This is a genomic window from Klebsiella sp. GG_Kp173, from assembly GCF_040062415.1.
Classification (GTDB): domain Bacteria; phylum Pseudomonadota; class Gammaproteobacteria; order Enterobacterales; family Enterobacteriaceae; genus Klebsiella; species Klebsiella quasipneumoniae.
In genome coordinates this window covers 1-95,634 of the sequence record NZ_JBEAFZ010000079.1, presented here as the reverse complement: position 1 = coordinate 95,634, position 95,634 = coordinate 1, and the positions used below count along the sequence as shown (strand labels likewise).

Here is a 95,634-nt window from a genome sequence, read left to right as displayed (position 1 = left end):
TCAGGTGTTAGTGTCCTTACGGACGTGGGGGTTCAAGTCCCCCCCCTCGCACCAATATTCTTCCCTCTCCCGGCGTTATCCTCTCAGTTTGATATCCACCATCATCAGCATTATCCCACCAATCAATGCAACGCATGATGGCAGCAGGATAAAATGGCGCAGTTGACGATGCCATATCATCACCGCGGACATCAGCATGCCCACCGCGACCAGCGTCCGCCATACGTCAGCCGACACCCCGGCATACCCGAGAGCGACAATCAGCGCGCCGGGAACGACGACTGCCCAACCGCTTCCTAATGCTCGCTGCAGCATGGTTTTACCTCTCACAACGATAATGATAACTAATATCATATGATAATTTTTATCATTTGTCATTTACGAAGTGCTCTGTGCCTTATTCTTTACGTTCGCGGTAATGACATACATTCATGAAGGTGATAAATTAAGCGGATTATCGATATATATTAAATATTTTTCTTATTTTGCAAATAACCTTTTTTTGCACATTGTTATCAGACTCTTCATTTTTGGCTTTCATCATTTTGAAATTTAACGACTAATAATGATTCTTCCGATATGACTGCACAAACCTGGCGAGCACACTACGCACAAAAATATCAATATTCCTTACGGCTTTTTTTACTGCTTAATTTCATTTCTTCCTCTCTGTCGCTGGTCACCCCCCTATTTACGGTAGTTCGTTTTACGCTGCCCTGCGCTCTGATCGTGGCCTGCAGCGGGTTGCTGCTGCTCTGGCACTGGAAATGGCCGCAATCGAAAATAAATATTTCCGCTATCTCGTTGTTATTTGGCATGCTATGGGCATGGCACGTAGTGACAAAGGCGATGCTATTGACACCGCCGCATTTTAACTATCTGGTGATCGCCCTATTAAGCATTCTGTTTATCGGCACCATCGCTTTTTCCAATAATATCACTGCCTTTACCCTCCACTCTTTACCGACTTTCCTTGCCTGCCTGATAATGGCCGAGGGAGAACAATGGTTGCGCATGACTTACTGTTTTATGCTGCCTATTGCCGGTATTACCCTGCAAAATATTATCCAGAAGCGCAGCGATGCCTTTACACAAGGATTAATGGATAAACTGATGCAGGAACGCAACACCCTCAACGATCTCAGTATGCTGGATCCCCTGACCGGTTTGTATAATCGCCGCGGACTGCAGAATCGCCTCGATACCCTGCTGGCGCTGGACGGCGATAACCACTTCGTGCTGCTCCTCGATATCGATCATTTCAAAGCCTATAACGATCACTACGGTCATATGATGGGCGATCAGGCGCTCATTCGCGTCTCTGCTGCCATTCGTAACGCCGTACGCTCGCGCGATATTGTCGCCCGCTTTGGTGGAGAGGAGTTTATGGTGCTGCTGACCAATAGCAGCGAAGAAACGGCCTGGCAGGCTGCCGAACGAATTCGACAGCGGGTCTATGACCTGAAAATCCCACATATGTTTAATGAGAGCGTCGCCACCAACGTGACCATTAGTATTGGTCTGACGCCGCTCATTGATGACAATATTGAGCAAGCGCTGGCGCGAGCCGATGGCGCACTCTATGAAGCTAAAAATAAAGGCCGCAACATTATTTTGGCCAGTTAACCCGCGCGCGCTGCGACATCGTGGCGCCGACAAAATTCTTGCCATGCCGCCTGCAAACAACTAATATCAGGAATCATTATCATTTAGATTTGTATCTGGAAATCGAATGGCCTGGCGTTCCCTTCCTCTCAGCGATGAACTTATCTGGCGGGCCCCTTTGCCGACGGCTGAGCGCGCCCTGGCGGAGAGTATTCGGGAAAAAATCGCCACCCTACGCCCCCATCTGCTCGATTTCCTGCGCCTGGATGAATCCGCTCCCGGTCACGCGTTGACGCTCGCCGAGTGGTCGCAACCCACCGCCTTACGCTCCCTGTTGGCCACTTATTCCGATCATATCTATCGTCATCAGCCAACGCTGACACGGGAACAGAAACCTCTGCTCTCGCTCTGGGCGCAATGGTATATCGGTCTGCTGGTGCCGCCGCTGATGCTGGCGTTGCTCAATGAACCACAGGGTCTCAGCCTGGCGCCGGAACATTTCCACGTCGAATTTCACGAAAGCGGCCGGGCGGCCTGTTTCTGGATTGATGTCCATAGTGATGCCGGCATCGAGAGACTGTCACCGCTGTCGCGGATGGATGCCCTGGTGACGCGCACCCTGCAGCCGGTTATTGAGGCGCTGGAAGCGACGGGCGAAATCAATGGCAAGCTTATCTGGAGCAATACAGGCTATCTGATTAACTGGTATCTTGGGGAAATGCGCGCGCTGCTGGGGGATGAGCAGCTTGCCGCCCTGCGCCAGCACTGTTTCTTTGAAAAACAACTCGCCGATGGTCAGGATAACCCACTATGGCGAACGGTCGTGCTGCGTGAAGGGCAGTTAGTCCGACGCACCTGTTGTCAGCGCTATCGCCTGCCGGACGTCCAACAGTGCGGCGACTGCACGTTAAAATAACGCCCTGTTCCCAATAAGCTACGGGCAGCCTGTGGCCGCCCGGTCACTATTTATGCGGTCTGCTGACTCTCCTGTTCCGCCCGTTCGGCCTCTTCCGCTTCCTGAGCAAGCAGCTGTTTCTCATACACCTTAAAGAACGGGAAGTAGATAATCGCCGACACGCAGGCCAGAACGATGACCAGAATTGCCGCCCGGAAATCCCAGCCCAGCGCCCAGGCACCGCCAATCGGCGCCGGCGCCGTCCACGGCACCACGGAGATGACGCGGCCGATCAGATCCAGCTTCATTGCCGCCCAGGCCAGTACCGCATTCACCATCGGCGCCAGCAGGAACGGAATAAAGAACACCGGATTCATGACAATAGGCGTCCCAAAGATGACCGGCTCGTTAATGTTAAACAGGCTTGGCACCACGCTCAAACGACCAATGGAGCGCAAATGCGCTGAACGACTGCGCAGATAGCAGAACACCAGCCCCATGGTGGCACCAGAACCTCCGACCACGATAAAGAAGGTCCAGAACGCCTCCATAAAGATATGCGGCAGAGGTGCGCCCTGGGCCAGCGCCTGCTGGTTCATACCGAGGTTGGTCAGCCAGAACATCTGCAGCATCCCGGAAACGATCGCCGCACCGTGGATCCCGGCAAACCACAGCAGGTGGCCGATGAGAACCGCCAACAGGATCGCCGGCAGGGAATCGGCCGCCGAAACCAGCGGTTTGAAAATCGCCATAATGGCCTGCGGGATCAGCATGTCAAAATGGTGTTGAATAAACAGGCTCAGCGGATAGAGCGTTAGCACAACCACCAGCACCGGGATCAACAGATCAAAGGAATTTTTGATCATCGGAGGGACCTGATCCGGTAGACGGATACCGATGTTATGTGCCTTGAGAAAACGCATCATCTCCACACAGTAGATCGCCACCAGAATGGCGGTAAAGATCCCTGTTCCGCCGAGGCTATCCACCGGCAGCGTGCCATTCGTCTTCGGCGCGGCAATCAGTAAAAAGGCCATGATCGACAGCATCGCGCACATAAAGGGATCGAGCTGATTGGATTTCTCGTAGTGCTTACCGAGGTTGTAAGAGATTGCCGCGCAGATGTAGATCGACATGATCCCCATTGTCATATCAAAGGGGGTCAGAATGCGCCCCTCGAACTCTTTTGCCAGATCCAGCCAGGCGCGGGCGAAACCCCAGGTGGTATCCGGGGAAAAAGGAGGATAAGCAAACACCAGCAGAAACGATCCGACGATCATAAACGGCATCGCGGAGATAAAACCGTCACGGATAGCCATGACGTGACGCTGCGATGAGATCCGCCCTGCTATGGGGCTTATGTAATTTTCTACAAAGCGAAATATCAAATTAAACGCAGCATGGTTAGCAGACATAGTAGCCCTCCTGACAGGCTATTGATACTGGCCCAACAACGATTACCCTGCCGTTACGATGACCGCTTTTTGATGCAGCAGGCCGCGGGTGGATCACCGGCTATACTGCTCATAACACAACGATTCATACACGGCTCTTTTGTTATAAATAAAAGGAGAAGTGACTGTTCCAGTATTCATCTCAATGCAGATAACCGCAACCGGTTACAGTAACCGGTTACGGTGAATGTGAAGGAGATCGACAAAACAGAAAGAATCTGGATTGTCCGCGCCGATATTTACACTCCGCCAGGCTTGTGACAGATTTAACCAGGCTTAAATCAGGAGAATCCAATGAGTCTGCAGTCTGTACGGCAGTTCTTTGCCGAACACGCCCCCGATATCGAAATTATTGAGTTAAACCAGAGTACCGCCACCGTGGCGCTCGCCGCTGCCGCGCACAACGTTGAGCCGGGACAAATAGCCAAAACGCTGTCGCTCAAGATCAAAGATAAAATTGTACTGATCGTCGCCAGGGGCGATGCGCGGCTGGATAATAAAAAGCTAAAAGAAACCTTTGGCGCAAAAGCGCGTATGTTGAGCAGCGATGAGGTGGTGACCTGGACCGGCCATCCGGTCGGCGGCGTGTGCCCGTTTGGTCTGGAAAATCCGCTGGACGTCTTCTGTGACGTCTCGCTCAGGCACTATCAGGAGGTACTACCCGCAGCGGGGGCTATTCACAGCGCCGTTCGCATCGAACCAGAACGAATGGCGCAGCTCACCGACGCAACATGGGTAGACGTATGCATATAGCCGCGTTATGCCACCTGTTTAACGGCGCTGGTCGGGCCGTTTATCGGTAAATGCAGCAAGATATCCGCCGCGTTTAATAAACCAATGTCAGAGCGAACCCCGAGCTTGGTCATGGCGTTGAACTTATGCGCGCGGATGGTTTTAATGTTCCGGTTCAGCTGCACCGCAATTTCCGAAAGCGAATATCCCCACGACATATACCGAAGAATAGCGTGCTCCGTCGGACTTAGCGGATCGTTGCATGCCTCTCTGCCGCAAAAATGCTCTTTGCCGGCGAGGGAATGATTATCCAGCAGCTGTAACAAATGCTCCTGCAACCCGCGTCGCGGCGCAGATTTATTTAATATACCGTGCAGGCAGGACGGCATTAAATGGCCGATCAGGCGCATTTCGCTTTCATTATTAGCCAGAATAATCGTTTGGACTTCCGGTCGGATCCTCGCCATCTCGTGAAGAAAAAGCAGGCTCTCGGCTCTGGACGAACGACTCCCTGAAAGTGAAAAGATCATTGCTGACCATGGGAAAGACGCTTCCACCGCCCTGAGCAAATTGATATTTTTAAAAAAATGAATGCGGTATTGGCTGTTATCTTCACGGCTAAAGATATAGCGCCAGGCCATTTCCGTCATCACACATTTTTCTACGATGGCGACATGACGGGTTGTGCTATTTTTTTCCATTCCATTTGCTCCCCGTAAGCTGAATTGATATTCAGCTCTTGCATTCCCTGCGCGCTGTTGATCCAGGCATACATTTCAGCGTTGCTGCGTAGCGATAAGCGACGCATTGCGCTATTTTTCTGCGCGCTGATCGTCTTATTGCTCTTTTTCAACAGCGCGGCGATCTGGTTAATTCCCCATCCCTTCGCCAGAAGGCGCAGAACTTTTCGCTCTGACAGGGTCAGCATCGCCGCAGAGTGGTAGCTTGCGAAATCGCTGTCCTCATTCCCGGTAAACAGCGTACGGCTAATCTGCTCAGCCGCACGGCTACCAGCACAAATCACCTCAATCAGCCGGTTTACCGGCTCGCTCTCGGAGATGAGCGAGCTTTCGGGACGAATTAATAGCTCAACGGCTAATGGATAGAGGCTGTCGCTGACCATAAAAACCCAGTGAATATCACGATACTGGGTCATGAGGGAGTAATAACGCTCGCAGACGGCCCGGGGTTGCGCAATCTCGCCGGAGATATCCGCAACGACCAGCACCGCCCGCCGCAGTTGTAAAAGGGTGAGCTCATCATGAGAGCGACAAAAACTGAGTTCGTAATCCGGGAGGTTCTCATTGAAGATCACCTTTAACCCTGACTGCATGACGGGGATTTTACTAATAACGACGCCAAACTTACCTTGTCCTGGTAACATAACACCTCCGCTTCCTGTCGAAGTTCCTTCGCTTGCCCGTAAACGTTCGGCGAGTGACTCGATCGCCATACCATTTACTGGATGAATATTAAAAACATATTCATGGCCCGCGTACACGATATACTGAATGACCGAACCATGGTCATACCGTGTAAATATTATTCCTGTGTATACTTGCGATGAATATTAGCACAGACGCCTCTGCGCTAATAAATTAGAAAAGATAAAACTATTATTTAGCAAAAATAATTTCAGGCTTGAAAATTATGAAGCATTCTCTTTAATTGCTTCTCTAAATGCTTTAGGCGACATACCACTGTAGCGGCGGAAAAAGCGAGAAAAATAGGCGGCGTCGCTAAAACCCAAATAATCAGACAGTTGCGTTACCGTCATGCGAGTGTACTGCAGGTTACGCCGCGCCTCAAGCATCAGTCGCTGATGCAGTACCCCGAGAGCGCTACAGCCATAGAACTCGCGACATAAATAGTTTAAATGCGTGACCGACAGCCCAATCAACTTCGCATACTCCGCCAGCGGGAGATGCTGCCGGTAGTGGCTCTCAATAAGCCGGGAAAAATGACGCATCATACTGCGCTTTCGCTCCGCTTTGTCTTCCGCGGGCGGTGCGGGGCGGCACTGCCGGTTCAGCCAGACCAGCAGCGTTCCCAGCAGCGAATAAAGCATCATTTCCCGTGCGTCATGATCGGCACTGTACTCCTCGCGAAGCGCTGAAAACAGCGTATGCATACGCCCCCGGGAACGCCCCACCGGCAGACACTGCGCTACGCTAAGCACATCCAGCGGCCGGCCGAACTGATTTTCAAAGCGGCTCAGCAGCGGCAGCGCCAGGGAGAGCACAAATCCGTGCGTCCCGGGTGAAAAATGAAAGCCATGAATGCAGAGGGCGGGCACCACCTGGATGCAGGATTCCGTCATCACCGCGGTGGTGCCTTCAATTTCGATCTCCGCCCGACCTTTGTGCAGATAGAGGAGCTGGACCATTTCGGCGTGCTGGTGGACGCGAATATGCCACTGATACAGGCTGCTGCGCTGCAAAATCGATTCGCAGTGCAGCAGGTCCGGCGTCGGCCAGCCGCGCTCCTCGCCATAGAGCTTAAATACCGGAACAGTTTGGACGGGCGACATAGTTACTCCTGTTCAGTCAGACGACGCGCTCCATGGGCAGGCCCACGTAGTTTTCCGCGATGGTGGTCAGCCCAGCGCGCGAGCCCAAATAGTAGCGGCGATCGGCCGCCTGCATTTTGGCGTCGAATTCGTTCTGCTGCGGGAAATCGTGCAGCAGACGGGTCATGAACCAGCTAAAGCGTTCCCCTTTCCAGACCCGATCCAGCGCCAGTCTCGAATAGGTCGCGAGCAGATCGCTCCGGCCATGATGGTAGTATTCGCGAAGGATCCGCCACAGATAGTTCACGTCCGATGCCGCCAGGTTCAACCCTTTAGCGCCGGTCGGCGGTACGATATGCGCGGCATCCCCCACCAGAAACAATCGCCCATATTGCATCGGCTCTACGACGAAGCTGCGCAAGGGAGCGATGCTTTTCTCAAGTGAGTGACCAGTCACTAACTTTGATGACAGATCCACCGGCAATCGGCATTTCAACTCCTGCCAGAAGCGTTCGTCCGACCAGTCTTCCACTTTATCGCTCAGCGGAACCTGCAAATAGTAGCGGCTGCGAGTAAGTGAGCGCTGACTACATAAAACGAATCCCCGCTGATGATGCGCATAGATCAGCTCCGGATTGACCGGCGGCGTATCCGCCAGCAGGCCTAACCAGCCGAACGGCCAGACGCTCTCGTAAGTCTTGAGGATGTCAGCGGGAATACTTTGCCGCGACACGCCATGGAACCCGTCGCAACCGGCGATAAAGTCACACTCCAGGCGGCAGAATTCACCTTCGCTAAGATAGATGATCGTCGGCCGGTCGCTTTTCGCGTCATGGATAGTCACTTCGCTCACGCCATACACGATCGGCGCGTCGCTGGCGGCCCGGGCAGCCATCAGATCGCGGGTCACTTCAGTCTGGCCGTAAACCATCACGCTCTTGCCGTCGGTCAGCTCGCTCAGTGAGACGGGCACCCGCTGGCCGTCAAAGAGAAACTCCACCCCATGATGCACCAGGCCTTCGACATCCATCCGCTGCGCCACGCCCGCTTCGCGAAGCAGATCGACGGTACCGCTTTCCAGAATTCCCGCGCGGATGCGCCCCAGCACATACTGCGGCGTTTGACGCTCAAGAATGACCGTGTGGATGCCGGCGTTGTGCAGGAGCTGCCCCAGCAGCAGCCCGGAAGGGCCAGCGCCAATAATCGCGACCTGTGTTTTCATAGGATTGTCTCACTTTTGCAGGGTTAATTATTTGTATATTTTTTGTTTAATAAAAGTACTTTCCTGCATTTTTGATAAGTCAGACGGGAAAAAGAAGGGATGAATGGCGACAAAAATTGCACTTTTCACCAAACTGGCAAAAGTGTGGGACGCTTCAAATTCTGCCCCTCCGGCGGGCGGGAAATTTTTGCACATTATTTGATCCCACCCCCCTCAGCCGCCCCGGCGCTTCAGGTTAAAGTATCGGCAGATACCAGGCGTCGCGGACAGCAGAGGAAATATGCAGGTTGATCGGGCACAGCAGCGGGCAATCACACGATTATGCATCCAGTGTGGTCTTTTTTTGTTACAGCACGGCGCCGAAAGCGCGTTGGTGGAAGAGCTTTCAACGCGTCTCGGGCTGGCGCTGGGGATGGACAGCGTCGAAAGCGCCATCTCCTCCAACGCTATCGTCCTGACCACCATTAAGAATGGCGAATGTCTTACCTCCACGCGTAAAAATGTCGACCGCGGCATTAATATGCATGTGGTGACGGAAGTGCAGCATATCGTGATCCTCGCCGAGCATAAGCTGCTGGATTATCGCGACGTCGAGAAGCGCTTCGCGCAGATTAGGCCCCTGCGCTATCCCCGCTGGTTGCTGGTGATCATGGTGGGCCTCTCCTGCGCTTGTTTCTGTAAACTGAATAACGGCGGCTGGGATGGAGCGCTGGTCAGCTTCTGCGCCAGCACGGTGGCCATGTACATTCGCCAGGTGCTGACCCACCGTTCCATGCATCCGCAGATCAACTTCTGCATCACCGCCTTTGTGGCCACCACGATCTCCGGGCTGCTGCTGCGCCTCCCTACCTTTGCCAGCACCCCGACCATCGCCATGGCCGCCAGCGTCCTGCTGCTGGTCCCGGGCTTTCCGCTGATCAACGCCGTCGCCGATATGTTTAAAGGGCATATTAATACCGGCCTCGCCCGCTGGGCGATCGCCAGCCTGTTAACCCTTGCCACCTGCATTGGCGTAGTGATGGCAATGACCGTATGGGGGCTGCGGGGATGGGCATAATTTCGTTTATTTTCGCGCTGGCGGAAGACATGCTGCTGGCGGCGATCCCTGCCGTTGGGTTTGCGATGGTCTTTAATGTCCCGCAGCGCGCCCTGCGCTGGTGCGCGCTGCTGGGGGCCATCGGCCACGGTTCGCGCATGGTCATGATGAGCGCCGGTTTTAACATTGAATGGGCCACGTTTCTCGCCGCCCTGCTGGTGGGTTGCATCGGCATCCAGTGGTCGCGCTGGTATCTGGCGCATCCGAAGATTTTTACCGTTGCCGCTGTGATCCCGATGTTTCCCGGTATTTCCGCTTACACTGCGATGATCTCCGCGGTAAAAATCAGTCATTTTGGCTATTCTGAAGAGATGATGATTTTGCTGCTGAGCAATTTTTTAAAGGCCTCTTCAATCGTGGGCGCCCTCTCCATCGGCCTGTCGATACCCGGTCTGTGGCTGTATCGTAAGCGCCCTCGCGTCTAACCCCGGCGTCGCGGTAAAGCCGCGACGCTCCTTCCGCGACGGGCTCTGTGCTACTATGTGCAGATCACCCCACTCTTTGCAGTTCAGAGTTGAGATAGAGTTATGTCTTCGCGAATTTTAACCTCCCATTTTAGCGGCCTGGAAGAGTTCCTCCAGCAGCACGCGGCGCTGCTGGCGAAATCGACTGACGGCACTGTCGCCGTTTTTGCCAACAACGCCCCGGCGTTCTATGCGCTGACCCCAGACCGGCTGGCGCAGCTGCTGGAACTGGAAGCCAGGCTGGCGCGCCCCGGCAGCGACATCGCGCTTGACCCGCAGTTTTTCGACGAGCCCGCGGCGGCGCCCGTTGCGGTGCCGATGGGCAAATTTGCCATGTATGCGGCCTGGCAGCCGGACGCCGACTTTCAGCGTCTGGCCGCGCTGTGGGGCATCGCCCTGAGCCAGCCGGTCACCCCGGAAGAGCTGGCCGCTTTCGTCGCTTACTGGCAGGCGGAAGGTAAAGTGTTTCACCACGTGCAGTGGCAGCAGAAACTGGCTCGCAGCGTGCAAATCAGCCGCGCCAGCAACGGCGGGCAGCCGAAGCGCGATGTGAACAGCGTGAGCGAACCCGACAGTCATATTCCGCGAGGTTTCCGAGGATGAGCATGAAAAACGTTGGCGATCTGATGAAGCGCCTGCAGAAAATGATGCCGGCTCATATCGAACCGGCGTTTAAAACCGGCGAAGAGCTGCTGGCCTGGCAAAAAGAGCAAGGCAAGCTGCGTTCCGAAGCGCTGGAGCGGGAGAACCGCGCGATGAAAATGCAGCGCACCTTTAACCGCTCGGGGATCCGCCCCCTGCATCAGAACTGCTCCTTTGATAACTATCGCGTCGAGTGCGAGGGGCAGATGAACGCCCTCGCCCGGGCGCGTCAGTACGTGGAGGAGTTTGATGGCAATATCGCCAGCTTTATCTTCTCCGGCAAACCGGGCACCGGCAAAAACCACCTCGCGGCTGCTATCTGCAACGAACTGCTGCTGCGCGGGAAATCGGCCTTAATTATCACCGTGGCTGATATTATGTCAGCCATGAAAGATACCTTCGGCAACCGGGAGACGAGCGAAGAGCAATTACTGAGCGATCTCAGCAAGGTCGATCTTCTGGTGATTGATGAAATTGGTATGCAGACGGAGTCTCGCTATGAAAAGGTCATTATCAATCAGATAGTTGACCGCCGCTCTTCCTCCAAACGGCCTACCGGTATGCTAACCAACAGTAATATGGAAGAGATGAATAAGCTGCTCGGCGAACGGGTGATGGACCGTATGCGCCTGGGCAACAGCCTGTGGGTTATCTTCAACTGGGAAAGTTACCGGCACCGCGTCACCGGCAAGGAGTATTAAGAGATTTCCGGACAACGGCGGCGTTATACTAAAGTGATTCTTCAGTCACGCTTATGAGTCCGTCTATGAAATCGTTAAAAAATGGCTTACTTGCCGCGCTTACCCTCAGCGCATTTACCCTCTCCGGGGCCCACGCTGCCTCCTGGCAGGATTCTCTCAACAGCGCCGCCAGCCAGCTCAGCGGCGGCAGCACCCAGGCTGGCGGCGGCGGCATGTCCGTCTCCTCGCTAACCAGCCTGCTCAGTGGCAGCAGCCAGTCGCTGACCGCCAGCAGCATGAATAATGCGGCCGGGATCTTGTCATATTGCGCGCAACAGAAGCTGGCCTCCGTGACCAGCGCCGATAACGTCAAAAACCAGGTGCTGGATAAACTAGGACTCAGCACGCCGGAAAAACAGAAACAAGACACCAACTATCTCGATGGCCTGCAGGGGTTGCTCAACAGTAATAACGGCCAGCAGCTGGACCTGAATACGCTTGGCAACAGCTCGTTGGCGAAACAGGTGAAAACCAAAGCCTGCGATCTGGTCTTAAAACAGGGCGTTAACTTCCTCTCCTGATACGTACTGCTAATGCCGCGTTTGTCGCCTTCGCAACGGCAGCGCGGCCTGAAACGGCTTTTTTCTCCTTTTTCTCCTTGCGCTTCCCCGCCACGCCGGCTGCGACGCCGATCAAAAAAGGCAACTTCTAAACCAATTCTGAATAACTGCACACTTTCATGACGCTAGAATTGCAGCAAGATGGCGCTGCAATTACAGTGTGGCTTGAAAAGTAATCTGTTCTGCCAGCCGATAACTGGCGTTAATGAGGATGAGCTGTGTCAGAGTTGTTATCCATCGCCTTATTTTTAGCTTCGGTGGCGCTTTATGCCTGGAAAGCGGGTCGTAACACCTGGTGGTTTGCCGCCACGCTCACGGTGTTAGGCCTGTTCGTGGTACTGAATATCACCCTCTACGCCAGCGACTACTTTACCGGCGACGGCATCAACGACGCGGTACTCTACACTCTGACCAACAGCCTGACCGGCGCCGGGATCGGCAAATACATTCTGCCGGGCGTCGGCGTGGCCGTCGCGCTGGTTGCCGTTTTTGGCGCCCTGGGGTGGGTGCTGCGCCGCCGTCGGCATCATCCTCATCACGTCGGCTACAGCCTGGCGGCGCTGCTGCTGGCGCTGGCCTCGGTCGACGCCAGCCCGGCCTTCCATCAAATCAGCGAGCTGGTGAAATCGCAATCACGGGAAGGAGACCCGGACTTTGCCGCGTACTACAAAGAACCGTCGAAGCGTATCGACAATCCGCAGCTGAATCTGGTCTATATCTATGGCGAAAGCCTTGAGCGCACCTATTTTGATAACGATGCGTTCCCCAACCTCACCCCTGAGCTTGGCAGAATTAAAGATGAGGGCATTGATTTCAGCAATACCATGCAGCTGCCGGGGACCGATTACACCATCGCCGGCATGGTCGCGTCACAGTGCGGCATTCCGCTGTTTGCGCCGTTTGAAGGCAACGCTTCGGCCTCCGTATCCAGCTTCTTTCCGCAGAATATCTGCCTTGGCGATATCCTGAAAAACTCCGGTTACGAAAACTATTTTGTGCAGGGAGCTAACCTGCGCTTTGCCGGCAAAGACGTGTTTCTAAAGTCCCACGGCTTCGATCACCTGTTCGGGGCGGAAGAGCTCAAAACCACGGTAGCGGATCCCGCCTACCGCAACGACTGGGGCTTCTATGACGACACGGTACTCGAGGAGACGTGGAAAAAATTCGAAGAGCTGTCGCAGTCCGGAAAACGCTTTTCGCTGTTCGCCCTGACGGTGGACACCCACCACCCCGACGGCTTTATTTCGCGCACCTGCGAGCGTAAACGCTATGACGTGGACGGCAAGAAAAACCTCTCCTTCAGCGCCGTTAGCTGCAGCCAGGAACATATCGCCGCGCTAATCGAGAAGATCAAAGCCTCTCCCTATTTCAAAAACACGGTCATCGTGGTCTCTTCCGACCACCTCGCCATGAAGAACAGCGCCTGGGATTACCTCAACAAGCACGATCGCAGCAATTTGTTCTTTGTCCTGCGCGGCGATCGGCCGCAGCAGGAGACCCTGGCAGTGAAACGCAACACCATGGATAACGGTGCGACGGTGCTGGATATTCTCGGTGGCGATAACTATATCGGCCTCGGGCGCAGTAGCCTCTCCGGCCAGTCGCTCTCCGGTATTTTCATCAATATGAAAGAGAAGGTCCTGGCCTGGAAACCTGACGTGATCCGCCTGTGGAACTTCCCGAAAGAGATTAAAAACTTCACCATCGACTCGCAGAAGAACATGATCGCCTTCTCCGGCAGCCATTTCCGTCTGCCGCTGCTGCTCCGGGTGTCGGACCAGCGCGTTGAACCGCTGCCGGAGAGCGAATACTCGGCGCCGCTGCGCTTCCAGCTGGCCGATTTCGCACCGCGGGATAATTTCGTGTGGGTCGATCGCTGCTATAAAATGGGCCAGCTGTGGTCTCCTGAGCTGGCGCTCTCCACCGACTGGTGCGTCTCGCAGGGACAGCTGGGGGGTGAGCAGAAGGTTCAGCACGTTGATAAGCCACAGTGGAAAGGCAAGACCGCCTTCAGGGACACCCTTATCGATATGGAGCGCTATAAGGGCAACGTCGATACGCTGAAAGTTGTCGACAACGATATTCGCTATAAGGCCGACAGCTTCGTGTTTAACGTTGCCGGCGCGCCGGAAGAGGTGAAACAGTTTAGCGGCATTTCGCGCCCCGAGTCCTGGGGTCGGTGGTCCAATGCCCAGCTGGGCAGCGACGTGAAGATTGAATATAAAGAGCCGCTGCCGGAGAAATTTGATCTGGTGATCACCGCCAAAGCCTACGGTCCCAATGCCAATAAGCCGATCCCGGTGCGGGTTGGTCAAAGTGAGCAAGTGCTTACTCTGGTCAATGATGTGACCACTACGACGCTGCATTTCGACAACCCGACGCGCAGCAACACGCTGACCATCACTCCGCCGGACCCGCAGTCCACCAACGAGGGCAATATCCTCGGCCACTCCCCGCGTCAGCTGGGGATCGGTATGGTGGAGATCAAAGTGGTGAAAAGCGAAGGTTAAAGCCACCTTGCCCGGCGGGTTTTGGCGCCGGGCAACGGTTTGGGTGGCAGGGTGTTAGCAATACAGCGGCTTGAGCTCGTCAGCCGACAGTCCGGTAATCTTCTGTACCGTCTCTTTGTCGAGGCCATTCTGTAACATGCTGCCGGCAATGCGCAGCGCCTCACGCCGGCTCCCTTCCTGTAAGCCCTCAAGGCGCCCTTCCAGGCGCCCTTCCTGTCGGCCCTCATGCCGACCTTCCTGTCGACCTTCCTGCTTAAGCTTTTGCGCGATAGACATCAATGTCTCCTCATACTGTGGCAGACGGCGGGCCAGCCGGCGGAGAAACACGCCCGGCTCGGCCGTGTTACCGTACTGCAGCATATAGTGAAACAGCATTCTCAACTGCCGGGGGCTAGTGTATCCCAGCATCACCACGGCCGCCAACGACTCCGTTATGCCGCTGAGATCGCGCTGGCGAATATGCTTTTGCATCAGCTCCAGCAGGGCGACCCGCCGATGCTGCACGATTTCATCGTCCGGCATGACCGTGACGTCGATCAATGGAAACTGATTGCCGTACAGCTTCTTCGCCAGCTGCGGGTCGGCAAATTCATCCAGCCAGTTGAGGGAAAAAGGATAGGGACTGGTTGCGCCGTGATAAAACAGCATCGGCACCACCAGCGGCAGCGTTTTGTGCCCGGCGTCGAGGTGTCGCTGCATCGTGGCAATCGCATAGCGCATCAGACGAAAAGCCATATGGTTGTCCGGCGAGCTCTGATGCTCTATCACCACGTAAATATATCCCGCCCCGCAGGTGGTTCGCACCGACCACAGCACGTCCGAATACCAGGCGCGCAGATCCTCATCGATAAAACTCGCCGATTGCAGCCTCAGGGTAGCGAAATCGCACCGCTGGCGGATCGCTTCGGGAAGATAGAGCATGAGGAAATCATTCGCTGTCTCCGGGTGGCGAAGAAATCGTTTAAAGACCGCATCATGCGGCGTTGAGGTCATCCGTTTTTTCATGGCCATCCGCTTGCCTGAAAGAGAAGGAAAGCCGGACTCTACCACCGGTTTTTACCCGGCTGGATTTGACGATGATTTTCTGGGAAGCGCCTCGGAGAATAGCGGAGCGGCCAGTCTGACTGGCCGCCATGGGCAAGATTTAGTAATCAAACTGCCGGTAATAACGGCGGATATTCAGGTCGTGGCCGGTATGGTGCTCAAAGTGGGCCGCCAGCCGGTCCACCAGCAGAGTGGACACCACGCACGGCGCCATAATCCAGCGGAACGCATCATCAATGCCGTTCAGCGGATAGTCGCGTGGGTCGATCACCACCAGATGGTCAGTTATCTTTTCGGCAAAGCGTTCGACGCGCTCGTCCAGCGCCCGGCATTTCCCCTCGCCCTTCACCAGAAACAACGGGACCTCTTTTTCCAGCAGCTCCAGGGTGCCGTGGAAAAATTCAGCCGAGCTTACCGACTTCGTCCGCTTCCACTGCATCTCTTCGAGAATACACATCGAGAACAGGTAGACCTCACCCCACATTTCCGCGCCGCCAATCCACATCATATAGTCGCTGTCATGGTATTGCGCGGCAATGCTGTCCGCCTGAGGATCGAACTGGCGCTTGGCCTCTAGCAGATTTTCCGGCAGCAATTCCAGCTGGCTGGCAAAACGCGCATATTCAGCAAACTCACCATGACGATAAATGACGCGGAAGAATAACCAGTACAGCAGCATATATTCATATTCCACGCCGTTCTTGTGGCACATCGGAATATGCCAGCTGGCGGCGGCAGCCAATGGCGAATCGGCATGACGGGTAATGGCTACCACGCGTATCCCCTGCGCCTTGCACCATTCGGCAATGGCCACCGACTCTTTGGTATCGCCGGATTTAGAGAGCGTGACGACAACCGCCTCTTTATTTAATTTTTTATGCCCGCGATGGATTAATTCCGCCGCCTGCTCAAGATAAACCGGTACGCTGGTTAATTCTTTGGCAAACTCATTAATAGCCATCATCGGGGCCAGGGAACCGCCAACCGAGGCAAAAAATAATGCGCTGCAGCCGCTGTCATAAATAGCGTCGGCCACGGTTTCAGCCTGTTTACGCGCAGCGATGATCTCGCGAGCACTGGTCAGGTACTCGTCCTGATTAAAACCCAACATAGTTTTCTCCTGAATAATCAGATTTTACTTTTTAAGACGCGGTCAAAATCGTCGAAAATACGTTTAGCCAGATCGATGCCTTTCAGTCCTGCGGTATGCCAGGCGAGCATCTGCACTGGGACAATCAGCAACAGCGGCGCCAGGTGATGCTCGCACGGGCAGTTTAGCGCCAGCGTTTGTTCATCCTCTTCGTCGCTCAACGTCAGGATAAAGGCCCGGGCAATGGACGGCGCCATATAGTCGCGCAGCGCCCGGGTTCGCCCGTCCGGCGTATCTTCAATAAACAGCATCACATGGCGGGCATTGGCTTCCAGATAGGGGCCGTGCATATAGGCTTCCAGCTCAAAGCCGCTGGAAGGCACGCGCACCGTTTCGGTAAATTTGGTTTCGAACTCCTTCGCCACGCCAACCAGCGCGCCGTAGCCGGTAGCGACAAAGCGCTCACCTCCCCGCAGCGCTTCGCTATGCTTGTCGATAAAACATGCGGTGCGGGCGATAACTTCCGGGATCGCCGCCGCCAGCCGCTGGAATTCGGCAAGATAGTGCTGCTCCTCGACTTCGCTGGCCTTCCCCTGGCTGCGGGCAATCATCAGCGCCATCAGCAGCAGATTCAGCACTGTCGCGCTAAAGCCGCGGGTGACAAACCCTACGCTCTCGATCCCGGTATTGATATCGAGAACGCCATCGCAAGCGCGGGCTATCGGGCTTTGCGGGTCGGAGGTCAGGGAAAATACCGGCAGTCCTGAGGCCTGTACCTTACGCATCGCCTCCAGCGTCGACGCGCTTTTTCCGCTCTGTGAAATCGCCACCACCAGATCAGTATGCGGGTCGATAGCTTCGTAATGGGTAAAGTTGTACGGCTCTTTAATGTCAACCAGCACGCCGAAGCGTTGTTCAAAGAAATAGCGCGCGCACAGCGCGGCGTTCAGCGACGATCCGGTCGCCAGCAGCAAAATTCGGCGTACCGGGTGCTGGCGGGCAAAGGTCTCAATCGCCGCCAGCTTTTGCCGGTAGTCGCGCAGGATCTGCGCCAGACAGGCCGGCTCTTCGCTGATATAGGTCATCATTGTTGGTTGCATAGCTCACTCCCGTTAAAACAATCCGATCCACGAACCCAGAATGCCCACCACCGCCATTCCGCCGATAATAGAGAGCGGTTTAACCTTGCGCCCAAGCAGCCAGTAGACGATGCCGAAACTCACCAGCGGCAGCATGCAGGGCAGAATGTCGTTGATGATGTCCTGCACCTGGGTTTTGGCCTCCCCGGCGCCAAAGGAGACAGGGATGGTGATATCGATCATTGAGGCGGTCATCGCCCCGACCACCATCAGGCCGATAATCGATGCCCCGTAGGTCAGGCTCTCCATCATTCCGCTCTTCTGGATCCGCTGCAGGACGCCGGTGCCCAGCACGTAGCCCCAGCGGGTAAAGCACCAGCGCGCCAGAATGTGCGGCACGTTAAATACCAGCAGAAACAGGATTGGCCCGAGAATATTGCCTTTTAGCGCCAGGCTGGTGCCGATACCGGTGGCGATCAGGCGCAGCGTCCCCCAGAAAAAGGAATCTCCCAGCCCGGCCAGCGGCCCCATCAGCGAAGCTTTGACGTTATCAATGGCATTGGCATCCATATTTTTCTGCTGGCTATTTTTCTCCTCCATCGCCGTGGTGATCCCCAGCAGCAGGGTGACGATATGCGGCGTGGTATTGAAGAACACCAGATGGCGTTTCAACGCCCCGGCCAGCTCCTCTTTGCGCGGATAGAGCTTCTTCAGCACCGGGATCAGCGCGTAAACAAAGGCGAGATTCATCTGTCGCTCATAGTTCCACGAGAACTCCATCTGGAAGGAGCGCCAGAACACCCGGCGTAAGTCACGCGGCGTAATTCGCGTTTCTTCCTGCTCCTGCGGCTGCAGGGTCTCTTCAGAAATCATCTTCGTCGTCATCGCTGACTCCTTGTTCTGTCGTGGTACGAGGTGCGCTAAATGCGGTGACGTTAACCATCACCACCGCCACGATGGCGCCGAGAATGGCGATACCGGTCACCGGGATTTTCAAATAGGCCATCAATACAAAGCCGAGGAAAAAGTACGGCGCCACTTTCTTGTTAATCAGCAACCTGGCGAGCATCGCGAAGCCGAGAGCCGGAATGATCCCGGTGGCCACGCTGAGTCCGTGTTTGATAAATTCCGGGATCGCATCGAGCAGAGATTTCACCGCGTTGCTGCCCACCAGGAATGAGACGGTCACCACCGTGGCAAGCATCAGCGACAGGCCGAATCCGGCGATCAAATGCATCCGCTCAATGCCGCGCGTATCCGCCCGTTCCGCATAGCCGTCCGCTTTCTGGCTGAGCAACGGAATGAACATCCCCAGATAAACGTTTTTCAGGATCAGGGTCAGGGTGGCGATAGGCAGACCGAGCAACAGCGCCGTTTCCGTGCCCGCGCCGGAGGTGATGGCGAACGCCACGCCGAGAATACCGCCGGTCACCACGTCGGGCGGGATCGAGGCGCCAACGGAGAACGATCCGATAAACGCCAGCTCTAGCGTCGCGCCCATGATGACGCCGGTCTGCACATCCCCCAGCACCAGACCGGTCAGCAGCCCGGTGACGATAGGCCGGGAAATCAGCGACGTCCCTAAGGCATATTCCGATTGCGCGATAAACGCCACCAGACCCAGTAAGAGAGCCTCTACCATAATCTGTCCTCCGGAATTACACGCATTCCGTAAAAAGCTGTTTGCGATCGTTCGGGACCTGGCGAATTTCCACCTCGACGCCTTTGCCCACCAGTTGTTGCAACTGCTCTATTTCCTCCGGCAGTAAATTAATCGCCTTAGAAATATTTTTACTGCCCTCTTTGGCCTTAATCCCACCGAGATTAATACTTTTTATTTCCTCAACGGCGCTGGCAATACGCCAGGCGTCATTGACCGATTCCACAACAATAAATAAATTATATTTATCGGTAACCCCGCTTTTTATCGCTTCAATAGAATCATTTATATTTTTAATCACCAGCTTTACCGAGGGTGGTTTAGCAAGCTTAATGGTGGTTTTCCGAAGTTCATCCTCAGGGACACTGTCGTTGGCGATTAAAATACAATCGGCACCGACATATTGGGTCCAGGAAAAGGCTACCTGGCCGTGAAGTAATCGATGGTCAATCCTTAATAACGTAATCATCATGCATCCTCATTTCAGAAGTCTTTATCCATAGTCATCGCCCCGGCAATACTCTGATTGCAGTACTGAATGCTCTCTTTGGCGTTGATTAATGATTCAGAAATTAATTTTTCGGTATTCTCTTCCGCTGCAGAAATAAGCAGGTCAATAATTAACGGTAGATTTAACCCAGACAATAAATGGAAATGTGGGCGCGATAAAAAACGCACAAACTCATTATTGACGCTACCGGCGAAAATATCCGTAATCACTATCAGCTCATCCTGCGCCGGGAAACGCGCCAGCAGCGCCTCCACCTGCTGCGTCAGATCGACCTCCTCTTCTACATAGGCGCACAGAGTATGAATATCCGGCTGTTTACCGAGGATCAGCTCCACAGAGTTCAACAAACCGTTAGCAAAGGTGCCGTGGCTGGCAAAAATATAGTGTCGTTTCATCCTTACCTCGAAAGCGCATTCCACTGCTTTCTTGATTGCAACCGACGTGCCAGAAACAGTGGCGCGTCGGCTAACGTAAGGACAAAAGGGAGAGAAGCGTTAAAACTCTTGATCTTCCTGAATAAATTCCGTTTCCCGCGTCAGGATGTCGTGAATGTAATAGAGCTCGACAACGGGAATTTTGACACTATATCCGCTCTCTATGACACTAAAGGCCTCGCGCAGCGTAGCCAGCTCGCGATCCGGACACTGCCTTCCCAAATAATGGGTTGGGGAAGCGTGGCGAATTAACCGCTCTATCAGACAGCTGATGTGCACATACAGCGCCACCTTACGTTCGTTGGGCACCTCGTACCCGGCCAGATGCTCATAGCGCAGCAAAAACTGTTCAACCTGGTTAATCACCTTCGCGGTATCAAGGATCGTCACCGACTCAATCACTCGCCGCAGCGAGAAGTTTTTCAGGATCAGGTTGTTGATCTCGCTAACCTGCTCCGCCGTCGCCAGTTCGCCGAAGATACGCATCAGCGGGCGACTTCCTTCGCCGGAAATCAGCGAATCCAGCGAGATCCACGGGAGATCGGCAAGATGCGGATCGAGGGTGCCGACGATCGCCAGCACCTCGTAGCGGCTGAGCATCGGCTCCCGCCGCGCAGGATCGGCAAGGGTCTCCACATCGCAGGCCACAATATCAACGCCCAGCGCTTCAGGGATACTGGCTTTTAACAGCGCCGACAGGTTCGCCGCCGCGCCCAGGCCGGTGGCGCAGGTGGTCAAAATCGCCCGCGGTTTATCGGTCTGCGGGTAATAGAGCTGGTGCTCAACCGCCAAATCATCGCCGATCTCGCGGACGATATCTTCCAGCATATCGCCGTGCAAAATCCGCTCGCCGACGTACATCGCCATGCCGGTGGAGACATTGTTAATAATCGCCACCGGCGTGTTCAGACGACGATTAAAATGGCTGTGAATAGCGTTCAGGGATCCCATATCGACCAAAATGATCAGCCCTGACGCCAGCGCGTGGCGCTCAATGTAGGCCATCACCTGATTAGCGATAGCCTCCGGCGTCACATCGAGCGGCATGTCGAATGACTCAAACAGCGGGCTTTTCAGCAAGCGGTTCGCCACGCTGGCGATGCTGCTGGCGGTGGCGTAACCGTGAGCGAGAATAATCGCCCGGGTCACCTGCTGCTGGCTAATAGCGCCGTTTTTCTGGAACCACAGCACCAGCAACAGCAGGTCAATACGTTGGGGCTCAATATCCAGTTTCAGCGCCAGCGCGTCGAGGATCGCTTCGCAAAAGCGATACAGCAGCGGGAATTTGTTTGCCAGAAAATCCGCCAGCAGACGGATTTTCTCATTGCTCATCGTGGACGGCGCCTGACGGGATCGATGGATCAGGTAGTGGCTCAGGGCGTAAAGACAGTTACCGTTAAACTGGATATTGAAGCGTTTTTCCAGGCGATAATACTCCTCCCGCACCTGATGGGCGATCAGCAGCAACATCTGCGAGCTACTGGCATCCTGGTTATCAAAGATCAGCCGATCGAAGAGGATTTCAATCTCCTCCCCCATGCTTCTTTGCGCCTCTTCCCAGACCGTTTTTTTATTCAGCACCGCTTCATGCAGCGCCAAAATCCGACACTGAACGTCATAGATCAGCCCCTGAACCGGGTCGCGCGCCCGCAGCAGCCAGACCAGGCTGGTCTGCGGCTCGATTAGCAGCGGCTCCTGCTGGCCCATCGCTTCACTGAGCGCCGGCGTCGCCGCCATGATCGTTTCCGGCAGATCGTGCAGCGTCACGGTCAGCATCTCGCTGCCCGGAGACCTGGCCCAGGCTGATGCCACGGCGTACTTCACCACATTCTTCAGTTCGCCGACGTTGCCCCGATAAACGTACTGCGTCAGGACCTGCAAAAGCCGCGGCGTTAGCTGCAGCCGGGCGGCCAGCGTCCGGGCCTCCTGCCAGAAAAACTGCAGCGTTAGCGCCTCCTTCTCCTCGCGGCTGCGGTGTTGAAGATCGGGCAAGCTGACCAGGATCGGGATACGACGAAGAAAGGTGGTCAGAAAAGTGCTGTGAATCTCTTCGGTGGTGGCAAACACCAGCCGCAGCGAAATCGGCAGGCCTTGAGCGGTCTCCCCCACCCGGTAGATCTCCTTGCGATCCAGCCAGGTGAACAGCTTCTCCTGCCCCTGAGCATCCAGGCGGTGGACCTCGTCGAGAAACAGCATCCCGCCGTTTGCCGCCTCGAACGCCCCGGCTTTATCGCTCTGCGCGCCGGTAAACGCGCCTTTGACGTAGCCGAACAGGTTGGCGGCCAGCAGCTCCGGATTACTGGCATACTGCGCGCAGTTGAAGCTCACGAAGGGCGCATCAGGCGCCAGCAGGCCCTGGGCGATCGCGAACTCGTGCATCAGCTCCGCCATATAGCTTTTACCGGTCCCGCTGTCGCCGGTGATCAGCAGCGGTAGCCCGCCGTTGGGATAAAATAGCGCGGTTTTCATCTGCTCAATCGGTTTACGCAGGCTGCCGTCATGGCCGGTCAGCAACGAAAAATGGTCCGCCTGTTCCGGCTGGCGGTCACTCTCCGCGAGCAGTTCCGCCATGCTGGCGTACTCGCTGCGGGAAAGGGGGAAGAACTGCTGGCAGAAGGCTTTTTTATGCAGGAAATAGACCGGCCGGGTATTGATCTTCACCAGCACGTCCTGGGCGACCAGCTGATTGAGATAATGGCTGGCGGTATTTCTTTGCATCGCGAAACGCTGAGCCAGCCAGCTGGCGGTGAACACTTCGCTCAGGTTATCCGGATCGAAAAAATCGGTCTGATTTTGCAAAAAAGCCAACAGTTCCGTTTTACGCATTACATCCCCCTCGTCGCCATTACGAAGAGATATGATGCGGCAAAAGAGAGGCCTATCGGCGCCCCGTGCTGTTTTTTGCGGCCCAGCGCACACTCCCGCTTAAGCGAACTTCGCTGCGTTCAACTCCATCGTCATTTCATACTGCTGCAGCGATAGCGGTGAATATCCCGCCGCGGCAAACAGCGGCGTAAAGGTTTCCGGGACCGTCACCGAAGTGCCGATACCCGGGAACTGCTGCGCCAGCGCCATCAGCAGCGCCCGTGCCAGCCCCTGACGACGGGCGGCGGGTTCAACCCATAAAAACTGCAGTACAGGCCGTGAACCCGAGGTGCCCAGTACCGCGAAGGCGCGCTGTTCCAGCGTCACGACGCGGCATGGCAGGGTGGCGAAGGTAAGCGGATCCATCAGCCAGGGGAGCTGACTGTTACTCTCCTCAACGGCGCGTCTAAGCAGCACCAGGGTGGGATAAGGCTGTAACACGCCTGGCGCCGCAGCCTGAGGCTCTGCGCTCAGGTAGCCGCAGAGCCCATAGCGCCGCGTAAAGCCTAACGACTGATACAGCGCGACGGCCACATGGTTATCGCGGATCACCTCCAGGGAAACCGCCTCGATCTCCTGCTGCTGCAGAAGCATGAGCTGCTCCTGCATCAATTTCCGTGCAAGACCTTTGCCGCGCCAGGCCGGACGCAGGGCAAAGGCCGCCAGGCGAGCCATATTCCCCCGACGCGCGACGATCGCGATCGCCGCCGGTTCATCTCCGGCCAACCAGACACGGGAATCGATCAGGCTCATCCCCTCGGCGCTAAAGCGCTGAACAAATCCCTCCACCGACTGGGTCACCGGTACCAGATAGTCTGCAAAACAGGCGTTAAGAATATCCGTTAACTGCACGCTGCTGAACTGCGTGGCGGGAACGGCGGTCAGCTCCATACATTTCTCCCGAAGGCTGCTATGCTGAGGTGATGAAAACTAACACTATAACTGCCGGCGCCGGATTACGCCTGACCGAGGAGAGTGATATCGCCCTTCTGCCGGCCATTGAACGTTCCGCCGCTCAGGCTTTTCGTCAGATCCCCGCTCTCGCCTGGCTGGCGGACAGCGAGGTGATTAGCGTTGCGCGCCATCATGATTATCTGGAAACGGAACATAGTCTGCTGGCGGTGGCCGCCGGGCAACCGGTGGGTTTTATTCTGACCGAACCGCTCGACGATGCCTTATTTATCGTTGAAGTCGCCGTACACCAGGCCTGGCAGCATCAGGGCATCGGGCGGATGCTGCTGGAGCAGGTTATCGACGGCGCCCGGCAAATGGCTTACCCGGCGGTGACCCTCACCACCTTCCGCGACGTGCCGTGGAATGCGCCGTTTTATACCCGTCTGGGATTCGCCATGCTCGATGAACTGACCCTGCCCGCCGGGCTGGCGGCGAAAAGAGAACAGGAGACCCGGCACGGCCTGCCGCCGGAGACGCGCTGCGCCATGCGCCTGGCGCTCTGATGTTCGGCCCCACCGCGCTCTGCGCTTTGCTACGGCCGCAAGGCGCAAATCTCATCATATAAGGCGCGGCTGATAGCCACTCCCTGCTGCTCACTCTGCTGGCGACAGGCGAACCGCCGCTCGCCCGGTAACCGTGCCCCTTGCTCCTGCATCCCGCTGAACAGGGTTTCGGCGCGCGCCAGCTGCTCTTGTGCCTGCTCGCCGAGAAAGCGCTGCGGATCCAGCGCCAGAATCAGCTCTCCGCCGTAGGGTAAACCGCCCGCGCCGTTATCCCACGCCAGCGATTCGGCGCTGGTCATATCGCCGATAAGCGGCCCGGCCAGCAGCTCAACCATTGCCGCCAGCGCCGAGCCCTTATGGCCGCCGAAGGTTAACATCGCGCCGTTCAGCACCTCTGTGGCATCGGTGGTCGGCTGCCCCTGGCTGTCGATTCCCCACCCTTCCGGTAGCGCTTTGCCGGCGCGCTGATGCAACTGGATCTCGCCGCGCGCCGCGGCGCTGGTCGCCATATCAACAATAAACGGCGGCTTGTCCCGCCGCGGCCAGCCAAAGGCGATAGGGTTGGTGCCGAACAGCGGACGGGTGCCGCCCGCCGGGGCGACCCAGGCGTGGCTTGGCGTACAGGCTAGCCCCACCAGCCCTGCCTCGGTCAACGGCTCAATATCGGCAAACAGCGCGGAAAAATGGACGCAGCGGTTAATCGCCAGCGCCGCAATGCCGCTGTGCCGCGCTTTCTCCAGCAGCAGCGGCAACGCGCGCTCGTAGGCCAGCAGCGAAAAGGCGCCCCCTGCATCCGCCCGCACAATCGCCGGCGCCTGGTCGTGGATCTGCGGCTCGGCATCAGGCGATACCTTACCTTTACGTAAGGTATCGACAATGCCCAACAGCCGCCACAGGCCGTGGGAAGCGCAGCCGTCACGCTCCCCGGCAGCCACGTTACGGGCGATGGCCGCCGCGTGGTCGGCGCTGAATCCATTGGCGCTGAGCACCGCCAGCGCCAGGTCATAAGCTTCTGGTAACGATAGAGTTACCGACTCCATACTGTTCTCCTTTACTCTTCTTCGTCTCCGCTAAAATTAGCCTGCGGCAGACAGCTGCGCGCGCCCCAGTAATAAATCCCCAGCGACATTGCCGCCACCAGCACCGTATCCCAGGGGTGACCAATAACATTAAGCCCGCCGAAGCTGCCCAGCCAGGAAAAGAGGATAATCAACGCATAAAAAGCGATCAGCCACAGCGAAGACTTCACCTGCTGCGTCAGACTCACGGTATGTTCCGGCACCTTGCCTTTGCACATCACGTACACCACAAACATCACGATCTGCAGCCCCAGCAGCCACGAGAGCGTATTCCAGCCGGACCAGTAGACAATCAGCGCCGAGACCATAAACGATACCGGGCCGATGATGGCGAAGGCGCGCACGCGGAACGGCCGCGGCAGATCCGGGGCGTTGCGGCGCAGCCCGGCGGCGGTCACCGGGGCGATGGCGTAGCTCAGCACCAGGGCAGCCGACACCACGCTAATTAACTGTTCCCATGAGGGGAATGGCAGCGTCCAGAAAATCGACAGCCCGAAGGTCAGCCACAGCGCCGGGCGCGGAATACCGGACGCTTTATCGATATGGGTAAAGGCTTTAAAAAAGGTGCCCGCCTTCGCCCAGCCGTAGATCACCCGCGGCGTCGCGTTCATGTAGATATTGCCGGTGCCGCTCGGGGAGATGATCGCATCGCTAATGACCATAAAGGCCAGCCAGCCCATGCCGAGGGTAATGGCGATATCGCGATACGGCAGCGAGAACTGTTTGCTCACCTCGGCCCAACCGCCGGCCAGCATCTCGGTGGGGATACTGCCAAGGAACGCCAGCTGCAGCAGCACGTAGATAATCGTTGACAGCACCACTGATAAAATCAACGCAATAGGGATAGTCCGCTGCGGCTTTTGCACTTCGCTGGCCACCGAGATAATCGGCGTCAGTCCCAGATAGGCGAAGATAATCCCTCCGGCGCTGATCGCCGCTTCCACCCCGGACACACCGAACGGCGCAATGCCCTGCGCGTGCAGGTTCTCCGGTTTAAAGAAGGCGAACAGCGTCACCACCACCAGCAGCGGCACCAGAAACTTGAGCACGCTGATGAAGTTGTTCGAGCGGGCGAAGGTCTTGACGCTGTAGTAATTCAGCGCAAAGAAGAAACAGAGCAGCAGGAACTGCACTACCCACCCCAGCAGCGTCGGCGAGCTGGAGCCCGGCTGGGTCAGCACCGGAAACCAGGCCGCGGCGTATTGCCGGGCGGCGACGATTTCTATCGAGATCAGGCTGGAGAAGGCGATCAGGGTGATGAACCCCAGCAGATAGCCCATCAGCTCGCCGTGGGAAAAGACCGGGTAGCGGATAATGCCGCCGGCGCGCGGCAGCGCCGCCCCCAGCTCACAGTAGACAATCCCCAGCAGCAGTACCGCAAAGCCGCCGATCACCCACGACGCGATCCCGGCCGGACCGGCAATGGATGCGACGTGGCTGGCGGCGAATAACCATCCCGAGCCGAAAATCGCGCCCAGGCCGATAAAGGTGAGGTCGGTCAGGGTCAGCTGTTTTTTAAACTTACCCGACTCAGCAACGCGGGTTTGACTGTTATGCGTAGTGTGAATGGTCATGGTGATGCCCTTGCGTCAATGAGAGGAGGAAATCGCTTCCCGGGTCCACTGGCCGTTGACCAGGCGCAGCAGGTTCAAAGGGTTCGCATCCTGCAGCGCCGGCGGTAACAGGGCGGCCGGCGCATTCTGCAGGCAGACCGGGCGCAGAAAACGCTCAATCGCCCGGCTACCGACCGACGTCCCGCGCGCATCGGTCGTCGCCGGCCACGGGCCGCCGTGGACCATCGCATCGCACACTTCCACGCCGGTGGGATAACCGTTAAACAGCACCCGTCCGGCCTTCTCGCACAGCAGCGGTAGCAGGTTCGCCGCCAGCGGGCCGTCGTCCGCTTCCGCGTGTAGCGTCGCGGTGAGCTGTCCCTGCAGCGCTTTCACCACCGCCTGTAGCTGGACCGCGTCGTCCACTTCCACCAGCAACGATAGCGGGCCGAAAACTTCGGTCTGCAGCAGCGTATCCTGCGCCAGCAGATCCTCGACCTGAGCCTGCCACAGCTGGGTTTGCGCCTGCCCGGCGCCGGCGGCGAGGCCGCTCGCCAGCCTCTCGATACGCGGGTGCGCCGCCAGGGCCGCCACGCCCTGGCGGTAGTGCTGGAGGGTCGGCGCATTGAGCAACACCTGCGGCGCAGAGCCCGCTACCGCCGCGCACAGCGCCGACTTAAAGCGTTCCAGCCCGGCGCCGCGCAGCGCCAGAATCAGCCCCGGACGGGTACAGAACTGGCCGCCGCCGAGGGTGAATGACGCCACCAGCTCGTTCGCCAGCGCCTCGGCCCGCGTCTGCAGCGCCTGCGGTAGAATAATCAGCGGGTTAATCGCCGACATTTCAGCAAACAGCGGGATTGGCTGCGAACGCTGCTGCGCCAGTTGATACAGCGCCTTACCGCCGGCCAGTGAGCCGGTAAAGCCAACGGCCTGAATCGCCGGATGGCGGACTAATTCGGCGCCGATATCAGTCCCGAAAATCATATTGAAGACGCCGCCGGGTAACCCGCATCGCGTGACCGCCCGGACGATCGCTTCAGCGGTCAGCTCGGCGGTGGCCATATGGCCCGGATGGGCCTTCACCACCACCGGGCAGCCCGCCGCCAGCGCCGAGGAGGTATCGCCGCCGGCGGTGGAAAAGGCCAACGGAAAGTTGCTGGCGCCAAACACCGCCACCGGCCCTAACGCCTGCTGATACTGGCGCAGGTCCGGTCGCGGCAGCGGTTGACGGTCGGCTAAGGCGGTATCAATACGGACGGCGAAGGTATCCCCGCGCTGGATCACGCCAGCAAACATCCGCAGCTGGCCGCTGGTGCGCGCCCGCTCGCCCTGCAGCCGCGCCAGCGGCAGCGCGGTCTCCTGTTCGGCGAGTGCAAAAAACGCTTCCCCCAGCGCGTCCAGCTCATCGGCAATGGCGCAGAGAAAGCGCGCCCGCTGCTGCGGCGTGGTTTGTGAATAAACGGCAAACGCCTGCTGTGCCGCCTCCGCGGCCTGGGCGGCCTCCTCGCGTGAAGCCGGATAAAAGCGATGGCCGGTGGCTTCCCCATCCACCGCCCGCAGGCTCAATAGCGTCGCCTCGCCGCTGGCAACGCGGCGGCCGGCAATAAACTGCCGTCCCGCTATGGTCTGAGATGCATTCATACTGACTCCTGGGTTCAGAGGCCGACGTCCGGCAGGGCTGGACGAGTCGCCAGCGCCTGTTCCACGATCGCCACCACCTGCTGGCGCGTTTCCCCTTCCAGCGCCAGACGCGGCGGACGGGTCACGGCGCTGCCGCGTCCGAGTAGCTCTTCGCACAGCTTGATGCACTGCACCAGATCCGGACGCGCATCGAGATGCAGCAGCGGCATGAACCAGCGGTACAGCGCCATCGCCTCTTCGTAACGCTGTTGGCGGGCGAGACGGAATAACGTTTCCCCTTCGCGCGGGAAGGCGTTGGACATTCCGGAGATCCACCCTTCCGCGCCGACGGCGATACTTTCCACCACCACGTCATCCAGCCCGGCAAACAGCACGAAGCGATCGCCAACGGTGTTACGCAGGTCGATAAAGCGGCGGGTATCGCCGGAGGAGTCTTTAAAGCAGACGATGTTCTCGCAATCGGCCAGGGTGGCGAGAATGTCCGGCGTCACGTCGTTTTTGTATATCGGCGGGTTGTTGTAGACCATGATCGGCAGGTCGGTGGCGGTGGCCACGCTGCGGAAGTGGGCGGCCGTTTCATGCGGTTTTGAGGAGTAGACCAGCGCCGGCATCACCATGATCCCGTCGACGCCGACGCGCTCCGCCTCTTTCGCCATTTTCTGGGCGAAGGCGGTGGTGAACTCGGCCACCCCGGCGATCACCGGAATTTTGCCGCCGGCGGCATCTTTCGCCACTTCGATAATCTGCAATTTTTCATCAGTGCTCAGGGAGGTGTTCTCCCCGACGCTGCCGCACACCACCAGCCCGGAAACGCCATCTTTGACCAGGTTTTTCATCACCGCGTGGGTGGCGTCTAAATCGAGGGAGTAATCGCTACGAAACTGCGTGCTAACCGCCGGGAATACGCCGCTCCAGTGAATCGCTTTATTGCTCATGCTCGGTTCCTTGTCGTCATTTTGTTAAGTCGAGGTGAATGATTGGTGAATATTCACTGACAGATTGACGCGTCGCGGAACCGGCGGCTTGTCGGTTTTCCCTTAATCCGATGACGAAATTAGCACAGTCGACAAAAGTGTGAGCCAGCCGTTATCCCTGCAGCGTCAGGCGAAAATCGCGCGGCGTCGAGCCGGTCATCGCTTTAAACTGGCGGCTGAAGGCGCTGTGATCGGTATAGCCGCACTGCAAGGCGATATCGGTAATCGGCGTATCGCCGGCCAGCAGTTCGGTGGCTTTTTCCAGACGCACTTTGTGGATCATCTGCCGCGGGGTGAGATGAAAGATCCGCTTGCAGTAGCGCTCGATCTGCGCAATCGACATCCCGCTTAGGCCGGTCAACTCTTCCATGGCGATCGGCCGGTGATAGTGGCGCCGGATATGATCGTCGACGATCGCCAGCCGCTGCCACGCCGGATGGCGGGCGTGGGCCTCCTGCAGATCGTGAGAGATCCCGGCCATGCCGATCACCTGACCGCGGACATCGCGCAGCGCCAGCTTCTGCGTCAGGCACCAGCCTCGTTCCCGGCCATTGTAGAGATGCATTTCCAGCTGGTCGCGCAGGGTCACGCCCTCCCGCAATACCCGAAGATCCTGTTCGGTGTACCCCTGCCCCAGCGTGGAAGGAAAGACGTCGGCGGAGGTTTTCCCCAGCAGCGAGGAGACGGTTTTGAAACCGCAGCGGCGGGCCAGCGTCAGGTTCGCCAGCAGATAACGCGCCTCGCGGTCTTTGATAAAAAAGACCACGTTGGGGATGGCATTGAGCAGGGGGGCGATCAGCGCCAGGGCATTGAGCAGCGCCGGCATATTGTCCGGCCGCTGGCGCGCCAGCCCTTCGCAGATCTGGCTCAGCTCATCGACCGCCAGCTCCGGTTGATTAACAGCGCGCGGCGGCGCCGCTTCAGAAACACCGATCATAGGGCTTCCTCATGGTAAGTGACCGAAGGATATTTATTCACTTCCTGTTAACACCTCAAGCGGTAACCGCCGGTTTTGCGATCCTGGATCCGCTTTACGCCTTCCCCTGGTTTATCCACTGGCGCAATCGCCACTTTCGGTTTACCACGCCATTAACCAAATGATTAATAAGAAATAACTATGCAACGTATGCACATCACCCCGGCACGATTATGCCGATTTCGTCATTATCTCTGCCGAAAGTGCTCAAGCCGCCCGCCCCGGGTTGCGCCAGCATGATGAAACATGTTGTTAACTTTCGGAGAGCAGAATGACCGCGCCACGCCCCCCTATTGCGCTGAGAGCCATTGATTCACACACCGGCGGCGAACCCACCCGCCTGATCGTTGACGGCTTCCCCGACCTCGGCGGCGGCAGCATGGCGCAGCGCCGCGACCGTTTCGCCCGTGACTTCGATCGCTGGCGTCAGGCGGTGATTCTCGAACCGCGCGGCAACGATGTGCTGGTCGGCGCGCTGCTGTGCCAGCCAGTCTCGGCGGCGGCCACCGCTGGCGTCATTTTCTTCAACAACGCCGGTTTTCTGAATATGTGCGGCCACGGCACCATCGGGCTTATCGCCTCGCTGGCGTGGCTTGGCCGTATCCAGCCAGGCGTACATCTGATTGAAACCCCGGTCGGCGACGTAAGCGCAACGTTGCACGACGATGGCAGCGTATCGGTGCAAAACGTCCCGGCCCGCCGCTGGAAAAAGCAGGTCCGCGTGGAGACCGCGCTCGGCCCCGTCGTCGGCGATATTGCCTGGGGCGGCAACTGGTTTTTCCTGATCAACGATCACCCGTTCGCCATTACCCCGGAGCACATCCCACAGCTCACCGACTACGCCTGGGCGGTGCGCGAGGGGCTGGAAGCCGCGGGGATCCGCGGCGACGACGGCGGCGTTATCGATCATATCGAGCTGTTCGCCGATGACGATGCCGCCGACAGCCGCAGCTTCGTACTCTGTCCGGGAAAGGCCTGGGATCGTTCGCCGTGCGGCACCGGCACCAGCGCCAAGCTGGCCTGCCTGGCGCAGGATGGCAAACTGCAGCCGGGAGCGATCTGGCGCCAGGCCAGCATCATCGGCAGCCAGTTTACCGCCAGCTACCAGCGCGCCGCCGCAGGCATCATCCCCACGATCCGCGGCGAAGCCTGGGTGTGCGGCGATAATCAGTTGATCCTCAACCCGGACGATCCCTTTTGCTGGGGGATCGCCCCGTGAAGTCGTGCGATGTCATCGTGATCGGCGCCGGGATCATCGGCGCCGCCTGTGCGTGGCAGCTGGCGAAGCGGGGGCAGAGCGTGACGCTTATCGACGACGGTCAGCCCGGCGCGACAGCGGCCGGTATGGGCCATCTGGTGTGCATGGATGACGACCCCGCCGAACTGGCGCTGTCGGCGTGGTCGCTGGCGCGCTGGCGCGCCATCACGCCGCGGATGCCCGACGCTTGCGCCTGGCGCGGCTGCGGCACGCTGTGGCTGGCGGATAGCGAAGAAGAGATGGCCGTCGCGGGCGAAAAACAGCGGCGGCTGGCAGGCTATCAGGTCCACAGCGAGCTGCAGACCCCGCAGCAGATCGCCGGGCGCGAACCGCTGCTGCGCAGCGGGCTGGCCGGCGGGCTATGGGTGCCCGGCGATGGTATCGTCTACGCGCCGAACGTCGCCCGCTGGCTGGTGGCCGATGCCGGAGACCATCTCACCTGCCTGCGCGACAGCGCGCAGGCGATTACCGAACCACAGGTACAGCTCGCCAGCGGTAAACGGCTACAGGCGCGGGCCATCGTGGTGGCCTGCGGACTTGAAGCCAACGCGCTGTTAGCAGAAAACTGGCTGCGGCCGAAAAAAGGCCAACTGGCGATAACCGATCGCTACGGGCCGCGGGTGCATCACCAGCTGGTTGAACTGGGTTACGGCGCCAGCGCCCACGGCGGCGGCACCTCGGTGGCCTTTAACCTGCAGCCGCGGCCCACCGGCCAGCTGCTGATTGGCTCGTCGCGCCAGTTTGATAACCGCGAGCGCCAGCTGGATCTCCCCTTGCTGGGGCAAATGCTCGATCGCGCCCGCCATTTTGTGCCGGCGCTGGCGACGCTGAATATCATCCGCTGCTGGAGCGGCCTGCGCGCCGCCTCACAGGATGGCAATCCGCTGATTGGCCCGCATCCCACGCGCCGCGGTGTATGGCTGGCGCTGGGCCATGAAGGGCTGGGCGTCACCACCGCCCCGGCGACGGCTGAGCTGCTGGCGGCGCAGATCCTCGGCGAACGCTGCCCGCTGGCGCCTGAGGCCTGGCTCCCGACCCGTCTGTATCATCAGGAGGCGATCGCATGAATAACACGTTCAATATCACCGTCGATGGCGAAGCGCTGACGGTGCCGGAAGGGATCAGCGTGGCGGCGGCGCTGGCGTTGACCGGAGATCCCACCACCCGCCAGGCGGTTAACGGCGACCCCCGCGCGCCGTTTTGCGGCATGGGGATTTGCCAGGAGTGCCGGATCACCGTCGACGGCCGGCGGGTGCTGGCCTGCCAGACCCTGTGCCGGGCCGGCATGCAAATAGAAAGGAGCCGCTATGCACACGCTGCGCTGTGACATTTTAATCCTCGGCGCCGGCCCCGCCGGCATGGCGGCCGCGCTCTCTGCCGCCGCCTGCAATAAGCAGGTCATTATTCTCGACGATAACCCCGCACCCGGCGGGCAAATCTGGCGCGCCGGCCCGCAGACGACGCTGCCCGCCCTGGCCCGGCGCTACCGCGACGCCATCGCCGCGTCTGCCGCCATCCGGATGGTGAACGGCGCGCGGCTGATTGCCCGCCCCTCCGCGCGCAGCGCGCTGTTTGAAACCGCCGACGGCGGGGGCGTGGTTGACTGGCAGAAACTGATCCTCTGCTGCGGTGCGCGCGAGCTGTCGCTGCCCTTTCCCGGCTGGACCTTACCCGGCGTGACCGGCGCGGGCGGCCTGCAGGCGCAGATCAAGCAGGGCCTGTCGCTGAAAGGAGAAAAGGTGGTGATTGCCGGCAGCGGCCCGCTGCTGCTGGCGGTGGCGGATACGGTGAATAAGGCCGGAGGCCAGGTAACGAATATCATTGAGCAAGCGGCGCTCCCGGCGCTGCTGCGCTTCGCCAGCGGGCTGTGGCGCTGGCCGCAGAAGCTGCGCCAGTTAGCGACGCTGGCCCCGAAAGGCTATCTTAGCGGCGCCCAGGCGATCCGCGCCCACGGCACAACGCGGCTGGAGGCCGTGACATTGCGCCAGCGCGGCGTCGAGCGGACTATCGCCTGCGATCGGCTGGCCATCGGCTACGGGCTGGTGCCCAATATCGAGACGGGGCTGCTGTTCGGTTGCGCCACGGCGCAGGAGGCGATCCAGGTTAACCGCTGGCAGGAGACCAGCATCGCGGATGTCTACGCCGCCGGGGAGTGCACCGGTTTCGGCGGGAGCGAGCTGGCGCTGGTGGAGGGCGAAATCGCCGGGTATGCCGCCGCCGGTGCCAGCCAGCAGGCCCAGGCGCTATTTGCCCGTCGCGCCCGCTGGCAGCGCTTCGCCGCGGCTATCAACCGCACCTTCCTGCTGGCGGAGTCGTTGAAAAACGCGGCGACGCCGGAGAGCCTGCTGTGTCGTTGCGAAGATGTGCGCTGCGGCGACGTTGCTGCCGCCGACGACTGGCTGCAGGCCAAACTTACCCAGCGCTGCGGAATGGGCGCCTGCCAAGGGCGCACCTGCGCCGCCAGTGCCCGCTGGCTGTATGGCTGGCCGCTGCCGCAGCCGAGAGAGCCGCTGTCCCCCGCCCGCGCGGAAACGCTTATTGCCCTCGCCAGGCTGAGCGCCGAGCCGTAACCGCTACTCTTCTTCATCACCGCGCCCGGCAGGGACGCCAAGCGCAATAAACTCCTCCAGCAGCGAGGTCAGTTGCTGCAGCTTTTCCGTGGTGAACTGAGCCTCCAGCAGACGATAGGTTTCTTCCACCTCCGCCTGGGCGCTTTCGTACAGCGCGGTTCCGGCAGGCGTCAGCGAGACGTATAGCTTGCGCTGATCGTTAACCGGCTTCAGGCGCAGCACCAGTCCATCCCGCTCCATACGCGTCAAAATACCGGTCAGACTGGGGCGCAGGATACAGGCGCGAAAAGCCAGATCGTGAAAGTCCATCGACGGACGTTCGGCGAGGATCCGCACGATCCGCCACTGCTGTTCGGTGAGATTGTGTCGTTTAACGATCGGTCGAAAGTAGGCCATCGCCGCTTCACGCGCCTGCAACAAGGCAATGGTTAATGAATCATGCATAGTTTCCCCTCAACGGCCTCATCTAAAACTTATTAACAAATTAATAATTAGCGTTAATCCTGCCATGTACAACCGGTTTCTGCACCTGAAAAGTACCAGTCTTTCCGTGAAAAATATTCAACTCATTGATTAATAATAAATAAGTTACTGATGTGTAAATATTGTGTTAATCAGATCACAAAACATTCACTTCCAGTTGCTAAACCTCAGCGCAAAGCATAAAAGATGATCATTAATATATTAACGAAATCCCTTTGAACCGAAATCAGTCCCAGAGGAGTGGTGAATGAAAGGTACCATCTTCGCCGTTGCGCTCAATCATCGCAGCCAGCTCGACGCCTGGCGCGAGGCGTTTCAACAGGCCCCCTACAAGACGCCGCCGAAAACCGCGGTCTGGTTTATCAAGCCGCGCAATACCGTGATTGGCGATGGCGAGGCGATCCCCTATCCGCCGGGTGAAACCGTGCAAAGCGGCGCCACCGTGGCGCTGATTGTCGGCAAAACCGCGCGCAAGGTGGCGGAAGAAGAGGCGGCGAACTATATCGCCGGCTACGCGCTGGCTAACGACGTCAGCCTGCCGGAAGAGAGTTTTTATCGCCCGGCGATCAAGGCCAAGTGCCGCGATGGCTTCTGCCCCCTCGGCGCGCTGTCGCCGGTGCGCAACGTCGATAACCTGACCATCATCACCGAAATCAACGGCCGCGAAGCGGACAGCTGGCATACCGGCGATCTGCAGCGTAACGCCGCGCAGCTGCTGAGCGCCTTGAGCGAGTTCGCCACCCTCAATCCCGGCGACGCGATCCTCATCGGTACGCCCCACTCCCGCGTCACGCTGCGCCCCGGCGACCGGGTACGTATCCTCGCCGACGGTTTCCCGACGCTGGAAAACCCGGTTGTCGCAGAAGGAGAGCTGGCATGAAACAGGCACGCATTGAATGGCAGGGACAGGTACGCGACGTGCTGGTCGATGAACGCGACCAGGTGCGCCTGGACGATGGCACGGTATTAAAAGAAGGTGAATTCCGTTGGCTGCCGCCCGCCGACGGCACGCTGTTCGCGCTGGGGCTGAATTACGCCGACCACGCCAGCGAGCTGGAGTTTAAGCCGCCAACCGAGCCGTTGGTGTTCATCAAAGCGCCAAACACCTTTACTGGCCACCAGCAGCAGTCGGTACGCCCGGATAACGTCGAATACATGCACTACGAAGCCGAGCTGGTGGTGGTGATCGGTAAAACCGCCCGCCGCGTCAGCGAAGCCGAGGCCATGGACTATGTCGCCGGCTATACCGTGTGCAACGACTACGCGATCCGCGACTATCTGGAAAACTACTATCGGCCGAACCTGCGGGTGAAAAGCCGCGACACCCTGACGCCGATCGGCCCGTGGATCGTCGGCAAAGAGGCGATCCCGGATCCGCATAATCTGGCGCTGCGCACCTGGGTCAACGGCGAGCTGCGCCAGCAGGGCACCACCGCCGATCTGATCTTCAGCATCCCGTTTCTCATCGCTTACTTAAGCGAATTTATGACCCTGCAACCGGGCGACATGATCGCCACCGGCACGCCGAAGGGGCTGTCCGACGTGGTGCCGGGCGACGAGGTGATCGTTGAAGTCGAGGGCGTGGGCCGCCTGGTCAACCATATCATCAGCCAGCAAGCGTATGAGGAGACACTGTCATGAAAAAAATTAACCATTGGATCAACGGTAAAAACGTTGCCGGCGCAGACTATTTTCATACCACCAACCCGGCCACCGGCGAGGTACTGGCTGAAGTCGCCTCCGGCGGCGAAGCTGAAATCAACCAGGCGGTAGCGGCGGCAAAAGAGGCCTTCCCGAAGTGGGCTAACCTGCCGATGAAAGAGCGCGCCCGCCTGATGCGCCGCCTGGGGGATCTGATCGATCAGAACGTCCCGGAGATCGCGGCGATGGAAACTGCCGATACCGGCCTGCCGATCCACCAGACCAAAAACGTGCTGATCCCGCGGGCGTCACATAACTTCGAATTTTTCGCCGAAGTGTGCCAGCAGATGAACGGCAAAACCTACCCCGTCGACGACAAGATGCTGAACTACACCCTGGTGCAGCCGGTGGGCGTCTGCGCGCTGGTGTCGCCGTGGAACGTGCCGTTTATGACCGCCACCTGGAAGGTGGCGCCGTGCCTGGCCTTAGGCAATACCGCAGTGCTGAAAATGTCCGAGCTGTCGCCGCTGACCGCCGATCGTCTGGGCGAGCTGGCGCTGGAGGCCGGGATCCCGGCTGGCGTGCTCAACGTGGTGCAGGGCTATGGCGCCACCGCCGGCGACGCGCTGGTGCGCCATCATGATGTGCGCGCCGTCTCCTTCACCGGCGGCACCGCCACCGGCCGCAACATCATGAAGAACGCCGGTCTGAAAAAGTACTCTATGGAGCTCGGCGGAAAATCGCCGGTGCTGATTTTTGAAGACGCCGATATTGAGCGCGCGCTCGACGCCGCGCTGTTCACCATCTTCTCGATCAACGGCGAACGCTGCACCGCCGGTTCGCGCATTTTCATTCAGCAGAGTATTTATCCGGAGTTCGTCAAGCGCTTCGCCGAGCGCGCCAACCGCCTGCGCGTGGGCGATCCGACCGATCCGAATACCCAGGTCGGCGCGCTGATTAGCAAGCAGCACTGGGAGAAAGTGTCCGGCTACATTCGCCTCGGCATCGAAGAGGGCGCCACCCTGCTGGCCGGCGGCGCGGATAAGCCGTCCGACCTGCCGGCGCATCTGAAAGCCGGCAACTTCCTGCGCCCGACGGTGCTGGCGGATGTCGACAACCGCATGCGCGTCGCGCAGGAAGAAATTTTTGGCCCGGTCGCCTGCCTGCTGCCGTTCAAAGACGAAGCGGAAGGGCTGCGCCTGGCTAACGATGTGGAATACGGCCTGGCGTCGTATATCTGGACCCAGGACGTCAGCAAAGTGCTGCGTCTGGCGCGCGGTATTGAAGCCGGGATGGTGTTCGTCAACACCCAGAACGTGCGCGACCTGCGTCAGCCGTTCGGCGGCGTGAAGGCCTCCGGCACCGGCCGCGAAGGCGGCGAGTACAGCTTTGAAGTGTTCGCCGAAATGAAAAACGTCTGCATCTCGATGGGCGACCATCCGATCCCGAAATGGGGAGTCTGATATGGGTAAGTTAGCGTTAGCAGCAAAAATCACTCACGTGCCGTCGATGTATCTGTCTGAGTTGCCCGGGAAAAACCACGGCTGCCGCCAGGGCGCTATCGACGGACATAAAGAAATTGGCAAGCGCTGCCGCGAAATGGGCGTCGATACCATCATCGTGTTCGACACCCACTGGCTGGTCAACAGCGCCTACCACATCAACTGCGCCGACCATTTCCAGGGCGTCTACACCAGTAACGAACTGCCGCATTTTATTCGCGACATGACCTACGACTACGACGGCAACCCGGAGCTGGGCCAGCTCATCGCCGACGAGGCGGTGAAGCTCGGGGTACGCGCCAAAGCGCACAATATTCCGAGCCTGAAGCTGGAGTACGGCACCCTGGTGCCGATGCGCTACATGAACAGCGATAAGCACTTCAAGGTGGTGTCTATTTCCGCCTTCTGTACCGTCCACGACTTTGCCGACAGCCGCAGGCTGGGCGAAGCGATCCTCAAAGCCATTGAGAAATATGACGGCACCGTGGCGGTGCTGGCCAGCGGCTCGCTGTCGCACCGCTTTATCGACGATCAACGCGCCGAAGAGGGGATGAACAGCTACACCCGCGAGTTCGATCATCAGATGGATGAGCGGGTGGTGAAGCTGTGGCGCGAGGGCAAATTTAAAGAGTTCTGCACCATGCTGCCGGAGTACGCCGATTACTGCTACGGCGAAGGCAACATGCACGACACGGTGATGCTGCTCGGCCTGCTGGGCTGGGATAAATATGACGGCAAGGTGGAGTTTATCACCGAGCTGTTCGCTAGCTCCGGTACCGGCCAGGTTAACGCCGTGTTCCCGCTGCCGGCGCAGGCGTAAGGGGGCCCCATGCCGCATTTTATCGCCGAATGTACCGACAACATCCGCGAGCAGGCCGATCTGCCCGGACTGTTCGCCAAAGTCAACGAGGCGCTGGCCGCCACCGGCATCTTTCCGATCGGCGGGATCCGCAGCCGTGCCCACTGGCTCGATACCTGGCAGATGGCCGACGGCAAGCAGGATTACGCCTTTGTCCATATGACGTTGAAGATCGGCTCCGGGCGCAGCCTGGAGAGCCGTCAGGACGTGGGAGATATGCTGTTCGCGCTGATCAAATCCCATTTCGCGGCGCTGATGGAGAGTCGCTACCTGGCGCTGTCGTTCGCCATGGAAGAGCTCGACCCGACGCTGAACTACAAACAGAACAACGTGCACGCGTTATTTAAATAATGTGCAAATTGCCCGGTGGCGCTGCGCTTACCGGGCCTACAACGGCCATGAATTTGTAGGCCGGATAAGCGAAGCGCCGTCCGGCAATACAATGCCACAGGAATCTCTATGCTCGATAAACAGACCCGAACCCTGATTGCCCAGCGGCTGAATCAGGCCGAAAAACAGCGTGAACAGATCCGCGCGATCTCGCTGGATTATCCGTCGATCACCATTGAGGACGCATACGCCGTCCAGCGCGAGTGGGTCGAGATGAAGATCGCCGAAGGCCGCGTACTCAAAGGCCACAAGATCGGCCTGACCTCAAAAGCCATGCAGGCCAGCTCGCAGATCAGCGAGCCGGACTACGGCGCGCTGCTTGACGATATGTTCTTCCACGACGGCAGCGATATCCCCACCGACCGCTTTATCGTGCCGCGTATCGAAGTCGAGCTGGCCTTCGTGCTGGCCAAACCGCTGCGCGGCCCGAACTGCACGCTGTTTGATGTCTACAACGCCACCGACTTCGTTATTCCGGCGCTGGAGCTTATCGACGCCCGCTGCCACAACATCGATCCGGAAACCCAGCGCCCGCGCAAAGTGTTCGACACCATTTCCGATAACGCCGCCAACGCCGGGGTGATCCTCGGCGGCCGCCCGATTAAACCCGACGAGCTGGATCTGCGCTGGATCTCCGCCCTGCTGTACCGCAACGGCGTGATTGAGGAGACCGGCGTCGCCGCCGGGGTGCTCAATCACCCGGCCAACGGTGTGGCCTGGCTGGCCAACAAGCTGGCGCCGTACGATGTTCAGCTCGAAGCCGGGCAGATTATTCTCGGCGGCTCCTTTACCCGTCCGGTACCGGCACGCAAGGGCGATACCTTCCATGTCGACTACGGCAATATGGGCGCCATCAGCTGCCGCTTTGTCTGAGGAGAGCAACATGAACAATGCTTTTAAAGCGGCGCTCAAGGCCGGGCGTCCGCAAATCGGCCTGTGGCTTGGGCTGTGCAGTAGCTACAGCGCCGAACTGCTGGCCGGCGCCGGCTTCGACTGGCTGCTGATCGACGGCGAACATGCGCCCAACAATGTACAAACGGTGCTGACCCAGCTTCAGGCCATCGCGCCCTACCCTAGCCAGCCGGTGGTCCGCCCATCGTGGAACGACCCGGTGCAGATCAAACAGCTATTGGATATCGGCGCGCAAACCCTGCTGGTGCCGATGGTGCAGAATGCCGAAGAGGCGCGGCTGGCGGTCAGAGCCACCCGCTACCCGCCCGCCGGCATGCGCGGCGTCGGCAGCGCGCTGGCCCGCGCCTCACGCTGGAACCGCGTGCCGGATTATCTCCACCAGGCCAACGACGCCATGTGCGTCCTGGTACAGATTGAGACCCGTGAAGCGCTGAAAAATCTGCCGCAGATCCTCGATGTCGACGGGGTGGACGGGGTGTTTATCGGCCCGGCGGACCTCAGCGCCGATATGGGTCACGGCGGCAATCCGCAGCACCCGGAAGTACAGGCCGCCATTGAAGATGCCATCCAGCAAATCCGTCAGGCCGGCAAGGCGCCGGGGATCCTGATGGCCAATGAACAGCTGGCGAAGCGCTATCTCGAACTGGGCGCGCTGTTCGTCGCCGTCGGCGTCGATACCACCCTGCTGGCCCGCGGCGCAGAAGCGCTGGCGGCCCGGTTTACCCACACCGCAACGACCACAACCGATAACAATAAATCCGTCTATTGAACGGATAATGTGGAGCGCAACATGACTACCTCTACCCTGCAACACAATGATAATAAAGCCGTTGAAGTAGAAAACCGGGTGATCAAAAAGCTGTTCCGCCGCCTGATCACCTTCCTGTTCGTTCTCTTTGTTTTCTCATTTTTGGACCGCATTAATATCGGCTTCGCCGGCCTGACGATGGGCAAAGACCTCGGTCTGACCTCCACCATGTTCGGCCTGGCGGCGACGTTGTTCTACGTCACCTACGTGCTGTGCGGGATCCCCAGCAATATCATGCTGGCGAAAGTTGGCGCGCGCCGTTGGATCGCCGGGATCATGGTGGTCTGGGGGATCGCCTCGACCTGTACCATGTTCGCCACCAGCCCGCATACGCTGTACATCCTGCGCATGCTGGTCGGCATCGCCGAGGCTGGTTTCCTACCAGGGATCCTCGTCTATCTGACCTGGTGGTTCCCGGCCTACCATCGTGCCCGCGCCAACGCCCTGTTTATGATCGCCATGCCGGTGACCATGATGCTCGGCTCGATACTTTCCGGCTATATTCTGGCGCTCGACGGCCTGTGGAACCTGAAGGGCTGGCAGTGGCTGTTTCTGCTGGAAGGCCTGCCATCGGTGGTGCTTGGCGTCGTCACCTGGTTCTTCCTCAACGACACGCCGGATAAAGCCAACTGGCTGGATAACGAAGAGAAACAGGCGCTGAAGGCGATGATCGCTCGCGAACGGGAACATGCGGCGATCGTCCCGGCTTCGCCGCGTTCCACGCTGCGCGAAGTCCTGACGCCAGCGGTGCTGATGTATACCCTGGCCTACTTCTGCCTGACCAATACCCTCAGCGCCATTAATATCTGGACGCCGCAGATCCTGCAAAGCTTCAACACCGGCAGTAGCAACATCATGATTGGCCTGCTGGCGGCGATCCCGCAGTTCTGCACCATTTTCGGCATGATCTGGTGGAGTCGCCGCTCCGACCGGCGCAAAGAGCGCAAGATGCATACCATCCTGCCCTACCTGTTCGCCGCGGCGGGTTGGCTGCTGGCTTCGGCAACGCACCACAGCCTGATCCAGCTGATCGGCATTATTATGGCTTCGGTGGGATCCTTTACCGCGATGGCCATTTTCTGGACCACCCCGGATCGGGTGATCAGCCTGCAGTCGCGCGCGGTGGCGCTGGCGGTGATCAACGCCATCGGCAACGTCGGCTCTGCCGTCAGCCCGCTGTTGATCGGCATTTTACGCGATACCACCGGCAGCTTTAGCTCCGGGCTGTGGTTTGTCGCCGGGCTGCTGATCGTCGGCGCGCTGGTGCTCACCCGCATTCCAATGAGCCAGCGTGAGGACGCCGCCGCCGCGCCGGGCTTAGCGGCGCAAAAAGGCCACTAAGGAGCGGGTATGTGTCAGCATTCCATCGCCAACATCGACATCAATAAAGATTACGACGAGAGCCTGGGTACCGAAGAGGTGCACTATCAGTCGTTTGCCCGTATGGCGGCCTTTTTTGGCCGCGACATGCAGGCGCATCGCCACGACCGCTATTTTCAGATGCACTTTCTTGATACCGGGCAGATTGAGCTGCAGCTTGATGACCATCGCTACTCGGTGCAGGCGCCGCTGTTTGTGATAACGCCGCCTTCGGTGCCGCACGCCTTTATTACCGAGTCCGATAGCGATGGTCACGTGTTGACGGTGCACGAAGAACTCATCTGGCCGCTGCTGGAGGTGCTTTATCCCGGCACGCGGGAGACCTTCGGCCTGCCGGGGATCTGCCTGTCGCTGGCGGATAAACCCGACGAGCTGGCGGCGCTGGCGCACTACTGGCAGCTGATTCGCCGGGAATCTACCGCCCAGTTGCCGGGGCGCGAGCATACCCTGGCGCTGCTGGCGCAGGCGGTCTTTACCCTGCTATTGCGTAACGCAAAGCTCGACGATCACGCTGCCAGCGGCATGCGCGGCGAGCTGAAGCTATTCCAGCGCTTTAACCAGATGATCGACAGCCACTACCATCAGCACTGGACGGTACCGGATTACGCCAGGGAGCTGCACCTGACCGAATCACGGCTGACCGATATCTGTCGCCGCTTTGCCAACCGTTCACCGAAGCGGCTGATATTCGACCGCCAGCTACGCGAGGCGAAGCGGCTGCTGCTGTTTTCCGATAGCGCGGTTAATGAGATAGCCTGGCAGCTGGGGTTTAAAGATCCCGCTTATTTTGCGCGCTTTTTTAGCCGCCAGGTCGGCTGCTCGCCCAGCAGCTACCGGGCGCAAAAAGTACCGGTATCGTAAGTCCCCGCTGGCGCTGCGCCTGCCGGACGATGGCCCACAGGTCGGGTCAGCGCCGCGCCAGCCGGCAAAAGCTGCAGAGATCACAAAATTCACTCCCGCCTGAAAAGTACCCGTCGTTGTCGCAAACGTCCCTTCACGACAAGCGCAATAACCGCTTCAATTAAACAACAAAAACAAAACATATATTTAACATTATTTTCCGATAAATACTGAAGAGGCCCCTATGAAACCTGAAGATTTCCGCGCCGACGCGAAACGCCCGTTAACTGGCGAAGAATATTTAAAAAGCCTGCAGGATGGCCGCGAAATTTATATCTACGGCGAGCGCGTGAAGGATGTCACCACCCACCCGGCCTTCCGTAACGCCGCGGCTTCTGTCGCGCAACTGTACGATGCGCTGCACAAACCGGAGATGCAGGATTCCCTGTGCTGGGGCACCGATACCGGCAGCGGCGGCTACACCCATAAATTCTTCCGCGTGGCGAAAAGCGCCGACGATCTGCGCCAGCAGCGCGACGCCATCGCCGAGTGGTCACGCTTAAGCTACGGCTGGATGGGCCGCACCCCGGACTACAAAGCCGCCTTCGGCTGCGCGCTGGGCGCCAACCCGGCGTTTTACGGCCAGTTCGAGCAGAACGCCCGCAACTGGTACACCCGCATTCAGGAAACCGGCCTGTACTTTAACCATGCGATCGTCAACCCGCCGATCGACCGCCACAAGCCGGCTGATGAAGTGAAGGATGTCTACATCAAGCTGGAAAAAGAGACCGATGCCGGGATCATCGTCAGCGGCGCGAAAGTAGTCGCCACCAACTCGGCGCTGACCCACTACAACATGATCGGCTTCGGCTCCGCACAGGTGATGGGCGAGAACCCGGACTTCGCGCTGATGTTCGTCGCACCGATGGATGCCGAAGGGGTGAAGCTTATCTCCCGCGCCTCCTATGAGATGGTCGCCGGCGCGACCGGGTCCCCGTACGACTATCCGCTCTCCAGCCGTTTCGACGAGAACGACGCGATTTTGGTCATGGATAAAGTGCTGATCCCCTGGGAGAACGTGCTGATTTACCGCGACTTTGACCGCTGCCGTCGCTGGACCATGGAGGGCGGTTTCGCCCGCATGTATCCGCTGCAGGCCTGCGTGCGCCTGGCGGTGAAACTGGACTTTATCACCGCCCTGCTGAAGCGTTCTCTGGAATGTACCGGTACCCTCGAATTCCGCGGTGTGCAGGCCGACCTTGGCGAAGTTGTGGCGTGGCGCAACATGTTCTGGGCGTTAAGCGATTCCATGTGCTCGGAAGCGACGCCGTGGGTCAACGGCGCATGGCTGCCGGATCACGCCGCGCTGCAGACCTATCGCGTGATGGCCCCGATGGCCTACGCCAAGATCAAAAACATCATCGAGCGCAACGTCACCAGCGGCCTGATTTATCTGCCGTCCAGCGCCCGCGATCTGAACAACCCGCAGATCGACCAGTATCTGGCGAAGTACGTGCGCGGCTCCAACGGTATGGATCACGTTGAACGTATCAAGATCCTCAAACTGATGTGGGACGCCATCGGCAGCGAATTCGGCGGCCGCCACGAGCTGTATGAAATCAACTACTCCGGTAGCCAGGATGAGATTCGCCTGCAGTGTCTGCGCCAGGCGCAGAGCTCCGGCAATATGGACAAGATGATGGCGATGGTCGACCGCTGCCTTTCCGAGTACGACCAGAACGGCTGGACGGTGCCGCATCTGCACAATAACGCTGATATCAACATGTTGGATAAGCTGCTGAAGTAATTCGCAGCGGGAGGTCATAATGCAATTAGATGAACAACGCCTGCGTTTTCGCGATGCCATGGCCAGCCTGTCGGCGGCGGTGAATGTGGTCACTACCGCAGGCGAAGCCGGCCGCTGCGGGATTACCGCCACGGCGGTGTGCTCGGTGACGGATACGCCGCCATCGGTGATGGTGTGTATCAACGCCAACAGCGCGATGAACCCGGCGTTTCAGGGCAACGGCAAGTTGTGCATCAACGTGCTGAACCACGAACAGGAAATCATGGCCCGTCATTTCGCCGGGATGACCGGGGTGACGATGGAAGAGCGGTTTGCCCTCAGCGGCTGGCAGCACGGCGCGCTCGGGCAGCCGGTGCTGAAGGGCTCGCTGGCCAGTCTCGAAGGCGAGATTAGCCAGGTGCAAACCATCGGTACCCACCTGGTATATCTGGTGGAGATCCGCAATATTACCCTGAGCCCGCAAGGCCACGGCCTGATTTACTTTAAACGCCGTTTCCACCCGGTGATGATGGACATGGAAGTCGCGGTGTAATGGCCTCGCCTGCTCCTCCCCGGTTGGGGAGGAGCGTTAACCAAAAGAGTCGCAGGCCACAATCTCCTGTGATCACAATCACATAATCCAGCCCTGTTCACTTCGTAGCCAACCGCTTACCCCCTCCAGTAACCGCTTAACCCCCTATACAACCACTCACCGATTTACCCAACTTTACGCGCGCGTCGTTCTGGCAAGATCGAAGCCAGCCTAGCTAATCAATACCTCCATTAACCCTTACTTAAAACCAGACGGCTTCGGCCAATTATTCATCTAATTAACGCCAGGTTTTACTATGGATACCAAAAAACTACTCAAGCACATACCCTGGGTGATTCTCGGAATCATCGGGGCATTTTGCCTCTCAGTCGTCGCCCTGCGCCGCGGTGAGCACGTCAGTGCCCTGTGGATCGTCGTGGCGTCGGTTTCCGTGTACCTCGTCGCCTACCGGTATTACAGCCTGTATATCGCGCAGAAGGTGATGAAGCTTGACCCGACGCGCTCGACGCCGGCGGTCATTAATAACGATGGCCTGAACTATGTGCCGACCAACCGCTACGTGCTGTTTGGCCACCACTTCGCCGCCATTGCCGGCGCCGGCCCGCTGGTGGGCCCGGTGCTTGCCGCGCAGATGGGCTATCTGCCTGGCACCCTCTGGCTGCTGGCCGGCGTGGTGCTGGCGGGGGCAGTACAGGACTTTATGGTGCTGTTTATCTCCTCGCGGCGTAACGGCGCCTCGCTGGGCGAGATGATCAAGCAGGAGATGGGGCCGGTTCCGGGCTCTATCGCCCTGTTCGGCTGCTTCCTGATTATGATCATCATCCTCGCGGTGCTGGCGCTGATCGTAGTGAAAGCGCTGGCGGAGAGCCCGTGGGGCGTCTTTACCGTCTGCTCGACGGTGCCCATCGCGCTGTTCATGGGTATCTACATGCGCTTCCTGCGCCCTGGCCGCGTGGGTGAAGTGTCGGTTATCGGTATCGTGCTGCTGGTGGCCTCCATCTGGTTCGGCGGCATTATTGCTCACGACCCCTACTGGGGCCCGGCGCTGACCTTTAAAGACACCACTATCACCTTTACCCTGATTGGCTACGCGTTTATCTCCGCCCTGCTGCCGGTATGGCTGATTCTGGCGCCGCGTGACTACCTGGCCACTTTCCTGAAAATCGGCGTTATCGTCGGCCTGGCGCTGGGGATCGTTATCCTCAACCCGGACCTGAAAATGCCGGCAGTGACCCAGTACATTGATGGCACCGGCCCGCTGTGGAAAGGCGCCCTGTTCCCGTTCCTGTTTATCACTATCGCCTGCGGCGCGGTCTCCGGCTTCCACGCGCTGATCGCCTCCGGCACCACGCCGAAGCTGCTGGCCAACGAAACCGATGCCCGCTTTATCGGCTATGGCGCGATGCTGATGGAATCTTTCGTGGCCATCATGGCGCTGGTCGCGGCATCGATTATCGAACCGGGACTCTACTTCGCGATGAACACCCCGCCGGCGGGCCTGGGCATCGTCATGCCGAACCTGCACGAAATGGGCGGTGAAAACGCGGCGATGATCGCCGCGCAGCTGAAAGAAGTGACCGTCCACGCGGCGGCGACCGTCAGCTCCTGGGGCTTCGTGATTTCACCTGAGCAGATCCTGCAGACGGCGAAAGATATCGGCGAACCTTCGGTACTGAACCGCGCCGGCGGCGCGCCGACGCTGGCCGTCGGTATCGCCCACGTGTTCCATAAAATCATCCCGATGGCGGATATGGGCTTCTGGTACCACTTTGGTATCCTGTTTGAAGCGCTGTTTATCCTCACCGCGCTGGATGCCGGTACCCGCGCAGGCCGCTTTATGCTGCAGGATCTGCTGGGTAACTTCGTGCCGTTCCTGAAAAAAACCGACTCGCTGGTCGCCGGGATTATCGGTACCGCGGGCTGCGTCGGGCTGTGGGGCTACCTGCTGTATCAGGGCGTGGTCGACCCGCTGGGCGGCGTGAAGAGCCTGTGGCCGCTGTTCGGTATTTCTAACCAGATGCTGGCCGCCGTGGCGCTGGTGCTTGGCACCGTGGTGCTGGTCAAAATGCAGCGCACCAAATATATCTGGGTCACCGTTATCCCGGCAGCGTGGCTGCTGCTGTGCACCACCTGGGCGCTGGGCCTGAAGCTGTTCAGCACCAACCCGCAGATGGAAGGCTTCTTCTTTATGGCTCAGCAGTATAAAGAGAAGATTGCTGCCGGCGGCGAGCTGACCGCGCAGCAGATTGCCAACATGAATCATATCGTGGTCAACAACTACACCAACGCCGGGCTGAGTATCCTGTTCCTGGTGGTGGTGTACAGCATCATCTTCTACGGCATCAAAACCTGGCTCAACGTGCGCAACAATAAGGTGCGCACCGACAAAGAGACCCCGTACGTGCCGGTACCGGAAGGCGGTGTGAAGACCTCGTCACATCATTAACTCTGATGCCGGATAGCGCTACGTTTATCCGGCCTACAAACAAGCGCATTAACGTAGGCCGGATAAGGCGCGAGTCGCCATCCGGCTTTATTCGTTATCTGGAACTTACAATGTTTGGTAACTTAGGTCAGGCTAAAAAATATCTCGGTCAGGCGGCGAAAATGCTGATTGGCATTCCGGATTACGACAACTACGTCGCCCATATGCAAACCAACCATCCGGATCAGCCGTACATGACTTATGAAGAATTCTTCCGCGAACGCCAGCAGGCCCGCTACGGCGGCGACGGCAAAGGCGGCGTACGCTGCTGTTAATGGAGGCAATAATGGCACCGATTGCAGTCACCCTACTCACCGGTTTTCTCGGCGCAGGAAAAACCACCCTCCTGCGCCATATCCTGAATGAGCAGCACGGTTTCAAAATCGCCGTGATTGAAAATGAATTTGGCGAAGTCTCCGTTGACGATCAGCTGATCGGCGACCGCGCCACGCAGATCAAAACCCTGACCAACGGCTGCATCTGCTGTACGCGCTCCAACGAACTGGAAGACGCCCTGCTCGATCTCCTCGACAGCCGCGATCGCGGCGAAATCGAGTTTGACCGGCTGGTGATTGAGTGCACCGGCATGGCCGACCCGGGGCCGATTATCCAAACCTTTTTCTCCCATGAGGTGCTTTGCGAGCGCTATCTGCTGGATGGCGTGATCGCCCTGGTGGATGCGGTCCATGCCGACCAGCAGATGGATCAGTTCACCATCGCCCAGTCGCAGGTGGGCTACGCGGACCGCATTTTGCTGACCAAAACTGATGTAGCCGGCGATACCGAAAAGCTGCGCGAACGCCTGGCGCGCATCAATGCCCGGGCGCCGATTTATACCGTCATTCATGGCGATATCGATCTAAGCCAGCTGTTTAACACCAGCGGCTTTATGCTGGAAGAGAAGGTCGTTAACAGCACACCGCGTTTCCACTTTATGGCCGAGAAGCAAAACGACGTGTCATCAATCGTGGTTGAGATGGATTACCCGGTGGATATCAGCGAGGTATCACGGGTAATGGAAAACCTGCTGCTCTCCTTCGCCGATCAATTGATGCGCTATAAAGGGATGCTGTGGATCGACGGCGAGCCGAATCGGCTGCTGTTCCAGGGCGTGCAGCGCCTCTACAGCGCCGACTGGGATCGCCCGTGGGGCGATGAAACGCCGCACAGCACGCTGGTGTTTATCGGCATTCAGTTGCCGGAAGAGGAAATTCGCGCGGCGTTTGCCGGGTTACGACGCTAACCTACCCGCCTGCGCGCTAAGGCGCAGGCCCCCTTCTCTCACCGCACATCGTCAAAGACAGGAACAAAACGTCGTCATCGCGTCGAAAAATGTAAATCAACGTTTTTATAAGTAACAGTAGAAACATTTTTGGAAATAATAAGAAACTAAATGAATAGGATCCTTAATAATTAATGCCCGCCCTGTTCAGTTTCTGTTTAGCTCACCCATTAAACCTCTGCTAAACAGACCAAATTTCATGATTGACCTCGCCGTAACCCAACGTCTTTACAACATTATCAAAACACACCGCTGACAAAACCAGCATAAAAAATCGACGTAAGTCACATTTGCAGAGGTAAACATCGATTGTTAAGGTGCCCTCAGACAAATTTAATGACGAGGAGCAAACCATGAAAAAGCTTAACATCCTTATTGTTGCTGCCCTGACTGCGGTCTCTGGTTCCGCCATGGCAATGGGGTTTACCGTTGAACAAGGTAAGAATTTTACCAACCTGAATATGGAAATGGGTAAATCCTCTTCCGGCCTGTATGCCGAAAGCCACTGGCTGAAGAATACCGATGACGGTAGCCAGACCGGCGGCGTTGGCGCGGGTTACAATCTGGAAGTGGGCCCGGTGATGCTCAACGCTGGCGCGAAAGCTATCTATCTGGGACCGAAAAAAGGCGATAACGGCGTCGCGTTTCCGGTCGGCGGCGGGGTGAACGTGGCCCTGACCGACAGCATCCACGTATTTGGCGAAGGGTATGTCGCGCCCGACGGCCTGAACAACAGCGTGAAAAACTATGTTGAAGCGAACGGCGGCGTGAGCTGGTCCCCGGTTGGTCCATTGACCCTGAAGGTGGGTTACCGTCACGTGAGCGTTGACGGCAAAGAGGGCCGCCCAAACCACACCCTGATTGACGGCGCCTACGTAGGCGGCGGGGTTACCTTCTGATGAAATCACGTCTCGCCGCGCTCTCTGCGCTGAGCCTGGCGTTGCTGCTGACCGGCTGCACTCAGTATACCTGGGTGAAGCCGGGTTTAAGCGATGCCGAGATGCATAAAAAGCTCACCGAATGTGAAGCGCAGGCCCTGGTCGATCTCCCGCCGGATAACGTGGTGACCGGGTCCAGTTCAGAAAAAACGGACAAAAAGCAAAAGAAACAGGATGTTGAAACAAGTTATACGGTAGAAGACGCGAATGAATATCAGCGGGAGACCTTAGTCGACAGCTGTATGTTCAAAAGCGGCTGGGATAAAGTCGAAGTGCAATAAATCTATTATAAAAAAACCTGCCGGATGGCAGGTTTTTTTATGACCGGCCTAGCGGCGCACCACCACCAGCTTCTGGTTCACGAACTCTTTGATCCCGAGATCTGAGAGCTCCCGGCCATAACCGGAACGCTTCACGCCGCCAAACGGCAGTTCGGGCGCGGTATCGGTCAGCCAGTTGATATAGACCATCCCGGTTTCAATGGCGGATGCTATCCGTTTGGCGCGTTCGATGTCCTGACTGAACACCGCGCCGCCCAGGCCATAGTGAGAATCATTGGCAAGCGCAATCGCCTCCTCATCGTTTTTCACCACGTAGATCTGCGCCACCGGGCCAAAGAACTCTTCGAAGTACGCCGGGTTGTCACGGGTGATACCGGTCAGGATAGTGGGTTCAAAGAAGTTGCCTTCCCGCGCCACCGCTTTGCCGCCCAGATGCAGCGTGGCGCCGTTTTTGACCGCCTCGTCCACCTGCTTGCTCAAGGTTTCCAGCGCATCTTTAGAGGAGAGTGGCCCCAGCGTGGTGCCTTCATCCAGCGGATCGCCTATTTTTACCTGGCGAAACGCCTCGCTAAATTTCGTCAGAAACGACTCAGCGATGCTCTCATGCAGAATAAACCGCTTGGCGGCAGTACACACCTGGCCGGCGTTATTCAGCCGCGCCTGGACGCCGATTTTCACCGCGCGATCGAGGTCGGCATCGTCGAGCACCACAAACACATCGTTGCCGCCCAGTTCCAGGGTCGATTTCTTAATATGCTTCGCCGCCTGCGCCGCCACCACGCTGCCAGCTTTTTCCGACCCGGTCAGCGCCGCCCCCTGCACACGGTCGTCGGCGATAATCTTCGCCACCTGATCCTGAGAGATAAACAGATTGGTCCACGCCCCTTCCGGTGCGCCGGCCTCGCGCACCAGATGAGCAAAGGTCTCCGCGCAGTGCGGCACGATGCTGGCGTGTTTGGCGATAACCGGGTTCCCGGCCGCCAGGTTTGGCGCCAGGACGCGCATCAGCTGGTAATAGGGGAAGTTCCACGGCTCTACCGCCAGTAAGACGCCGATGGGGTGGTGCTCAACCCAGGCTTCACCCAGTTCGGAGGGATACTTCACCGGCGCCAGGAACGATTTGGCGTTATCGGCGTAATAGCGGGCGATTTGCGCGCACAGTTTCACTTCGCCGCGGCTCTGCTTAATGAGTTTCCCCATCTCCTGGCTGGCGATTTTCGCCAGATCTTCCACCCGGCTGTCGATCAGATCCGCCAGCTTATGCAGCACCGCCAGGCGCGGTTCGATATCCCCTTTCGCCCAGGCAGAATGATAGAGCGCATCCGCCTGCCGCAGCGCCGCCTCCACGTCCGCATCGCTGTGCGCCGGGTACGTTTTAATAAGCTGATTGTTCGCAGGATTCACCGTCTGATAGGCCATATCGCATGTCTCCTTGTTATCGCTATAAAGGCAGTCAAAAATGCCGTTAAGGATATTAAGGGTAGTCGAGATGGCTGGCGATGCGGGTAAAGTTAGGTATATCCGGAATATTCCATAACGGTGGTTAACCGGGGCGACCGTCATGCCGCCCCGGCGTTATCAATGCGCCAGCGCGGCGACCTCATCGGCGGTCAGGCCGGTGATTTTCACCACCGTCTCGCGGGCAATGCCGTCGGCCAGCATCCTCTGGGCAATGCGCAGCGCCTCGGCATGCTGTCCCTCCTGCCGGCCTTCCCGTTTGCCTTTTCTGCGGCCCACTTCCTGTATTCGTTCGGCGATGGTCATCAATCTCTCCCTGTGCTGAGGAACCCGTTGTGCCACTTTGTGGATAAACCGGCCAAAGCGGCGCGCGTTGCCAGTGTGCAGCAGATAATTAAACAGCGTTTTTATCTGCCTGTCATTAGCGTCACCGCTAAGTAAAATCGTCGTCAGTTGCTCAACAATCCCCATTAAATCGCGCTGGCGAATATGCTTCTGTATCAGCTCGAGTAATGCCACGCGCCGGTGACGAACGATCTCATCGTCGGGGATCACCGTGATATCCACCAGCGGAAAGGGCGAGGCATAAAGCTCCCACGCCAGCGGTGGATCGGCAAAGCAGTCCAGCCAGTTGAGCGACCACGGGTATGGCGTGGTCGCTCCGTGATAGAACAGCATCGGCACCACCAGCGGCAGTCTGGTATGACCGCTATCCAGATGGCGCTGCATCGCGGCGATGGCGTAGCGCATCAGGCGGAAGGCCATCTGCGCATCCGGCGAGCTCTGATGTTCGATAACCACATAAATGTAGCCCTCGCCAGACGCGGTTTTGAGTGACCACAGCACATCGGAGTACCAGGCCCGCAGGCTCTCCTCGATAAAGCTTGCCGACTCCAGCTGTAAGGTATCGAGGTCGCAGCGCTGACGCAGCGCAGGCGGTAGATGGATCGCCAGGAAATCACGGGCGATGTCGGCCTGAGTGAGAAACTGTTTAAACACCGCATCATGCGGCGTCGAGGTGGTGCCCTTTGCCATCGGCTCATCCCTGCCTGCTTATCCTGCAGGGACTCTACCTCCCATGAATGTCTCTGGCACCCCGGAAACCGGGATTTTACATTCCGCGACGAAAACATATTTCCCCGGACTGCAAGCGCGACATCCTTTTTCGACGCGGTACGCAAATCCCGGCGGGCGACAGCCTCGGCGCAGCATGTTATAAACGATTTATCCCCTCAGCAAAGGTCGATGCGGTGAACCATACCCGAGATATTCCCCAAACCTTCTGGCGAGACGATCGCCTGCCGTGGCTGGAGCTGCGCAGCACCTGGCGCAGCCGTCAGGCCTATAAGCGCCACAGCCACCCGCAGCTCTCGGTGGGGGCGATTATCGACGGTGAAACGCGCTGCCTGTGCAATGGACAGGAATATCTCCTGCAGCCCGGGGATCTGATCGTGATCCCGCCGCACGCGCCGCATAGCTGTAATCCGCTGCGTGACCAGCCGCGCAGCTATCATATGCTGTACCTGGAGGCGGCATGGTGCCATGCGCAGCGTCCGGATATTCCCCCTACCGTCAGCATGGCTTCGCCGCAGCCGCTGCTGCGCGACAGCCCTCTCTTTGCCTGCTTCCAGCAGATTGTCGCCCTGATGAGCCGCGGCTGCATTGAGCAACTGCCCGCCCGGGTGGCGCAGCTCCTGCACGCGCTGCCGCTGTGCGCCGCCGCGCCGCAGGCGCCACATCACGTCAGCGCCCTGCTGTTTCAGCGCCTGGCGACAGATCTGCCGGCGCCGCCATCTCTGGATAAACTGGCCCACGATAGCGCGCTACGTAAAGAGACCGTTATCCGCGCTGTGAAACAGGATACCGGCCTGACGCCCGCCAGTTTGATCAATATGGCGCGCATTGAATATGCGAAAACGCGCTTACGCGCCGGGGACCCTATCGCCGACGTCGGCTATCAGGCCGGCTTTGCCGATCAGAGCCATTTCCATAAAACCTTCGTCAGCTATACCGCCGCCACGCCGCGGCAGTATGCGCACAGCAGATCAATTTCCGACAATAAGTAATTTTCCACCTGGCGTAGGGTGGCCTCAGCACCATTATCGAGGCCACTATGCATACCTTATCGACTCTCTTCCCCGCCGCCTTCCCGGCGTTAGCCCTGTCCCACTTTGTCGCCCTGCTCAGCCCGGGCCCCGATTTTTTTCTGCTGGTCGGTTACGCTGTACGCTACCGGATCCGCGGCAGCCTCGGACTGTGTCTCGGCATCGCCGCCGGCAATGCGCTGTATATTGTTCTGGCCATCGTTGGCTGGGGACTTCTGCGCCAGGCGCCGCTGCTGTTTTTACTCATCGAGCTGTTGGGCGCGGGCTACTTACTGTGGATTGGCAGCCTGCTGATTCGCAGCCGTCCCGCGGCGCTGGCGGTGGAGAGCGTTCGCACATCGCGTCCGGGGTTCGGCAAGCAGCTACTGCTGGGGCTGGGGTCATCGCTGCTCAACCCGAAGAATGCGCTGTTTTATCTGGCGCTGATGACCTCCCTGCTGGGGCCGGCGGTCACCCTGCTGCAGCAAACGGTGAGCGGGCTGTGGATGGTCAGCGTGGTGTTCTTCTGGGATTTACTGCTGGTGAGCGCGATTGCGCTGCCGCAGGTACAGCGCCGCCTGAGCGCCATCGTCTGGCGGGTCGAGCGGGCTGCGGGGGCGATCCTGATGATGTTCGGTCTGTGGATTATCTGGCGATTTTTGCACGACCTCGCCGTCAGGTTATATGCTTAAGTTTATGGAAAAACTCGCTGAACTGAAACGCGCCAAACTGCTGGCGCTGTCGCTGCTGCTGATCGCCGCCGCGCTATTTATTACCACCCTGCTGCTGCCGCCGACGCCGTGGGTCAGCGCGCTGAAGGCCATTTCCGAAGCGGCGATGGTCGGGGCGCTGGCCGACTGGTTTGCGGTGGTGGCCCTGTTTCGCCGTATTCCGCTGCCCTTTGTCGCCCGCCATACCGCGATTATCCCGCGCAACAAAGATCGCATCGCCGACAACCTCGGCCGCTTCGTTGAGGAGAAGTTCCTCGATACCCCGTCGCTGGTGGCGCTGATCCGCCGCTATCAACCAGCGCTGATGCTCGGCAACTGGTTCAGCCAGCCTGAGAACGCCCGGCGGGTTGGCCAACACCTGCTGCAGGTGATGAGCGGTTTTCTCGAACTGACCGATGACGCCCGCATTCAGCGCCTGCTGCGGCGCGCGGTGCATAAGGCGATCGATAAGGTCGACCTGACGCAAACCAGCGCCATGATGCTGGAGGGGCTGACCCGCGACAACCGCCATCAAAAGCTGCTGGATTCGCTGATAAATCAGCTGATCGCCCTGCTGCAGCGCGACAGCTCCCGCGCCTTTATCGCCCGCGGCATCGTGCGCTGGCTGGAGACCGAACACCCGCTGAAGGCCAGGCTGTTACCCACCGAGTGGCTCGGCGAGCACAGCGCCGAGATGGTCACCGACGCCGTGAATACCCTGCTGGACGAGGTCACCCACGATCGCACCCACCAGATCCGCCAGACCTTTGACCGCGCGACGCAAAAGCTAATCGATAACCTGAAAACCGACCCGGAACTGGCGCAGAAGGCCGATAACATCAAAGCCTGGCTGAAAAATGATGAGACCTTCAACCGCTATCTTGGCGAAGTGTGGGGCGACCTGCGCGGCTGGGTAAAAAACGATATCAGCAGTGACGACTCGCGTATCAAGCAGCGCATCGCCGAGGCCGGCCAGTGGTTCGGTGAAACCTTACTCCGCGACGACGCGCTGCGCGAATCGCTCAACGAACACCTGGAGCAGGCGGCGCATCGGGTGGCGCCGGAGTTCGCCACCTTCCTCACGCGGCATATCAGCGACACGGTGAAGAGCTGGGACGCCCGCGATATGTCGCGGCAGATCGAGCTCAACATCGGTAAAGATCTGCAGTTCATCCGCATCAACGGCACCCTGGTGGGGGGAACCATCGGCCTGTTGTTGTGGCTGCTCTCGCAGATCCCCTCGCTGCTGCATCTGCATATTGGTTAGCAATGATACTATCTGAACAATAGCGCTGATAAATATTCCACAGGGAGGGCGAGATAATGCACCGGATGACCCACTGGCTAACCCGGCACGCCGCCGCGCTGTTCTTCCCGGCGGCGCTCATTCTGTATGATTTTTCCGCCTATCTCACCACCGACCTGATCCAGCCGGGGATCCTCCACGTGGTGCGGGATTTCAACGCCGATGTGGCGCTGGCTCCAGCCTCGGTGAGCCTGTATATGGCTGGCGGCATGGCGCTCCAGTGGCTGCTTGGGCCGCTCTCTGACCGGATCGGACGGCGTCCGGTACTGCTCACCGGCGCGCTGATTTTCACCCTCGCCTGCCTGGCGACGCTGTTCACCACCTCCATGACTCAGTTCCTGATTGCCCGCTTCGTGCAGGGCACCAGCATCTGCTTTATCGCCACCGTCGGCTACGTCACCGTACAGGAAGCCTTTGAGGAAAATAGGTCGATCAGGCTGATGGCGGTGATCACCTCCGTCGTGCTGGTGGCGCCGATCGTTGGCCCGCTCTCCGGCGCGGCGCTGATGCATTTTATCCACTGGAAAGCGCTGTTCGGCATTATCGCCGCCATGGGGCTGGTGGCCTGGCTGGGGTTGCTGTTGACCATGCCGGAGACGGTGCGCCGGGGCGAGGTGCCGTTCAGCCCCCTGGGTGTGCTGCACGATTTTCGCGCCGTCTTTCGCAACCGCATCTTTTTGCTCGGCGCCGCCACGCTGTCGCTGAGCTATATTCCGCTGATGAGCTGGGTGGCGGTATCGCCGGTGATTTTAATGGACGCCGGCGGGCTGACCACCAGCGAGTTCGCCTGGAGCCAGGTGCCGGTCTTCAGCGCCGTCATCATCGCCAACCTGTCGGTAGCGCGCTGGGTAAAAGATCCCACCCGTCCGCGCTTTGTGCTGAGCGCGGTGCCGGTACAGATGCTCGGCCTGGCCATCCTGATCGTTGGGAATCTGGTATGGCCGCACGTCTGGCTGTGGTCGGTGCTCGGCACCTGCTTCTACGCCTTCGGCATCGGGCTAATTTTCCCGACGCTGTTCCGCTTTACCCTCTTTTCCAACGACCTGCCGAAAGGCACGGTTTCCGCCTCGCTGAATATCGTGATCCTCAGCGTCAGCGCCTTATCGATTGAAGGCGCGCGCTGGCTGTGGTTCCATGGCGGGAGACTGCCCTTCCACTTGTTAGCGGTGGCCGCCGGGCTCGTCGCCGCCTGCTGCCTCGCCGGTCTGTTACGCCACCAGCGTCAGTGTGCGCAAGCGGTCATTGAAGCCCGGCAGTCGTGACCCCTTTTACGGAGAAAGCCCCATCATGAGTGAGATTGAACTCAGCCCGGCGCAGCGTGACCTGCTGCGCGACAGGCTCAGCAAGTACTGCGAAGAGACGTTTAACCTCGAGCTGGAGCAGTTTGACGCCGAATTTTTTGTCGACTTTATCGCCCAGGAGCTGGGGCCGCTGTTTTACAACGCCGGTATCGAAGAGGCCATCCGCACCCATCTGGCATGGAGCGAGCGGATCCAGGAAGAGATGGATTTAAAGAAGGTCTATTAACGCCGCGCGCAGACGCAGGAGATCAATAAAAGCATACAAACAACAGGGTTATAATGGCGACTCTTTCAGCATCTCCCGTGTACGGGGAAGGAAAACCATGTCGCTTATCACCGATCTACCCGCCATTTTTGACCAGTTCTCGGAAGCTCGCCAAAAGGGCTTTCTCACCGTCATGGATCTTAAAGAGCAGAACGTGCCGCTGGTGGGTACCTACTGCACCTTTATGCCCCAGGAGATCGCTATGGCGGCGGGGGCCGTGGTGGTCTCGTTGTGCTCCACCTCCGATGAAACCATCGAGGAAGCGGAAAAAGATCTGCCGCGCAATCTGTGTCCGTTAATCAAAAGCAGCTACGGCTTCGGCAAAACCGATAAATGCCCCTACTTCTATTTCTCTGACCTGGTGGTCGGGGAAACCACCTGCGACGGCAAAAAGAAAATGTACGAGTACATGGCCGAGTTCAAGGCGGTCCACGTGATGCAGCTGCCGAACAGCGCCAGCGACGCGGCCTCCCGCGCCCTGTGGAAAGCAGAGATCCTGCGCCTGCAGCAGGTGATTGAGGCGCAGTTTGGCGCGCCGATTAGCGAGGCGGCGCTGCGCGAGGCCATCGTGCTGAAAAACCGTGAACGCCGGGCGCTGGCCCACTTTTATCGTCTCGGGCAGCTCAATCCGCCGGCGCTCAGCGGCGGCGACATCCTGAAAGTGGTGTACGGCGCCACCTTCCGCTTCGACAAAACCGCGCTGATTGACGAGCTCAACGCTATGGCGGAGCGCATCCGTCAGGAGTGGCGGCAGGGTAAACGGCTGGCCACCCGCCCGCGCATTCTGATCACCGGCTGCCCGATCGGCGGCGCGGCGGAGAAAGTGGTTCGCGCCATCGAAGAAAACGGCGGCTGGGTGGTAGGCTATGAAAACTGCACCGGCGCGAAGGCCACCGAGCGCTGCGTGGCGGAAGAGGGCGACGTCTACGACGCCTTAACCGACAAATATCTCGCCATCGGCTGCTCCTGTATTTCCCCTAACCATCAGCGCCTGCAGCTGCTGAGCCAGATGGTGGAGGAGTACCAGGCCGACGGGGTGATCGACGTCATTCTGCAGGCTTGCCATACCTATGCCGTGGAATCGCTAGCCATTAAACGCCATCTCCGCCAGCAGCACGACCTTCCTTATATGGCGATAGAAACCGACTATTCGACAGCGGACCTCGGACAGCTCAGCACCCGCGTCGCCGCCTTTATCGAAATGCTGTAAGGAGCACGCGTGATCTACACGGTTGGTATTGATTCCGGCTCCACCGCCACGAAAGGCATCCTGCTCGCGGACGGGGTGATTACGCGTCGTTTCCTCTGCCCGACCCCCTTTCGCCCCGCCGACGCCATCCATGAGGCCTGGGAGACGCTGCGCGCTGGCCTCGTGGAAACGCCCTTTTTAACCCTCACCGGCTATGGTCGCCAGCTGGTGGATTTTGCCAATAAACAGGTGACGGAGATTTCCTGTCATGGTCTCGGCGCCCGCCTGCTGGCGCCGGACACCCGCACGGTGATTGATATCGGCGGCCAGGACAGCAAGGTTATCCAGCTGGATGCCGGGGGCAACCTCAGCGACTTTCTGATGAATGACAAATGCGCCGCCGGCACCGGCCGCTTTCTGGAGGTCATTTCACGCACCCTCGGCGCCAGCGTCGAACAGCTGGACGCCATTACCGACGGCGTGGAACCGCATGCCATCACCAGCATGTGTACGGTATTCGCCGAATCGGAAGTCATCAGCCTGCGGTCGGCGGGGGTCGCGCCGGAGGCGATTCTGGCGGGGGTGATTAACGCCATGGCCCGGCGCAGCGCGAACTTTATCGGCCGCTTATCAGCGCAGGGGCCGCTGCTGTTTACCGGCGGCGTCAGCCACTGCGCCGCCTTTGCCCGCATGCTGGAAAGCCATGTCGGCATGGCGGTGACAACCCATCCCGACGCCCAGTTCGCCGGGGCGATCGGCGCGGCGCTGATCGGCCAGCGCCAGCGGAGGCGCGGATGACAACGTTTCTGTTTTTATTTCATTCCACGGTGGGAGTGGTGCGAACGCGCAAAGCCCTGCAGGCGGCGGGAATGACCTTCGAGGTCAAAGATATTCCCCGCCAGCTGCGCAGCGGCTGCGGGCTGTGCATCCTGCTTGAGGGGACGGTAGCCGACGCGCGAGCCTGGATCGTCCCGGAACAGACGGCGGCGTTGTATCAGCAGGACGGGGAAGCGTGGCGCTGTCTCGCCACCTTCCCACCGGCAGGTTAATCGCTTACCACAAAGCGCGTCGCCGCAAAGCAGTTCAGCAGACGGTGCATAAGAAAAACCAGGGTCAGCGTGACCACCAGCGAGACCGTCACCGAGGTGATGCGGTACAGATCGCTGAACACCAGATCCTGATAGGGATGCAGGTTCTGGCCAAACATAATGCCGATGGTGGTAATGCTGGCGAAGCCCACCCCGGCGCCCACTTTCTCCATCACGTGCAGGCGGGCGCTAAAGGCCAGCCCGAGGCCAATCAGCGGCATCATCAGGATCATGTGATTGCTGAAGTCATAGATAATCAGCTGCACCACCAGAATATAGAGACAGGCCAGCACCACCCCCGCCACGCGCCAGATCGAGCTGATCACCGCCCCGCGATAGTGCATCGGGAACAGGATCAGGATCCCGGCCATCAGCGCCGACAGCGAGTCGCTGAGATCGCAGATCTGAAACACCACGAAGATGATCGTCGCCACCGTGCCGGAGAGCAGCGACTCGTGGCGGATGCGGGCGGCGTCTTTTTCAATGCGCGGCGGCGGCTTGCGCGGTTCGACGTCCGGGATCAGGTAATGCAGCAGCGCGCTCAGCGCCACCGCCAGCACGCACGCTTCCATGTTGGAGAACATCAGGGTGTGCCAGTTGCTGGTCGGGTAGCTCATAAAGTTGAGCATCGTGCTCTGACACACCACCCCCATCGACCCCAGCAGAAACAGCGGCCCCTGGCTCATAAAGCGAAAACGCATCACGTACAGGGCGAACACCACCAGCGTCATGATCACCGGCCATTGCGACAAATAACCGACAATCAGCACCATTTCGACGCAGTTCACCGCCGCGCTGAACACAAACTGGCGGGCGACGTGGCGGTTGAACACCGGCACCAGCGACATCAGCATCAGCGGATACACCACAAAAAATACGCCGTACTGCACGTCGTAGAAGGTGGAGATGCTGAGCGCAATGGTCCCGGCCACGGCGATACGCACCGTCTGGCGAAAATCATTCGCCGTGTAGACGATATTGCCGTGCGGGGTAAAGACGTGCGCCAGGGTATTAATAGACATAGTGCAACCAGCTCACCAGATGGATCTGCAGGCCGGCGAAGGTGCGGGCGAAAGGTCCCTCGCTATTGTACAGCTGCACCGTGGCGCGGGCGCCGGTCGGCAGCGGTTTCGCCAGCGGCTGATCCAGCGCGACGTGAATGCGCATTCGCTGGGCATCACGCACCCAGCGGGTGGACTGTTCCGGCTGCGACAGCTGTCCGTTAACCGCCTCCTGCCCCGCCAGAATCCCGGCATCGCTGCTGGTCACGTGCGCCGGGAAAACTTCCCCCGGCAGGGCGTCAAAAACCACCGCCGCATCGGTGTTTACCGCGGTGTGGCGCAGGCTTTTCTCACGGAAGTCAGCGACGATATCGGTATTGTTGTTGACCAGCGCCAGCACGGCCGTGGCCGCGGTGGCGTAGATCCCCGGGTTAAGCTGCAGGTTGCTAACCATGCCGTCAGTTTCCGCACGCACTTTGGTCCAGGCCAGGTTCAGCTGCGCCTCCTCCAGCGCGTTGCGGTATTTCTGCAGGGTGACGTTGCGCTTATCGTCGCGCTCGCCGCGCTGGATCAGCAGGTTCTGGATCTGCGCGTTCAGCGCCGAGACCGACTGCTCGCTGGTCTGCCAGGTGGTCCGCACCTTGTCGAGATCGGACTGCGACACGTTCTGCATGGTGCTCAGGCGCTGATAGCGATCGAGCGTGACCTTATCGTTACGGGCGGTGTACTGCGCGGTGCGCAGGTTGGCGCGGGCGGCAGCGATTTGCGCGTCCAGCTGCTGGTTGCTCAGTTTCGCCTGTTCAAGGGCGATCTGTGCCGCTTCAACTTTATTAATGAATGGCGTTGGGTCGAGCTCATACAGCAGGTCGCCCTTTTTCACCTGGCTATTGTTATGCACGTAGACGTGCGAGACATAGCCGGAGACCCGCGACGAAACCGGGGTCACCACGCGCATGACGGTGGAGTCCGGCGTCAGCGGGATCCAGATATCGGCAACGATAAACCAGGCGAATATTCCCAGAAAAGCGGCAATACTCACCCGTACCCAGCGGGCAAATTTTTGTTCAGGCGTCATCATAGTGTGTTAGATCTTGTTATCTTCTTCGCGGATATTCCGCAAACGGCAGGCGATTTGATTTAACGTGGCGCTGAAGGTGACGAGGTCGGCCTCCGGGATGGTCTGGGTTACGCGCTCCTGATAGGTCTCGATCACGCGGCTCAGTTTTTCCAGAATAGCCCGCCCCTCGGCGGTCAGCGTCAGCAGGCGAATGCGTTTGTCATATGGCGATGTGGAACGCACCAGATAGCCCTGCTTTTCCAGTAATGAGAGGGTGCGCGTAAGCGGCGGCAGTTCAATTCCCTGCACCTCCGCCAGCTCGCTGACCGAGACGTTGTCCCCCAACTGATGCAGCTGCATCAGCACCGTCCAGCTGGACTGGGTGAGTCCAGTATCGGTGATAGCGGAGTCAATAATCGCGCGCCACTGGCGCACCACCATGGCCATCCGCATCCCCAGCGGGCGGCGGGCAAACAGTTCGTCTTCAGTCACAGCTTTTCCTCTCATTGTTGAGAAGAAAATAATACTTATCAGGGTAAGTATCAAGAAACGGAAGGTCGCGTCGCATCAATTGATAAATTTCGTGAATGTTTCCCCGGCGTTGCCAGCGCTTACCGGGGCAAAGAAGAAGTGATGCCTGAAAAAAACCGCACTTTTTAATTGATCTGATCCCGACGCAGGCCGATATCTTTCAGCTGTTCGTCGCTCATTTTCTGCAATGCTCTGCGCGTTTGCTCCTGAAGCCACCATTTTTTGACAAACCGTACCAGCAATACGAAACCGATAAATGGCTGTCTTGCCCTGTTCTCATGAAATTCCATCCTCTACCTCCTCACCTTGCCAGAGACTTTATCTTCACGGATTTGGGGGGAGGAATACAGATTCACAAAACACTTTTCTTTAACATACAGATTGGCTAAAACGTACAGCAGACCGCAATTTTTCCTGCCATCTGTACTGGTTATTCCATCTGTATGGCGACAATTAAGGATACAGCATGACCCGCTATCAACATCTTGCGACGCTGCTGGCCGAACGCATTGAACAGGGCCTGTATCGCCACGGCGAAAAGCTGCCGTCGGTGCGCAGCCTGAGCCAGGAGCACGGCGTCAGCATCAGCACCGTCCAGCAGGCCTATCAACTGCTTGACCAGCAGCAGATGATTGTGCCGCAGCCGCGATCGGGCTATTTCGTCGCCCCCCGCAAGGCCCAGCCGCCGGTGCCGCCGATGTCGCGTCCGGTGCAGCGTCCGGTGGAGATCACCCAGTGGGATCAGGTGCTGACCATGCTCGACGCTCGCTACGATAAAACGATCATCCCCTTCGGCGGCGGCTCGCCGGACGTGACGCAGCCAAGCCTGAAGCCCATCTGGCGCGAACTGAGCCGGGCGATCCAGCACAACCTCACTGAGGTGTTGAACTATGACGAATTGGCCGGGCGCCGCGAGCTGCGGGAGCAGATCGCCCGCCTGATGCTCGACGGCGGATCGGTGGTGACTGCCGACGATCTGGTGCTCACCAGCGGTTGCCACAGCGCGCTGTCGCTGGCCCTGCTGTCGGTGTGCCAGCCAGGGGACATCATCGCCGTGGAATCCCCCTGCTACTACGGCACCATGCAGATGCTGCGCGGACTGGGATTAAAAACGATTGAGATCCCCACCGATCCGGAAACCGGGATCAGCATCGAGGCCCTGGAGTTGGCGCTGGATCAGTGGCCGATCAAAGGGGTGATCCTGGTGCCGAACTGCAACAACCCGCTGGGATTTATCATGCCGGACGCCCGCAAGCGCGCGGTGCTGAACCTGGCCCAGCGCCACGATATCGTTATTTTCGAGGATGATATCTACGGCGAGCTGGCTACCGAATATCCGCGCCCGCGCACGATTCACTCCTGGGATATCGACGGCCGGGTGATGCTCTGCAGCTCCTTTACCAAAACCATCGCCCCCGGCCTGCGCATCGGTTGGATAGCGCCCGGGCGCTACTACGACAAGCTGCTACAGATGAAGTACGCCGCCAGCGGTACTAACGTCCCTTCAACACAGCTGGCGGCCTTTAACTTTATTCGCGAAGGCCATTATCACCGCCACGTGCGGCGGATGCGGCAGATCTATCAGCGCAATATCGAGATCTATACCTGCTGGCTGCGGGAGTTTTTCCCCTGCGGGATCTGCGTCACCCGGCCGAAGGGCGGTTTTATGCTGTGGGTGGAGCTCCCGGAGCAGGTGGATATGGTCTGCGTCGCCAAACAGCTGTGCCGGCTGAAGATCCAGGTCGCGCCGGGGTCGCTGTTTTCCGCGGCGGGCAAGTATCGCAACTGCGTCAGGATCAACTGCGCCCTGCCGCCGACCGAGAAACATAAAGCGGTGATGGTGAAGCTGGGAGAAGCGGTGAAGGTGGCGATGGAGTGATTATTTTAACTAAAAGCAGCAAGTAATATATCATATATGCCCCAAAATATCGGGGCCTTATATTTTAATTACACCATTATCTTTTATTCGTCACACCAAATGGTATATGCACAGAAGGTAAAACAGATGCTGAAGGTTCAAGATGGAGACGCTGATCATCAAAGAACATATGTGGCTGCATAATTTCAAGGATTTTGTTCTTTTCTACCCCGCCCATAAAGAATGCTTCATTAACATTGATCCCCCACGCTCTCATCGTATTGATCATTCTCTTGTGTGAAGGCGCGTTTCTCGCCGTTACAATTGAAATGCGAAGAATACGTCTATACGCTGGATCTTCTCTCTCTAATTCTTCTTCCATCTTCTGAATATCAGATATACGTTGAAGAAAATCTTTCAATGGTCCGGGATTATGAGTCTCATTGACATGTTGAGCTTCATAATTATGAAAATCTGCAAGCACATGGCTTTTTTGGTATACAGCTTCCGCAGAATCATCTGCGATAACTCCATCAAAGTCGAATGCAATTCTAAGTTCATGATCCTGAACATCATCCTTAATATTCCCCTTAAGAATCTGACCTGCAGGATACCCAGCCATTACAGCCTGATTAACATCTTGAGAATTTGCGGAGAGAAACAACTCAATATCCAATGCTGGGATATATTTATGTGGAGACTGACCTTGAAGGAAAACAGCCCGGGTAATACCTAACCCGTAACTTTCAATTGAATTCATTACCCTCAACCCGGTATCTGGATCGTTTCTTGATAAGAGGATAACTTCTACAGGAGGATTACTTGGGTTAATTTTATTCAATGTTAAAAGACGTCTAATGAAAGGAAATGCAACACCTTTCCCTAAGAGCTTATCTTGATTTTCACGCTGAAATTTCCTGTACTCGTCCTCGCCTTTTGTTCGAAATATTTCATCTGATTCATCTAAATCAAAAAGCGCGCTTGATGCCAAACCTATAACTAATCGGGAAGATAAATCATAAGGCATATACACAGTCTCCAGATATAAACTTAACCTTACTGATTATTACAAACGGAAGTATATTGATAAAAAACGTCTGCAATCAAAGATTACTAATATAACGCTCAATGTTGTTGAATGTATAGTTTATCGAAATCAGCATATAATGTGATCTATATCACCTAAAGCTATCCATATAATCTTTTTTTTATGTAGAATCAGAGCTATCCGATTCTATCGAGAATACCCAATGGCTGACCTGAACCTGAGTACCCTGACGGAAGCAGACATCATCACTAAACGCGTTATGCCCGCCATCCTCGGTGCTGGCTGGAGCGACACAACGCAAATCAGACAAGAAGTCAAACTCCGGGACGGCAAAGTCATCGTGCGCGGTAAGGTTGCGGCGCGCAGAACGGTGAAATCCGCCGATATCGTGCTCTACCACAAATTAAACATGCCCCTGGCGGTGATCGAAGCCAAAGCCAATAAACATGAAATCGGCAAAGGCATGCAGCAGGCGCTGGGCTATGCCCACCTGCTGGATATTCCCTTTGCGTTTGCTTCTAACGGCGATGGCTTTATCTTCCATGATAAAACGGCAACCGGCGAGATTGAGCGAGAAATTACCCTCGATGAATTCCCAACACCTGACGAATTGTGGCAAAAATACTGCGTCTGGAAAGGCTACACCGAAGCCCAACTTCCGGTAATTACCCAGGACTACTACGACGACGGCAGCGGCAAAGCGCCGCGTTATTACCAGCTACAGGCCATCAATAAAACCATTGAAGCCGTTTCCGGCGGGCAGAACCGCGTTCTGCTGGTGATGGCGACCGGAACGGGGAAAACCTACACCGCCTTCCAGATAATCTGGCGCTTATGGAAAGCGAAAAGTAAGAAGCGGATCCTGTTCCTCGCCGATCGCAATATTCTGGTCGATCAGACCAAAAACAACGACTTCCTGCCGTTTGGCACGGCAATGACCAAGCTCACCGGTCGCACCATCGACCCGGCATTTGAAATCCATCTCGCGCTCTACCAGGCCATCACCGGCCCGGAAGAAGATCAAAAAGCCTTTAAACAGGTGGCCCCGGATTTCTTTGACCTGATTGTGATCGACGAATGCCATCGCGGCAGCGCCTCGGAAGACAGCGCATGGCGCGAAATCCTCGACTATTTCAGCGCCGCCACGCAGATTGGCTTAACCGCCACGCCGAAAGAGACTCATGAAGTCTCCAGCACCGACTACTTCGGCGACCCGGTCTATATCTACTCGCTGAAAGAAGGCATCGAAGACGGCTTCCTTGCCCCTTATAAAGTGGTGCGCGTCGATATCGACGTTGATCTCCAGGGCTGGCGCCCAATTAAAGGCCAGACGGATAAAAACGGCGAGCTGATCGACGACCGCATCTACAACCAGAAAGATTTTGATCGCACGATGGTGATTGATGAGCGCACCGAACTGGTGGCGAAAACCATCACCGATTACCTCAAGCGCACCAACCCGATGGATAAAACCATTATCTTCTGTAACGACATCGATCACGCGGAGCGGATGCGCCGCGCGCTGGTCAATCTCAACCCAGAGCAGGTCAAGAAGAACGACAAGTATGTGATGAAAATCACCGGTGATGACGACATCGGCAAAGCCCAACTGGATAATTTTATTAACCCCAAAAAGGCCTATCCGGTTATCGCCACTACCTCCGAACTGATGACCACCGGCGTCGACGCAAAGACCTGTAAACTGGTGGTGCTGGACCAAAACATTCAGTCGATGACCAAGTTCAAGCAGATCATCGGCCGCGGCACCCGCATTGATGAACGCTACGGCAAGCTGTGGTTCACTATTCTCGATTTTAAAAAGGCCACTGAACTGTTCGCCGACGAGCGCTTTGACGGCATCCCGGAAAAGGTGATGGACACCACGCCGCAAGATATCGCCGACCCGGAGTCTGATTTTGAAGAGCAGTTCGACGAGCACGAAGAAGAGACCGAAGACGATGTCATCGGCGCCAATGAAGATCCCGCGCCGTATACCGTTACCGGCTCAGATGATGTCGGCCCGCTGCCGGAAGACGACGAGAACAAAGTGCGCAAGTTTCACGTTAACGGTGTTGCCGTCGGCGTGATTTCCCAGCGCGTACAGTATTACGATGCCGACGGCAAGCTGGTCACCGAATCCTTCAAAGACTACACCCGCAAAACGCTGCTCAAAGAGTACGCCTCACTGGATGATTTCACCCGCAAATGGCAGGGCGCCGAGCGCAAACAGGCCATCATCAAGGAACTGGAGCAGCAGGGGATTATCTGGGAAGTGTTGGCGGAAGAGGTCGGTAAAGAGCTAGACCCGTTCGACATGCTGTGCCACGTGGTGTATGGTCAGCCGCCGTTAACCCGCAAAGAGCGGGCGGAGAACGTGCGTAAACGCAACTACTTCACCAAATACTCCGACGCCGCGCAGGCGGTGCTGAATACGCTGCTGGATAAATACGCCGATGCGGGCGTGCAGGAAATAGAGAGTATTCAGGTGCTGAAGCTTAAGCCGTTCGACAGCATGGGTACGCTGCCGGAGATCATTAAAAGCGGATTCGGCGACCGTAACGGGTATAATCAGGCCATCAGCGAGCTGGAGAGCGAAATCTACCACCTACCGCCCCGCTCCGCGTAACCTTTCCCCCTTTGCGCCTTCTGCTGCCACCGTGTAGCAGAAGGCCTTATTGTTAATGAAACATGGAACACATCATGTCAATCAGCTCGGTTATCAAATCATTACAGGACATTATGCGCAAAGACGCCGGCGTGGACGGCGATGCGCAGCGCCTCGGCCAGCTCTCCTGGCTGCTGTTTCTGAAAATCTTTGACGCCCAGGAAGAGGCGCTGGAACTGGAGCAGGATAACTATCAACTCCCCATTCCGCAGCGCTACCTGTGGCGCACATGGGCGGCGAACGCCGAAGGCATCACCGGCGATTCCCTGCTGGAGTTCGTCAACGATGACCTGTTCCCAACGCTGAAAAACCTCACCGTCCCCATCGATAAAAATCCGCGCGGCTTTGTGGTCAGACAGGCGTTCAGCGATGCCTATAACTACATGAAAAACGGCACCCTGCTGCGTCAGGTGATCAACAAGCTCAACGAAATCGACTTCACCAGCGCCAGCGAGCGCCACCTGTTCGGCGACATTTACGAACAGATCCTCAAAGATCTGCAATCGGCGGGCAATGCCGGTGAGTTTTATACCCCGCGCGCCGTCACCCGCTTTATGGTCGATCGCGTCGATCCGAAGCTCGGCGAGTCGATTATGGACCCGGCCTGCGGCACCGGCGGCTTCCTCGCCTGCGCGTTCGATCACGTAAAAAACAACTACGTGAAGAGCGTGGCCGATCACCAGACGCTGCAACAGCAGATCCACGGCGTGGAGAAAAAACAGCTCCCGCACCTGCTGGCGACCACCAACATGCTGCTGCACGGCATCGAAGTGCCGGTGCAAATCCGTCACGACAACACCCTCAACAAGCCGCTGTCGTCGTGGGATGAACAGCTGAATGTGATCGTCACCAACCCGCCGTTCGGCGGCACCGAAGAAGACGGCATCGAGAAGAACTTCCCGGCAGAGATGCAGACTCGCGAAACGGCGGATCTGTTCCTGCAACTGATCGTTGAAGTGCTGGCTAAAAACGGCCGCGCAGCGGTGGTGCTGCCGGACGGCACGCTGTTTGGCGAAGGCGTGAAAACCAAAATCAAAAAGCTGCTCACCGAGGAGTGCAACCTGCACACCATTGTGCGCCTGCCGAACGGCGTGTTTAACCCGTACACCGGGATCAAAACCAACCTGCTGTTCTTTACCAAAGGCCAGCCGACCAAAGAGATCTGGTTCTACGAGCACCCGTACCCGGCGGGCGTGAAGAACTACAGCAAAACCAAGCCGATGAAGTTTGACGAATTCCAGGCCGAGATCGACTGGTGGGGCGACGAGGCCGACGGCTTCGCCAGCCGCGTCGAGAACGAACAGGCGTGGAAGGTCAGCATCGACGAGGTGATTGCCCGCAACTTTAACCTCGATATCAAAAACCCGCACCAGGCGGAAACCGTCAGCCACGATCCGGACGAACTGCTGGCACAGTACGCGAAGCAGCAGGAAGCAATCCAGACCCTGCGCCACCAGCTGCGCGATATCCTCGGCGCGGCGCTCTCCGGTAAGGAGGCCAACTGATGGCGGTGGAAAAACTGATTGTCGATCATATCGACACCTGGACCACGGCGCTGCAGACCCGCTCCACGGCCGGGCGCGGCAGCTCGGGTAAGATCGACCTGTACGGCATTAAGAAGCTGCGCGAGCTGATTCTTGAGCTGGCAGTGCGCGGTAAGCTGGTGCCGCAGGATCCGAGCGACGAACCGGCGTCGGAACTACTGAAACGCATTGCGGCGGAAAAGGCCGAGCTGGTGAAGCAGGGAAAAATTAAAAAGCAGAAGCCGCTGCCGGGGATTAGCGAGGAAGAAAAACCGTTTGATTTGCCGGTGGGGTGGGAGTGGGTGCGATTAGAAGATGTTACAGATAATATCCATTATGGATATACCGCATCAGCCGATGTAACAAAAAAAGTAAAGTTATTGAGGATTACTGATATCCAAGATGATAAAGTCATTTGGCGCAATGTTCCGGGTTGTGAAATAAAGGATAGCGATATTGAACAGTATCAGCTCCAACCTAATGACATTGTCATTGCCAGGACTGGCGGAACGGTCGGGAAATCTTATCTTGTTGATGACCTTCAGTATATTGCTGTTTTTGCCTCATACCTAATACGCCTTAAATATATAAAATTCACAAATGCAAACTATACTAAAATCTTCCTAGGTAGCCAATTATACTGGTTACAATTATATAACGGAGTTACTGGTACTGGTCAGCCTAATGTAAATGGAAATACATTAAAAAAAATGTTTTTCCCACTGCCACCAAGTAGTGAGCAAAATAAAATATGTTCAAGAGTTCAAACATTATTGAATCTCTGCGACCAACTGGAACAACACTCCCTGATCAGTCTGGACGCCCATCAACAGCTGGTTGAAACCCTGCTAACCACGCTAACCGACAGCCAGAACGCCGATGAGCTGGCCGAAAACTGGGCGCGTATCAGCGAGCATTTCGACACGCTGTTTACCACCGAAGCCAGCATAGACGCCTTAAAACAGACCATTCTGCAACTGGCGGTGATGGGTAAACTGGTGTCGCAGGACCCGAACGATGAACCGGCCTCTGAACTGCTCAAACGTATTGCGCAGGAAAAAGCGCAATTGGTGAAAGACGGGAAAATTAAAAAACAAAAACCGTTGCCGCCGATTAGTGATGAGGAAAAACCATTTGAATTGCCGGATGGGTGGGAATGGGTCAAATTAGGAAACATACTTCATGATATAAAATATGGAACTTCTCAAAAATGTGATTATAATATTTCAGGCTATCCTGTTCTAAGAATCCCTAATATTGTAAAAGGCATTATCGATCTTACCGACATAAAGTATGGCGCATTAACCGATTCTGAATTAAAAGATCTTACACTGAATGAAAATGATCTTTTATTTATAAGATCTAATGGCAGCACTAATATAGTCGGTCAAAGTACATTAGTTCAACACGATCTAAAAGATCATGCTTATGCTGGCTATATAATTAGAGTGCGGCTACATAATAAATATATTAATGCCAGATATATAAATATGGTAATGAAAACAAATTTAATACGCGAGCAAATTGAAGGCCCTATCAGAACTACTACAGGTGTCAAAAACATTAATTCAAATGAACTTATGGGACTTCTTGTGCCCCTTCCACCGAAAAATGAACAAGGCATAATCATTAAACAAATTATTAATATAGATACAACTTTATCTAATTTGAAAGTTAGCATTCAATCCGCCCAACAAACACAGCTCCACCTGGCCGACGCCCTCACCGACGCCGCCATAAATTAACTCGCCCCCAGAAACCAATAAAGCGGCTAAATAGCCGCTTTATTCTCATCATCAAAAATAATATTCCTATTCATCAAGTCGTTATTTTCATTGATTTTCAGCTGGACTTTCTTTCTATTCCCTGATGATATGTACAGGTATTTATCGCAAGGCACCCGTGCTGCAACACGCGCGCCTTGCTAATCACAATCACTATTCATAGGAAATAACCATCATGACTACCCCGCATTCTATTGCAGAATTCACTGTTCCAGAAGTCTCCCCGGCAGTTAGTCGTCAATTAACCGTGAGTTATGCGACTCGTCATCCTGATTATCAGCGTATTCCGGCGTTGACCATGAAGGGTTAGTGGCTGGAGGCGGCAGGTTTTGCCACCGGAACCGCAGTGGATCTCAAGGTAATGAACGGTTGTATCGTGATTACCGCCAAACCAACAGAGCCGGAGCTCACCGCCGCTTTGCGTCAGGTCAGCAAGCTGTCGGCGCGTAAGCAAAAACAGGTACAGGCGTTAATCGACGCCATCCCCGGGCAAAAGCAGAAGCTGGCATAGTTTATTCTCCCCGGTGGCGCTGCGCTTACCGGGGCTACCGGTTCCCAGTTACCACTTACTCATCATCAAAAAACACCATCCCCTTATACGGCTGCTCGCGGCAGGCGGCCAGGCGCTGGGCGAGACTGCCGACGTGCAGCTCCAGCTTGTGGCCGTCGGGGTCGAGGAAATAGTGCGAGGCGCCTTCGCTACGGTTCAACTTCCACACCGCCACGCCGGCAACCTCAAGGCGAGCTGCGAAGCGGGCGAAATCCGCTTCGCTGATGCTAAACGCATAATGGGTGTAGTCGCTCTCCTCCGGCGGAGTGACACGCCGCTGCGGATCCAGCGACAGGCACAGCCACAGATCGCCGCAGGAGAGATAGGCGCCGCTGTCCCAGCGGGCGTGCAGCGTCATGCCCAACAGCTGCTGATAAAACGCCACGCTCGGCGCCAGCTGGCTGACCGCCAGGGTCAGGTGATTCAGTCCGCTCAGCATGTCTGTTCCTCCAGTGAATTTACAATGAACTGGCGCAGCCATTGATGCGCCGGGTCGCGGTGCCAGCGCTCGTGCCACAGCATCAGCATCTCAAAGCCGGCGACCGCCAGCGGCGGCTCGACGACCACCAGCCCGCTCTGCCCGCGCACCAGCCGCTCCGGCAGGACCGCCACCAGATCGCTATTGCGCAGGGTCTCCAGCATAAACAGGAAATGTGGCACGGAAAGGACAACCCGCCGCGTCAGGCCAAGATTCGCCAGCGCGGTATCGGTCGCCGCGCTGAAGCCGCCTCCGTCCGGGGAGACGATCGCTTGCTCCAGCTGACAGAACGTTTCCAGACTCAGCCCTTGCCGCAGCACCGGATGTCCGGCCCGGCCCGCCAGCACGTAGCGCTCGCGAAACAGCAGGCGCTGATGCAGCCCCGGCGGCGCGCCCTCGCGAGTATGGAAAAAGAGATCCACTTCATCGCTGGCCGCCTGCTGCTCCAGCCGCGCCGGCTGGAGTTCGAATACCGCCAGCCGACTGCCGGGAGAGGCCAGGCGTAGCCTGCCCAGCATCGGCATGAGGGTCGCCGAAGCCATATAGTCCGTCGCCGCCACCCGCCAGGTCTCCGCCGCCGCGGCCGGATTAAAAGGTGCCACCGGCGCCACCGCCTGCTCCAGCGCGGCTAACGCAGCGCGCAGCGGCTGGCGAAGCTCATCGGCGCGGGCGGTGGGCTGCATGCCGCGCGGGCCCGGCATCAGCAGCGGGTCGGCGAACATCTCCCGCAGCCTGGCGAGTTGAATACTGACCGACGGCTGCGACAGATTCAGCCGCTGCGCCGCCCGGGTAACGTTATTTTCACTGAGCAGCACGTCGAGCGTGCGCAGCAGATTGAGATCCAGACGATGTAAATTAATCACAGCTATACCTGGGATTTAAGTAATTAATTTCTACTATAGCGCCAGCTTTCCTACTCTGCAGCTCTTCCCACTTCAGAGGTGATGTTATGAAAGTACTGCTGATTTACGCCCATCCGGAACCGCGCTCCCTCAATGGCGGTTTAAAAAATTTCGCCATCCGTCATCTGCTGCAGGCCGGTCATGAAGTCCAGGTCTCCGATCTCTACGCCATGCGCTGGAAGGCCGGGTATGACGCCGACGACAGCGGCGCGCCGCCGGTCGGCGAGTTCTGGCGTCCTACCCTGGACTCCAAACAGGCCTTTGCCCAAGGTACTCAAAGCGCGGATATCGCCGCCGAGCAGGAAAAGCTGCTGTGGGCCGATACGGTGATTTTTCAGTTTCCGCTGTGGTGGTTCTCGATGCCCGCGATCATGAAAGGCTGGATCGACCGGGTGTACGCCTGGGGCTTTGCCTATGGTGTCGGCGAGCACAGCGACCGCCACTGGGGCGATCGCTATGGGGAAGGCACCTTCGTCGGCAAGCGGGCGATGCTGATCGTCACCGCCGGCGGCTGGGCGGAACACTATTCACCGCGCGGGATCAATGGCCCCATCGACGACATTCTGTTCCCCATTCAGCACGGTATGCTGTTCTATCCCGGCTTCGAGGTGCTTCCGCCGCTGGTGTTTTACCGCACGGACAAAACCGATGCCGCGCAGTTCGCCGACCAGTGCGCCACGCTGGCCGAGCGGCTGGACACGCTGTGGCAAACCGAGCCCATTCCATTCCGCCGGCAAAATCATGGCGACTACCTGATCCCATCGCTAACGCTGCGTCCGGAGCTGGCGCCGGGGCAAAGCGGCCTGGCGGTGCACCTGGCAACGAAATAAACCTCAACGCGATAGCCCTTCCGGGTTATCGCTTTCATTAATATGACAATTTGTGAGCCTCCACGCATTAACGGCATCGCATCGCGCGAAGCCGCCTCTCATATTGATAGCGATCAAAAATAATCATACCGTCTGGTCGGTATGATTCCGGCCATGAACATGGAAGCCCAGCATCGTAAAAAAGATCCCGTCCGTCTCCACCGTCAGCTGCTTGAATCGGCGGCGATGATTGCCGGCCGGGACGGTATCGCCGCCCTGTCGCTGAACGCTGTCGCCCGCGAGGCTGGGGTCAGCAAAGGCGGCCTCCTGCACCATTTTCCCAATAAGCAGGCGCTGATTTTCGCTCTGTTCGCCAGGCTGCTGGCGATTATGGAAAAGGCGATTAGCGAACTGATGGCCGCCGATAACATCGCTTACGGACGCTTTACCCGCGCCTATTTGCGCTATCTGTCCAATCCGCAGTTGACGGACACGCACGAAAGCCGTCAGCTGATGGTGCTGTCGCTGGCGATGCCGGACGAACCGGTGCTGCGAAAATGCTGGCGCGACTGGATGCTGGATCATCTGGCGCAAGGCGATGCGCTGGATAACGGCCCAACCGGTACCCTGGTACGCTACGCCGCCGACGGTATCTGGTTATCGGAGCTGACCGAAGGGCGCACCATGAGCAGCGAACACCGCCAGTCGCTGGTGAACGATCTGACCAAAATGACGCTTCCCGCATGAAACGAATAGAGTGAGGCCGCGATGCGCTACAACATCAATGCCCGTCTCATTTATGATGCAACGGACGGCACGCTAACCCTGCCCGGCAGCGATGAACCGGATAGCCAGTTATCCATCACCGCCAGCGCGCTGCTCTATTTTTTTCTCCGCCATACCGGCGTGGTCAGTCGCGATGAAGTATTGAAAAAAGTCTGGGACGATAACGGCTTAACTTCTTCCAACAGCAACCTCAACCAGTATCTGAGCATGCTGCGCAAAACTTTCCGCCACTACGATATCGATAACATTATCGTCACCGTGTCGCGCGGCATGCTGCAGCTGAATCAGGATCTCAGCATCGAACTGCTCGACGCCGGGCCGGCGCTGGCCGATGTCGCCAGCCCGGCCGCGCCGCCTGGCGAACCCGCCGGTGCAGGAAGGGAAACCACACCGCCTGCCGCTTCACCACACGCGCGCGGAATGTGCTGGTATCTCGCCGGCGGCTGCCTGCTGGTCATCGCCCTGCTTCTGGTGGCATTCACGTTTGCCGGAACCCACGTCGCCCGGCCAATTAATCTGACGCTGATGAACCACAGCCAGTGCGAACTGCTCGCCAGCGATGAAATGCTGCGTTCGGTCTCGGCGACGGCCTACGGGAAGAATTTTGATGAGGTGCGTCAGCGGCTGAAGCTCAGCTGCAAGCCGGGGGAGCGTTTTGTTTTCTTCTATGGCGACCGGCTGGAGACCAACGGCCTGGGCCGGGTATTTCTCGCCCACTGCGCGATGCACGAAGACAACCCGTTTAGCTATTGCGATAACTACTTTTACTACTCCTGGAAGCCGCAATGAGACTCGCGCCCCGCACCTTTTTCGCTCTCTCTGCCCTCGCGTTTATCGCCGCCGCCGGGTTTAGCGCCTGGCGCCTGCTGCCGGATGCCAACGACGGCGTGATGAGCTGCTCCACCAAAGCGATCATGCGTTTTGAAAACATGGAAAAAGAGAATGTGAACGGCAATATCCATTTTAATTTTGCCGCCAATGGCAACGGGTCGATGGTAGTGGAAGGCTATACCGATTCTGCCGCCGGCTGGCTCTACCTGCAGCGTTACGTCAAATTCAGCTACACCAGCCAGCGCATCTCGGCGACCGAGCGCCACTACCGCATCAAGAAATGGGAATCCAGCGCCTCGTCCATCGATGAATCGCCGGATGTCATCTTCGACTATTTCATGCGCGAGATGTCCGACAGCCACGACGGCCTGTTCCTCAATGCGCAAAAGCTTAACGACAAAGCTATCCTGCTGAGCTCTATCAACTCACCGCTCTACATTTGCACGCTGAAGTCCGGCAGCACGCTTAATTAACCCGTCCCCCCTGTACCACTGCGAGGAAAATGCGCCCTCGCTCACGCTCCATTATTGCCCCCTCTTTCCACGATGCTAAAAGCGCACGTTTTGCGTTTAGCTTCGACGCGAGAACTTGAGCATACCCACAATTATAACGTGGCTATATTACCGATTGCTGGCAAGTAATTAGCATCTTATTAACATTCATCTCCCGCCGATAAATAGCTTAAAAAAACGCCATATCATCATGAAAATCCTCACGCATGAAACAGGATTAAGAGATAAAAAGAAGCCTAAATAAGGCTAAATAGCAGAGTAAAAACCTAAAATATTCATCTACACGGATTTAAATTTCACTTCTCTCCCCATTCCCTATAGTGAACCCCGAACGCCGCTTCCGCGTGTTGATGCCGTTACGCGGACGGTTTTCCCGAATCACAAAACCTGTTCTGGAGGAGATCACGATGGGTGATGCATTGGGGCTTATCGAAACCAAAGGTCTGGTGGCCTGTATTGAAGCAGCGGACTCGATGTGTAAAGCCGCCAACGTCGAACTGATCGGCTATGAAAACGTCGGCTCCGGCCTGGTCACCGTGATGGTGAAGGGCGACGTCGGCGCGGTAAAAGCGGCGGTGGATTCCGGTGTGGAATCGGCGCAGCGCATCGGCGAAGTAGTGACCTCGCTGGTCATCGCGCGTCCGCATAACGATATCAACAAAATCGTCATTAAACACAAGGCCTGAAGGCCAGGAGAACGCAAATGGGTGATGCATTAGGTCTGATTGAAACCAAAGGTCTGGTGGCCTGCATTGAAGCAGCGGATGCGATGTGTAAAGCCGCCAACGTCGAACTGATCGGCTATGAAAACGTCGGTTCCGGCCTCGTCACCGCGATGGTGAAAGGCGATGTCGGCGCGGTGAAAGCGGCGGTGGATTCCGGCGTCGAATCGGCCCAGCGCATTGGCGAAGTGGTGACCTCGCTGGTCATCGCCCGTCCGCATAACGACATCAACAAAATCGTCTCGCATTACAAAATTGCGGACTAACGGAGAAACCTGATGAAAGAAGCGCTTGGTCTTATCGAAACCAAAGGTCTGGTGGCCTGTATTGAAGCCGCAGACGCGATGTGCAAAGCCGCCAACGTCGAACTGATCGGCTATGAAAACGTCGGCTCCGGCCTCGTCACCGCGATGGTGAAAGGCGACGTCGGCGCGGTCAACGCGGCGGTCGACTCCGGCGTGGAAGCGGCGAAACGCATTGGCGAAGTCGTCAGCTCTCGCGTCATCGCGCGTCCCCATAACGACATCGAAAAAATCGCGGCGCAGCACAAAGCATGACCTGACAGGGCACGCCCCGTCCCCACTCTTTTCGTCTGATGAAGGATAGACTCATGATTGAACTGGATAACGATTTGCAGTCCCGGCAGAACGCCCGGGAACTGGTGCGCAACGCCAAAAAAGCGCAGGCAATGCTGGCCACCTTTTCGCAGCAGCAAATCGACGCCATCGTGAAAAACGTGGCCCAGGAAGCAGCGCACCACGCCGAAGCGCTGGCGAAAATGGCCGCGGAAGAGACCGGTTTTGGCAACTGGCAGGACAAAGTGCTGAAAAACCGCTTCGCCTCGCTGCGCGTCTACGACGCCATCAAAGATATGAAGACCGTTGGCATCATTCATGACGACCCGGTAAAAAAAGTGATGGACGTGGGCGTGCCGCTGGGCGTGATTTGCGCGCTGGTCCCCTCAACTAACCCAACCTCTACGGTTATCTACAAAGCGCTGATCGCCCTCAAGGCCGGTAACGCCATTATCTTCTCCCCGCATCCCGGCGCGCGTCAGTGCAGCTGGAAGGCGATTGAGATCGTCAAACGCGCGGCGGAAGCGGCCGGCGCGCCGGAGGGCAGCGTCGACGGCATCACCCAGCTGACCCTCGAAGCCACCTCAGAGCTGATGCATAGCAAAGACGTTTCGCTGATCCTCGCCACCGGCGGCGAGGGCATGGTGCGCGCGGCCTACGCGTCCGGCACCCCGACCATCAGCGGCGGTCCGGGCAACGGCCCGGCATTTATCGAACGCAGTGCCGATATCCACCACGCGGTGAAAGATATCATCACCAGCAAAACCTTCGATAATGGCGTGATCTGCGCCTCCGAGCAGTCGATCATCGTCGAAGGCTGCATTTATGATGAGGTTCACCGCGAGCTGGAAGCGCAGGGCGCTTACTTCATGAATGAAGAGGAAGCGGCGAAAATGGCGGCGCTGCTGCTGCGCCCGAACGGCACCATCAACCCGAAAGTGGTCGGTAAAACCGCGTTGTACCTCAGCCAGATGGCCGGCTTCTGCGTCCCGGCCAGCACCAAAGTGCTGATCGCCGAGCAGACCACCGTCTCGCCGAAAAACCCCTACTCGCGCGAAAAACTGTGCCCGGTACTCGGTCTGTACGTGGCTGAGGACTGGAAAGCCGCCTGCCACCGCGTGGTGGAGCTGCTGACCAACGAAGGGCTCGGCCATACGCTGGTGATCCACACTCGCAACCAGGACGTCATCCGCCAGTTCAGCCTCGAAAAACCGGTCAACCGCATCCTGATCAACACCCCGGCGGCGCTCGGCGGCATCGGCGCCACCACCAATATCTCCCCGGCGCTGACCCTCGGCTGCGGCGCGGTCGGCGGCGGCTCCAGCTCCGACAACGTCGGCCCGATGAACCTGCTCAATATCCGCAAAGTCGGCTACGGCGTGCGGTCGATTGACGAGCTTCGCGCGCCGGGCAGCCGCCCTGAGCCACAGCCGACCATCGTCACGCCGGCGAGCGATCCGCAGCGCAGCATTCTTGATGACGTGCGTTTCAACGCTCCGGCCAGCGCTGCGCCAGCACACCCGGCAGGCAGCGATGACCGCTTCGCCAGCCCAGGCGCCGTAGCGAATGCGGAAGGCGCAATCAACGAGCAAAACGTGGAACGCGTTATCCGCCAGGTGCTGGAGCGCCTTGCTAAGTAACGCACTGATATAAGGCGATATAACGATGATTCTCGCAAAGGTGACCGGCCATGTTGTCGCCACGCAAAAATGCGATGAGCTGCGCGGCAGCAACCTGCTGTTGATCACCCACTTAGATGACAAACAGCAGCCGATGAAGGACCAGACCTGGGTCGCCGTCGATAACGTCGGCGCCGGTATGCACGACATCGTGCTGGCGGAAGAGTACTTCGCGCTCAATAAAGAGCGCTACAAAGCGATGTCGGTGGTCGCCATTGTTGAGAAGGTGTTTCGGGACGCCGAACAGGAGTGAATAGCCCAATGAGTGAATTTTTACTGAAACCACGGATTTGCTTCGGTCAGGACGCCCTCTCGGTGCTGAACGAAATTTCCGCCCGCAGCGTGCTGCTGGTGACCGATCAAGCGATGGTGAAGTTTGGCCTCGCCGAGCGCGTCACCGCCCTGCTGCGCCAGCGCGGGATCGCCTGGCAGGTGTGGGACGACGTGGTGGCGGATCCGGATATCGCCACCGTGGTGCGCGGTATGAAGCTGATGGATAACCACTATCCGGATCTGGTTATCGCGCTCGGCGGCGGTTCGGTTATCGATGCCGCCAAAGCGGTTATTTTCTCCCTGGCGCAAACCCGTCCGCTGGCAGGCCGTCCCCGTCCGTGCTTCGTCGCCATCCCGACCACCAGCGGTACCGGTTCGGAAGTCACCGCCTTTTCGGTGGTGAAAGCCAACGCGGAAAAACTGGTGCTGGTGGATGCGTCATTGCTGCCGGATATCGCCATTCTGGACCCGGCGCTGGTGGCTTCGGTGCCACCGGCAATTACCGCCGACACCGGCATGGACGTGCTGTGTCACGCCCTTGAGGCCTACGTCTCCCGCGCCGCCAGCGACTTTTCCGACGCCCTGGCGGAGAAAGTAGTGCAGCAGGTATTTCGCTATCTGCCAACCTGCTGGCGCAGCGGCGACAACCTGCAGGCGCGCGAAAAGATGCACAACGCCTCCTGCATGGCGGGGATGGCCTTCACCAACGCGTCGCTGGGGATAACCCACAGCCTGGCCCACGCCCTCGGCGGCGTCTTCCGCGTGCCCCATGGCCGCGCCAACGCCCTGCTGATGGCGCACGTCGTCGCCTGGAACGCTGATTATCACGGGCTGTGCGATACCGATGCCGCCCGCAAATATGCCCGACTAGCCCATCTGCTGGATCTACCTGCGGCCACTACCCGCCAGGGCGTCACCAGCCTGCTGGTCGCCATTCAGGCGCTTAAAGACGAAATGAGCATGCCGGCCGGCATCCGCGATACCGGCGTCCTTGCAGACGAGTTTGAACAACGGCTGGCGGAGATGATCGGCCAGGCGTTACGCGACAGCTGTACTCCGACGAACCCACGCGCGCCGGATGCTCACGCACTGACCGAACTCTATCGCCGGGCATGGACCGGCAACGCCGTTCAGGGCCACTGATAACAAGATTTGGAGAACCTTACCCATGGCACACTACAGCTTAACGCCGCGCGTCAAAGTGCTGGCAGACCGTTTACTCGCCCAGAAAAGCACGCTGTGCACCGAACATGCCACCACGCTGAACGCCCTGGACGGCGATATCGCGGGCGTTCCCGCCGCCGTTAAACCGGCGCGCCGTTTCTATGAACTGATGCGCCAGCTGCCGCTGACCATCAGCCCCGATGAACTCATTGTCGGCAACCAGAGCCGTAAACCGCACGGGGCGATTTTCCATGACGAAAACGCGACCCGTCGCCCATCGGCTTTCCAGTTCCTCAACCTCAACAGCGATCTGGATTCGCCGGACTACCGGCTGGTGGTCGAAAAAGGGGTGCTGGCGATTAAGCACCAGCTGGAAGAGAAAACCCGCGCACTCGGCAGCGCGGTCAGCCGCAGCGGTATGGATGAAGTCAACGGCTGCCGCGCCGCCATCTACGCCTGCGACGCCCTGCTAGCGCTGGCGCAAAATCTGGCCAACAGCGCCGAGCAGCTGGCGGCGGCGGAGACCAATGCTTATCGCAAAGCCGAGCTGCTCGATAGCGCAGCCATTCTCCACCACGTGCCGGCCCATCCAGCGCGTAATTTCAAAGAAGCCTGCCAGGCGTTCTATCTGTTCCAGCTGGCGCTACAGCTGGATAACGGCAGCTATGCAGTCAACCCGGAAGGGGCGGACAAGGCGCTGCTGCCTTACTTCCAGCGCGATATCAACAGCGGCGCGCTGAATACCCAGCAGGCGTATGAGCTCGTGGAGTGCCTGTGGTTCAAGCTGGCGGAACTGAGCGAAGTCCGCGCCGCCTGCGCCATTGACGGCTATCCGATGCTCGACGCCATGTTGCATGGCGCCGCTTTTGAGCATGCCGAGGTGAACGAACTCTCGGCGATGTTCATCAGCGCCCAGCGTAACCTCAGCGCGCTGAATCTGCCGGTGCGTCTGTTTAGCGGCGCACAACAGGTCAGCCACGCGCCGTTCGCCGCCTGCGCCGACACGCCGGTGATGGAAGGGCTGACCCCGCGTATGCAGCGTCTGCGTAACCACTATCTGACGGTACGCCCGAGCGTCTCTATCTATCGCGCGCTGGCCTTTACCGAAGTGGTGAAAGCCAACCCAGGCATGCCGACCATTCTGCTGCGAGCGAAAGCCTTCCGCCACGCCTGCGAAACTGCGCCGATTCTGATTCAGGACGATGAGCTGATCGTCGGCCACCCGTGCGGTAAGCCGCGCGCGGGCGCCTTCTCGCCGGACATCGCCTGGCGCTGGGTACGCGACGAGCTCGACACCATGAGCACCCGCCCGCAGGATCCGTTTGAGATCAGCGAAGCAGATAAAAAAACCATTCGCGAAGAGATCGTCCCATTCTGGGAAGGCCGTTCGCTGGATGAGATTTGCGAAGCGCAATACCGTGAGGCTGGCGTCTGGGCCTTCAGCGGCGAGACCTTCGTCAGCGACCTCTCTTATCACCAGATTAACGGCGGCGGCGATACCTGCCCGGGCTACGACGTACTGCTGTTCACCAAAGGGATGAACGGGATCAAAGCCGATGCCGAGGCGCATCTGGCCAGCCTGAGCATGGAAAATCCGGAAGATATCGACCGCATTTACTACTACAAAGCGGCGATTGAAACCTGCGAAGGGGTGGTCAACTACGCTCGCCGCATCGCCGCCCATGCCCGCGAACTGGCGGCTAAAGAGCAAAACGCCCAGCGCCGCGCCGAGCTACTGACCATCGCCGAAGTGAACGAAAACGTGCCGGCCAATCCGCCGAAAACCCTGCAGGAAGCGCTGCAGAGTATCTGGACCGTCGAATCACTGTTTGAAATCGAAGAGAACCAGACCGGGCTGTCGCTGGGGCGCGTCGACCAGTACTGCTATCCGATGTTCGAAGCCGATATCCGCGAAGGCCGCTTGACCCACGACACCGCACTGGAGCTGCTGCAGGCGTTCATCATCAAATGCGCCGAACTGATGTGGATGTCGAGCGAACTGGGTGCGAAATATTTCGCGGGTTATCAGCCGTTTATCAACCTCACCGTTGGCGGCCAGAAACGTAGCGGCGGCGATGCCTGTAACGATCTGACCTATCTGATTATGGACGCCGTGCGCTTCGTGAAGGTTTACCAGCCGTCGCTGGCCTGCCGTATCCACAACCAGTCGCCGCAGAAATACATGGAAAAAATCGTCGACGTGGTGAAAGCGGGAATGGGCTTCCCGGCCTGCCACTTCGATGACTCCCACATCAAGATGATGCTGCGCAAAGGCTTCGATTTTGAAGACGCCCGCGATTACTGCCTGATGGGCTGCGTTGAGCCGCAGAAATCCGGGCGCATCTACCAGTGGACCTCCACCGGCTACACCCAGTGGCCTATCGCTATCGAGTTCGTGCTTAACCGCGGGCGGATGGTGCTGTTCGATAGCTATCAGGGGCTGGACACCGGCGACCTGCGCGACCTGCGCACCTTCGAAGCATTCGACGCGGCGGTGAAACAGCAGATCGCCCATATCGTGCGCCTGTCGGCTATCGGCACCGTCATCAGCCAGCGCGTCCACCGCGATGTGGCGCCGAAGCCGCTGATGTCGCTGCTGGTCGAAGGCTGCATGGAAAGCGGCAAAGATGTCGCCGCCGGCGGCGCGATGGTCAACCACGGTCCGGGTCTGATTTTCTCCGGTCTGGCGACCTACGTCGACTCGATGGCGGCGATCCGCAAGCTGGTGTTCGAAGAGAAGAAATACACCCTTGAGCAGATCCGCGATGCGCTGCTGGCCAACTTTGAAGGTTACGAAGCGCTGCGTCGCGACTGCCTGAACGCGCCGAAATACGGTAACGACGATAACTATGTCGACCAGTACGCGCTGGATATTACCGAATGGACCGAGAAAGAGTGCCGTAAGTACAAGATGCTCTACTCGACCCTCAGCCACGGCACCCTGTCTATCTCCAACAACACGCCCATCGGCGAGCTGACCAACGCCACGCCGAACGGCCGCCTGGCGTGGATGCCGCTCTCCGACGGCATCAGCCCGACCCAGGGCGCGGATAAGCAAGGCCCAACGGCGATTATCAAGTCGGTCAGCAAGATGAACGTGGAAACCATGAATATCGGCATGGTGCACAACTTCAAATTCCTCAAAGGGCTGCTGGATACCCCGGAAGGTCGCCATGGCCTGATTACCTTGCTGCGTACCGCCTCGATTCTCGGCAATGGCCAGATGCAGTTCAGCTATGTCGATAACGAAGTGCTGAAGAAGGCGCAGCAGGAGCCGGAGAAATACCGCGACCTGATCGTCCGCGTCGCCGGCTACAGCGCCTACTTCGTTGAGCTGTGCAAAGAGGTCCAGGACGAGATCATCAGCCGTACGGTGATTGAGAAGTTCTAGTTCTCTTAAAGAGAATTAAATGAGCTGTATTTGAGAAATAACCGGAAGTTCTCCGTCCCGTAACGGGACGGAGCGGGAGGCAAGCGTGATCGCAAAACAAGAATTAACGGGCCGAATTTTCAATATCCAGAAATATTCGATCTATGACGGCGATGGCATTCGCACGCTGGTGTTTTTTAAGGGCTGCAACATTCGCTGCCCGTGGTGCGCCAACCCGGAAGGGCTGAACAGCCAGTTCCAGGTGATGTTCTCGCACGACAAATGCATTAACTGCGGCGACTGCGTCAGCGTCTGTCCGGCGGGTATTCATTATCGGGCGGAAGAGAACGGCGAAATGAAGCACTTCGTCGACCGCCATAAAGACTGCATCGGCTGCCGCAAATGCGAAGAGATTTGCACCCAGAACGCGCTGGACATTATGGGCAAGGACGTCACCGTCAGCGAGCTGATGGAGATCATCATGCAGGACTACGACTTCTACATCTCCTCCGGCGGCGGCGTCACCATCGGCGGCGGCGAGATGAGCCTGCAGACCGATTTTGCCGTCGCCTTATTCAGCGAATGCAAAAAGATGATGATTAACACTGCCGTCGAAACCCAGGGCACCACCCCACTTGCCAACTACCAGAAGCTGGCGCCGGTCACCGACACCTTCTTATTCGACATTAAGCAGATTAACAGCGAACACCACAAGGCGATGCTCGGCATCGGCAACGAAGGGATCCGCCGCAATCTCGAATGGCTGGTGGATTCCGGCGCCAACGTCATTGTGCGTATGCCGCTCATTCGCGGCTACAACGACTCATTCGACGCCATTACCGGCGCCATTGATTACGTACAGAAGCTGGCGAAGCGCGGGAATATCCGCCGTATCGACATGCTGCCGTACCACCAGCTGGGACGCAAAAAGTACGAACGCCTGGATATGCCCTACCCGATTAGCCAGGACCCGTCTTATTCGCCGGATGAACTGGACCGGCTGGAAGCCTTCTTCCGGCAATTTGATTTTGATATTCGCTTAGTCCGCCATTAACAGGAGCCGACCATGAAAAGTTTAGGCGTAATTGAAACGCGAGGATGGGTCGCCGCCATTCAGGCCGTCGACGCCGCCTGTAAAGCCGCGGGAGTGACCTGCATTGGCTATCGCAAACCAGGCTCCGGGCTGGTGAGCGTCTGCTTTGAAGGGGAAATCAGCGCCATCCACACCGCTATCGAACGCGGCGTGGCGGTTGCCGGCGCCGAGCACACCGTGAAGTCGCTGGTCATTGCCCGTCCGGAGCGCTGCGTGGTTGAAGCGTTAAGCAACCTCAAAGGCAACCCTCCGCGCGAGGAAAAAACGGACGAACCGGTGGTTATCACCGCCCCGGAACCCATCGTTCCGCCCGCTATCCCGAACGAAGCGGAAGATAAGCACCCTGCGCTGAAGAAAGGGAAGAAGTCATGATCGACACTTTGCTTCGCGAAAAAATCGTCGCCCGCCTGAGCGCAACGGCGCCGGCGATCCCGGTGGGGATCTCCAACCGCCACGTCCATCTCGCGCAACAGGACGTTGAGGCATTGTTCGGTAAAGGCTACAGCCTGACGCCGTTCAAACCGCTGCGCCAGCCGGGGCAGTTTGCCGCCCAGGAGTGCGTGACCGTCGTCGGGCCGAAGGGCTCGCTGACCAACGTTCGCGTCCTCGGCCCGACCCGCCCGGTATCGCAGCTGGAAGTGTCGCGCGCCGACTGCTTCACGCTCGGCATTCAAGCGCCAGTTCGTGAGTCCGGTCAACTGGAGAATGCCGGTAGCGCGCTGCTGATTGGCCCCGCCGGTCACGTTGAGCTCCATTCTCAGGTGATCTGCGCCTGGCGGCATATTCATATGTCGCCGCAGGACGCGCGCCAGCTCAACGTCAGCAATGGCCAGAAGGTCAGCGTGCGCAGCAACGGCGAGCGCCAGCTGACTTTCGATGAAGTGGTGGTGCGGGTGCGCGATGACTTCGCGCTGGAATTTCACATCGACACCGAAGAAGCCAATGCCGCCGGGTTAAAAAACGGCGCGCAGGTGACGCTCATCGGCTAACGGAGGCTCGCCATGACCGACGAACAGATTGAAGGTGTAGTTGCGCGGATTTTGCAGCGCCTGCGGCCGCCGGTACTGGTGATGGTGACCGCCGCAGACGGCTACCGCACAGCTATCCGCCAACGCCTGGCGGGAAGCGGCTATCCGCTGCGCCTCGCGCTGGAGGAGGGTCTCGCTGACGCCGCCGCCTGGCGAGAGGTGGGCGAGATTATCCCGTCATCGACCTGGCTGGATGTCCTGCCGTCAGCGCCGTGGCGGGCGGTACTGCTGCCGTTTCTCGATTATCCGCAAGCCTCGGATCTGCTGAACGGCACCCTGCGCAATCCGGTTTCCCGCTGCGCGCACGAGGCGCTGCTGGCGGGTATTCCGGTTCTGGCCCTGCGCTACCACTGCGATCCGCACAGCGAGCTCAACCAGCTGCGCGGCGCGCAGGCCGGCAGCGCCTATGCCGGGCATCTGCAGGCCACGCTGGCTCGTCTGGAAGCCTGCGGCGTCTTCCTCGGCACCATGAATGAGCTGCTGGCGAAGCTGGACGCGCCCACCGCGCCGGCCGCCGCCAGCAGCGAACCGCGCCGTTATCTTACCGTCACAGACGTGGTGAATAATCCGGCGCTGGCGGCGGCCCCGCGCGCTCAGCTGACCGATGCGGCCATTGATTACTTAAAAAACAGAAAGATATGACCTTACCCAACGAAAAACCTGGAGCTTAACGATGTCTTCGAAAACAAAATGCTGGTTATGGATGCTGCTGGTTATCCTCTCCGAAACCTCGGCAACCTCGACGTTAAAAATGTTCGGTAGCAGCGAAGGCGGCAGCAAAATGCTGCTGCTCGGGCTGCTGATTGCGCTTTACTGCACCTGCTATTACTCGCTCTCAAGGGCGGTGAAAGATATCCCGGTCGGTCTGGCGTACGCCACCTGGTCCGGCACCGGCATTCTGGTGGTCTCGACGCTGGGAATGGCATTCTACGGCCAGCACCCGGATACCGCCGCCATCATCGGCATGGCGGTGATCGCCAGCGGCATCATTATCATGAACCTGTTCTCGAAAATGGGCTCCGAAGCGAGCGAAGAGGCGGCGGCCGCCGCGCCAGCCGCCGCCATGGATAAGAACATCGCTAACTAACAGGAAAGGAATACCCCCTATGTTTAATCTCGGTTTTTTATGGCTGGCGCTGTCTATCGGCTCCGAAATCACCGGCACCTCGATGATCAAAAAGACCAACGGTTTCAGCAAACTGGCCCCTTCGGTGCTGGTGGTCTGCGCCTACGGCCTCTGCTACTTCGCCCTCACCCGCGCAATGAGCACCATCCCTGTGGGCGTGGCCTACTCGCTGTGGTGCGGCTTTGGTATCGTCGGCGTCACCATCTGCTCCATGATCCTCTATAAGCAGAAACCGGACCTGGCGGCCATTATCGCCATGGCGCTGATTATCTCCGGCGGCGTGATCATGAACGTCTTCTCGACCATGTAACAGCGGTCGTTTTATCCTGTTACCCGGCCTGTGCGGGCAGTCAGTAGGCCCGCGCCAGCGCAGCGCCGCCGGGCACTTTACCAAACGGGGTTTACCCCACTATGGTTTCGTGGCAGGATAAAAAGATGAACAGAAACGCGATCGTGACCTTTCCCCGCCGTTGGTGGCTGCCTGCATAACAGGCGGCACGATATACGTTTCCATTTTCAAAGCCGCCGGAAGGCGGCTTTGGTGTTTTCAGGACGTCTTTCGGCTGAACAGTCTGATAAGGAGTTCCTGATGAACCACCCGCAAACCATTCTCACCGGCGACCGCCCCACCGGCCAGCTACATCTTGGCCATTACGTCGGCTCGCTGCGCCAGCGCGTCGCGCTGCAGCACGACCACCAGCAGTTTATCCTGATCGCCGACCTGCAAGGGCTCACTGACAACGGCAGCAATCCGCAAAAAGTTAGCCACCATATCCTCGAAGTGATGGCCGATTATCTGGCCGTCGGCATTGACCCGAGGCTCACCACGATCTGCCTGCAGTCCGCCCTGCCGGCGCTGGCGGAGCTCAGCGCGCTGTATATGAATATCGTCACCGTCGCCCGCGTGGAACGTAATCCGACGGTCAAGAATGAGATTGCCCAGAAAGGATTCGCCCGTTCGCTGCCGGTGGGCTTTCTTGCCTATCCGATTAGCCAGGCCGCCGATATCACCGCCTTCAAGGCCGAGCTGGTGCCAGTGGGCGACGATCAGCTACCGATGATTGAGCAGACCAACGAGATCGTCCATAAGATGAATAGCCTCACCGGCGCGCCAGTGCTGCGCCACTGCAAGGCGCTCCTCAGCGAAGTGAGCCGCCTGCCGGGCGTCGACGGCAACGCCAAAATGTCGAAATCGCTGGGCAATACGCTGACGTTATCGGCCAGTGAAGAGGAGATTCACCGCGCGGTCAGCGCGATGTATACCGACCCGACACACCTGAGAGTCAGCGATCCGGGGCATGTCGACGGCAACGTGGTGTTCACCTATCTCGACGCTTTCCATAGCGATAAGGCACTGGTGGCTGAGATGAAAGCCCACTATCAGCGCGGCGGGCTGGGCGATCGCCAGTGTAAAAATGAACTGGAGACCTGCCTGCAGGCGCTACTGGCGCCGATCCGCGAACGGCGGGCCACCTTTATTCAGGATAAAGGGATGCTGCTGGATCTGCTGCGCCAGGGCAGCGAGCGCGCCCACCAGCTGACGCAGCAGACGCTGCATGAGGTGAAACGTGGTCTGGGGCTGCCGGTGCTGTTCTGAGGTAATGAAATGTTGCCGGTAGTGGATATTTTGTTAACACGTCGACAAGACCCTGACTTTCGTATGGACAAGCCCGCCGCGGATGTTACTATCGCGTTAACGGTAGCTCTCACTATGCGTGTTTCATTAAGGCCAGGATCGCTGATAATGACCACATGAGTAGTACAGCGTTCGGCTGCGCATCGACGCGGTAGAGCGCTGCGTCAGCGGCCCTTCCCCCCTTTATTCGTCCTTCGCAAGGAGGACGCTCCGCCCGCCGGAGGAGACACGCGTATCACTCAGAACAGGGAATCAAGCGAGTCGCGTATGGACAAAATAAAGAAACGTTGGACAGGGTATTTTGTCGGCTTACTGGTGGTACTCGCCGCTGCAGCATGGTGGCTGCTGCGCCCGCCGGGCCTTCCGGAGGGTTTCGCCAGTAGCAACGGACGAATCGAGGCCACCGAGGTGGATATTGCCAGCAAAATCGCCGGACGTATCGACACCATTCTGGTCAAAGAGGGTCAGTTCGTGCGCCAGGGAGAGGTGCTGGCGAGAATGGATACCCGTGTACTGAACGAGCAGCGTCTTGAAGCCGCCGCGCAAATCAAGGAAGCGGAAAGCGCGGTCCTGGCCGCCAGAGCCTTGCTCGATCAGCGGCAAAGTGAAATGCGCGCCAGCGAAGCGGTTGTGAAGCAGCGTCAGGCGGAGCTCGACTCCACAGCGAAACGTCACGTCCGCTCGAATGCCCTGTCGCAGCGCGGCGCCGTCTCCGCCCAGCAGCTGGATGACGATCGCGCCGCGGCAGAGAGCGCCCGCGCGGCGCTGGAGTCGGCGAAAGCCCAGGTCTCCGCCGCCCGCGCCGCCATCGAGGCCGCCCGCACCAGCATTATTCAGGCGCAAACCCGCGTCGAAGCCGCCCAGGCGACCGAGCGGCGGATCCTTGCCGATATTGACGATAGCGAGCTGAAGGCGCCCCGCGACGGCCGTATTCAGTATCGCGTCGCCGAGCCGGGGGAAGTGCTGGCCGCCGGTGGTCGGGTGCTGAACATGGTCGATCTCGCCGACGTCTATATGACTTTCTTTCTGCCCACCGAACAGGCGGGCCTACTGGCGCTTGGCAGCGAAGCGCGGCTGATCCTTGATGCCGCCCCTGATCTGGTGATCCCGGCCAATATCAGCTTTGTCGCCAGCGTCGCGCAGTTTACGCCGAAAACGGTGGAGACCCGCGACGAGCGTCTCAAACTGATGTTCCGCGTCAAAGCGCGCATCCCGCCGGAGCTGCTGGCGCAGCACCTGGAGTATGTCAAAACCGGCCTGCCCGGCATGGCTTACGTGCGGCTGGATAACCAACACTCCTGGCCTGAAGACCTGACGGTGAGGTTGCCGCAATGATATTGACGCCACTGGATACCTCGCCCCCCATTGCCCGGCTGGACAACGTTGGCCAGCGCTTCGGCGCCACCGTGGCGCTGCGGGATATCAGCCTGGCGATCCCGGCGCGGCGCATGGTTGGCCTGATTGGCCCGGACGGCGTCGGCAAATCGAGCCTGCTCTCTCTCATCGCCGGGGCGCGGGCCATTGAGCAGGGTAACGTGATGGTGCTCGGCGGCGATATGCGCGACGTTCATCATCGCCGCGAGGTGTGCCCGAAGATTGCCTGGATGCCGCAGGGTCTGGGGAAAAACCTCTATCACACCCTCTCGGTGTATGAAAACGTCGACTTCTTCGCCCGCCTGTTTGGCCATGATAAAGCCGAACGCGAATCACGTATCCACGAGCTGCTGCAGAGCACCGGGCTGGCGCCGTTTCGCGATCGCCCGGCGGGTAAGCTCTCCGGCGGGATGAAGCAAAAGCTGGGTTTATGTTGCGCCCTTATCCACGACCCGCAGCTGCTGATCCTCGATGAACCTACCACCGGCGTCGACCCGCTTTCCCGGGCGCAGTTCTGGGAGCTTATCGACAGCATTCGTCAGCGCCAGCCGGAGATGAGCGTGCTGGTGGCCACCGCCTATATGGAAGAGGCTGAGCGCTTTGACTGGCTGGTGGCGATGAACGCCGGCGAGGTGCTGGCGACCGGTACCGCTGCGGAGCTGAAAGTGCAGACCGGCAGCCAGACGCTGGAGCAGGCGTTTATCGCCCTGCTGCCGGAAGCGCAGCGCCAGGCGCATAAGGCGGTGGTAATCCCGCCGCGCGACGACCGCGAGGAAGAGATCGCCATCGAAGCCCGTGGGCTGACCATGCGCTTTGGCGACTTCGTCGCCGTCGACCACGTTAACTTCCGCATCGCGCGCGGTGAAATCTTCGGCTTCCTCGGCTCCAACGGCTGCGGCAAATCCACCACCATGAAGATGCTCACCGGCCTGCTGCCCGCCAGCGAAGGCGAAGCCTGGTTGTTCGGCCAGCCGGTCGATCCGAAGGATATCGCCACCCGCCAGCGGGTGGGCTATATGTCGCAGGCCTTCTCGCTCTATAGCGAACTGACCGTCCGGCAAAACCTCGAACTGCACGCCCGCCTGTTTCATATTCCGGACGGCGAAATCCCCGGTCGGGTGGCGGAAATGAGCGAGCGCTTCATGCTCAGAGAGGTGGAAGACGCCCTGCCCACCGCCCTGCCGTTGGGCATCCGTCAGCGTCTGTCGCTAGCGGTGGCGGTCATCCATCGCCCGGAAATGCTGATCCTCGACGAACCCACCTCCGGGGTCGATCCAGTGGCACGGGATATGTTCTGGCAGTTGATGGTCGACCTCGCGCGTCAGGATCGGGTGACCATTTTTATCTCCACCCACTTTATGAATGAGGCGGAACGCTGCGACCGCATCTCGCTGATGCACGCCGGCAAGGTGCTGGCCAGCGATACGCCGCAGGCGCTGGTCGAACAGCGCGGTGCCGCCAGCCTCGAAGAGGCGTTTATCGCCTGGCTCCAGGAGGCGCAGCCAACCGCCGCAGTTCCTGAGGAACCTGCGCCTGCTGCAGCATCCCATCCAGAACGCGCGGCCCCGCGCCAGGCCTTCAGTCTGCAACGGCTGTTCAGCTACAGCCGCCGCGAAGCGCTGGAGCTGCGCCGCGATCCGGTACGTTCGACGCTGGCGCTGCTGGGAACGGTGATCCTGATGTTTATCATGGGCTATGGGATCAGCATGGACGTCGAGGATCTGCGCTTTGCGGTACTCGATCGCGATCAAACCCTCAGCAGTCAGGGCTGGTCGCAGAATATCGCCGGCTCACGCTACTTCATCGAACAGGCGCCGCTGCGCAGTTACGATGAGCTCGACCGGCGGATGCGCGACGGCGAACTGGCAGTGGCGATAGAGATCCCGCCGAACTTTGGCCGCGATATCGCCCGCGGCACGCCGGTGCAAATCGGCGTCTGGGTGGATGGCGCAATGCCAAACCGCGCGGAGACGGTGCGCGGCTACGTGCAGGCCATGCATCTCGCCTGGCTGCAGGAGATGGCCGGCCGGCAGAGCAGCCCACCGCGCGATACCTCGCTCATCTCCATCGAGACCCGCTATCGCTATAACCCGGACGTGAAGAGCCTGCCGGCCATCGTCCCGGCGGTGATCCCGTTGCTGCTGATGATGATCCCGGCGATGCTCAGCGCCCTGAGCGTGGTACGTGAGAAGGAGCTCGGGTCGATCATCAACCTGTACGTGACGCCGACCACCCGCAGCGAATTCCTGCTCGGCAAGCAGGTGCCTTACATCATGCTGGGAATGTTTAACTTTTTTCTGCTGTGTGCGCTGTCGGTCTTCGTTTTTGGCGTATCACATAAGGGCAGCTTCCTGACGCTAAGCCTGGCGGCGCTGCTGTATGTCACCATCGCCACCGGACTGGGACTACTGATCTCAACCTTTATGAAGAGTCAAATCGCCGCCATCTTCGGCACCGCCATCATTACGCTAATCCCGGCGACCCAGTTCTCCGGGATGATCGACCCGGTAGCGTCGCTGGAAGGCCCCGGGCGCTGGATTGGGCAAATCTACCCGACCAGCCATTTCCTGACTATCGCCCGCGGCACCTTCTCCAAGGCGCTGAATCTCAGCGATTTGTGGGGCTCCTTTATTCCACTACTGATTGCAGTGCCGCTGGTGCTCGGGCTGAGCGTGCTGCTGCTGAAGAAACAGGAGGGGTGATGCGCGGATTACGCAATATTTATAATCTTGGCGTCAAAGAGCTGCGTAGCCTGCTGGGTGATAAAGCGATGCTGGCGTTGATCGTGTTTGCTTTTACGGTGTCGGTGTACTCCTCAGCCACGGTGATGCCCGGCTCGCTACACCTGGCGCCGATTGCGGTTGCCGATATGGATAAGTCGCAGCTCTCTTCACGCATCATTAACGCATTCTACCGCCCCTGGTTTCTCGAACCGGAGCTGATTACCGCCGATGAGATGGACGCCGGCCTGGATGCCGGGCGCTACACTTTCGCCATCAATATTCCGCCTAACTTCCAGCGCGATGTGCTGGCCGGCCGCCAGCCGGAAGTGCAGGTCAACGTCGACGCCACGCGCATGAGCCAGGCCTTTACCGGCAACGGCTATATCCGGAATATTATTAGCGGCGAAGTAAACAGCTTCATTGCCCGCTATCGGGACAACAGCGTGCTGCCGGTAGAGCTGGCGATAAGAATGCGCTTTAACCCTAACCTGGAACAGGAGCGCTTTGGCGCGGTGATGGCGATCATCAACAACATCACCATGCTGGCCATTGTCCTCACCGGCTCGGCGCTGATCCGCGAGCGCGAGCACGGTACCATCGAGCATCTGCTGGTGATGCCGGTCACGCCGTTTGAGATCATGATGGCCAAGATCTGGTCGATGGGGCTGGTGGTGCTAGTGGTCTCCGGTTTGTCGCTGGTGCTGATGGTACAGGGGATGTTGCAGGTGCCCATTGAGGGGTCGATTCTACTGTTTATGCTGGGGGTGGCGCTCAGCCTGTTCGCCACTACCTCAATCGGCATTTTTATGGGCACCCTCGCCCGCTCAATGCCGCAGTTGGGGCTGCTAATGATCCTGGTGCTGCTGCCGCTGCAGATGCTCTCCGGCGGCTCCACGCCGCGGGAAAGTATGCCGCAGCTGGTTCAGGATATCATGTTGACCATGCCGACCACCCACTTCGTCAGTCTGGCGCAGGCGATTTTGTACCGCGGTGCCAGCTTCAGTATCGTCTGGCCGCAGTTCTTAACCTTGCTGGCTATCGGAGCGGTGTTCTTTACTATCGCCCTGCTGCGTTTTCGCAAAACGATCGGTCAAATGGCGTAAGGGCTTAAGAAGGGCCGTCGACTTCCGGCGGCCCGAATGGTTTATTTGTGGCGGTTCATAAAGTGGCGCAGACCCCAGGTGAAGGCCATCGCCATGCTGAAGAGAATGAACAGCAACACCACCCAGCTGATGGAGATGCGCAGCAGCGTGCCGGGGGTCATAAACGGCTGCAGATAGACGGTGAAGGACTGGGCGGGTGATTTCCCCAGCAGTTCATACAGGTTATCCGTAAGCCATACGCCGACCCGGCAGAACAGCCAGATTATCGCTGGCCAGCAGAGCAGCACCAGAAAGGTAAAGCGCTCCTGAAGGTAAGTGAAGAGCCGGCGCAACGGCGACCAGTTAAGCAGGATTTTCATTTCTATTCTCATATTGCCAGCCGATAACCAAAGCAGATAACGCAAGGTACGTCGGGCAGCATCCATACAGGCAATCATCCCTCTTTGTATATCAAATTTGCTGTCATATAAACCAGATCAAGTTAACAAAGTGTTAATGATATCGCTCATTAAACCAAAAAACCGGCGAGAAGCATACCCATTGTCGCCATAAATGGGAGTGATGTATTCAGCGGCGGGAATAATTTTGTAATTTCGCTAACGCGTTAATATATATGAAGAAGATGCAGCGCTATTATTTAGCAGAAAACAATATAATAGCGCTGAAATAGAGAGAGGTATTTAATCGTAGCTGCTGATAATTATTTTTCGACTCGTATCATTGGATAAATTCACTGTACGAGTGACCACACCACGCGCGTGATTCGCTATATTTTTCGAGGCAATGAGGTAGGTATTTTTTCCGCAGCGCTGCAGAGGTTGTTTATTCACAATATCAGTATTGCAGGTTTCTGACACGACCCGCCCGGAAAGCGTTAGGTTGGCGGTTTCGGCAGCAAACAGAGGTGAGCTTAATCCATAAGCGAAAATCAGAATCCCAATTAGCGGTTTTTTCATTTAATGTTTAACCAGTTAACAGGATGAAAGATAAGCGAGTTGCTTAATATTTTCTCCGTCAGGAGAGCGATGCATTGGTACATCACGCAGGGAAGATAAACCATAGCATTACTAAGGGCAATGGCAAGATAACCTATTAATGTGATAATTATTGCTGATAGTAGCGAACCGGCATAATGGTCTGCCTGGAGACGGTGCTGCGCACCAGGTTTTGTGGCTCAGGATCCGTAGCCCCGATAAGCGCAGCGCCACCGGGGAGGCATACCCCACACAGCAAAAAACCCCGCACCTTTCGGGACGGGGTTCTTGTTAAAAC

Annotated in this window: 96 protein-coding genes and 2 pseudogenes; 66 read left to right on the top strand and 32 right to left on the bottom strand. The window is 58.1% G+C overall.

The genetic code is table 11. The features are described 5' to 3' along the window. Window positions 1–75: 75 nt before the first annotated feature. On the bottom strand, window positions 76–315 hold the full coding sequence (locus ABLU50_RS17785; RefSeq protein WP_025999141.1) for a DUF1435 domain-containing protein: 240 nt from the start codon (window positions 313–315) through the stop codon (window positions 76–78). A gap of 70 nt (window positions 316–385) precedes the next feature. Between ABLU50_RS17785 and ABLU50_RS17780 the strand changes: the two genes are divergently transcribed. From ABLU50_RS17780 to fhuF, 3 genes are all read left to right on the top strand, one after another. Next, on the top strand, window positions 386–556 hold the full coding sequence (locus ABLU50_RS17780; RefSeq protein WP_072096669.1) for a hypothetical protein: 171 nt from the start codon (window positions 386–388) through the stop codon (window positions 554–556). A gap of 23 nt (window positions 557–579) precedes the next feature. Beyond that, on the top strand, window positions 580–1,626 hold the full coding sequence (locus tag ABLU50_RS17775) for a diguanylate cyclase (protein WP_004886496.1): 1,047 nt from the start codon (window positions 580–582) through the stop codon (window positions 1,624–1,626). Between the two features lie 106 nt (window positions 1,627–1,732). Then, a complete protein-coding gene (fhuF, locus tag ABLU50_RS17770; RefSeq protein WP_023319688.1) occupies window positions 1,733–2,521 on the top strand; it encodes a siderophore-iron reductase FhuF in 789 nt (262 codons plus the stop codon). Between the two features lie 50 nt (window positions 2,522–2,571). Here fhuF and ABLU50_RS17765 read toward each other — a convergent pair whose 3' ends face one another. Continuing rightward, window positions 2,572–3,915, bottom strand: a complete 1,344-nt coding sequence (locus tag ABLU50_RS17765; RefSeq protein WP_002887650.1) for a PTS cellobiose transporter subunit IIC — start codon at window positions 3,913–3,915, stop codon at window positions 2,572–2,574. Between the two features lie 333 nt (window positions 3,916–4,248). Between ABLU50_RS17765 and ABLU50_RS17760 the strand changes: the two genes are divergently transcribed. After that, the gene (locus tag ABLU50_RS17760; RefSeq protein ID WP_004886490.1) at window positions 4,249–4,707 is read left to right on the top strand and encodes a YbaK/EbsC family protein; all 459 of its coding nucleotides are present in this window, start codon (window positions 4,249–4,251) and stop codon (window positions 4,705–4,707) included. Window positions 4,708–4,712: 5 nt separating this feature from the next. Here ABLU50_RS17760 and bglJ read toward each other — a convergent pair whose 3' ends face one another. From bglJ to pobA, 4 genes are all read right to left on the bottom strand, one after another. Then, entirely contained in the window at window positions 4,713–5,387 is a 675-nt protein-coding gene (gene bglJ, locus ABLU50_RS17755; protein WP_023319687.1) for a DNA-binding transcriptional activator BglJ, read from the bottom strand. Then, the gene (locus ABLU50_RS17750; protein WP_004886484.1) at window positions 5,348–6,070 is read right to left on the bottom strand and encodes a LuxR C-terminal-related transcriptional regulator; all 723 of its coding nucleotides are present in this window, start codon (window positions 6,068–6,070) and stop codon (window positions 5,348–5,350) included. Before ABLU50_RS17750 ends, bglJ begins: the two co-directional genes overlap by 40 nt. Before the next feature lie 264 nt (window positions 6,071–6,334). Continuing rightward, entirely contained in the window at window positions 6,335–7,216 is an 882-nt protein-coding gene (locus ABLU50_RS17745) for a helix-turn-helix domain-containing protein (protein ID WP_023319686.1), read from the bottom strand. A 16-nt stretch (window positions 7,217–7,232) separates the two neighbouring features. Beyond that, window positions 7,233–8,417, bottom strand: coding sequence for a 4-hydroxybenzoate 3-monooxygenase (gene pobA, locus ABLU50_RS17740; protein ID WP_087832668.1), 1,185 nt, complete (start codon window positions 8,415–8,417; stop codon window positions 7,233–7,235). A 280-nt stretch (window positions 8,418–8,697) separates the two neighbouring features. Here pobA and ABLU50_RS17735 point away from each other — a divergent pair, with 280 nt between their 5' ends. The 6 genes from ABLU50_RS17735 to opgB all read left to right on the top strand — a co-directional run bounded on the left by ABLU50_RS17735 (window position 8,698) and on the right by opgB (window position 14,429). Continuing rightward, window positions 8,698–9,474: a threonine/serine exporter ThrE family protein gene (locus ABLU50_RS17735; protein ID WP_017899102.1), complete on the top strand. Its 777-nt coding sequence runs from the start codon at window positions 8,698–8,700 to the stop codon at window positions 9,472–9,474. Then, on the top strand, window positions 9,465–9,938 hold the full coding sequence (locus ABLU50_RS17730; protein ID WP_004886472.1) for a threonine/serine exporter: 474 nt from the start codon (window positions 9,465–9,467) through the stop codon (window positions 9,936–9,938). Before ABLU50_RS17735 ends, ABLU50_RS17730 begins: the two co-directional genes overlap by 10 nt. 102 nt (window positions 9,939–10,040) lie before the next feature. After that, window positions 10,041–10,580 (top strand): primosomal protein DnaT, encoded by a 540-nt coding sequence (gene dnaT / locus ABLU50_RS17725; RefSeq protein WP_017899103.1) that lies wholly within the window; start codon window positions 10,041–10,043, stop codon window positions 10,578–10,580. Window positions 10,581–10,582: 2 nt separating this feature from the next. Next, the gene (dnaC, locus tag ABLU50_RS17720; RefSeq protein ID WP_087832667.1) at window positions 10,583–11,320 is read left to right on the top strand and encodes a DNA replication protein DnaC; all 738 of its coding nucleotides are present in this window, start codon (window positions 10,583–10,585) and stop codon (window positions 11,318–11,320) included. A gap of 65 nt (window positions 11,321–11,385) precedes the next feature. Further along, the gene (locus ABLU50_RS17715) at window positions 11,386–11,880 is read left to right on the top strand and encodes a DUF2501 domain-containing protein (protein WP_087832666.1); all 495 of its coding nucleotides are present in this window, start codon (window positions 11,386–11,388) and stop codon (window positions 11,878–11,880) included. Between the two features lie 257 nt (window positions 11,881–12,137). Further along, window positions 12,138–14,429 carry a phosphatidylglycerol--membrane-oligosaccharide glycerophosphotransferase gene (gene opgB, locus ABLU50_RS17710; RefSeq protein ID WP_057213308.1) on the top strand — a complete coding sequence of 764 codons (2,292 nt, stop codon included), beginning with the start codon at window positions 12,138–12,140 and terminating at the stop codon, window positions 14,427–14,429. Between the two features lie 54 nt (window positions 14,430–14,483). Here the strand turns inward: opgB and ABLU50_RS17705 are convergent, their stop codons facing one another. The 9 genes from ABLU50_RS17705 to ABLU50_RS17665 form a co-directional block, all read right to left on the bottom strand. Further along, window positions 14,484–15,440 carry an Rpn family recombination-promoting nuclease/putative transposase gene (locus ABLU50_RS17705; protein WP_072140385.1) on the bottom strand — a complete coding sequence of 319 codons (957 nt, stop codon included), beginning with the start codon at window positions 15,438–15,440 and terminating at the stop codon, window positions 14,484–14,486. Between the two features lie 133 nt (window positions 15,441–15,573). Next, entirely contained in the window at window positions 15,574–16,584 is a 1,011-nt protein-coding gene (locus ABLU50_RS17700; protein WP_004886453.1) for an SIS domain-containing protein, read from the bottom strand. A gap of 17 nt (window positions 16,585–16,601) precedes the next feature. Further along, window positions 16,602–17,663, bottom strand: a complete 1,062-nt coding sequence (locus tag ABLU50_RS17695) for an SIS domain-containing protein (protein WP_087832665.1) — start codon at window positions 17,661–17,663, stop codon at window positions 16,602–16,604. A gap of 12 nt (window positions 17,664–17,675) precedes the next feature. After that, window positions 17,676–18,527, bottom strand: a complete 852-nt coding sequence (locus tag ABLU50_RS17690; RefSeq protein WP_043522309.1) for a PTS system mannose/fructose/sorbose family transporter subunit IID — start codon at window positions 18,525–18,527, stop codon at window positions 17,676–17,678. After that, a complete protein-coding gene (locus tag ABLU50_RS17685) occupies window positions 18,505–19,284 on the bottom strand; it encodes a PTS mannose/fructose/sorbose/N-acetylgalactosamine transporter subunit IIC (RefSeq protein ID WP_004886445.1) in 780 nt (259 codons plus the stop codon). Before ABLU50_RS17685 ends, ABLU50_RS17690 begins: the two co-directional genes overlap by 23 nt. Window positions 19,285–19,300: 16 nt before the next feature. Beyond that, window positions 19,301–19,771: a PTS sugar transporter subunit IIB gene (locus tag ABLU50_RS17680; RefSeq protein ID WP_057216704.1), complete on the bottom strand. Its 471-nt coding sequence runs from the start codon at window positions 19,769–19,771 to the stop codon at window positions 19,301–19,303. Window positions 19,772–19,785: 14 nt separating this feature from the next. Then, complete coding sequence (locus ABLU50_RS17675; protein ID WP_348864904.1) at window positions 19,786–20,208, bottom strand: PTS sugar transporter subunit IIA; 423 nt, start codon at window positions 20,206–20,208, stop codon at window positions 19,786–19,788. A 99-nt stretch (window positions 20,209–20,307) separates the two neighbouring features. Next, complete coding sequence (locus ABLU50_RS17670) at window positions 20,308–23,073, bottom strand: sigma-54-dependent transcriptional regulator (protein ID WP_087832664.1); 2,766 nt, start codon at window positions 23,071–23,073, stop codon at window positions 20,308–20,310. Window positions 23,074–23,172: 99 nt separating this feature from the next. After that, window positions 23,173–24,003 (bottom strand): GNAT family N-acetyltransferase, encoded by an 831-nt coding sequence (locus tag ABLU50_RS17665; RefSeq protein ID WP_087832663.1) that lies wholly within the window; start codon window positions 24,001–24,003, stop codon window positions 23,173–23,175. A 32-nt stretch (window positions 24,004–24,035) separates the two neighbouring features. Between ABLU50_RS17665 and ABLU50_RS17660 the strand changes: the two genes are divergently transcribed. Next, complete coding sequence (locus ABLU50_RS17660) at window positions 24,036–24,569, top strand: GNAT family N-acetyltransferase (protein WP_004886433.1); 534 nt, start codon at window positions 24,036–24,038, stop codon at window positions 24,567–24,569. A gap of 29 nt (window positions 24,570–24,598) precedes the next feature. Here the strand turns inward: ABLU50_RS17660 and ABLU50_RS17655 are convergent, their stop codons facing one another. The 5 genes from ABLU50_RS17655 to ABLU50_RS17635 all read right to left on the bottom strand — a co-directional run bounded on the left by ABLU50_RS17655 (window position 24,599) and on the right by ABLU50_RS17635 (window position 30,753). Then, on the bottom strand, window positions 24,599–25,609 hold the full coding sequence (locus tag ABLU50_RS17655; RefSeq protein WP_064151052.1) for an Ldh family oxidoreductase: 1,011 nt from the start codon (window positions 25,607–25,609) through the stop codon (window positions 24,599–24,601). Window positions 25,610–25,620: 11 nt separating this feature from the next. Then, window positions 25,621–27,222 (bottom strand): APC family permease, encoded by a 1,602-nt coding sequence (locus ABLU50_RS17650; RefSeq protein ID WP_087832662.1) that lies wholly within the window; start codon window positions 27,220–27,222, stop codon window positions 25,621–25,623. A gap of 15 nt (window positions 27,223–27,237) precedes the next feature. After that, window positions 27,238–28,842 (bottom strand): aldehyde dehydrogenase (NADP(+)), encoded by a 1,605-nt coding sequence (locus ABLU50_RS17645; protein ID WP_323084022.1) that lies wholly within the window; start codon window positions 28,840–28,842, stop codon window positions 27,238–27,240. Between the two features lie 14 nt (window positions 28,843–28,856). Beyond that, window positions 28,857–29,777: a dihydrodipicolinate synthase family protein gene (locus ABLU50_RS17640; RefSeq protein WP_087832660.1), complete on the bottom strand. Its 921-nt coding sequence runs from the start codon at window positions 29,775–29,777 to the stop codon at window positions 28,857–28,859. Window positions 29,778–29,928: 151 nt separating this feature from the next. Next, window positions 29,929–30,753, bottom strand: a complete 825-nt coding sequence (locus tag ABLU50_RS17635) for an AraC family transcriptional regulator (protein ID WP_087832659.1) — start codon at window positions 30,751–30,753, stop codon at window positions 29,929–29,931. Window positions 30,754–31,063: 310 nt separating this feature from the next. Here ABLU50_RS17635 and ABLU50_RS17630 point away from each other — a divergent pair, with 310 nt between their 5' ends. From ABLU50_RS17630 to ABLU50_RS17615, 4 genes are read left to right on the top strand one after another with little or no spacing between them, the layout of a single operon-like run. Beyond that, window positions 31,064–32,011 carry a 4-hydroxyproline epimerase gene (locus tag ABLU50_RS17630; protein WP_004204193.1) on the top strand — a complete coding sequence of 316 codons (948 nt, stop codon included), beginning with the start codon at window positions 31,064–31,066 and terminating at the stop codon, window positions 32,009–32,011. Further along, on the top strand, window positions 32,008–33,117 hold the full coding sequence (locus tag ABLU50_RS17625; protein ID WP_064151049.1) for an FAD-dependent oxidoreductase: 1,110 nt from the start codon (window positions 32,008–32,010) through the stop codon (window positions 33,115–33,117). Before ABLU50_RS17630 ends, ABLU50_RS17625 begins: the two co-directional genes overlap by 4 nt. Beyond that, a complete protein-coding gene (locus ABLU50_RS17620) occupies window positions 33,114–33,377 on the top strand; it encodes a (2Fe-2S)-binding protein (protein ID WP_087832658.1) in 264 nt (87 codons plus the stop codon). The genes ABLU50_RS17625 and ABLU50_RS17620 overlap by 4 nt, the downstream gene beginning before the upstream one ends. After that, window positions 33,358–34,620, top strand: a complete 1,263-nt coding sequence (locus ABLU50_RS17615) for an FAD-dependent oxidoreductase (protein WP_087832657.1) — start codon at window positions 33,358–33,360, stop codon at window positions 34,618–34,620. Before ABLU50_RS17620 ends, ABLU50_RS17615 begins: the two co-directional genes overlap by 20 nt. Window positions 34,621–34,623: 3 nt before the next feature. Here ABLU50_RS17615 and hpaR read toward each other — a convergent pair whose 3' ends face one another. After that, entirely contained in the window at window positions 34,624–35,064 is a 441-nt protein-coding gene (gene hpaR, locus ABLU50_RS17610; RefSeq protein WP_002887503.1) for a homoprotocatechuate degradation operon regulator HpaR, read from the bottom strand. Window positions 35,065–35,128: 64 nt separating this feature from the next. Here hpaR and ABLU50_RS17605 point away from each other — a divergent pair. The 17 genes and pseudogenes from ABLU50_RS17605 (at window position 35,129) to ABLU50_RS17525 (ending at window position 50,760) form a co-directional block, all read left to right on the top strand. Next, window positions 35,129–35,293, top strand: a pseudogene (locus ABLU50_RS17605) (hypothetical protein). A gap of 57 nt (window positions 35,294–35,350) precedes the next feature. Continuing rightward, entirely contained in the window at window positions 35,351–35,983 is a 633-nt protein-coding gene (locus ABLU50_RS17600; protein ID WP_004204186.1) for a fumarylacetoacetate hydrolase family protein, read from the top strand. After that, window positions 35,980–36,744 carry a fumarylacetoacetate hydrolase family protein gene (locus ABLU50_RS17595; RefSeq protein WP_048294123.1) on the top strand — a complete coding sequence of 255 codons (765 nt, stop codon included), beginning with the start codon at window positions 35,980–35,982 and terminating at the stop codon, window positions 36,742–36,744. The genes ABLU50_RS17600 and ABLU50_RS17595 overlap by 4 nt, the downstream gene beginning before the upstream one ends. Next, window positions 36,741–38,207, top strand: coding sequence for a 5-carboxymethyl-2-hydroxymuconate semialdehyde dehydrogenase (gene hpaE, locus ABLU50_RS17590; RefSeq protein WP_008807572.1), 1,467 nt, complete (start codon window positions 36,741–36,743; stop codon window positions 38,205–38,207). The genes ABLU50_RS17595 and hpaE overlap by 4 nt, the downstream gene beginning before the upstream one ends. 1 nt (window position 38,208) lies before the next feature. Continuing rightward, window positions 38,209–39,066 (top strand): 3,4-dihydroxyphenylacetate 2,3-dioxygenase, encoded by an 858-nt coding sequence (gene hpaD, locus ABLU50_RS17585; RefSeq protein ID WP_002887492.1) that lies wholly within the window; start codon window positions 38,209–38,211, stop codon window positions 39,064–39,066. A 9-nt stretch (window positions 39,067–39,075) separates the two neighbouring features. Then, the gene (locus tag ABLU50_RS17580) at window positions 39,076–39,456 is read left to right on the top strand and encodes a 5-carboxymethyl-2-hydroxymuconate Delta-isomerase (protein WP_017899124.1); all 381 of its coding nucleotides are present in this window, start codon (window positions 39,076–39,078) and stop codon (window positions 39,454–39,456) included. A gap of 108 nt (window positions 39,457–39,564) precedes the next feature. Further along, the gene (gene hpaH / locus ABLU50_RS17575) at window positions 39,565–40,368 is read left to right on the top strand and encodes a 2-oxo-hept-4-ene-1,7-dioate hydratase (protein ID WP_004204180.1); all 804 of its coding nucleotides are present in this window, start codon (window positions 39,565–39,567) and stop codon (window positions 40,366–40,368) included. 10 nt (window positions 40,369–40,378) lie between these two features. Beyond that, window positions 40,379–41,176, top strand: coding sequence for a 4-hydroxy-2-oxoheptanedioate aldolase (gene hpaI / locus ABLU50_RS17570; RefSeq protein WP_087832656.1), 798 nt, complete (start codon window positions 40,379–40,381; stop codon window positions 41,174–41,176). 21 nt (window positions 41,177–41,197) lie between these two features. After that, on the top strand, window positions 41,198–42,556 hold the full coding sequence (gene hpaX / locus ABLU50_RS17565; RefSeq protein ID WP_087832655.1) for a 4-hydroxyphenylacetate permease: 1,359 nt from the start codon (window positions 41,198–41,200) through the stop codon (window positions 42,554–42,556). A 9-nt stretch (window positions 42,557–42,565) separates the two neighbouring features. After that, entirely contained in the window at window positions 42,566–43,456 is an 891-nt protein-coding gene (gene hpaA / locus ABLU50_RS17560; protein ID WP_004204176.1) for a 4-hydroxyphenylacetate catabolism regulatory protein HpaA, read from the top strand. 223 nt (window positions 43,457–43,679) lie between these two features. Next, window positions 43,680–45,242 (top strand): 4-hydroxyphenylacetate 3-monooxygenase, oxygenase component, encoded by a 1,563-nt coding sequence (gene hpaB / locus ABLU50_RS17555; RefSeq protein ID WP_002887473.1) that lies wholly within the window; start codon window positions 43,680–43,682, stop codon window positions 45,240–45,242. Between the two features lie 19 nt (window positions 45,243–45,261). Further along, window positions 45,262–45,774, top strand: coding sequence for a 4-hydroxyphenylacetate 3-monooxygenase reductase subunit (locus ABLU50_RS17550; RefSeq protein WP_087832654.1), 513 nt, complete (start codon window positions 45,262–45,264; stop codon window positions 45,772–45,774). A 295-nt stretch (window positions 45,775–46,069) separates the two neighbouring features. Beyond that, on the top strand, window positions 46,070–48,220 hold the full coding sequence (locus tag ABLU50_RS17545) for a carbon starvation CstA family protein (RefSeq protein ID WP_004204173.1): 2,151 nt from the start codon (window positions 46,070–46,072) through the stop codon (window positions 48,218–48,220). 110 nt (window positions 48,221–48,330) lie between these two features. Further along, complete coding sequence (locus tag ABLU50_RS17540; protein ID WP_004204171.1) at window positions 48,331–48,534, top strand: YbdD/YjiX family protein; 204 nt, start codon at window positions 48,331–48,333, stop codon at window positions 48,532–48,534. Between the two features lie 11 nt (window positions 48,535–48,545). Then, the gene (gene yjiA, locus ABLU50_RS17535) at window positions 48,546–49,502 is read left to right on the top strand and encodes a GTPase (protein ID WP_017899128.1); all 957 of its coding nucleotides are present in this window, start codon (window positions 48,546–48,548) and stop codon (window positions 49,500–49,502) included. A 392-nt stretch (window positions 49,503–49,894) separates the two neighbouring features. Next, on the top strand, window positions 49,895–50,440 hold the full coding sequence (locus ABLU50_RS17530) for a YfaZ family outer membrane protein (protein ID WP_004204167.1): 546 nt from the start codon (window positions 49,895–49,897) through the stop codon (window positions 50,438–50,440). Continuing rightward, window positions 50,440–50,760 (top strand): hypothetical protein, encoded by a 321-nt coding sequence (locus ABLU50_RS17525; protein WP_004204165.1) that lies wholly within the window; start codon window positions 50,440–50,442, stop codon window positions 50,758–50,760. The genes ABLU50_RS17530 and ABLU50_RS17525 overlap by 1 nt, the downstream gene beginning before the upstream one ends. Window positions 50,761–50,808: 48 nt before the next feature. On the opposite strand, the gene ABLU50_RS17520 is transcribed toward ABLU50_RS17525, so the two are convergent. After that, window positions 50,809–52,179, bottom strand: coding sequence for an NAD-dependent succinate-semialdehyde dehydrogenase (locus ABLU50_RS17520; RefSeq protein WP_087832653.1), 1,371 nt, complete (start codon window positions 52,177–52,179; stop codon window positions 50,809–50,811). 159 nt (window positions 52,180–52,338) lie between these two features. Continuing rightward, complete coding sequence (locus ABLU50_RS17515) at window positions 52,339–53,253, bottom strand: Rpn family recombination-promoting nuclease/putative transposase (protein ID WP_048294120.1); 915 nt, start codon at window positions 53,251–53,253, stop codon at window positions 52,339–52,341. Between the two features lie 215 nt (window positions 53,254–53,468). On the opposite strand from ABLU50_RS17515, the gene ABLU50_RS17510 reads away from it, so the two are divergent. The 8 genes from ABLU50_RS17510 to ABLU50_RS17475 all read left to right on the top strand — a co-directional run bounded on the left by ABLU50_RS17510 (window position 53,469) and on the right by ABLU50_RS17475 (window position 60,122). Further along, the gene (locus tag ABLU50_RS17510; RefSeq protein WP_085846576.1) at window positions 53,469–54,284 is read left to right on the top strand and encodes an AraC family transcriptional regulator; all 816 of its coding nucleotides are present in this window, start codon (window positions 53,469–53,471) and stop codon (window positions 54,282–54,284) included. 47 nt (window positions 54,285–54,331) lie between these two features. Then, window positions 54,332–54,994, top strand: a complete 663-nt coding sequence (locus tag ABLU50_RS17505) for a LysE family translocator (RefSeq protein ID WP_049092928.1) — start codon at window positions 54,332–54,334, stop codon at window positions 54,992–54,994. Further along, on the top strand, window positions 54,987–56,279 hold the full coding sequence (locus ABLU50_RS17500; RefSeq protein ID WP_087832652.1) for a DUF445 domain-containing protein: 1,293 nt from the start codon (window positions 54,987–54,989) through the stop codon (window positions 56,277–56,279). Before ABLU50_RS17505 ends, ABLU50_RS17500 begins: the two co-directional genes overlap by 8 nt. 53 nt (window positions 56,280–56,332) lie before the next feature. Further along, a complete protein-coding gene (gene mdtM, locus ABLU50_RS17495) occupies window positions 56,333–57,580 on the top strand; it encodes a multidrug efflux MFS transporter MdtM (protein ID WP_176391535.1) in 1,248 nt (415 codons plus the stop codon). 25 nt (window positions 57,581–57,605) lie between these two features. Further along, entirely contained in the window at window positions 57,606–57,845 is a 240-nt protein-coding gene (locus ABLU50_RS17490) for a DUF2164 domain-containing protein (RefSeq protein WP_004204157.1), read from the top strand. Between the two features lie 97 nt (window positions 57,846–57,942). Then, the gene (locus ABLU50_RS17485) at window positions 57,943–59,094 is read left to right on the top strand and encodes a double-cubane-cluster-containing anaerobic reductase (RefSeq protein ID WP_087832650.1); all 1,152 of its coding nucleotides are present in this window, start codon (window positions 57,943–57,945) and stop codon (window positions 59,092–59,094) included. 9 nt (window positions 59,095–59,103) lie between these two features. Next, on the top strand, window positions 59,104–59,871 hold the full coding sequence (gene yjiL, locus ABLU50_RS17480; RefSeq protein WP_057213281.1) for a putative 2-hydroxyacyl-CoA dehydratase activator YjiL: 768 nt from the start codon (window positions 59,104–59,106) through the stop codon (window positions 59,869–59,871). Continuing rightward, a complete protein-coding gene (locus ABLU50_RS17475; protein WP_323084023.1) occupies window positions 59,868–60,122 on the top strand; it encodes a DUF3343 domain-containing protein in 255 nt (84 codons plus the stop codon). Before yjiL ends, ABLU50_RS17475 begins: the two co-directional genes overlap by 4 nt. Here the strand turns inward: ABLU50_RS17475 and ABLU50_RS17470 are convergent. The 4 genes from ABLU50_RS17470 to ABLU50_RS17455 all read right to left on the bottom strand — a co-directional run bounded on the left by ABLU50_RS17470 (window position 60,119) and on the right by ABLU50_RS17455 (window position 63,040). Further along, the gene (locus tag ABLU50_RS17470; protein WP_004204153.1) at window positions 60,119–61,183 is read right to left on the bottom strand and encodes a DUF2955 domain-containing protein; all 1,065 of its coding nucleotides are present in this window, start codon (window positions 61,181–61,183) and stop codon (window positions 60,119–60,121) included. The two genes, ABLU50_RS17475 and ABLU50_RS17470, sit on opposite strands and share 4 nt — an antisense overlap. Further along, window positions 61,173–62,240: an HlyD family secretion protein gene (locus ABLU50_RS17465; RefSeq protein WP_004204152.1), complete on the bottom strand. Its 1,068-nt coding sequence runs from the start codon at window positions 62,238–62,240 to the stop codon at window positions 61,173–61,175. The genes ABLU50_RS17470 and ABLU50_RS17465 overlap by 11 nt, the downstream gene beginning before the upstream one ends. 6 nt (window positions 62,241–62,246) lie before the next feature. Beyond that, window positions 62,247–62,711 (bottom strand): MarR family transcriptional regulator, encoded by a 465-nt coding sequence (locus ABLU50_RS17460; protein ID WP_065697283.1) that lies wholly within the window; start codon window positions 62,709–62,711, stop codon window positions 62,247–62,249. A 164-nt stretch (window positions 62,712–62,875) separates the two neighbouring features. Then, the gene (locus tag ABLU50_RS17455; protein ID WP_023319656.1) at window positions 62,876–63,040 is read right to left on the bottom strand and encodes a DUF1127 domain-containing protein; all 165 of its coding nucleotides are present in this window, start codon (window positions 63,038–63,040) and stop codon (window positions 62,876–62,878) included. Between the two features lie 176 nt (window positions 63,041–63,216). Here ABLU50_RS17455 and ABLU50_RS17450 point away from each other — a divergent pair, with 176 nt between their 5' ends. Further along, entirely contained in the window at window positions 63,217–64,629 is a 1,413-nt protein-coding gene (locus ABLU50_RS17450) for a PLP-dependent aminotransferase family protein (RefSeq protein WP_087832649.1), read from the top strand. A gap of 76 nt (window positions 64,630–64,705) precedes the next feature. Here ABLU50_RS17450 and ABLU50_RS17445 read toward each other — a convergent pair whose 3' ends face one another. Next, complete coding sequence (locus ABLU50_RS17445) at window positions 64,706–65,635, bottom strand: 5'-nucleotidase (protein WP_072421097.1); 930 nt, start codon at window positions 65,633–65,635, stop codon at window positions 64,706–64,708. Window positions 65,636–65,858: 223 nt separating this feature from the next. Between ABLU50_RS17445 and ABLU50_RS17440 the strand changes: the two genes are divergently transcribed. The 4 genes and pseudogenes from ABLU50_RS17440 (at window position 65,859) to symE (ending at window position 72,139) form a co-directional block, all read left to right on the top strand. Beyond that, window positions 65,859–68,282 (top strand): DEAD/DEAH box helicase family protein, encoded by a 2,424-nt coding sequence (locus tag ABLU50_RS17440; protein WP_087832648.1) that lies wholly within the window; start codon window positions 65,859–65,861, stop codon window positions 68,280–68,282. Window positions 68,283–68,356: 74 nt separating this feature from the next. Further along, entirely contained in the window at window positions 68,357–69,826 is a 1,470-nt protein-coding gene (locus ABLU50_RS17435) for an N-6 DNA methylase (RefSeq protein ID WP_087832647.1), read from the top strand. Next, window positions 69,826–71,589 (top strand): restriction endonuclease subunit S, encoded by a 1,764-nt coding sequence (locus ABLU50_RS17430; RefSeq protein WP_117434976.1) that lies wholly within the window; start codon window positions 69,826–69,828, stop codon window positions 71,587–71,589. The genes ABLU50_RS17435 and ABLU50_RS17430 overlap by 1 nt, the downstream gene beginning before the upstream one ends. 214 nt (window positions 71,590–71,803) lie before the next feature. Beyond that, window positions 71,804–72,139 (top strand): annotated as a pseudogene (gene symE / locus ABLU50_RS17425) (endoribonuclease SymE). Window positions 72,140–72,194: 55 nt separating this feature from the next. On the opposite strand, the gene fosA reads toward symE, so the two are convergent. Together fosA and ABLU50_RS17415 are read right to left on the bottom strand one after the other, a co-directional pair. After that, window positions 72,195–72,617, bottom strand: coding sequence for a FosA5 family fosfomycin resistance glutathione transferase (fosA, locus tag ABLU50_RS17420; RefSeq protein ID WP_023319651.1), 423 nt, complete (start codon window positions 72,615–72,617; stop codon window positions 72,195–72,197). After that, window positions 72,611–73,519, bottom strand: coding sequence for a LysR family transcriptional regulator (locus tag ABLU50_RS17415; RefSeq protein WP_057213274.1), 909 nt, complete (start codon window positions 73,517–73,519; stop codon window positions 72,611–72,613). Before ABLU50_RS17415 ends, fosA begins: the two co-directional genes overlap by 7 nt. A gap of 86 nt (window positions 73,520–73,605) precedes the next feature. On the opposite strand from ABLU50_RS17415, the gene ABLU50_RS17410 reads away from it, so the two are divergent. The 21 genes from ABLU50_RS17410 (at window position 73,606) to ABLU50_RS17310 (ending at window position 94,362) form a co-directional block, all read left to right on the top strand. Continuing rightward, window positions 73,606–74,388, top strand: a complete 783-nt coding sequence (locus ABLU50_RS17410) for an NAD(P)H-dependent oxidoreductase (RefSeq protein ID WP_023319649.1) — start codon at window positions 73,606–73,608, stop codon at window positions 74,386–74,388. Between the two features lie 141 nt (window positions 74,389–74,529). Next, entirely contained in the window at window positions 74,530–75,114 is a 585-nt protein-coding gene (locus tag ABLU50_RS17405) for a TetR/AcrR family transcriptional regulator (RefSeq protein ID WP_040235876.1), read from the top strand. Between the two features lie 21 nt (window positions 75,115–75,135). Continuing rightward, the gene (locus tag ABLU50_RS17400; RefSeq protein WP_023319648.1) at window positions 75,136–75,942 is read left to right on the top strand and encodes a winged helix-turn-helix domain-containing protein; all 807 of its coding nucleotides are present in this window, start codon (window positions 75,136–75,138) and stop codon (window positions 75,940–75,942) included. Beyond that, window positions 75,939–76,457 carry a FidL-like protein gene (locus ABLU50_RS17395; RefSeq protein ID WP_004204137.1) on the top strand — a complete coding sequence of 173 codons (519 nt, stop codon included), beginning with the start codon at window positions 75,939–75,941 and terminating at the stop codon, window positions 76,455–76,457. Before ABLU50_RS17400 ends, ABLU50_RS17395 begins: the two co-directional genes overlap by 4 nt. A 446-nt stretch (window positions 76,458–76,903) precedes the next feature. Continuing rightward, complete coding sequence (locus tag ABLU50_RS17390) at window positions 76,904–77,182, top strand: BMC domain-containing protein (protein WP_004182810.1); 279 nt, start codon at window positions 76,904–76,906, stop codon at window positions 77,180–77,182. 17 nt (window positions 77,183–77,199) lie between these two features. Beyond that, the gene (locus tag ABLU50_RS17385; RefSeq protein WP_002442227.1) at window positions 77,200–77,484 is read left to right on the top strand and encodes a BMC domain-containing protein; all 285 of its coding nucleotides are present in this window, start codon (window positions 77,200–77,202) and stop codon (window positions 77,482–77,484) included. A gap of 12 nt (window positions 77,485–77,496) precedes the next feature. Then, entirely contained in the window at window positions 77,497–77,775 is a 279-nt protein-coding gene (locus ABLU50_RS17380) for a BMC domain-containing protein (RefSeq protein ID WP_004146125.1), read from the top strand. A gap of 53 nt (window positions 77,776–77,828) precedes the next feature. Next, window positions 77,829–79,433, top strand: coding sequence for an acetaldehyde dehydrogenase (acetylating) (locus ABLU50_RS17375; RefSeq protein WP_087832645.1), 1,605 nt, complete (start codon window positions 77,829–77,831; stop codon window positions 79,431–79,433). Window positions 79,434–79,458: 25 nt separating this feature from the next. Further along, window positions 79,459–79,725: a EutN/CcmL family microcompartment protein gene (locus ABLU50_RS17370; protein ID WP_087832644.1), complete on the top strand. Its 267-nt coding sequence runs from the start codon at window positions 79,459–79,461 to the stop codon at window positions 79,723–79,725. Between the two features lie 8 nt (window positions 79,726–79,733). After that, a complete protein-coding gene (locus tag ABLU50_RS17365) occupies window positions 79,734–80,888 on the top strand; it encodes a 1-propanol dehydrogenase PduQ (RefSeq protein WP_087832643.1) in 1,155 nt (384 codons plus the stop codon). Between the two features lie 25 nt (window positions 80,889–80,913). Continuing rightward, window positions 80,914–84,300 (top strand): choline trimethylamine-lyase, encoded by a 3,387-nt coding sequence (gene cutC, locus ABLU50_RS17360; protein WP_060656738.1) that lies wholly within the window; start codon window positions 80,914–80,916, stop codon window positions 84,298–84,300. An 85-nt stretch (window positions 84,301–84,385) separates the two neighbouring features. Next, window positions 84,386–85,333, top strand: coding sequence for a choline TMA-lyase-activating enzyme (cutD, locus tag ABLU50_RS17355; RefSeq protein WP_023319643.1), 948 nt, complete (start codon window positions 84,386–84,388; stop codon window positions 85,331–85,333). Between the two features lie 12 nt (window positions 85,334–85,345). Beyond that, window positions 85,346–85,744 (top strand): BMC domain-containing protein, encoded by a 399-nt coding sequence (locus tag ABLU50_RS17350; protein ID WP_004204127.1) that lies wholly within the window; start codon window positions 85,346–85,348, stop codon window positions 85,742–85,744. Next, window positions 85,741–86,361, top strand: coding sequence for a phosphate propanoyltransferase (locus ABLU50_RS17345; protein ID WP_087832642.1), 621 nt, complete (start codon window positions 85,741–85,743; stop codon window positions 86,359–86,361). The genes ABLU50_RS17350 and ABLU50_RS17345 overlap by 4 nt, the downstream gene beginning before the upstream one ends. Window positions 86,362–86,373: 12 nt before the next feature. Continuing rightward, window positions 86,374–87,042 carry a hypothetical protein gene (locus ABLU50_RS17340; RefSeq protein ID WP_087832641.1) on the top strand — a complete coding sequence of 223 codons (669 nt, stop codon included), beginning with the start codon at window positions 86,374–86,376 and terminating at the stop codon, window positions 87,040–87,042. Between the two features lie 31 nt (window positions 87,043–87,073). Then, the gene (locus ABLU50_RS17335) at window positions 87,074–87,487 is read left to right on the top strand and encodes a multidrug efflux SMR transporter (protein WP_087832640.1); all 414 of its coding nucleotides are present in this window, start codon (window positions 87,074–87,076) and stop codon (window positions 87,485–87,487) included. A 19-nt stretch (window positions 87,488–87,506) separates the two neighbouring features. Beyond that, window positions 87,507–87,836, top strand: a complete 330-nt coding sequence (locus tag ABLU50_RS17330; protein WP_004204123.1) for a multidrug efflux SMR transporter — start codon at window positions 87,507–87,509, stop codon at window positions 87,834–87,836. A gap of 279 nt (window positions 87,837–88,115) precedes the next feature. Further along, the gene (gene trpS / locus ABLU50_RS17325) at window positions 88,116–89,123 is read left to right on the top strand and encodes a tryptophan--tRNA ligase (protein ID WP_004204121.1); all 1,008 of its coding nucleotides are present in this window, start codon (window positions 88,116–88,118) and stop codon (window positions 89,121–89,123) included. A 306-nt stretch (window positions 89,124–89,429) separates the two neighbouring features. Next, window positions 89,430–90,497 (top strand): HlyD family efflux transporter periplasmic adaptor subunit, encoded by a 1,068-nt coding sequence (locus ABLU50_RS17320; protein WP_017899150.1) that lies wholly within the window; start codon window positions 89,430–89,432, stop codon window positions 90,495–90,497. Further along, window positions 90,494–93,238 (top strand): ribosome-associated ATPase/putative transporter RbbA, encoded by a 2,745-nt coding sequence (gene rbbA, locus ABLU50_RS17315; protein WP_087832639.1) that lies wholly within the window; start codon window positions 90,494–90,496, stop codon window positions 93,236–93,238. The genes ABLU50_RS17320 and rbbA overlap by 4 nt, the downstream gene beginning before the upstream one ends. Next, a complete protein-coding gene (locus tag ABLU50_RS17310) occupies window positions 93,238–94,362 on the top strand; it encodes an ABC transporter permease (RefSeq protein ID WP_060656734.1) in 1,125 nt (374 codons plus the stop codon). Before rbbA ends, ABLU50_RS17310 begins: the two co-directional genes overlap by 1 nt. Window positions 94,363–94,403: 41 nt before the next feature. Here ABLU50_RS17310 and ABLU50_RS17305 read toward each other — a convergent pair whose 3' ends face one another. Both ABLU50_RS17305 and ABLU50_RS17300 read right to left on the bottom strand, forming a co-directional pair. Beyond that, window positions 94,404–94,721, bottom strand: a complete 318-nt coding sequence (locus ABLU50_RS17305; RefSeq protein ID WP_004204117.1) for a hypothetical protein — start codon at window positions 94,719–94,721, stop codon at window positions 94,404–94,406. A gap of 321 nt (window positions 94,722–95,042) precedes the next feature. Further along, on the bottom strand, window positions 95,043–95,318 hold the full coding sequence (locus ABLU50_RS17300; protein ID WP_004204116.1) for a DUF2574 family protein: 276 nt from the start codon (window positions 95,316–95,318) through the stop codon (window positions 95,043–95,045). Window positions 95,319–95,634 lie beyond the last annotated feature (316 nt).

Bases quoted from the DNA above. Each gene is read 5' to 3' on its own strand.
- ABLU50_RS17635 (WP_087832659.1), bottom strand. From the start codon at position 30,753: ATGATCGGTGTTTCTGAAGCGGCGCCGCCGCGCGCTGTTAATCAACCG.
- ABLU50_RS17465 (WP_004204152.1), bottom strand. From the start codon at position 62,240: ATGATGACGCCTGAACAAAAATTTGCCCGCTGGGTACGGGTGAGTATT.
- ABLU50_RS17475 (WP_323084023.1), top strand. From the start codon at position 59,868: ATGACAACGTTTCTGTTTTTATTTCATTCCACGGTGGGAGTGGTGCGA.
- ABLU50_RS17730 (WP_004886472.1), top strand. From the start codon at position 9,465: ATGGGCATAATTTCGTTTATTTTCGCGCTGGCGGAAGACATGCTGCTG.
- ABLU50_RS17405 (WP_040235876.1), top strand. From the start codon at position 74,530: ATGATTCCGGCCATGAACATGGAAGCCCAGCATCGTAAAAAAGATCCC.
- fosA (WP_023319651.1), bottom strand. From the start codon at position 72,617: ATGCTGAGCGGACTGAATCACCTGACCCTGGCGGTCAGCCAGCTGGCG.
- ABLU50_RS17390 (WP_004182810.1), top strand. From the start codon at position 76,904: ATGGGTGATGCATTGGGGCTTATCGAAACCAAAGGTCTGGTGGCCTGT.
- hpaD (WP_002887492.1), top strand. From the start codon at position 38,209: ATGGGTAAGTTAGCGTTAGCAGCAAAAATCACTCACGTGCCGTCGATG.
- ABLU50_RS17660 (WP_004886433.1), top strand. From the start codon at position 24,036: ATGAAAACTAACACTATAACTGCCGGCGCCGGATTACGCCTGACCGAG.
- ABLU50_RS17335 (WP_087832640.1), top strand. From the start codon at position 87,074: ATGTCTTCGAAAACAAAATGCTGGTTATGGATGCTGCTGGTTATCCTC.
- ABLU50_RS17520 (WP_087832653.1), bottom strand. From the start codon at position 52,179: ATGGCCTATCAGACGGTGAATCCTGCGAACAATCAGCTTATTAAAACG.
- ABLU50_RS17410 (WP_023319649.1), top strand. From the start codon at position 73,606: ATGAAAGTACTGCTGATTTACGCCCATCCGGAACCGCGCTCCCTCAAT.
- ABLU50_RS17595 (WP_048294123.1), top strand. From the start codon at position 35,980: ATGAAACAGGCACGCATTGAATGGCAGGGACAGGTACGCGACGTGCTG.
- ABLU50_RS17645 (WP_323084022.1), bottom strand. From the start codon at position 28,842: ATGAATGCATCTCAGACCATAGCGGGACGGCAGTTTATTGCCGGCCGC.
- ABLU50_RS17685 (WP_004886445.1), bottom strand. From the start codon at position 19,284: ATGGTAGAGGCTCTCTTACTGGGTCTGGTGGCGTTTATCGCGCAATCG.
- ABLU50_RS17580 (WP_017899124.1), top strand. From the start codon at position 39,076: ATGCCGCATTTTATCGCCGAATGTACCGACAACATCCGCGAGCAGGCC.
- ABLU50_RS17715 (WP_087832666.1), top strand. From the start codon at position 11,386: ATGAAATCGTTAAAAAATGGCTTACTTGCCGCGCTTACCCTCAGCGCA.
- ABLU50_RS17345 (WP_087832642.1), top strand. From the start codon at position 85,741: ATGATCGACACTTTGCTTCGCGAAAAAATCGTCGCCCGCCTGAGCGCA.
- ABLU50_RS17550 (WP_087832654.1), top strand. From the start codon at position 45,262: ATGCAATTAGATGAACAACGCCTGCGTTTTCGCGATGCCATGGCCAGC.
- trpS (WP_004204121.1), top strand. From the start codon at position 88,116: ATGAACCACCCGCAAACCATTCTCACCGGCGACCGCCCCACCGGCCAG.
- ABLU50_RS17525 (WP_004204165.1), top strand. From the start codon at position 50,440: ATGAAATCACGTCTCGCCGCGCTCTCTGCGCTGAGCCTGGCGTTGCTG.
- ABLU50_RS17300 (WP_004204116.1), bottom strand. From the start codon at position 95,318: ATGAAAAAACCGCTAATTGGGATTCTGATTTTCGCTTATGGATTAAGC.
- ABLU50_RS17365 (WP_087832643.1), top strand. From the start codon at position 79,734: ATGAGTGAATTTTTACTGAAACCACGGATTTGCTTCGGTCAGGACGCC.
- ABLU50_RS17705 (WP_072140385.1), bottom strand. From the start codon at position 15,440: ATGGCCATGAAAAAACGGATGACCTCAACGCCGCATGATGCGGTCTTT.
- cutC (WP_060656738.1), top strand. From the start codon at position 80,914: ATGGCACACTACAGCTTAACGCCGCGCGTCAAAGTGCTGGCAGACCGT.
- ABLU50_RS17700 (WP_004886453.1), bottom strand. From the start codon at position 16,584: ATGTTGGGTTTTAATCAGGACGAGTACCTGACCAGTGCTCGCGAGATC.
- ABLU50_RS17350 (WP_004204127.1), top strand. From the start codon at position 85,346: ATGAAAAGTTTAGGCGTAATTGAAACGCGAGGATGGGTCGCCGCCATT.
- ABLU50_RS17395 (WP_004204137.1), top strand. From the start codon at position 75,939: ATGAGACTCGCGCCCCGCACCTTTTTCGCTCTCTCTGCCCTCGCGTTT.
- ABLU50_RS17485 (WP_087832650.1), top strand. From the start codon at position 57,943: ATGTCGCTTATCACCGATCTACCCGCCATTTTTGACCAGTTCTCGGAA.
- rbbA (WP_087832639.1), top strand. From the start codon at position 90,494: ATGATATTGACGCCACTGGATACCTCGCCCCCCATTGCCCGGCTGGAC.
- ABLU50_RS17675 (WP_348864904.1), bottom strand. From the start codon at position 20,208: ATGAAACGACACTATATTTTTGCCAGCCACGGCACCTTTGCTAACGGT.
- dnaC (WP_087832667.1), top strand. From the start codon at position 10,583: ATGAAAAACGTTGGCGATCTGATGAAGCGCCTGCAGAAAATGATGCCG.
- ABLU50_RS17655 (WP_064151052.1), bottom strand. From the start codon at position 25,609: ATGGAGTCGGTAACTCTATCGTTACCAGAAGCTTATGACCTGGCGCTG.
- ABLU50_RS17340 (WP_087832641.1), top strand. From the start codon at position 86,374: ATGACCGACGAACAGATTGAAGGTGTAGTTGCGCGGATTTTGCAGCGC.
- ABLU50_RS17615 (WP_087832657.1), top strand. From the start codon at position 33,358: ATGCACACGCTGCGCTGTGACATTTTAATCCTCGGCGCCGGCCCCGCC.
- ABLU50_RS17440 (WP_087832648.1), top strand. From the start codon at position 65,859: ATGGCTGACCTGAACCTGAGTACCCTGACGGAAGCAGACATCATCACT.
- ABLU50_RS17695 (WP_087832665.1), bottom strand. From the start codon at position 17,663: ATGCAACCAACAATGATGACCTATATCAGCGAAGAGCCGGCCTGTCTG.
- ABLU50_RS17680 (WP_057216704.1), bottom strand. From the start codon at position 19,771: ATGATTACGTTATTAAGGATTGACCATCGATTACTTCACGGCCAGGTA.
- hpaA (WP_004204176.1), top strand. From the start codon at position 42,566: ATGTGTCAGCATTCCATCGCCAACATCGACATCAATAAAGATTACGAC.
- ABLU50_RS17665 (WP_087832663.1), bottom strand. From the start codon at position 24,003: ATGGAGCTGACCGCCGTTCCCGCCACGCAGTTCAGCAGCGTGCAGTTA.
- ABLU50_RS17630 (WP_004204193.1), top strand. From the start codon at position 31,064: ATGACCGCGCCACGCCCCCCTATTGCGCTGAGAGCCATTGATTCACAC.
- ABLU50_RS17690 (WP_043522309.1), bottom strand. From the start codon at position 18,527: ATGACGACGAAGATGATTTCTGAAGAGACCCTGCAGCCGCAGGAGCAG.
- ABLU50_RS17310 (WP_060656734.1), top strand. From the start codon at position 93,238: ATGCGCGGATTACGCAATATTTATAATCTTGGCGTCAAAGAGCTGCGT.
- ABLU50_RS17400 (WP_023319648.1), top strand. From the start codon at position 75,136: ATGCGCTACAACATCAATGCCCGTCTCATTTATGATGCAACGGACGGC.
- ABLU50_RS17450 (WP_087832649.1), top strand. From the start codon at position 63,217: ATGACCCGCTATCAACATCTTGCGACGCTGCTGGCCGAACGCATTGAA.
- ABLU50_RS17430 (WP_117434976.1), top strand. From the start codon at position 69,826: ATGGCGGTGGAAAAACTGATTGTCGATCATATCGACACCTGGACCACG.
- ABLU50_RS17545 (WP_004204173.1), top strand. From the start codon at position 46,070: ATGGATACCAAAAAACTACTCAAGCACATACCCTGGGTGATTCTCGGA.
- bglJ (WP_023319687.1), bottom strand. From the start codon at position 5,387: ATGGAAAAAAATAGCACAACCCGTCATGTCGCCATCGTAGAAAAATGT.
- pobA (WP_087832668.1), bottom strand. From the start codon at position 8,417: ATGAAAACACAGGTCGCGATTATTGGCGCTGGCCCTTCCGGGCTGCTG.
- ABLU50_RS17490 (WP_004204157.1), top strand. From the start codon at position 57,606: ATGAGTGAGATTGAACTCAGCCCGGCGCAGCGTGACCTGCTGCGCGAC.
- ABLU50_RS17750 (WP_004886484.1), bottom strand. From the start codon at position 6,070: ATGTTACCAGGACAAGGTAAGTTTGGCGTCGTTATTAGTAAAATCCCC.
- ABLU50_RS17600 (WP_004204186.1), top strand. From the start codon at position 35,351: ATGAAAGGTACCATCTTCGCCGTTGCGCTCAATCATCGCAGCCAGCTC.
- hpaE (WP_008807572.1), top strand. From the start codon at position 36,741: ATGAAAAAAATTAACCATTGGATCAACGGTAAAAACGTTGCCGGCGCA.
- ABLU50_RS17620 (WP_087832658.1), top strand. From the start codon at position 33,114: ATGAATAACACGTTCAATATCACCGTCGATGGCGAAGCGCTGACGGTG.
- ABLU50_RS17385 (WP_002442227.1), top strand. From the start codon at position 77,200: ATGGGTGATGCATTAGGTCTGATTGAAACCAAAGGTCTGGTGGCCTGC.
- ABLU50_RS17735 (WP_017899102.1), top strand. From the start codon at position 8,698: ATGCAGGTTGATCGGGCACAGCAGCGGGCAATCACACGATTATGCATC.
- ABLU50_RS17330 (WP_004204123.1), top strand. From the start codon at position 87,507: ATGTTTAATCTCGGTTTTTTATGGCTGGCGCTGTCTATCGGCTCCGAA.
- ABLU50_RS17650 (WP_087832662.1), bottom strand. From the start codon at position 27,222: ATGACCATTCACACTACGCATAACAGTCAAACCCGCGTTGCTGAGTCG.
- ABLU50_RS17320 (WP_017899150.1), top strand. From the start codon at position 89,430: ATGGACAAAATAAAGAAACGTTGGACAGGGTATTTTGTCGGCTTACTG.
- hpaB (WP_002887473.1), top strand. From the start codon at position 43,680: ATGAAACCTGAAGATTTCCGCGCCGACGCGAAACGCCCGTTAACTGGC.
- ABLU50_RS17670 (WP_087832664.1), bottom strand. From the start codon at position 23,073: ATGCGTAAAACGGAACTGTTGGCTTTTTTGCAAAATCAGACCGATTTT.
- ABLU50_RS17305 (WP_004204117.1), bottom strand. From the start codon at position 94,721: ATGAAAATCCTGCTTAACTGGTCGCCGTTGCGCCGGCTCTTCACTTAC.
- yjiA (WP_017899128.1), top strand. From the start codon at position 48,546: ATGGCACCGATTGCAGTCACCCTACTCACCGGTTTTCTCGGCGCAGGA.
- ABLU50_RS17470 (WP_004204153.1), bottom strand. From the start codon at position 61,183: ATGTCTATTAATACCCTGGCGCACGTCTTTACCCCGCACGGCAATATC.
- ABLU50_RS17505 (WP_049092928.1), top strand. From the start codon at position 54,332: ATGCATACCTTATCGACTCTCTTCCCCGCCGCCTTCCCGGCGTTAGCC.
- ABLU50_RS17765 (WP_002887650.1), bottom strand. From the start codon at position 3,915: ATGTCTGCTAACCATGCTGCGTTTAATTTGATATTTCGCTTTGTAGAA.
- ABLU50_RS17500 (WP_087832652.1), top strand. From the start codon at position 54,987: ATGCTTAAGTTTATGGAAAAACTCGCTGAACTGAAACGCGCCAAACTG.
- ABLU50_RS17745 (WP_023319686.1), bottom strand. From the start codon at position 7,216: ATGTCGCCCGTCCAAACTGTTCCGGTATTTAAGCTCTATGGCGAGGAG.
- ABLU50_RS17445 (WP_072421097.1), bottom strand. From the start codon at position 65,635: ATGCCTTATGATTTATCTTCCCGATTAGTTATAGGTTTGGCATCAAGC.
- ABLU50_RS17515 (WP_048294120.1), bottom strand. From the start codon at position 53,253: ATGGCAAAGGGCACCACCTCGACGCCGCATGATGCGGTGTTTAAACAG.
- ABLU50_RS17370 (WP_087832644.1), top strand. From the start codon at position 79,459: ATGATTCTCGCAAAGGTGACCGGCCATGTTGTCGCCACGCAAAAATGC.
- ABLU50_RS17540 (WP_004204171.1), top strand. From the start codon at position 48,331: ATGTTTGGTAACTTAGGTCAGGCTAAAAAATATCTCGGTCAGGCGGCG.
- hpaR (WP_002887503.1), bottom strand. From the start codon at position 35,064: ATGCATGATTCATTAACCATTGCCTTGTTGCAGGCGCGTGAAGCGGCG.
- fhuF (WP_023319688.1), top strand. From the start codon at position 1,733: ATGGCCTGGCGTTCCCTTCCTCTCAGCGATGAACTTATCTGGCGGGCC.
- ABLU50_RS17375 (WP_087832645.1), top strand. From the start codon at position 77,829: ATGATTGAACTGGATAACGATTTGCAGTCCCGGCAGAACGCCCGGGAA.
- hpaH (WP_004204180.1), top strand. From the start codon at position 39,565: ATGCTCGATAAACAGACCCGAACCCTGATTGCCCAGCGGCTGAATCAG.
- hpaX (WP_087832655.1), top strand. From the start codon at position 41,198: ATGACTACCTCTACCCTGCAACACAATGATAATAAAGCCGTTGAAGTA.
- hpaI (WP_087832656.1), top strand. From the start codon at position 40,379: ATGAACAATGCTTTTAAAGCGGCGCTCAAGGCCGGGCGTCCGCAAATC.
- ABLU50_RS17380 (WP_004146125.1), top strand. From the start codon at position 77,497: ATGAAAGAAGCGCTTGGTCTTATCGAAACCAAAGGTCTGGTGGCCTGT.
- ABLU50_RS17775 (WP_004886496.1), top strand. From the start codon at position 580: ATGACTGCACAAACCTGGCGAGCACACTACGCACAAAAATATCAATAT.
- ABLU50_RS17455 (WP_023319656.1), bottom strand. From the start codon at position 63,040: ATGGAATTTCATGAGAACAGGGCAAGACAGCCATTTATCGGTTTCGTA.
- ABLU50_RS17530 (WP_004204167.1), top strand. From the start codon at position 49,895: ATGAAAAAGCTTAACATCCTTATTGTTGCTGCCCTGACTGCGGTCTCT.
- ABLU50_RS17435 (WP_087832647.1), top strand. From the start codon at position 68,357: ATGTCAATCAGCTCGGTTATCAAATCATTACAGGACATTATGCGCAAA.
- ABLU50_RS17760 (WP_004886490.1), top strand. From the start codon at position 4,249: ATGAGTCTGCAGTCTGTACGGCAGTTCTTTGCCGAACACGCCCCCGAT.
- ABLU50_RS17785 (WP_025999141.1), bottom strand. From the start codon at position 315: ATGCTGCAGCGAGCATTAGGAAGCGGTTGGGCAGTCGTCGTTCCCGGC.
- ABLU50_RS17640 (WP_087832660.1), bottom strand. From the start codon at position 29,777: ATGAGCAATAAAGCGATTCACTGGAGCGGCGTATTCCCGGCGGTTAGC.
- dnaT (WP_017899103.1), top strand. From the start codon at position 10,041: ATGTCTTCGCGAATTTTAACCTCCCATTTTAGCGGCCTGGAAGAGTTC.